The following is a 114,488-nucleotide window of genomic DNA, read 5'->3' on the forward strand; positions in this document are numbered from 1 at the left end:
TTCCAGGCGCATCGACAGAAAATTGGCCAGCTCCAGACGCTTCATGCTCAGCGACACCGGACTCGGCTCCAATCCACGCATTTCACGTCGACGGCTCAGGGTAAGCAACAGGCTGCAGATACGGCCCATGCTGTTCTTGCGCCCGAGCGTCAGCAGCAGCTTTTCTTCATCGGAAAGCGCCTGGCTCATCAACCGCATGAGCTGATGACGCAGACTCGGCAACTTGTCGACCAGCCGATCCAGACGCGCCACCGGTATACGACAGACGTGCGTGGGTTCGAGCGCCACCGCCGTGCAGTGGTGTTTCTGGTCGGCAAACCCGTCGAGGCCCAGCAGATCGCCGGGATAATAGAAACCCAGGATCTGTTCCAGCCCGTCCTCGTCGACGACGACGGTCTTCATCGAGCCGTCGCGAATGGCATAGATATCTTCGAGTGGGTCCCCCTGGACGAACAGTTCGTCACTGGCGCCGATCGGCACGCCGGTGCTCACCAGCCGCTCGAGTTCGAGGATGTCTTCGTGGCTCAGGCCGTAGGGCAAGCACAGATAGCGCAACGAGCAGTGACTGCAGGTTTCAGCCAACTGTTCGAGTTGTAGGGACGTTGCCACCATGCGCTCGCCTTGCATCCGGTTCGAAGTAACGCGCTCCACCGCGCTCAGCTTAGCCAATACGCAGAAACCTGCAGTTTTCGATGGCGCCCTGACTTCATTGCGGGGCAACTACTTGCCGACCAACAATCGGGACCGCGCCCGCTGTCGTTGACCTGGATCAAATAACGACTTTTACCGGCAAAGCAGCATCCCGGTGGCCGTCCAATGACTAGGAGAACCTCCCATGAACCGACTGTACCCGCCCGCGCTTGTCGCGGCCACCCTCGCAAGCCTGCCATTACCGCTATTCGCCCAGCCCGGCGCCGCAGAGGCCGGCGACTGGATCCTGCGCGGCGGGCTCACCTATGTCGCGCCCAACGACCACACATCGAGCCGCAACGGCGAGCTCGCGCCGGCGCTCGCCGGCACCGATGTCGCGGTGAGTTCCGAGCCGCAGTTCGGTGTCACCGCGGCGTATCTGCTGACCGACAACCTCGCGGTCGAGCTGCTGGCCGCCACCCCGTTCGAACACGACCTGACGCTGGCCGGCGGCGCGCTCGACGGCGTGCCGCTCGGCGATATCAAGCACCTGCCACCCACCTTGAGTTTGCAGTACCGCTTCGATACCGAGTCGGCGATCACGCCCTATGTCGGGCTCGGCCTGAACTACACGTTCTTCTTTTCGGAGGATGTATCCGATCAGGCACGGGCTCTTAGTGTCCAGCATATCAAGCTCGACGACTCCTTCGGCCCCGCGGCCCAGGTCGGGCTCGACTACGCGCTCACCGATCACTGGCTGATCAGTGCCGACGTGCGTTATCTGCACATCCAAACCACGGCCGAACTGCGCACGGCCACCGGTACGACCCATGTGGATGTCGATATCGATCCCTGGGTTTACACGCTCGCGGCGGGCTATCACTTCTAGCTGGCGCAAGCGCGGCAAACCGGATTTGATCTGGATCAACCGCCGAGGCCGGCGCCCAGCCTAGTCTGGCGCCGGCGCTCTCCAAAGCATCGTTTCTTCGAGCCCATCGACGCTGCAACCATGTCCACAAGTAACCCATCCGCTGCCTGGCTCAAGGCCGAAAGCGAGGTCGTACGTCGCCCGGTCGGCCGCGCCATCGCGATCGAAAGCCTGGGCGGCGGCCTGCTCATCGCCCAGGCCGCGGTGCTCGCGCACGTCGCGAACGCGGTTATCTTCGCGGGCGCAGCGCTGGCCGACGTCACTGCCTGGCTGTTTGCTTTTCTGGCGCTCATCGCGCTGCGCGCCCTGCTCGCCTACGCCGGCGAACGCGCGCGTTTCGAGGCCGCCGCGACCATCAAGACCGCAATCCGCGATCGGCTTTTTCGCCAGATCGAAGCGCTCGGCATCGTCTGGCAACGGCGCATGGCCAGCGGCGATGTGGTGGAAACGCTCACCGACGGCGTGGAAAAACTCGAGGCGTACTACGGGCGCTATCTGTCGCAGACCGCGATCGCAGTGCTGTTGCCGATCGCGATCCTCGCGGTGATCACGCCCATCGATTGGCTGTCCGGGCTGGTCCTGCTGGCCACCGCGCCCCTGATCCCGGTGTTCATGATCTTCATCGGCAAGGGCGCCGAAAAGCTCAACCAACGCCAGTGGCGCCGGCTCGGGCTGCTGTCGGGGCATTTTCTCGACGCGCTGCAGGGCCTGACCACGCTGCGCATCTTCAACCTCGGCGCGCGCGAGTCGCGGCTGATCGAGCGCCTGTCCGACGACTACCGCCGCAGCACGATGGCCGTGTTGCGTATCGCGTTCCTGTCGTCGCTGGTGCTGGAATTTCTGGCCACGGTGAGCATCGCCCTGGTCGCCGTGCTGATCGGGTTCCGCCTGATGTGGGGCCAGCTCGGCTTTGAGGCGGGTTTTCTGGTGCTGCTGCTCGCCCCCGAGTTCTATCTACCGCTGCGCAATATGGGCAGTGTCTACCACGCCCGCATGGAAGCGATCGCCGCCGCCGAGCGCATGGTCGAGATCTTCGATGCGCCCACCCTCGAATGGCAGGGCACGCGCCGCGATGTGTTCGCCGCGGCGCCGCCGCGCCTGACGTTGGCCGGTCTGACCTATACCTATCCCGACAACGACGCCCCGGCGCTGGCCGGTATCGATCTCGCTATCGCGCCCGGTGAAACCATCGCGGTCGTGGGCGCCTCCGGCGCGGGCAAGAGCACGCTCGCGCTGGCCCTGCTCGGGCTGATCAAGGCCGACCACGGCGATCTTCGTATCGACGAAGTGCCGCTGGCCGATATCGCGATCGAGGCCTGGCACGAACAGCTGGCCTGGGTGCCACAACAGCCTCGGCTGTTCCACGCCAGCGTGCGTGACAATCTTCGTGTCGGCGGTGTGTCGGCCGACGATACGGCGCTCTGGGCCGCGCTCGAGCGCGCCCAGGCGCGTGACTTCGTCGCTGCCCTGCCGCAGGGCCTGGATACGCCGATCGGTGAACGTGGCCTGCGGCTATCCGGCGGCCAGGCCCAGCGCCTGGCCATCGCCCGGGCCTTCGTGCGCGACGCGCGTTTCGTGGTAGTCGACGAGATCAGCGCGCATCTGGACGCCGACAACGAGCGCCGTCTGATCACGGCACTGGCCGCCCTGGCCCGGGGCCGCACGATGGTGCTCATCGCCCACCGGCTGGCCAGCGTCATTCATACCGATCGTATCGTGGTGATGGATCGCGGGCGCATCGTCGAACAGGGCAGCCATGCCCAATTGCTTGCGCGCGGCGGCATCTATGCGCGTCTGGCCGCGGGTGCCGCGATGCTGGCCGCATGATGCACCGTCCCCGGAGTCTCGGCAGCGATCTACGCTGGTGGTGGCGTCATGCGCGCCCCTACGCCGGCTGGTTTGCGCTCGGTATCGGTGTATCGATCGTCACCGTGTCGGCCAATATGGCGCTGCTCGCCGTCGCGGGCTGGTTCATCGCCAGCATGGCCGCGGCCGGGCTGGCCGGCGTGGATATGAATTATTTCACCCCGGCGGCGATGATTCGCGGGCTGGCCATCACCCGCACCGGCGGGCGCTACCTCGAGCGGTTGATCACCCACGACGCCACGCTGCGCCTGCTCACCGGCCTGCGGGTGTGGTTCTATCGCCAGATCGAGCCGCTGTCGACGGTCGACCTGCACAACGGTGATCTGCTGGCGCGGGTGCGCTCGGATATCGACACGCTCGATCATGTCTATCTGCGCCTGGTTGCCCCGGTCATTGTCGGCCTGGTGTGTCTGGCCGGCGCAGGCGCGGTGATGTGGCTGTACAGCCCCGTGGTCGCATTGGTGAATCTCATTTTGCTCGGCATCGCGGGCGTCGCGCTGCCGGGACTGGTCTGTCATCTGGGCCGTCGCCCGGGTGCGGCCGCGGTCGATGATGCTGCACGACTCAAGGCGGCCTCGGTCGACTGGGTGGAAGGCCTCGGCGAGCTGACGGTGTTCGGCGCGGCGGCGGCCCGACGCACGGCCATCGGGGCGCTCTCGCGCGACTGGATCGCGCGCCAGCGAACGCTGTCGCGGCTCAACGGCCTGTCGAGCGCCGGCGTGCTGCTACTCACGAATCTGGCGATCGCCGGCACGGCGGCCGTCGTCGTCCCGCTGATCCGCAGCGGCGCGCTGCAGGCGGTGGACTTCGCCCCGCTGGTGATGCTCGTGATGGGTTGCTTCGAGGCCGTCGCACTCATGCCCGGGGCCTGGCAGTCGCTCGGCCAGGTGCGCGCCGCGACCGCGCGGCTGCGCGCGTTCGAGCATCGCGAACCGGCCGTTGCCGAGCCGGCCGACCCCGCACCCGCGCCGGCCAGCGACGCAATTCGGTTCGAGCACGTGGGTGCACGCTACGAGGCCACCGGCGCCTGGGCCCTGCAGGGCGTCAGCCTCGATATCACGCCCGGAGAGCACATCGCCATCGTCGGGCCCAGCGGCGCGGGCAAGTCGACGTTCGTGAATCTGCTGCTGCGTCTCGCCGACATCCAGCAAGGCGACATTGTCTGGGACGACCGCTCGCTCTCGGCGTACCGCGCCGCCGATCTGCGCGCACGTATCGCCGTCGTGCCGCAGCGCGTGTATCTGTTCCATACCAGCGTGCGCGAAAACCTGCTGGTGGGCGGGCCGCAAGCCACGGCACAACGGATGATCGCCGCGGCACGGATCGCCGGTATCCACGACGACATCGCGGCCCTGCCGGAGGGCTATGACACGATCGTGGGTGAAGAAGGCCTGCGCCTGTCGGGCGGTCAGATCCGGCGCATCGGTATCGCCCGGGCGCTGCTGCGCGACGCGCCCATGGTGATTCTCGACGAGCCGTTCGAAGGCCTTGACGCGGCCACCGCGGCGCGCCTCTGGGCGCGCCTGGAACGCCACCTGGCCGACAAGACGCTCATCGTGATCTCGCACGACATGGCTCGCGTACGTGCTTTCGCCCGGGTGCTCGTGTTCGAAAACGGCCGGCTGGTCGCCGACGGGGACCCCGCCACGCTCGCCGAGCGCTGCGATACCTACCGGCGCTTGACCCGGGCGCACTTCGCCCGCGACCTGCCGCCGGTGTCTGCACCCGCAAGCGCACCCCTGTCGATACGACGTCTCGCATGAGCCATCGACGCGCCCTCGATCGGCATTTGATCCAAATCAACGAGCGCTACGAACCGCCCGACTAATCTTCCCAAAGCCAAACCCGTCTGGTCGCCCCGACCGCCCGACAACGAGCTTCGACCCATGCAGGAACTGGAAACCGTCATCGCGCTCTCCCGCACGCAGTTCGCGGCGACCGCGCTCTATCACTATCTGTTCGTACCGCTCACGCTTGGCCTGTCCGTGCTGCTGGCAACGATGGAAACCATCTATGTCATCAGCGGCCGCGAGGTCTACCGCCAGATGACCCAGTTCTGGTCGAAGCTGTTCGCGATCAACTTCGCGCTTGGCGTGGCCACCGGTCTGACCATGGAGTTCGAGTTCGGCACCAACTGGTCGACGTACTCCCACTTCGTCGGCGACATCTTCGGCGCGCCGCTGGCGATCGAAGGGCTGATGGCGTTCTTCCTGGAATCGACGTTCGTCGGCCTGATGCTGTTCGGCTGGGACAAGCTCTCGCGCGGCAAGCACCTGCTCGTGACTTACATGGTCGCGCTCGGTTCGAATCTGTCGGCGCTCTGGATTCTCGTGGCCAATGCTTACATGCAGCATCCGGTCGGCTCGGAATTCAATCCGGCCACCATGCGCATGGAGCTGGAAAGCTTCACGGCGCTGTTCTTCAGCCACGAGGCCCAGGCCAAGTTCGTGCACACGAGCGTGGCCGGTTTTCTCACCGCGGCCATCTTCGTAATCGGCATCAGCGCGTTCTACATGCTGCGCAAGCGCCATATGGCGGTCGCGGTGCGCTCGTTCCGGGTCGCGGCCCTGTTCGGCGTATTCGCGAGTATCGGCGTGATCTGTCTGGGCGACGCGCTCGGCTTCATCAGCGGCGAAGGCCAGCCGAACAAGCTGGTTGCCATGGAAGGCCTGTGGGAAACCGCCGAGGCGCCGGCCGGCTTCAACGTGATCGCCTGGCCGGATCAGGAGGCGATGGAAAATCGCTTCGCACTACAGATTCCCTACGTGCTCACACCGCTGGTCACACACAGCTTCGACGGGACCATTACCGGCGCGCGCGATCTCGTACACCGTGCCGAGGTTCGAATCCGCGACGGGATTCCGGCGCTGGTCGCCCTCGAGACGCTTAGCGACAACCCGAACGATCGCGACGCCCTGCGTACGTTTCGCATTCACGGCGACAACCTCGGCTATGCCTTGTTGGTCAAACGCTATGCGCCCGATGTCACTCAGGCCACGCCGGAACAGATCACGCAGGCCGCACGCGACACGATCCCGCCCGTGGGGCCAGTGTTCTGGTCGTTCCGGATCATGATCGCCGCGGCCTTTTTGATGCTGGGTTTTCTAATTCTGGCCACGATCTATTCGCTGCGCGGCCAGATCACCGAAAAACGAACCTTCCTGAAAATCGCGCCCTGGATGATTCCGGTGCCCTTCATCGCCAACGAGGCCGGCTGGGTGGTCGCCGAGCTCGGTCGACAGCCGTGGACGGTCTACGGCCAGCTGCCGACCTGGATCTCGGCGTCGACTCATTCCGTCGGCTACATGATCTTCTCGCTGGTGGGCTTCGTGGCGATCTACACCATCTTCATCATCGTGGAAATGTTCCTGATGGTGAAATTCATCCGCAAAGGCCCGGACGACGGACCGCTACCGCCCGCCGAGCCCGCCGTCGCCGCCCCCGGTCACACGTCCCAGTGGAGCCAAGCCTAAGCCATGGAAATCTACATCGTTCTCAAGCTCGTCTGGTGGGCACTGCTCGGCGTACTGCTCATCGGCCTGGCGGTCATGGTTGGCATGGACATGGGCGTGGGCGCCGGCCTGCGCTACCTCGGCCGCACCGACCGCGAACGCCGCACCGTGATCAACATGATCGCGCCGCACTGGGACGGCAACCAGGTCTGGTTCATCCTCGGCGGCGGCGCCGTGTTCGCGGCCTGGCCGACGATCTACGCGACCGCCTTCTCCGGCTTGTATGTCGTCATGCTGGTGCTGCTGTGGAGCATGATCGTGCGCCCGCTGGGCTTCGAATACCGCAGCAAACTGCCCTCGCAGCGCTGGCGCAATCTCTGGGACGTGACGCTTTTCATTTCCGGCGCGGTGCCGATGATCGTGTTCGGCGCGGCCATGGGCAACATGCTGCGCGGCGTGCCGTTTCACTTCGAGTGGAACATGGTCTCCTACTACACCGGCAGCTTCATCGCACTCTTCAACCCGTTCGCGGTGCTTTGCGGGCTGATGTCGATCGCGCTCGCTCTCTATCAGGGCGGCGCGATGGTGATGAACCGCGGTACCGGCGTCATCCGCGAGCGCGCCTGCAATCTACTCACGATGGCCGGGCTTGGAGCACTCGTACTGTTCACGGTTTGCGGGCTGTGGGTATGGCTCATGCCCGGCTACGTGCTCACCGGCGGCGCCGAGCCGGCCGGCCCGGCCATGCCGCTGCGCAAGACCGTCCAAAAGGTGTCCGGCGCCTGGCTGAACAATTTCGCCGCCTACCCGCTGCTATGGCTGGTCCCGGGGCTGGTCTATGCGGGCGTGCTTGCGGGCATCGCATGCGCCCGTCGCGGCCTGTCTCATGTCGCCTGGTGGCTGGGGGCGCTGGCCTGGGCGGGCACGATCGGCACCGTGGGTACCGCGATGTTTCCGTTTCTCATGCCCTCGTCGACGAACCCCGGCCATAGCCTGACCGTATGGGACGCCTCCTCGAGCGCGACGACGCTGGGCTGGATGCTGGCGTTCACCGCCATCTTCATTCCGATCGTGGCGGTCTATACCAGCTGGGCGTTCTGGGTCATGCGCGGCAAGGTCACGCCCGAGACCATCGAACACGACGAACACGCCTACTAGCGCCTGTCAGGAGCATCTCATGAAAAACATTCTGCTGTTCGCGTTCTGGTTCCTTGTCGGCCTGATCACTCTGTTTCTGGCCATCGTCCTCGGCGAAGCCGGCGCATGGTATCTCGCCTGGGTGCTGGGCACGGTGATGATGATTCTCATCGCGGCCACCGGCACCGTGATTCTCGAGGTCGACGACGAACAAGATCGACCGTACTGACCGCGTCTTCGGCAGGGGGAGGCCGGGGTCGGCGGCGCAACGCGCCGTCGGCCCTTTTTTCGTGCGAATCGCAATATCTTCAATACCTTGAAAACCGGCTGTCTTAGCCGCGATGCGGGATTGATCCATATCAAGTCGCCGGCGGTGCAATCGCGCCAGACTCTTCTCGGACACACACACCGAAGAGAACGACATGCCGCGGACCATTCTCATACCGCTGGATCTCAATCAGGACGCTGCATTCGACAGCGTGTTCGCTGCCGCTAAAAACGTCGCCGGCGACGAATTCCCGAACCTGATCCTGCTGACCGTCATTCCCGAAATCGACGTCGGCGATTTTCCCTATGTCGACAAAGAATACGTACGCGATCTCGGCGAAAGCGCGCGCAGCCAGCTCGAACGCATCGGCCGGGAACGCCTGGGCGACAGCGCCGACTGGCAGATCGATATCCGGGTCGGCCCAATTGCGCGAACCATCGTGCTACGCGCCGATCACTTCGACGCCGACCTCATCGTGATGGCGTCGCACAACCCGGTGTTCTGGGATGTATTGCTCGGCAGCACCGCCAGCCAGGTCGTCAAGCACGCGCGCCACTCGGTGCTGATCGTGCGCCAGACGCAATCCGCGAAGACGCCGAACACCGAAGATACGAGTCGAGACGCCCTCGCCGGATGATGCCGATCCACCATCATCTGGCAGGCCGAGGGACCCGGATGAGAAGCACATATTCGTTCCGGCCAACGACCGCGTAATGCGAAGTTCAATCGCATCCGCTTCGTCAGTACGCGGTACTCGCGCGCCGGTATTCCCCCGCGCTGTCTTGGCTGGAAGTTGCGAAGGGCGCACAAGCCATGTCTTTTGCCGCGTCATCGACCCCCAGCCGCAAGCACGCCGAAGCGCAAAGCGTGGTCATCGCCAGGAAATGGAGCACGTCGACGACGTGGACCGGGAAAACACGGCAGAGATCGACCTGACAGCGCGGACTACCCCGCCCATTTCCACGAATTCCATATCCAGAAGAATCATCCAGCCATTAATTCATACCTTTCATCTTTAGAACAAATCGAATAACCGAAAAACAGGGCAACCCAATGAAAAAAAGGATATTGATTCCGATAGACCTCGAGCACGAGCCCGTCTTCGACGGACTGTTTGCTACAGCCTTGGAGTTTCTCGATCCCGACACTAGCGAGATAATGCTCCTCACCATCGTGCCGCAGCTTCATCTTGGCTATTTCCCTTCCATAGAACACCGCTACATGCAAAAACTCATTGCAGAAACCCAGCGGCGGCTTGACGCCCTGGGCCATGAACGCCTTGGCGATGGTTACAATTGGCAGACACAAGTAGAAGCGGGCGATCCGAAAAAGCGGATCCTCAATAGCGCAGATGCACAAAATGTGCAACTAATCGTTTTGGCCTCGCATAATCCGCGCAATTCGGACATTATCTTTGGCAGCGTGGCCGCTTACGTCGTGCGCCATGCACACCGATCAGTTCTAGTGGTTCGATAACCCCTGGCTTAGCCGATAGCTGGGCACCATGAATATTCAGTGACTTCGTTGAGGTGGGCGCGTGCATCCCGGAATAGCTTCAACGCACACTCTCTCCCCGGCTCTTCGATAGATGAGCCACTGGTGCATTCGTGCCTTAAGAATCAAATCATAAGATGACTGCAACACCTGTCCTACGAGAGGTTGGCTGCGGCGCTTACCTAGGCCCGGGGCCCGAGGCCGGCTTTAACGGTGGCGGCGCACCGCATGAACGGCGCCGCGCTGTACCACGCTGATGGTGCTTGTCGGGGCGACTGGCACGCAGATCCTGAAGGTGGGCGATGATCGGCAAGACCGATATCGCGACCGGGGCCGAAAGCCGACCGCGCGGGGCGCTGTCGGCTTTTCGTTCAGACTCGACTGGTCCGGGCCAAAGATTGCCTTCCTCGTCGGTACTACGCGACGCGTCGGCCTCCTTATCGGATCGATACGATTGATCTATATCAAATGGTCGCCACCCCAAGCGAGTCATGCTTCTCCTCGACACATACGCATCAGGAGATCGACATGTCGCAGACCATTCTCATCCCCCTGGACCTCGACCAGCCTGCCGTGCTGGACAGTGTATTCGCGGCCATCAACAACATTGTAGGCACGGAATCCGCCCGGTTGATTCTGCTTACCGTGATTCCTCAAGCCGAAGTCGGCGACTTTCCTTACGTGGGTACCGAATACGTCAAGAAACTTGGCGAGAGCGCACAGAATCAACTCCTGCGCATCGGCGCGGATCGCCTCGGCGACACCCTCGAATGGCAGGTCGATGTCCGCGTGGGTCCGGTTGCACGAACCATCGTACGGCGTGCCGATCACTTCGATGCCGACCTGATCGTGATGGCGTCGCACAACCCGGTGTTCTTGGACGTACTGCTGGGCAGCACCGCGCGCGACGTCGTCAAGCACGCGAGGCGTTCCGTGCTCATCGTACGTCAGGCCGAGGCCGAGGCAGCGCCTGCGTTCGACGAGGTCAGCCACGATGCCCTGGCCGATTGAATTCGATCCGACCAAGCCGCACGCGGAGAGTTCATGATGAAAAATCGAATACTCGTACCGATCGACCTGTCGCATGATGCGGCGTTCGACCTGATCTTTTCCGCTACCAGTACACTCGCGCGACAGCATTCAGCCATATTGCACCTCGTCACGGTGGTCCCCGCCGAACTGGCGGCCTGGCCATATGTGCCGCGCGGTTTGGTGGATGACGCCCGAAAGCAGGCCGAAACCCAGATCTCCGACATCGCCGCGCTTGAATACCCCGAGGACGTGACCTGGGAAAGCGAAGCGATCGTGGGACCGATCGCATCGACGATCATCCAGCGCGCAACCGATCTCGGCGCCGGGCTCATCGCCATAGCCTCGCACGACCCGAAATTGACCAGCCTGCTGCTCGGTGGCACCGCCGATCGCGTGGTACGACGTGCACATTGCACCGTGCTGGTACTGCGCTCCAGCCAAGGCTGGAACTGGTCGAACTAGACGGATCCGCTGCGCCGCGCCCGGCTGACTCAGACGGGCGCATTTCTTCAGGGCTCCTGAATAGCTTGCTGCCAGCCACCATCCGGCGCGCGTTCGAACAAATAGCGTGGCCGTGCCCGATGCCATCCGGTCGACCAGAACTCCAGGCGCGTTGGCAACAGGCGATAGCCGATCCAGTTGTCGGGCTGCGGTATGCGTTCAAAGCTGTAGCGGTCACGCGCCTGCTTCAGCCGAGCATCGAACGCGTCGAGATCGCCGAATACCGCATGCTGATCGGAACTACATGCCACCAGCGTGCTTTCGCGCGATCGCTGTGACCAGAGCCGCTGCGCGGCCGCATCCTCGAGAACCTCGACAACGCCCTCGACATTCACCTGCTGCTGAAGGCCGCGCCAGAAGAAACAAAGCGCGGCATGAGGATGCCAGCGCAGCTGTACGCCCTTGCCGGCACGGGCGTTTACAAAGAACACGAGGGCATCGTCATCGAGCTGTACATAGACGGTCCGGACACTCGGCCGCGACAGGCACGGATCGACGGTGGCGAGCGTCGCAGCGTGGGCATCGCGCTCCCCTCCCGCCCTGGCCGACTCGATCCAGTCCGCCAGATGACGAATCGGGTCGGAGATTTTGCAAGCGTTCATGGCAGAACATTTCGCTGGGGAAGAACCGAAACGCGATTCTCGATCATCCCGGGCCTGGACCGTTTGATATGCATCAATCGCGGCCCAACGAAAAAAGCCCTCGCGGGCGAGGGCTTTCTATACGTGGGCCGCAGCGTCGGCCTAGAATGGGATATCGTCGTCCAAGTCCTCGTCGAACCCGGGATCGCCCGCCGGCTGACGTTGCGGCTGCTGATGCTGGGGCTGGCTCTGGCCACCGCCGTCGCCGCCGGAAGGCTGGCGCTGCTGGCCGCCTCCGCCACCACCGCCGAAGGGCGCGCTGCCGCCACCCTTGGAGTCGAGCATCTGCATCTCGTTGGCGACGATCTCGGTGGTGTAGCGATCCTGGCCGTCCTGACCCTGCCACTTGCGGGTCTGGATGCGCCCTTCCACGTACACCTTGGAACCCTTGCGCAGGTATTCGCCGGCCACTTCGGCCAGCCGCGCGAAGAACACCACGCGGTGCCATTCCGTACGCTCCTGCATCTCGCCGGAGCTCTTGTCGCGCCAGCTGTCCGAGGTCGCGACATTGATGTTCGTGACCGCGGTACCGCCCGCGGTGTAACGCGTCTCCGGGTCGGCCCCCAGATTGCCGACGATGATCGCCTTGTTCACGCCCCTGCTTGCCATAACACGCTCCGTCGATGATTGCCTGTCGCGCCGGTATCAGGCCTGCGCCGGTCGCTGGGCGAACCGTGCGAGATCGTCTTCGCCGACGACCGCGCTGTCCACCTTGAGATAGATTACGCCATCCTCGGGCACGGCGACGGCCTCGATCACGCCGGGTTCCGCCCGCAGACGGTCGGCCCTGTCCCGCGCCGCGTCCGGCTCCATGTCGGCCACGTTGACCATGTGACTCTTGGCGAAACGCGGTGGCGTCATGGTGACCGCCACGAAGAACCAGATCAACGCCGCGAGGGCGGAGAAGATGAACACGCCCTCGGGGCCGTCCAGACCGTAGGCCCAGCCGCCGACCGTGCCGCCGATGAAGATGCCGAAGAACTGGGAGCTGGAATAGACCCCCATCGCGGTCCCCTTGGCCTCGGCCGGCGCGACCTTGGAGATGAGCGACGGCAGGCTCGCCTCCATGATGTTGAAGGCGGCGAAGAACAGGGTGAGGACCACCACCAGCTCGACCAGGCTGGCGTGCCAGATCAGCAGCGCGACCTGGGTGAGGCCGAGCGTGACGATGGCGCCGACGAAGACCGCCTTCATCTGCCGCTTGGCCTCGGCGAGGATGATCATCGGCACCATGATCACGACCGAGGCCGCCAGCACCGGCAGCCACACCATCCACTGCCGCGACTGGGGGATGCCGATGATGTCGTGAAGGACATTGGGCAACGCGATGAAGCTGGCGGTGAGAATCGCGTGGAGGGCGAAGATGCCAAAATCCAGCCGCAGCAGCTGGGCGTCGCCCAGCACGCGCGAGAACAGCGCCGGCACGGTGCCCGTGTCTCGGTGGCTCTTGAGCTGCGCGGGCTGCGGCGTCACGCCGAACAGCACGCCGATGCCGGCCACCGCCATCAGGGCGGTCAGCCAGAAGATCCCCGGCACCCCGATCACCGCGTCCAGCAGCGGCCCCAGCACCAACGACAGCGCGAACGACAGACCGATGGTCATGCCGATGATCGCCATGGCCTTGGTGCGCTCGGTTTCCCGGGTCAGGTCCGCGCCGAGGGCCAGGATGACCGAGCCCACCGCGCCCGCGCCCTGCAGAACGCGCCCGAGGATCACGCCGTGGATGGTGCCCGACATCGCGGCGACCACGCTGCCGGCGGCGAAGATCAGCAGGCCGATCGTGATCATGCGCTTGCGGCCGATGCGATCGGAGAGCATCCCGAAGGGAATCTGCAGCAGCGCCTGGGTGAGCCCGTAGGCGCCCAGCGCGAGGCCCACGGTCAGCGGCGTCGAGCCGGCCAGGTGCTCGGCGTAGAAGGTGAACACCGGATAGATCATGAACAGCCCGAGCATCCGCAGGGAGAAGATGCCTGCGAGAGAGAACGCTGCCCGGGTCTCGGTGCTGGTCATAGGGCGCCCTGGTGGAGCGTGATGGGTTCAGGGCCGGACTACGCATCGGCGAACGATCGCGACGCGCACCGCCGGCTCCACCGCCCGCCTCGGCTCGAAGTGCGGGCGGGCATCGACACCGCCTGAAGCGACGCCGCCGAACGGTCGCGGAGTCTAGCACAGCGCCGTCTCGGCCGGCCTTGTGTAATGGATTTTCGGCGCCACGTATACTCGCCCTCTTGATCTTTGCCCGGTGGTCTTTTCCGCATGGAAAGCCATATCCGCATACGCGGCGCGCGCACGCACAATCTCGTCAATGTCGACGTCGACCTGCCCCGCGATCAGTTGATCGTGATCACGGGCCTGTCCGGCTCCGGCAAGTCGTCGCTCGCCTTCGACACCATCTACGCCGAGGGCCAGCGGCGCTACGTCGAATCGCTGTCGGCGTACGCGCGCCAGTTCCTGTCGATGATGGAGAAGCCGGACCTGGACTCGATCGAGGGCCTGTCGCCGGCGATCTCCATCGAGCAGAAATCGACCTCGCACAACCCGCGCTCCACGGTCGGCACGGTCACCGAGATCCACGACTATCTGCGCCTGCTGTTCGCCCGCGCCGGCACGCCCTTCTGCCCGAAGCACGGCGAACCGCTGGCCGCGCAGAGCGTGTCGGAGATGGTCGATCAGACGCTGACCAAGGAGGCCGAATCGGCCTGGATGCTGCTCGCCCCGGTGATCCGCTCGCGCAAGGGCGAGCATCGCGAGATCTTCGAGCAGATGCGCGGCCAGGGCTTCGTGCGCATGCGCGTCGACGGCGAAATCATCGAGCTCGACGAAGGCGTGCCGGAGCTTGACCCCAAGAAGAAGCACGATCTGGAAGTGGTGGTCGATCGCTTCAAGGTGCGCGACGGCATCCAGCAGCGTCTGGCCGAATCGTTCGAGACCGCGCTGCGGCTGTCCGAGGGCATCGCCTGGATCATGCCCTGGCGCGGCGAAGGCGAGCCGGAGGTGTTTTCCTCGCAGTTCGCCTGCCCGGCCTGCGGCTACTCGATCAACGACATGGAGCCGCGGCTGTTTTCCTTCAACTCGCCGCACGGCGCCTGCTCCGGCTGCGACGGGCTGGGCTCGCAGAGCGTGTTCGACGTCGACCGCGTAATCACCGACGACAGCCTGAGTCTGGCCGGCGGCGCGGTGCGCGGCTGGGATCGCCGCAATCCCTATTTCTTCGGCCTGATCGAATCGCTGGCCGAGACCTACGACTTCGACGTCGACCAGCCCTGGCACGATCTGCCGGAGCAGGCCCGGCAGGTGATCCTGCACGGCTCGGGCGGCAAGAAGATCGAGTTCCGCTACGTCAACGCCCGCGGCAACACGCGCCGGCGCCGGCATGCCTTCGAGGGCGTGCTAGACAACATGCAGCGCCGCTACGCCGAGACCGATTCCATGGCCGTGCGCGAGGAGCTGGCCAAGTATCTGTCCGACAAGCCCTGCCCCACCTGCAACGGGGCGCGGCTCAACGAGGCGGCCCGGCACGTCCGGGTGGCCGACCGCACGCTGCCCGATATCAACGCCGCGAGCATCGCCGAGGCCCACGAGATCACCGAGCATCTGGACATCCCGGGCCACCGCGCCGAGATCGCCCGGCCGATCCTCAAGGAGATCAACCAGCGCCTGCGTTTCCTGCTGGACGTCGGCCTCGACTATCTGACCCTGTCGCGCAGCGCGGAGACGCTGTCCGGCGGCGAGGCCCAGCGCATCCGGCTGGCCAGCCAGATCGGCGCCGGCCTGGTCGGCGTGATGTACGTGCTGGACGAGCCCTCGATCGGCCTGCACCAGCGCGACAACCGGCGCCTGCTGAACACGCTCGAGCGGCTGCGCGACCTCGGCAACACCGTGATCGTGGTCGAGCACGACGAGGACGCGATCCGCGAGGCCGACTACGTCGTCGACATGGGCCCGGGCGCCGGCGACCACGGCGGCCACGTCATCGCCCGCGGCACGGCCGCGGAGATCGAGGCCAGCGAGGACTCGCTGACCGGGCAGTACCTGTCGTCGCGGCTGACACTGCCCATACCGGCCGAGCGCGTGCGCTACGACAGCGCTCGCGAGATCCGCATCCAGGGCGCGCGCAGCAACAACCTCAAGAACGTCTCCACCAGCCTGTCCATGGGGCAGCTGACCTGCATCACCGGCGTCTCCGGCTCGGGCAAGTCCACGCTGATCAACGAGACGCTGTTCCCCGCCGCCGCGCGTCAGGTCAACCGCGCCGTGGCCCGGGCCGCGCCGGTGACCGCGATCGAGGGTCTGGAGCATCTGGACAAGGTCATCGACATCAACCAGGCACCGATCGGGCGTACGCCGCGCTCCAACCCGGCCACCTACACCGGCCTGTTCGGCACCATCCGCGAACTGTTCGCCAACACCCCCGAGGCGCGGGCCCGCGGCTACAAGCCGGGCCGGTTCTCGTTCAACGTCAAGGGCGGACGCTGCGAGACCTGCCAGGGCGACGGCGTGATCAAGGTGGAGATGCATTTCCTGCCGGACATCTACGTCACCTGCGAAACCTGCCACGGCGCCCGCTACAACCGCGAGACGCTCGAGGTCCACTACAAGGGCAAGACCATCGCGGACGTGCTCGACATGCGGGTAGAGGCCGCGCTGGATTTCTTCTCGCCGGTGCCGAGCCTCAGGCGCAAGCTCGAAACGCTGATGGACGTGGGCCTGTCCTACGTCAAGCTGGGCCAGAACGCGACCACCCTGTCCGGCGGCGAGGCCCAGCGAATCAAGCTCGCGCGCGAGCTGTCCAAGCGCGACACCGGCCGCACGCTCTACCTGCTCGACGAGCCCACCACCGGCCTGCACTTCCACGACATCAAGCAGCTGCTGGCGGTGCTGCTGCGCCTGCGCGAGGCGGGCAACGCGGTGGTCGTGATCGAACACAACCTGGACGTGATCAAGACCGCCGACTGGCTGATCGATCTGGGGCCCGAGGGCGGCGACGGGGGCGGCGAGATCATCGCCACCGGTACGCCCGAGGACGTGGCCGCGGTCGAGGCCTCCCATACCGGACGCTTCCTCAAGCCGATGCTGGGCGCGACCCGGCCGGGCACCGGCCACAACACCAGCGGTGACGACAAGCCCACCGGCCTGCCGCCCCGGAAGGACCGCAACCAGAGCAAGACGTCCCAGACACGCAAGCGCAGCGCCACGGGCGCGAGCAGCACCCGCGGCAAGCGACACACCTCGACCTGAGCGGCGGCCGGCGCGCGGACGCGTCTCGCGCGCACGCCGGCCTGACACGACCGAGACGCTACGCCGGCAGGGGCGGCGTGTCGGCAGAGCCGCCACGGTGCCCGCATCGCGAGGCGGCGAACCGAACAGCGGCGCCGGAGAGCCACAGCCTGTCGAGGCACCGGGGCGTTCAGCTCCGGGCGCCTCGGACGCGCATCGCACGAGTCGCCAAGGCCATGGCCGCGGGCCCGCGCCACAGTCGGTACGAGCGGCGAACCGTCCGCCGGCGACGACGGCTCGCCCCGCCCGATTCAGTCGGCGTCGGTCAGGTCGACCCGGAACGTCAGCCGATAATCCTCGCCGGTCTCGCGGACCGTGAACATGAAGTCGAAACGGTACTCGCCCGGCACCGCGATGTTCTCGGCAATGGTCGCGAACGCGAGCGAGTCGCCGGCCACGACCGTGTCGCCGCTGGCCAGGCCGTCGACGGACAGGTCAGGCTCGTTGCCGTCACTCGTGCTGCGCACGACCTCGTAGCGAAGATCGTCGATCGTGTAAGCCTGACCGACCGCCTCCAGGCGGAAGCGACCGACACGGAGGCTCCCGAGCGTATTCGCGCCATCCGGAATCTCGGTGATGGTCAGCTGCGACGCGAAGATGTTGGCGTCGATAGCCGTATAGTCGGGCGATCCGTCGACCGGATTACCGCGGTCTACGGACAACACCAGAACCGGCCCGGCGCTGACCGTCGCACGATCGGTATCGCTCGCCTGGCCGTCCGAGACCGTCAGTTCGACGATGTAGTCCCCGACCGCGTCGGTGGTCAGCGACGGCTGTGCGTCGTTGGGGTCAGCCAGGCTTGCGGCACTGTCATCAGGACGGGAGACGATCCGCCAGTCGTAACTCAGGTCGTCCTCGTCGGCGTCGCTGCTGCCGCGGCCGTCCAGCGTCGCGGTGTCGTTGACCGACACGTTCCGGTCGGGACCGGCGTCGGCGACCGGCGCACTGTTGGCCGTGGACGCCGTGACGGTCACCCGATCCTCGCGGCTGTCGCGTTCCCCGTCGTTGACGACCAGCGACAGCGTGTAGTCGCCGGCCGCTTCGGCCACGAAGGCCGGGGTGGCAGCGTTGGCGTCGTCGAGCGAAGCGGAGCTTCCGGACGGCTGCGAGACGAAGGCCCAGCGATAGCTCAGATCATCGCCGTCGGCGTCCCGGCTGCCGGTGCCGTCGAGCGTGACCTCGGCGCCGGTCTTCACGGCCTGGTCGGCCCCGGCGTCGGCCGAGGGGCGCGTGTTCCCGGAGGTCGCGGTGACGGTGACGCGATCGGTCGCTTCGTTACCCCGGCCGTCAGCGACCGTCAATTCGGCCACATAGGTGCCGTCGGCGTCGGCCGAGAACCGAGGCGTCGCGGTGTCGCCGTCGGCGATTTCGGCGTCGCTGTCATCCGGAGTCGACACCAGCCGCCAGGCGAACTCGAGGCTGGCGTCGTCGCTGACGGTACTGTCCGAGCCGTCCAGCGTGACCGTGGTGCCGGTCACGACATCGCGGTCGTCGCCCGCATCGGCGTTCAGGGTGGCATTCGGCTCGCCGGGATCGGCGCCGTCGTTGCCGTCGTCGTCATCGTCACTGCCGCCGCCACCACCGCCACCGCATCCCGCGAGCGCGAGAACCAACAGCGCAAGGACGCACCAGCGCGATATCCGATCGAACACCATGGACAACCCCCCGTTGATCGCAGCCGAATGCTGCACTACGCGTATTTATTCACGTTAAACACAGGATTACAACAGGATCGCGTGCAAGCATTATCTGTCGTACGGCCGGTGGCGCGGCCATGCGGCCACGGTGCCGTTTTCGCGCAGCCTCAACCCACGGACCACACCAGGCTCGCCATGCGGCCGGTCTGCGGACTGCGCCTATAGGAGTAGAAGCGCTCCGGATCGTCGATGGTGCACAGCCCACCCCCGTGGATCGACGCCACCCCGGCGCGGCGCAGACGCGCACGCGCCAGCGCGTAGATGTCAGCAAGATATTTGCCGGGGGCGGCCGCGGGCGTGAAGGCGGCGGCATCGTCGGCCCAGTGGTCGCAGAAGACAGCGCGAACCTCGGCGCCCACCTCGAAATTGTGCGCACCGATCGCCGGGCCGAGCCAGGCCAGCAACCGTTCCGGCGCAGCCGGCGACGCGGCGACGGTCGCCTCCAGCACCCCGGCCGCCAGTCCGCGCCAGCCGGCGTGAGCCGCGCCCCAGCAGGTGCCCTCCCGATCGCAGAACAGCACCGGCAGGCAGTCCGCCGTGAGCACGGCACAGACCGTCGATGTCGCCGCGCCCACACTTGCATCGGCCTCACCGGCCACCGCCGCATCGGCGTCGACGACCCGGGTGCCGTGCACCTGGTACAGCCACGCCGGCGCGCCGGGCAGCGCCAGTTCCGTCTGCAGGCGATCCCGGTTCGCGGCGACCGCCGCGGCGTCGTCGCCGGTCCGATCGCCAAGATTGAGGCTGTCGAAGGGCGGCGCGCTGACGCCGCCGGCCCGCAGTGTCGTGCCCGCGCGTATCGAAGCCGGCGCCGGCCAGTCCGCTGCCAGGAAACCGACGCTCATCGCACCGACGCCTCGGCATCGGCGGCCAGCGCGTCCAGCAGGCCTTGGAAATCGGCCGGGCGTTCGGCCTGCCACTGCATGGCCTCGCCGCTGATCGGATGCGTCAGGCCCAGGGTTCGCGCGTGCAGCGCCTGGCGCTTGAATCCGCGCAGCACCTCGCTGAAGGCCGCGCTCGCGCCCGGCGGCAACGCCAGTCGTCGGCCGTAGACCGGATCGCCCAGCAGCGGATAGCGCACGTGGGCGAGGTGCACGCGAATCTGGTGCGTGCGCCCGGTCTCGAGCCGGCAGCGGATATGGGTGTGCGCGCGGTAGCGCTGGATGACGCGATACTCGGTGATCGCTTCGCGGCCCTCCTCGCGCACGGCCATGCGCTTGCGATCGACCGGATGGCGGTCGATGGGCGCATCCACGCGCGCGCCCGCGGTCATCACGCCGACGGCCACCGCCTCGTATTCGCGCTTGACCGTGCGCTCGGCGAGATCGGCCACCAGCTGCCGGTGCGCGGCGAAGCGTTTTGCCACCACCAGAACGCCGGAGGTGTCCTTGTCCAGCCGGTGGACGATGCCCGCCCGCGGCAGCGCCGCCAGTTCCGGGTCATGATTGAGCAGCGCGTTCTGCAGCGTGCCGTCGGCGTTGCCCGCGCCCGGATGCATCACCAGCCCGGCCGGCTTGTCGATGACCAGCAGGTCGTCGTCCTCGTAGAGAATCTCGAGCGCGATGGGCTCCGGGCGGACGTCGCCATCGTCGGCCTCGGCGGGCACGAACAGCCGCACGTGCTCGCCGCCGGCGACCGGCGTCTTGGCCGGCGGCGTGGCGCCGTCGACGGTCAGCGCGCCGTCGGCCAGCCAGCGCTGCAGGCGCGAACGCGAATAGTCCGGCAGCAGGTCGGCGAGCGCGCGATCCAGCCGCCGTCCGGCGTACTCGGGCGGAATGGGCGCATCGAAATCCGGCATGCGCGTAGTCATCGTCATGGTTGATTCACCGTGGGCCGCTTCGCAAGCGGACATGGAACGAGCGAGCCGCCCCGGCACCCCACCGCAGGAAGGCTGCTGGCGCCCGGGTGCGGCACGTCATCGCCGCGGCCCGCCGACCGCCGATCCGGCGCCGCGGCGGGCGCGTATGACTGCGGCGGAGCTTGACCGTTATACTCCGCGCTTGTTTTCAGACTATCCGCGCCCTTGGGCGCGCTCGGGGCTGGCATGCGGAATATCGCTCTCGCGTTTTGTATTCTACTCGTGCTGCTCGCCGCAGGCTGCGGCGGCGACAAGGGTATCAACGAGACCGGCTACAGCGACGAGCCGCTGATCGACCGGGAAGGCAACAAGCTCGATTCCGCCGACGCCGAGCGGCTGTACGAATCCGCCCGCGAGTTCATGATCGACGAGCAGCCGGATCGCGCCCTGCGTCTGTACGCCGAGGTCCAGGCCCGGTTTCCGTTCTCGCCCTACGCCGCCCAGGCGGAACTCGAGTCGATCACGGCCCACTACCGGGCGCAGCAGTACGAGGCCGCGGTGTCGGCGGCGGACCGGTTCATCAAGCAGCGTCCGCGCAATCCGAACATCGACTATGTGTACTACCTGCGCGGGCTGTCCAACTACAGCCGCAACGACAGCGGCCTTCTCGGCGGCGATCCGGACAAGCGCGACACGCGCTTTCTGGAACAGTCGTTCACCGACTTCAAGCTGCTGATCGAGAACTATCCGGACAGCGTCTACGCCAAGGACGCCCAGCTGCACATGGTCGACATCCGCAACCGGCTGGCGGAATACGAGATTAACGTGGCGGAGTACTACCTGCGCCGGCGCGCCTACGTGGCCGCGAGCCGGCGCGCCGAGGGCGTGATCGAGCGCTTCCAGGGCTCGGATTCGGTGCCGCGCGCACTGGAGATCATGGAGGAGAGCTACGCCCAGCTCGGACTTGCGGATCTGGCCGAGGACACCCGCGCCATCCTGCAGACCTCCTATCCCAACTACATCCTGCACCGCGACGAGTTCTATCGGCAGCGCGCCGGCGAAGAACCGGCCTATGAACTGCCGGACATGGGCAGCGCCTCGGCCGCCGGCGGCAGCCCGTCACAGGACGACGACAGCGACTAGCGCGCCACCGCCCGGCGCCGCCGACGCGTCGGGCGTGATCGGTCCTACAGGTCGCCGTAGACGGCGGTGATGGGATAGCGTCGATCGCGGCCGAAGGCACGGTGGGTGACCTTCGGCCCCGGCGCGGCCTGGCGACGCTTGTATTCGTTGCGGCGGATCAGGCCGGCCGCCTGGCGCACGTCGGCCTCGGCGTAGCCCAGCGCGCAGATGCCCTCGATCGACTCGCCCCGTTCGACGTAGGCCTCGATGATCGGATCGAGCACGTCGTAGTCGGGCAGAGTATCGGTGTCGGCCTGATCGGCGCGCAGCTCGGCGGAGGGCGGACGCTCGATGACGCGCGCCGGAATCACTTCGCCACGCGTGTTGCGAAACCGTGCCAGCCGGTAGACCCAAGTCTTGTAGATGTCCTTGAGCGGCGCGAAACCGCCGCACATGTCGCCATACAGCGTGGCATAGCCGACCGCCATCTCCGACTTGTTGCCGGTCGCCAGCACCACGTGGCCGAACTTGTTGGACAGTGACATCAGCAGCGCGCCGCGAATGCGCGACTGCAGATTCTCCTCGGCGGTGTCGGGCGCGCGATCGCCGAACAGCGGGCCGAGCGTAGCCAGCAGCGCGGAAAAGCCCTGTTCGATCGACATCTCGTCATAGCGCACACCCATGCGCCTGGCCTGTTCGGCGGCGTCGACATTGCTGATGTCGGCGGTGTAGCGCGAGGGCATGGACACCGCCCAGACCCGATCGCCGCCCAGCGCATCGGCGGCCACCGCCATGGCCAGCGCCGAGTCGATGCCACCGGAGGCGCCGATCAGCGCCCCGGGGAAGCCGTTGCGATCGACATAATCACGGATCGCACGGACCAGGGCGTCGTAGACCAGCGCCTCGGGCGACTGGTCTTCGGCGATGGTACCGACAACGTGCGACCCGTCCTGCGGCGCCGGCCAATCGAGGCAATAGACGCCGGACTCGAACGCCGGCGCGCGCAGCGTCAGCTGGCCCCGCCGATCGACCGCACAGGAGCGGCCATCGAAGACCAGTTCGTCCTGGCCGCCAACACAGTTCACGTAGCAGATGGCAAAGTCGTTGGCCGTGGCGCGCTTCGCAAGCAGGCCTTCGCGCTCGGGCTGCTTGTCGGCGTGAAACGGCGAGGCGTTGAGATTGACCAGCAGTTCCGCGCCTGCGGCCTTCGCCTGCGCGGCCGGGCCGGTTTCCCAGATGTCTTCGCAGATGGTGACGCCGACCTGCCGGCCGGCGAGTTCGAACACGCAGGGCGAATCGCCCGGCCGGTAATGGCGCCGTTCGTCGAAGACGCCGTAGTTGGGCAGACATTGCTTGCGATAGTGCGCAAGGCGCTCACCGTCGCGCACCACGACCGCCGCGTTGTAGATGATATCGCCGTCGTACTCCGGATAGCCGATCACGGCGGTGATGCCGGTCAGCTCATGCGTGAGCCGCTCCAGCGCGGTTTCGATCGCACGCGGCAGGCCGCGCCGCAGCAGCAGATCGTCGGGCGGATAGCCGATCAGCGCCATCTCGGGAAAGGCCACCAGGTCGGCGCCCTGATCGTCGCGCGCTGTCATGGCGGCATTGATCATCTGGCGAGCGTTGCCCTCGATATCGCCAACCCAGACGTTGAGCTGCGCCAGCGCGATACGAAGTGACGAATCACCCATACGGGGGACTCCCGAGGCTGAAGAAAAGCCGACCTCTCGTCGGCGGGCGTTGCGACGCCAAGGATACGCCAGGACGCAGGCGGCCGAAACGACAACGGGCCGACGACAAGCCGGCCCGTACCGATTCGATTTTGGATTAGAGTCGAGCGCGTCAGCTACAGACCGACCGCCGAACCGTCCTCGCATTTGTCGAGATCGTCGTCGATATCGAGCACGCGCTCGCCGTAGAACAGGTGCAGCGCGGGTGCCAATTCAGACGGCAGCTTGCCGCCATTGTTCTTGCGGAACACGTTATGACGGATGACCGGAATACCCGGCTTGTGGCGCCCGTACATGGTCATGCCGCACTTCGGGCAGCCATAGCGGTGCATTTCCTTGCCGTCGGTCTTATGGTGAAACAGCTTGGAGTCGTCCGGCAGATCGACGTTTTCCTCGTCCCAACCGGTCAGGCCCAGCACGTCGGCGGCGTACAGCTCGCGACAGCTGCCGCAGTGACAGTAGAGCGATAGCTTGGGCTCGCCTCGGACCGTCATCTTCACGTGGCCGCAGTCGCAGCTGATGTCGTAGGTCTGGCTCACATCGATTGTGCTCAATTGAACTGTGACGTCATTCGAGCACGTATCATAGGCGTAATTCTATAACGTCGAACGCGTGATCAGCGGGCTGGAATTTACGCGCAAAGCTCATTCAAGAATTCAAGCATTCACACCATGAGGCTTTCAGCGCTCACGAGTGTGTCGTGCCTTTTGTTTCGCACTGCCGTGCGACTCACTTTCATTTGCTTGTCCAAACGAAAGTGAGCAGAGGAAAGAACACCCGGCATAGCGCCGGCTACGCCGTGTCGTACGAAGCGAGGAGCGGGGCCTTCCCAGCGTAGCTGGGATGCGACCGCCGGCGTTCGGCCCGAGCCCCGAGGCGACGACTCGTACGGTTTCGTCCCGCCGAAGATCACATCCCACAGCGTCGCTGCGGGAGCGCCCTGCTCCGCCTCTCGGGGCGATACGCCGAGGCGCAGCGGCGACGGGATGCGGTCCTAAATAATTGATTGAGGCTCGCATCATCGCTTTGGCGATGCTCAAACAGCTTGCCGCACCGGCGCTGTGCGCCGGACACCAGTGGCCGCTACGCCTCTCCGTCGCTGCACTAACGGGACCCGAATACGGGCGCCGAGCGCCGGGCATCCAGTGGTAATCGGCTACCGCGTTCTCTCTACGGTTCGCGTCTTCATTATTCCTGTCGGCTTACGCCTTCGGCTAATCCGACTTACAACAATTGTGACCTTGAGCGAGCGATAGCGAGCTTGCCTGTATTCCAGTCCCTTGGGCGTAGCGCCGAGCAGCGGAGCACGGCCGGGGATGAAGCAGCCGGGTGTCTGAGTCGCGCGTAGCGCGGCGAGTTCCGGCTGCGCCCCGGACGGGCGAGCAGCACAGGGCATCGATGCGAAGCATCGACGCAAGACAGGGTGTCCTTTGCTTTGCTCACTTTCATTTGGACAAGCAAATGAAAGTGAGTCGCACAACAGTGCGAAACACCAGGCCCAAATCAACCTAAGCAGTTGATTCGACACTGGTCACCGAAACCGAACCAAGCTTCGCTTTGAAAAAACGCGAAACGCGACAAGGGTCTCGAACCTTCACCCACAAAAAAGCCGGCGCCCGCCAAAACGGACGCCGGCTTCAATCATCCAGCGGATGACGATGCGATCAACGCATCGATCAGCCCAGGATTTCCTCCATCTTGCTGCCGATCTCGGCGGTCGAACGCACGGTCGCCACACCGGCGGCCTCGAGGGCTTCGAACTTGTCGTCCGCCGTGCCCTTGCCACCGGAGATGATGGCGCCCGCGTGGCCCATGCGCTTGCCGGGCGGCGCGGTCACGCCGGCGATGTAGGCCACGACCGGCTTCTTCATGTGGGCCTTGATGTATTCGGCGGCCTCTTCCTCGGCGGTGCCGCCGATCTCGCCCACCATGACCACGCCTGCGGTCTGCGGGTCATTCTCGAACATCTCGAGCACGTCGGTGAAGTCGAGACCGTGGATCGGGTCGCCGCCGATGCCCACGCAGGTGCTCTGCCCGAGGCCGTTGTGGGTGGTCTGGAACACCGCCTCGTAGGTCAGCGTGCCGGAACGCGAGACGATGCCGATCTTGCCTTCCTGATGGATGTGCGCCGGCATGATGCCGATCTTGCACTCGCCCGGCGTGATCACGCCGGGGCAGTTCGGCCCGATCAGCACGGAGTCGGAATCGTCGAGCGCGGCACGCACGCGCAGCATGTCCATCACAGGGATGTGCTCGGTGATGCAGATGATGGTCTTGATACCGGCGTCGGCGGCCTCGAGGATGGCGTCGGCGGCGAACGGCGCCGGCACATAGATCATGGTGGCGTTGGCGCCGGTTTCACGCACCGCGTCGCCGCAGGTGTTGAACACGGGGCGATCGAGATGGGTCTCGCCGCCACGTCCGGGGGTCACGCCGCCAACGATGTTGGTGCCGTAGGCGATGCACTGCTCGGAGTGGAACGTGCCCTGCGAGCCGGTGAAGCCCTGGACGATCAGCTTGGTGTCTTTGTTGACGAGAATGCTCATGGATTGATCCTGGTCTGAAGCGTATTCGGTGGACGGCGTGGCGGTCGCGCGATCAGCCGCGGGCCTCGGCCACGACCTTCTTGGCCGCGTCGGTCAGATCCTGCGCGGCGATGAGATCGAAATCCGACTCGTCCAGCAGCTTGCGCCCGGCCTCGGCGTTGGTGCCTTCCAGGCGCACGACCACCGGCACCTCGATGCCGACGTCCTTGGCAGCGGTGATGATGCCTTCCGCGATCAGGTCGCAGCGCACGATGCCGCCGAAGATGTTGACCAGAATCGCCTTGACGCCTTCACCGGCGGTGATCAGCTTGAACGCCTCGGTCACGCGCTCGGTGGTCGCGCCGCCGCCGACGTCCAGGAAGTTGGCCGGCTCGCCGCCGTGCAGCTTGACCAGGTCCATGGTGCCCATGGCCAGACCCGCGCCGTTGACCATGCAGCCGATGTTGCCATCTAGCTGGATGTAGTTGAGATCGTGCTCGGCGGCCTTGGCCTCGCGCTCGTTCTCCTGCGTCATGTCGCGCATGTCCGCGAACTCTTTATGGCGGAAAAGCGCGTTGTCGTCGAAGTTGAGCTTGCCGTCCAGCGCGATCAGCCCGCCCTGCTTCGTGGTGACCAGCGGGTTGATCTCGACCAGCGACGCGTCGCACTCCACGAACATCTCGTAGAGGCCCTTCATGACCTTCACGAACTCGCCGACCTGCTTCTTGTCCAGGCCGAGGAAGAAACCGATCTCGCGCGCCTGGTAGGCCTGGAAACCCGCCGCGGGATGGATCGCGACCTGGGTGATGCGTTCCGGCGTCTTGTCGGCGACTTCCTCGATGTCCACGCCGCCCTCGGGCGAGGCGATGAACGTCACGCGGCGCGTGGCGCGATCCACGAGCACGGACAGATACAGCTCGGACTCGATGTCGGCCGGCTTCTCGACGTAGACGGCGTGGATCGGCAGGCCGGTATCGCCCGTCTGCTGTGTCTTGAGCTCGCCGCCGATCAGATCCGAGGCGGCCTGCCTGACGTCGTCCACGCTGTCACAGAGCTTCACGCCGCCGGCCTTGCCGCGGCCGCCCGCGTGCACCTGGGCCTTGACCACCCAGCGTTCGCCGCCGAGCGATTTCGCGACCTCGACCGCCTCGTCCGCGCTGCGGGCGACCTTGCCCTCGCCGGCGGGCACGCCATAGCGCGCAAAGATTTCCTTGGCCTGATATTCGTGAACGTTCATGGCATCGCCTTGATTGAGACATCAAACTCGTAATGCCGCGCATTGTGGCGCCTGTAGCCCGGCACGACAACTTGCGACGGCCCCCGCCCGGACCCCGCGGCGACGCGATTTGGATACACTCGGGGCTGTCCCGTCGCGCTCTTCGAACCCGGATATCCCATGGCCCGACTGCTCGGACTGCTACTGATCATCGGTATCGCCTGGCTTGCATTCCGCCAGCTTGCGGGCGGGGCGCGTACGCGCATGCACCGGCGCGAGGCGCCGCCGGAATTCGAACGCACGGTGCGCTGCGAACGCTGCGGCGTGCATCTGCCGCTGTCGCTGGCCGAGCGCGACGGTGACGATTACGTGTGCAGCGAGCACGCCTGCCGCTCGCGGTCATGAGCCGGCGCGTCGGCGCGCCATTGATCCGGCACACCGAAGACTGGCGCGCGATCGCCACCCTCAACGCCTACCGCGGCCTGATCGGCTTCGGTCTGGTCACCCTGCTGCTGTTCGCCCAGGCCGGCCATCTGTTCGACGTAGTGATGCCGGATGTCTTCCGCAGCGCCTGTCTGGCCTATCTCGCGCTCTGGGTGCTGTCGCTGGTCGCCGCGCTGACGCGCACGCCGCCGCTGCGAGCGCAGGTGCTGTTCGCGGTCGCGGTGGACGTGGTCTTCTTCACGACCCTGGTTCTGGCCGGCACCGGCGTCGCAGGCGGCCTGGGCATGCTGCTGATCGCCCCGTTGTCGGCCGCGGGCATGCTGCTGCCGGCCCGCCTGGCGTTCCTGCTGGCGGCCTGCGCGGCGATCGGCGTGCTCGGCCAGGAGGCGCTGCGCCCCCTGCAGATCGAGGGCGCGCGCAGCGCGTTCGTCCAGGCCGGCATCCTCGGTGTGCTGTTCTTTCTCAGCGTCGGGCTGTCGCACTGGCTGGCACGCCGGGCGCGCGAGGGCGAGGCGCTGGCCGCCGAACGGGCCGGCGAGGTGCAGGATCTGGCCGCGCTCAACCGCCATATCATCCAGCAGATGGAGATCGGCGCGATCGTGGTCGACGCCGACCGCCGCATCCGCCTGATCAACGACGCGGCCGTACGCCTGCTCGATCTGACCGAGACGGCGCCGCAGAACGCCGCCCTTACGCGCGTCGCACCCGCCGTCGACGAGGCGCTGTCGCACTGGCTCCAAACGTCGGCCGGCGGCATCGACACGCTTCAGGCTTCCGGCCGCGCGCTGCTGCCGCTGTTCTCCCGCCTGGGCACGGCGCGGGACGCGCTGGTGCTGATCAGCCTGGAGGACGCCCTGCGCCAGAGTGAGCAGGCCCAGCAGCTCAAGCTCGTCTCGCTGGGGCGGCTGACCAGCAGCATCGCGCACGAGATCCGCAATCCGCTCGGGGCGATCAGTCACGCCGGCCAGCTGCTGGCCGAGACCGCGACGCTGGACGCCGACGGCCGGCGCCTGCTGGATATCGTGCACCGCCACACGCGCCGGATCGACGACATCATCGACAGCATTCTGGGGCTGTCGCGACGCTCCGAGACCACGCGCCGGACGATCGCGCTCGCGGACTGGCTGGCCAGCTGCGTGAACGACTATCGCGAGTACAATACCCGCGCGCCCGACTTCGAGATCATCGGCATCGACGCCGCCCTGTGCATCGAATTCGACCCCGGCCATCTGCGCCAGGTGCTGTTCAATCTCTGGGACAACGCACAGCGTCATGCCCGCCGCGACGAGACGCCGCTGCGTGTACGCCTGCGCGGGCATCACAGCCGTTCGGGATTGTTCGGGCTGGATGTCGCCGACAACGGGCCGGGGCTGGGCGCCGACATCAGCGACCGGGTCATGGAACCGTTCTTCACGACCGCCCGCGAGGGCACCGGGCTCGGCCTGCACATCGCACGCGAGCTCTGCGAGGCCAACCGTGCCCGCCTCGCTCCGGTTGCAGAAAGCGACGGCGCCTGCTTTCGTATAGTTTTCGCCCAGGCTTGGGCCGGCGCCGGCGAACCGGCGACTTCATCCATACACGACGCACGCGCATGACGCCCAGCAACAGCAAAGCCTACGCCCTCATTGTCGACGACGAAGCGGATATCCGCGAACTGATCGAGATCACGCTCGCCCGCATGTCGATCGACACCAAGGCCGTGGCTACGCTGGCACAGGCGAAGACGGCGTTCGAGAACGAGCCCTTCGATCTCTGCCTGACCGACATGCGTCTGCCCGACGGCGAAGGTATCGACCTGGTCGCCTTCATCGCCGAGCGCCGCCCCCACTGCCCGGTCGCGGTCATCACCGCCTACGGCAACGCCGAGAGCGCGGTGGCCAGCCTCAAGGCCGGCGCCTTCGACTTCGTCTCCAAGCCGCTGGACGTGGCCGGGCTGCGGGCGCTGGTCGGTCAGGCGCTCAAGCTCGCGGGTCTGGATCACGACGCCCCGCCGCACCCGTCGCTGGATGCCTCACCGCGGCTGATCGGCCGGACCGCGGAAATGCTGCGCCTGCGCGAGACGATCTCCAAGCTCTCGCGCAGCCAGGCGCCGGTCTATGTCAGCGGCGAATCGGGCACCGGCAAGGAGCTCGTCGCACGCATGATTCACGCTGAGGGCCCGCGCATGGGCGCGGCCTTCGTGCCGGTGAACTGCGGCGCGATCCCCTCGGAGCTGATGGAGTCCGAATTCTTCGGCTACGTGCGCGGCGCCTTCACCGGCGCCATGCGCGACACCCCGGGGCTGTTCGCGCGCGCGGACGGCGGCACGCTGTTCCTGGACGAAGTGGCCGACCTGCCGCTGACCATGCAGGTCAAGCTGCTGCGCGCGATCCAGGAGCGGGCCATCCGGCCGGTGGGCGCAAACGTGGAGACGGCCGTGGACGTGCGCGTGATCTGCGCTACCCACTGTGATCTCACCGCCGAAGTCGCCCGCGGGCGTTTCCGCGAGGATCTCTACTATCGCCTGAACGTGATCGAGGTCCACGTGCCGCCGCTGCGCGAGCGCACGGCCGACATCCCGGCGCTGACCGACCGCATTCTCGAAGGTCTGACGCGCAAGCTGCGCCTGCGCCAGGTACCGCGGCTGGCTCCACGCGCCCTGGAGGCGCTCCAGCACTACAGCTTTCCGGGCAACATCCGGGAATTGGAAAACATCCTCGAACGCGCGGTCACGCTCAGCGACAATGCCGTCATCGAACGCCGGTATCTGCGACTGAGCTCGCCGCTGTCGGAGGCCACGGCCGAGTCGTCCCCGGCTCCAGCCCCTGCCGAGGCCCCGGACGAGAACGGCACCGGCCGGCCAGGCCCCGCATCGTCGACGCCGACGCCGGATACCAGCGCCGATCTGGAAAGCCAGCTGGAAGCGCTCGAGCGCGAGCGCATCCAGGCCGCGCTCGAGGCCTGCCACTACAACAAGACGCAGGCCGCCAAGCATCTCGGCATCACCTTCCGGGCGCTGCGCTACCGTCTGGCCAAGCTGGGCATGAATTAAACGCGATCACGGCCGATAACCCCTGTGCACGGCAGGAACGGACGGCAGTCGCCCGGTCCGCCGCGGCGTGGTTTCCGGAGGGGCAATGGCCGATACGCTGACCGACAAGCACACCTTCTTCTGGACCGGCATCGACCGCAGCGGCAGCCGCGTGAAGGGCCGCACCGACGGCCCGAACGAGGCCATGGTCAAGGCCAGCCTGCGCAAGCAGGGCATCAACCCCATCCGCGTGCGCAAGCAGACCACGATTTTCGGCCTCGGCGGCAAGCGCAAGAAGAAGATCAAGTCCGCCGACATCGCGGTGTTCGCACGCCAACTGGCCACGATGATGAGCGCCGGCGTGCCGCTGGTGCAGTCGCTGGACATCATCGCCAAGGGCGCCGACAACCCCTCTCTGGCCGAACTGGTATCGGCGATCCGCAACGACATCGAATCCGGGGTGACCCTGGCCCAGGCGCTGGCCCAGCATCCGCAGCATTTCGACGACCTGTTCGTGAACCTGGTCGATGCCGGCGAGAAGTCCGGCGCACTCGAGGCCCTGCTCGACAAGATCGCGACGTACAAGGAAAAGACCGAGGCGATCAAGGCCAAGGTACGCAAGGCGCTGTTCTATCCGAGCGCGGTGATCGTGGTCGCGATCGTGGTCATGGGCATCCTGCTGTATTTCGTGGTGCCGCAGTTCCAGTCGCTGTTCGAGGGCTTCGGCGCCGACCTGCCGGCCTTCACCCTACTGGTGATCAGCCTCTCGGAGTTCGTCCAGAGCTCGTGGTGGGCGATCATCGGCGCCATCGGTGCGGCGTTCTACGGCTTCTTTCAGGCCCGGCGACGATCGCGCGCGTTCCGCCGGATGAACGACCGCATCGCGCTCAAGATCCCGGTCATCGGCGACATTCTCTACAAGGCGGCGGTCGCGCGCTTCGCGCGGACCCTGTCGACCATGTTCGCGGCCGGGGTACCGCTGGTCGAGGCCATGGATTCGGTGGCCCGCGCGGCCGGCAACATCGTGTTCGAGGAAGCCATTCTGCAGATGCGCGACCAGGTGTCCTCGGGCGTACAGCTGCAGCTGGCGATGAGCAACACGGGGCTGTTTCCGAGCATGGCCCAGCAGATGGTCGCCATCGGCGAGGAATCCGGCGCCCTGGACGCGATGTGCTCCCGGGTGGCGGATTTCTACGAGGACGAGGTCGACAATCAGGTCGATTCGCTGTCGAGCCTGCTCGAGCCCATGATCATGGCCATCATCGGCGTGCTGGTCGGCGGTCTCGTCATCGCCATGTATCTGCCCATTTTCAAGCTCGGCTCGGTCGTCTAGGCCGGGGCCACCGCCCAGATCGTGCGTCATTGCGCGCTGGCACTATCATCGGGACGCAGCCGGCGCATATCGCTCCGGGCGGCAGACCAGACCTTCGAGCCGGCGCGAACCGAAGCCGGCCGGCGCGAGCGCGCACGACATAGACTTCAGAAGTGGAGACATCGAAATGCCCCTGACTGACTACCGGACGGCGCCCGCGATCCTCGCCGCGCATCCGCACTGAATGGCCGACCTCCTCGCCCAGCAGCCGCTGCTCGCCTATGTCGCCGTCGTCCTTCTGGGGCTGATCGTGGGCAGCTTCCTGAATGTCGTGATCCTGCGTCTGCCGCGCATGATGGAGGCGCAATGGCGCGCCGGCGCCGCCGAGATCCTGGGCCAGCCGGCCGACGCTGAGGCCCCGGTGGAGCTGTCGCTGGCCCGGCCGCGCTCGCGCTGCAACAGCTGTCAGACGCCGATCCGCGCGTGGCACAACATTCCCGTGGTGAGCTATCTGCTGCTGCGCGGACGCTGCGCGGCCTGCGGTGCGCGCATCTCCTGGCAATATCCGGCGGTGGAGATCACCGCCGCCGTCATGGCCGTGATCGTCCTCGCCGGTTTCGGCGCGACCCCGTTCACGCCGCTGGCGATGATCGTGTCCTGGACGCTGCTGGCGCTGGCGGTGATCGACGCCCGGACGCAGTTCCTTCCGGACGTGCTCACACTGGCACTGATGTGGCTCGGCCTCCTCGCAAGCCTCGGCCACGGCGCGGGCACGGCGCTGGTCGATCCGGCCACGGCGATCGCGGGCGCGGCCGGCGGCTACCTCACGCTCTGGCTCGTGTTTCACGCCTTTCTGCTGGCCACGGGCAAGGAGGGCATGGGCTTCGGCGATTTCAAGCTGCTGGCCGCGATGGGCGCCTGGCTGGGCTGGCAGGCGCTGCCGATGGCGCTGCTGCTGGCTTCGCTGGGCGGGGCCGTCGTCGGCGGGCTGCTCATGGCCAGCGGCCATCTCGCGCGCGGCCGGCCCATGCCGTTCGGGCCCTGGCTGGCGCTGGCCGGCTGGCTGGCGCTGGTTGCAGGCGATACAATCAGCGGCGCTTATTCATCGCTGGCGGGACTGAACTAGTGCGAACGACGGTCGACGGTCTGATCTGGGGGCGGATCCACGCGATCCGAACGACATACGAGGCAGCGACGTTCACGGACGGCCCCGCGCCGGCAGCCCCGACCGACCCGCACTCATGAGCACGCTCACCATAGGCCTGACCGGCGGCATCGCCAGCGGCAAATCCGCGGTCGCGAGCGCGTTCGAGCGCATGGGCGTCAAGATCATCGACGCCGACACGGTCGCGCGCACCGTCGTCGAACCCGGCGAGCCGGCGCTGGCCGAGATCGTGGACCGCTTCGGCGACGATATCGTCGACGCTGACGGCCATCTCCGGCGTCGCGCGCTGCGCCAGATCGTGTTCGAGGACGACGCCGCACGAACCGATCTGGAAGGCATCACCCATCCGCGCATCCGGGCCGAACTGGAACGCCAGCGCGATGCCGCACAGTCGGACTACTGCATCCTCGTCGTGCCGCTGCTGGTCAAGTCGAGCATGCTCGACTTGGTCGATCGCGTGCTGGTGATCGACGCCCCCGAGAGCATCCAGCTGGAACGGCTGATGGCGCGCGACGACATCGACGAGGCCTTCGCCCGCAAGATGATCGCCGCCCAGGATGCGCGTGCCGAACGCCTGGCTATGGCCGACGACGTGCTCATCAACACGGGGCCGCGCAAGGACATCGCCGATCTGGCGGCGGCCCTGCATGCGGGATATCTGCGTCTGGCCCAGGGCGAGGTCGCGGATCTGCCGCCGCTGCATCTGCCGGGCTGAACCGCGACGACGGCGTTTCGGGCGCGCGACGTGGATCACGAAGGCGACGGGATTTTGCCGACCGGCGACCCGGGCATAGACTGTGGGCCTGATCCCTGCTGCGAGACTCTGCCTGTGGCGGACGACGGCGCTTTCTGCTTCGAGCAGCCACTCAACGAACGCATCCGCACCTTCCTGCGCCTCGAGCATCTGCTGGCGCGCCTGCGCTATCACGAGGCCGACGAGAGCGTCTGGGGCCGGCGGGCGGCCATGGGCGCGCTGCTGGACATCCTCAACGTGATGTCGCGTCACGACATCCGCACCGAAGTCAGCAAGGAGCTGGGCCAGCGCTACGCCGGTCTCGAACGTCTGGCCGAGCGCGACGACGTCGACGAAGAGGCGCTGCGCCACGTGCTCGACGAACTGGACACACTCGGACGCGAGCTGCAGCGGGTGCCGCCCCAGTTCGCGTCCTACCTGCTGCGCGACAACGAGCTGCTCAACAGCCTCAACAACCGGCTGCCGATACCCGGCGGCAGCTGCGGCTTCGACCTGCCCGCCTATCAGCACTGGCTCGCGCAGGACGCCGCCGGAATCCGGGGCGACATCGAACGCTGGTGCGAGCGTATCCTGCCGTTCGAGAACGCCGTGCGAACGCTGTTGCGGCTGCTCAGAGACAGCGCCCGGCCACGCCCGGTCACCGCCGAGAACGGCGTGTTCGTGCACAACACCGAGACCGGCACCCAGCTCATCCGGGTGCTGCTCGACGACGCCGACGTCTATCCCGAGATCAGCGCCGGTCGCCATCGCGCGACCCTTCGTTTCATGCAGTACGAGAACACCGATCTGCGCGTCTGCCAGGCCCAGACGTCAGTCGAATTCCGCATGGCCTGCTGCCGCTACTAGAACGCCATGACCAAGCCGCGGACCATCGACTGCCCCCAGTGCGGCAAGCCCGCCCGGGTGGATCCGGACAACCCCTATCGGCCGTTCTGTTCGCGCCGATGCAAGCTGATCGACCTCGGCGACTGGCTCGACGAGGAGAACCGCATTCCGGACGCCTCAGGCGCGCCCTGGGCCGGCGGCGAGGACGAATCCGACCCGACGCACTAGAGCGAGCCTCGGCACCGCACCGCTAACGGCATCACCGAATGCCGGCGCTGCGGCGGCGTCCAGCCGAGGCGCTGCGAAACAAGTCGGGCCAACTGGCCGAAGGCGCCGGTCGAAGCGGCTGCATACCGAACCGAGGCACAACCTTTTTAAAACGGGATCGTGGTCGATGCGCCCATCGGGTCGCCACGCGACCGCCAACGAGGCGCACTATTACACCGGGCTCGCTGAATCGCACAGCCGGCGTGACGTCCGCTCGTCGTCGCCGCGGCCCGCGCGAAGCGGATCAACAGCATCTAGTGTATCCGAGCACTGATCGTCGGCCGCGGCAAGCCGCGGCCGACGTGTGAAACGCTCTAACCGCCGCCGGTTCCCCAGAAGGCGCGAATCGCGGCCACGCCCTGGGCGTTGCAGGCGCGGGCCTCGGCCAGATCGAGCTCACCGACACCGCCCAGGGCGTAGACCGGCAGCGCCTGGTCACGGCGACGCTCCGCCCAGCCGGCCCAGCCCAGCCCCAGCGTCTCCGGATGGCTCGGCGTGGCCCGAACCGGCGACAGGGTCGCGAAATCCGCCCCCAGCGCCGCCGCGGCGGCCAGCTCGTTGGCATCGTGGGCGGAAGCCGCGAACAGCCGCGGCCGCGCGATCGGCCGGGCCGCCGCTGCGGCAACGCGAGCGGCGGGCCAGTGCAGACCGGCCGCGCCCACGCGTTCGACCATGGCGGCGTCACGGTCGAGCAGCAGGCGTGCGTCCGCGGCCGCCGCTCGCGGGGCCACCCGTTCGGTCAGCCGCTCGTAGGCCGTGTCGTCCAGTTCGCCGGCGCGCAGGCGCAGCAGCCGCACGCCCTGCGCCAGAGCCGCGTCGAGCCCGGCGAACCAGGCCCGTTCACGCGCCGGTTCGAAGTCCGGCGTGATCAGATAGCGCTGCGGCAGAAACAGGGCGTTGAGAATGATGTCTGTGGCCGGCAGCAGATCGAGCCCGGCGAGCGCCTCGGGTGCGACCCAGCGCAGCTGCTGGCCCTCGCGTCCCGCGGGCTCGCCGCGCCAGCGGTGGATCCGCCAGACATGCAGACGCACGGGGCGCACGCCCTGCTCGTGGGCGAACCGGATGATCGGCTCGCCGCGGCAGTCGACCACGCCGATCTCCTCGCCGAGCTCGCGTTCCAGGCAGGCGGCCATCGTTTCGCCGGATTCGCGCTTGCCGCCGGGAAACTCCCAACGGCCGGCCCCCGGCGTACCCGGTCGGCGCCGGGCGACCAGCAGACGGCCGTCGCGATCGACGACCACGCCCACGGCGATATCCAGATAGCGACTGTCCGGCGCGGTATCGTCCACGATCGGGCGCTCAGCTGCGGTATTCGGCGTTGATCCGCACGTACTCGTAGGACAGATCGGAGGTCCACACCGTACTCGCGGCATCGCCGCGCCCGAGATCGATGGCGATGGTGTACTCCGCCTGCGCCATCACCGCGGCGGCGTCGGCCTCGGCGTAGTCCGCCCGCGGCTCGCCATCGGCGACGATGGCGACATCGTCGAGCGCGATCGCCACGCCGTCGATGCTGAAATCCGGCACCGGCGCGCGCCCGACCGCGGCCAGAATCCGGCCCCAGTTCGGGTCGCCGGCGAAACAGGCCGTCTTGACCAGCGGCGAATGCGCCACGGTGAAGGCCACGGCGCGGGCTTCGGCTTCATCGCGCGCGCCGCCCACCGCGAGGGTGATGAAGCGGGTCGCACCTTCGGCGTCGCGGACCACGGCCCGCGCGAGCTCGGCGGCGAGATCGGTCAGCGCGGCGACGAAATCGCGCCAGGCGGGAGCGGTCGGCGACAGCGCTGCCGCGCGGCCGGTCGCGCAGGCCATGCACGCGTCGTTGGTCGAGGTGTCGCCGTCCACCGAGATGCTGTTGAACGAGCGCGCCATCGCCTCGCGCAGGGCCGCGTCCAGATCCGCCTGGGCGATCGTCGCGTCAGTGGCGATGAAGGCCAGCATGGTGGCCATGTCCGGGCGGATCATGCCCGAGCCCTTGGCAATCCCCGTGAGCACGACGCGCTTCCCGTCGATGTCGACGGTACGCGACGCGCCCTTGGGCACGGTGTCGGTCGTCATGATCGCGCGCGCGGCCGCCAGCCAGCCGGTCTCGCTGAGTTCGTCCCCGAGCCGGTCGATGGCCGGGATCATGCGATCGAGCGGCAGCCGCTGGCCGATCACGCCGGTGGAGAACGGCAGCACCTGGTCGGCTTCGAGACCGAGTGCGGCGGCCGCATGCTCGCAGCAGGCCAGCGCATCCGCATGCCCGGGCCGCCCGGTGCCGGCGTTGGCATTGCCGCTGTTGACCAGCAGCGCACGCGCCCCGGCCAGCCGCGCCCGGGCGATGTGCACCGGCGCGGCGGCGAAGGCGTTGCGGGTGAACACGCCGGCCACGGTCGCGCCCGCGTCGAGCAGAAGCAGCGCGAGATCGTCGTGCCCCGGCTTCTTGATTGCGGCCGGCGCGGTCGCCCAGCGCGCGCCGGCCACCGGCGCGAGCTGCCCCGGTGCGCTCAGATTGACCGCCATCAGTCGCGTCCGTGGCAGTGCTTGTACTTCTTGCCCGAGCCGCAGGGACAGGGCTCGTTGCGGCCGATCTTGCGCTCGTTGCGCACGAACGTCTCCGGCCGCGTGTCACCGTCGCCCGGCACCCGCTCGGCCGGGGCATCGGTGCCCGGCAGGTTGGCGCGGGCCACCTCGTCCGCGGCCGCATCCTCCGAGGCGCCTTCGGACTGCGCCTGGGCCGCCGCGGCCGCCTGCTCGGCCGCGCTGGCGGCCTCGGCGTGCTGGAAGTCGAGATTCTCCATCTGCCGGCGACGGTCTTCGCGCGCCTCGTCGGTGATATCGGCGCGCACCCGACCGCGGGCGAGCACGGTGACGGTCTCGTGCTTCAGCCGCGAGAGCATGTCGTTGAACATCTCGAAGGCTTCGCGCTTGTACTCGTTCTTGGGGTCCTTCTGGGCGTAACCGCGCAGATGAATGCCCTTGCGCAGGTAGTCCATCGAGGCGAGGTGCTCGCGCCACAACGAATCGACCACCTGGAGCAGCACGGCCTTCTCGATCTGGGCCATGGTCTCGGGTCCGGCCTCCTCGCGCTTGGCATCGTAGGCCTCCTTCAGCCGCGCACCGATGCGCTCGCGCAACCCCTCTTCGTCCAGCGTCTTCTCCTCGTCGAGCCACTGCTGAATCGGCATCTCCTGGCCGAAATCGCGCTGGATGGCCTCGGTCAGCCCCTCGACGTCCCACTGCTCCTCGAGGCTCTGCGGCGGGATGTGCTCGCTGATGAGTTTGTCGACCACATCGCCCCAGATGTTCTCGACGATGTCGCTGACCTCGTCGGCGTCCATGATCTCGTTGCGCTGCTCGTAGATCACCTGACGCTGATCGTTGGCGACGTTGTCGTACTCGAGCAGCTGCTTGCGAATGTCGAAATGGTGCGACTCGACCTTGCGCTGGGCGTTCTCGATCGCGCGCGTGACCCATTTGTGCTCGATCGCCTCGCCCTTCTCGAGGCCGAGATTCTGCAGCATCGAGCGCAGCCGCGGCGGCGTGAACACGCGCATCAGGCTGTCCTCGAGCGACAGATAGAACCGCGAGGCGCCGGGGTCGCCCTGGCGGCCGGAACGGCCGCGCAGCTGGTTGTCCACGCGCCGGGACTCGTGCCGCTCGGAGCCGATCACGAGCAGGCCGCCGGCCTCGACCACGGCGTCATGGGTCTGCTGCCAGGCCTCGCGCAGCCGCTGGCGGCCGACCTCGTCACCCTCCTCGAGCGCCTCGATATCCTCCTCGATGTTGCCGCCGAGCACGATGTCCGTGCCGCGGCCGGCCATATTGGTGGCGATGGTCACCGCGCCGGGCCGGCCGGCCTGGGCGATGATCTCGGCCTCGCGCTTGTGCTGCTTGGCGTTGAGGACCTCGTGGCGGATGCCGCGCTGGCGCAGCAGCCGCGCCAGCACCTCCGAGGCCTCGATGGAGGCGGTGCCGATGAGCACCGGCTGGCCGCGCTCGCTGGCCTGACGGGCCTCCTCGGCGATGGCCTCGAACTTCTCGGCGCCGGTCATGTAGATCTGGTCGGGCAGGTCCTTGCGGACCAGCGGCCGGTTGGTCGGTATCACCACGACTTCCAGACCGTAGATGGACTGGAACTCGAAGGCTTCCGTGTCGGCCGTGCCGGTCATGCCGGCGAGCTTGTCGTAGAGGCGGAAGAAGTTCTGGAAGGTGATCGACGCCAGGGTCTGATTCTCCTTCTGGATCTTGACCCCTTCCTTGGCCTCGATCGCCTGATGCAGACCGTCGGACCAGCGCCGGCCCGGCATCGTGCGGCCGGTGAATTCGTCGACGATCACGATCTGGCCGTCGTTGATGATGTAGTCGACGTCGCGCTGGTAGAGCACATGCGCGCGCAGGGCCGCGTTCATGTGGTGCATGAGCGCGACGTTGTTGGCGTCGTAGAGGGATTCCTCGGCCTCGAGCAGGCCGGCGTCGCGCATCAGCCCCTCGACCTTCTGGTGGCCGTCCTCGGTGAGAAAGACCTGCTTGTTCTTTTCCTCCGGCCAGTAGTCGCCGGGGCCCTCCTCCTCCTCCTGCGGCTGCAGGTGCTTGACCAGCCGATCGACGTGCTGCGAGGTCGCCGGGTCGTCGTCCGTGGGCCCGGAGATGATCAGCGGCGTGCGCGCTTCGTCGATGAGGATCGAGTCGACCTCGTCGATGATCGCGTAGTTGAGCGGGCGCTGAACGCGATCACCCGGCGAGAACGCCATGTTGTCGCGCAGGTAGTCGAAGCCGAATTCGTTGTTGGTGCCGTAGGTGATGTCGCAGGCGTAGGCCGCGCGCTTGCCCTGCGGATCCTGACCGGAGTAGATCACGCCCACGCTGAGGCCGAGGAACCGGTAGAGACGGCCCATCCACTCGGCGTCACGGCTGGCGAGGTAGTCGTTGACCGTGATGATGTGCACGCCGTCGCCGGGCAGGGCGTTGAGATAGGTCGTGAGCGTGGCGACGAGCGTCTTGCCCTCGCCGGTCTTCATCTCGGCGATCTTGCCCTGGTGCAATACCAGGCCGCCGATCAGCTGCACATCGAAGTGGCGCATCCCCAGAATGCGCTTGCTGGCCTCGCGCACGGTGGCGAAGGCCTCCGCCGAGATGTCGTCGAGGCTGGCACCCGCCTCGAGGCGCTCGCGAAATTCCTGGGTCTTGGCGACGAGCGCGTCGTCGTCGAGCGCCTCGAAATCGCTCTCGAGCGCGTTCACGGCGTCGACGATACGATGCAGACGCTTGACGACGCGCTGATTGCGGCTGCCGATCAGTTTGGTCAGGAAGTTGCTCATGGACCCTCGTCGTCTCGCACGGTCGAACCGAGGCCCGGCCGGATAAAACGTGCATGATACCGTAGCCAACCGCGTGCTTTCAGTGACGCCGGCTGCGGCCCGCTGCTAGGCTAGCGGTCGTCTCACCGCCCCCGCAGAGTTACGACCATGGGGACGTCCCCGCGTTCGATCCAGTCCCTGCTGCATACCGCCACCCCGGATATCGAGGATCTGCTCGGACGCGCCCGCTTTCTCGCGCGCATCCGCGCGGCGATGCTCGAGATTCTGCCGCCGGCGGCAGCCGAGCACGTGCGCATCGCGGGCTACGAGCACTACCGGCTGAAACTGCATGTGGGCCACGGCAGCTGGGCCACGCGCCTGCGCTACATGGAACCGGCGATCACCCAGGCGATCGCCCAGCGCCTGCGTCTGCACGTCGAGGGTGTGGATGTGCGCGTGCGACCGGACGCCCCGCGGCCAAGACCCGCGCCCCGGCCGCGGCCGCTGTCGGACACCACCCGCGACCACATCCGGCGAGTGGCCACCCATGTCGACGATTCGGGCCTGGCCGCGGCGCTGACTCGTCTGGCTCAGGCCGGCCGCCGCCCCGACTAGGGCGGCGGGATCCGCGCGGCCGCATTCGAGCGGCGCACGGAAAACGCTGCCTCAGGCCGCGACTACGGGGCGCGCGTTGATGTAGGAGATCGGCGAGTCCTCGACATCCTCGTAGGTCACCTCTTCCCAGGCCCTGGCGTCCTCGAGCAGCGCGCGCAGCAGCTTGTTGTTCAGCGCATGCCCGGACTTGTGGCCGGAGTAGCTGCCGATCAGCCCGTGGCCGAGGAGATAGAGATCGCCGATGGCGTCGAGAATCTTGTGACGCACGAACTCGTTGTCGTAGCGCAGGCCGTCGGCATTGAGCACGCGATAGTCGTCCAGCACGACCGCGTTATCCATGCTGCCGCCGCGGGCGAGATTGTTCGAGCGCAGGAACTCGATGTCACGCATGAACCCGAAGGTGCGCGCACGGCTGACTTCCTTGACGAAGGAGGTCGTGGAGAAATCGACGGTTGCCGACTGGGTGTCGGCATCGAACGCCGGATGGTCGAAATCGATGCTGAAGCTGACCTTGAAGCCCTCGAACGGATCGAAACGGGCCCATTTGTCGTCTTCGGTGACTTCGACCGAGCGCTTGATGCGGATGAATTTCTTGGGCGCATCCAGCTCCTGGATGCCCGCAGACTGGATCAGGAACACGAAGGGCCCCGCGCTGCCGTCCATAATCGGCAGTTCGTCGGAGGACAGCTCGACGATGGCATTGTCGATGCCCAGACCCGCCATCGCGGACAGCAGATGCTCCACCGTCTGCACCCGGGTGCCACCGTTGACCAGGGTGGTGGCCAGCGTGGTGTCACCGACCTTGAATGCGTCCCCACGAAACTCGACCATCGGGCAGCAGTCGGTGCGACGGAACACGATACCCTGGTCCGCCGTGGCCGGCCGCAGCGTCATGTAGACTTTCTGGCCGGTATGCAGACCAACGCCAGTGGCCCGGATGGGGTTCTTCAGCGTGCGTTGTTTGAGCATCGGGTTGTTGTCCTTATGCAGTCTTGAAACGGCTGGCGCGCCGTGTCATAAAGCCGTCATCATCGATGGTCACACTCTATGGACAGGGCCTTAACTTCGCCTTAATCCGCCGCGCTGTCGTTTCCGACTTCCCGACCCGCGTCCGCGGTACGGAAAGCTCTCTAGAATAGCATAGCGACCGGCCGGCGACGCACGGCTGCCCCCGGCCGGCCACGGCCCCGCCGGCCGGCCCGAGGGGCCGGCACTTGCGGTTCACACGGCACACGGTGCCTAGTCGGCCTGATTGCGCAGAAAGGCCGGCACGTCGAAGTAGTCCATGTCGACGGCAGCGTTGTCGCGCGACGACTGCTGCGGCCGATTGCGGATCACCGTCGGCCGATCCAGGTCCTCGTAGCGCATCTGGCCGTCGGCCTGACGCTTGACGCTGCGCACGGCCTCGCGTTCCTCGGCCTGATGCCCGAGCCCCGTGGCGACCACGGTCACGCAGATCTCGTCGCCCATTTCCGGATCCTCGGCCATGCCGACGATGACTTCCGCGTTGTCCGCGCCCATGTCGGCGATGACTTCGTTGACGATCTGGAACTCGTGGATGCCGAGATTCTCGTCGCCCGAGACGTTGACCAGCAGGCCCTGGGCGCCGTGCAGGGACAGATCGTCCAGCAGCGGGCTCGCCAGCGCGGCTTCGGCCGCCTCGCGGGCGCGATCGTCGCCGACCGCGGTGGCGCGACCCATCATGGCCATGCCCTGCACCGACATCACACGACGTACGTCGGCAAAGTCGACGTTGATGACGCCCGGCCGGGTGATCAGGTCGGAGATGCCCTGCACCGCGTTATGCAGCACGTTGTTGGCCGCCTGGAAGGCGTTCTTGAGCGTGGTGGCCTTGCCGAGCGCGGTCAGCAGCTTCTCGTTCGGGATCACGATCAGCGAGTCGACGAAGCGACCCAGCTCCTCGATGCCCTGCTTGGCGATGTCCATGCGCTTGCCGCGCTCGAACGGGAACGGCTTGGTGACCACTGCCAGCGTCAGGATGCCCATCTCGCGGGCGATCTCGGCGACCACCGGGGCCGCGCCGGTGCCGGTGCCGCCACCCATGCCGCAGGTGATGAACAGCATGTCCGCGCCCTCGATGGACTCGCGGATACGGTCACGATCCTCTTCGGCAGCCTGCCGGCCGATGGCCGGGTCCGCCCCCGCGCCCAGACCGCGGGTAACGTTCATACCGAGCTGGACGAGCACATCGGCGTCGCAGCGCTCGAGATGCTGGGAGTCCGTATTGGCGCAGATGAAATCCACACCCTGGATACCGCCATTGACCATCTGGTTGATGGTGTTGCCACCACCGCCGCCGACGCCGATGACCTTGATGACCGCCTTGTCGGTCTTCTGATCGGCGAATTCGAATACTTCAGACATGATGCACCTCTCTTGGTTGCCGTGCTTTTCCTTGCGGAAAACCTTTATTTCGTGGCCGCTCGGCGGCCGGATGACCCCTAGAAATTCCCCTGAAACCAGGCCTTCATGCGCTCCCAGACCTGGGTGAACGAGTTGTCGTTGCCGGACAGATCCATGCCCTTGCTGGGCGTGCTCCGGTTGCCGAACTCCAACAGACCGACGCCGGTGGCGTGGATCGGGTTCTTGACCACGTCTGACAGCCCCTTGACGCGCTGCGGCGTACCGAGCCGCACGGACATGTGGAAGACTTCCTCGGCGAGATCGGTCAGCCCCTCCATCTTCGAGGAGCCGCCGGTGATCACCACGCCGCCGGCCAGCAGATCCTCGAAGCCGGAGCGCACCAGCTCCTTCTGGATCAGCATGAACAGCTCCTCGTAGCGCGGCTTGATGACCTCGGCCAGCGTGTAGCGCGACAGCCGCCGCGGCGGGCGCTCGCCCACGCTCGGCACCTCGATGGCGTCGTCGTCCTCGATCAGCTCGGGCAGCGCGCAGCCGTAGCGGATCTTGATGCCCTCGGCGTGCTGGGTCGGCGTGCGCAGGGCGACCGCGATGTCGTTGGTCACCTGGTCGCCGGCGATCGGAATCACCGCGGTATGGCGGATCGCGCCGTTGACGAACACCGCGATGTCCGAGGTGCCGCCGCCGATGTCGACCAGCGCGACGCCGAGATCCTTCTCGTCGTCGGTGAGCACCGCGTAGCTGGAGGCCAGCTGCTCGAGCGAGAGCTTGGAGACCTCGAGTCCGCAGCGGCCCACGCATTTCTGGATGTTCTGCGCCGAAGTCACCGCGCCGGTGACGATGTGCACTTTGGCCTCGAGCCGCACACCGGACATGCCGACCGGCTCCTGGATGCCCTCGTTGTCGTCCACCGCGAATTCCTGCGGCAGCACGTGGAGGATCTTCTGGTCCGCCGGGATCGCGACCGCGCAGGCGGCATCGATCACGCGCTCGATATCGGACTCGGTGACCTCCTTGTTGCGCACCGCGACGATGCCGTGGGAGTTCAGCGAGCGCACATGCGCCCCCGATATCCCGCAGTGCACCGACTGGATCCGGCAGCCGGCCATCAGCTCGGCCTCCTCCACCGCACGGCGGATGGAGTCGGTGGTGGATTCGATGTTGACCACCATCCCCTTTTTCATGCCGCGCGAGGGCGCGCTGCCGAGCCCGATGATCTCGAGCTCGCCCCCGGAGGACTCGGCCACGATGCAGGCCACCTTGGAGGTGCCGATATCAAGGCCGACGACGAGGTTCTTGTCAGGCCGCTTGCTCATCAACCTTCTCCTGATCGTTGCCGGTTTCCGGCGCGGGACGGGACCCGCCGACCGCGAAACCGTCGCTGTAACGCAAATCCACATAGCCGGCGTTCGCCAGCGCCCGACGGGCCTCGGCGCGACCGAGCGCATACTCGACGAAGCGCCGCAGCCGGGCCTCGGTACCGTCGCGGCCCAACCGCAGCTCCAGCCCGTCGGCCAGCGTCGCGGTCCAGGAACCGCGCGCATCCAGAGTCAGTCGCGCGATCTCGACGTCGCTCGCCGACAGAATGTCGGCGAGCGCCCGGTACTGCGCCTGAACCCGCTCGGCGCTGGCCTCGGGGCCGTCGAGACGCACCAGACCCTGCGGCCGCGCCTCGGCGCCGGGCCGGAACACGCGGCCGTCCTCGGCGAGCACGCCGTCCTCGCCCCAGAGGGCGACCGGGCGATGCTCGGTGATCCGCACGACCACGCCGTCCGGCCAGTGACGCGACACGCTCACGTCGGCCAGCCACGGCAGCGCCGCGAGCCGGTCCTGCAGTGCCTCGATGTCGACATCGAAGAAACGCGCGTCCAGATAGGGGGCGGCGAGTGCGGCGATGCGATCGTCGCTGACATGACCGGCCTCGCCGCTGATGTATAGATGCCGGGTGGTCTCGCCGTCGGGCTTGATGCCCTGCCAGGTGCAGGCGGCCACACCGAGCAGCAGGCCGGCGCCCAGCACGACGTCGCGCCAGCGTCGTGGGTCAGGCCAGTTCATCGTTGCTCTCCTCGGGGGACACGGTGGCGGCGAGAATCCGCCACACCAGTTCGTCGAAATCGATATCGGCCGCCCGTGCCGCCATCGGCACCAGCGAGTGCGAGGTCATGCCCGGGGTGGCGTTGAGCTCGAGAAACCAGGGCTGGCCGGCGTCGTCGAGCATGAAATCCACCCGGCCCCAGCCGCGGGCGCCGATCAGCTCGAAGGCGCGCAGGGCCAGCCGCGAGAACTCGCGCTCGCGCTCGGCGGGCAGTTCGCAGGGACAGTGGTACTGGGTGTCGTTGGCGACGTACTTGGCCTCGTAGTCGTAGAAGCCGCTGGACGGCTCGATGCGAATCAGCGGCAGCGCGCGATCGGCGAGGATCGAGGCCGTGTACTCCGGACCGGCGACGTACTGCTCGGCCATGACGTCGCGATCGAAGCGCGCGGCCTCGCGTCGGGCGGCCTCCAGATCCTCGAGGCGCTCGACACGGGTGATGCCGATGGTCGAGCCCTCGTGCACCGGCTTGACGATCAGCGGCAGCCCGAGCGCCTCGACCACGGTCGCCGAATCGGTCTCCGGCGCCAGCACGCGGTGCGCCGGCGTGGGAATGCCCTGGGCCGCCCAGATCGCCTTGGTACGCACCTTGTCCATCGACAGCGCGCAGGCGAGCACGCCGCTACCGGTATAGGGCAGGCGCTGGAGTTCCAGCGCACCCTGGACCACGCCGTCCTCGCCGCCGCGGCCGTGCAGCGCCAGCCAGACGCGATCGAAGCCCGCCGCGGCCAGCCCCAGCACGCGCTCGCGGTCGGCGTCGACACGCGTCACGTCCACTCCGCGTCGCTCCAGGCCCGCGGCCACGGCCGCGCCGGAGTCGAGCGACACCGCGCGCTCGGACGACCAGCCGCCCATCAGCACGGCCACGCGGCCGAAACGGGCCGGATCGGTGATACGCCGCGCACTCATGCGACACCTCCCGTATCGATCACGCCGCGCGCCAACGCCTGGGCCACGGATCCGATGTCGCCGGCACCGAGCGTCAGCAGCACGTCGCCGTCGCGGACCACGCCCGGCAGCACCTCGCCCAGCCGGTGGACATCGTCCACGAACACCGGATCGACCTTGCCGCGGGCGCGCACGCCGCGAGCCAGCGCGCGACCGTCGGCGTTGGCCAGCGCGGTCTCGCCGGCCGCATAGACTTCGCAGAGCACGAGCACGTCCAGCCCGGCCAGCACCTGGCAGAAATCGTCGAACAGGTCGCGCGTCCGCGTGAAGCGGTGCGGCTGGAACACCACCACCAGCCGCCGCTCCGGCCAGGCGCCACGCGCCGCATCGATAATGCTGGTGAGCTCGCGCGGGTGATGGCCGTAGTCGTCGACGAGCAGCACCTGCGCCGGGCCGAGCCTGATCTCGCCGTGGACTTCGCAGCGCCGGCCGATGCCCGCGAACTGGGTCAACGCCGTGCCGATGGCGGGCATGCCCACGCCCAGTTCGTGGGCCACGGCCGCCGCCGCCAGCGCATTGAGCACGTTGTGGCGCCCGGGCAGGTTCAGACGCACGTCGAAACCCTCGCTGTCGCCGTAGCGCAGCGTGAAGCGCGTGCCGGCGCCGTCGAAGACCAGATTCTCCGCTCGGAAGTCGGCATCGTTGTCGATGCCGTAGGTCACGATCGGCCGGCCGACGTCCGGCAGGATGCGCCGCACCACCGGATCGTCCACGCACAGCACCGCCAGCCCGTAGAACGGCAGGTGGTGCAGAAACTCGACGAAGGTGTCGGTCAGGCGCGAGAACTCGCCGCCGTAGGCTTCCAGGTGATCGGCATCGATATTGGTCACGATCGAGATCAGCGGCGTCAGGAAGAGGAACGACGCGTCCGACTCATCGGCCTCGGCGACCAGATACGGGCCCTCGCCGAGCCGGGCGTTGGAGCCCGCGCCCAGCACCTTGCCGCCGACGATGAAGGTCGGGTCCAGACCGCCGTCGGCCAGCAGCGACGCGACCAGGCTGGTCGTCGTGGTCTTGCCGTGGGTACCGGCCACGGCGATGCCATAGCGAAAGCGCATCAGCTCGGCCAGCATCTCGGCACGACGAACGATCGGCACCAGCCGTTCCCGCGCCGCCGCCACTTCGGGATTGTCGCCCGAGACCGCGCTCGAGACGACGACCACATCGGCATCGATGACGTTCTCGGCGGCGTGGCCGACGACGATACGGGCGCCCTGGGCGGCCAGCGCGCGCGTGGCCGTGCCTTCCTTGACGTCGCTGCCGGTCACGGTATAGCCGAGGTTGAGCAGCACGCGGGCGATGCCGGCCATGCCGACGCCGCCGATGCCGACCATGTGCACGACGCTCACGCGCCGCATCGGCCGGTGCATGAGCGGCTGGAAACGATCACCGGCGGGCTGACGGTCGATCATGCGGCCTCCAGCGTCCTGAAGCAGGCATCGGCGATGTCGTCGGTCGCGCGCGGCCAGGCGGCGGCGCGCGCGGATTCGGCGCGGGCCAGCAACCGTTCGCGGTCGGCACACAGCGCGCGCATCGCCTCGGCCAGGCGCGCGACGGTGAGCGTGTCCTGATCGATCAGCTCGGCCGCGCCGGCCTCGACCAGGTAGCGGCCGTTGGCGCGCTGGTGATCGTCCACCGCAAAGGGATACGGCACCAGGATCGCGGGCAGACCGGCCGCCGCCAGTTCGGCCACGGTCAGCGCGCCGCTGCGACAGATCACCGCGTCCGCCCAGCCGTAGGCGGCGGCCATGTCGTCGATGAACGCACTCACCTCGCCCTCGACCCCGTGTTCGGCGTAGGCCGCGCGGGCGGCGTCGAGGGTCCGCCCGGCCTGATGACGCACCACCGGCCGGATCGCCGGCGCGAGCTGCGCCAGCGCCGCGGGCACCCGCTCGTTGATCGCCAGGGCACCGCCACTGCCGCCGAGCACGAGCAGCCGCACCGGCCCGTCCCGACCGGCCCAGCGCGCCGCCGGTGCCGGCAGGGCCAGGATCTCGCGGCGCACCGGGTTGCCGACGGTGCGGGCCTCGGCGCCGGTAAAGGTGTCGGGGAACGCCTGCAGCACGGTCGTGGCGATCCGCGCCAGGCCGCGGTTGGTCAGCCCGGCGGCGGCATTCTGCTCGTGGATCAGCAGCGGCCGGCGAAGCAGGCGCGCGGCGAGCCCGCCCGGGCCCGAGGCGAACCCCCCCATGCCCACGACCAGCTGCGGCGCCAGTCGGCGCACGACGGCCAGCGCCTGCCCTCCGGCGCGCAGCAGACGCAGCGGCGCGGTCAGCCAGGACAGCGCGCCCTTGCCGCGCAGCCCGGCCACGTCGATGGTGTGCAGTTCGAGACCGCGCTCCGGCACCAGCCGGGCCTCGATGCCCGCGCTCGTGCCCAGCCAGGAGACCCGGGCGCCGCGGGCGATCAGCGCCTCGGCGACGGCCAGCGCCGGGAACACGTGGCCGCCGGTGCCGCCGGCCATGATCAGCACGTGGGGGACACGACTCATCCGGCCCTCCGCGATTTCGATTGCCGGGACTCGGGCTCTCGCGTCTCGATGTCGACGCGGATCAGCAGCGCACACAGCACGCACATGATCACCAGGCTCGAGCCGCCGTAGCTCATCAGCGGCAGGGTCAGCCCCTTGGTCGGCAGGATGCCCATGTTCACGGCGATGTTCACGAACGCCTGCAGCGCCAGCCAGCTCGACAGCCCGTAGGCGACGAAACCGGCGAACAGACGATCCATGTCCAGCGCCCGCCGGCCGATCGCGAAGCCACGCCAGACGACCAGCCCGAACAGGCCGATCAGCAGCAGCGAACCGATCAGACCGAACTCCTCGGCATAGACGGCGAACAGGAAGTCGGTATGCGTCTCCGGCAGATACATCAGTTTCTGCACCGAGTTGCCGAGCCCCACGCCGGCGACCTCGCCGCGGCCGATCGCGATCAGGGACTGGGTCAGCTGAAAGCCGCTGGCGTAGGGATGCGCCCACGGATCGGCGAAGCTCACCAGCCGGGCAACGCGATACGGCGAAGACAGCGCGAGTGCGATCAGCAGGCCGCCCGCCGCCCCGGCGAGCACGACCAGATGCAGCAGCCTGGCCCCGGCCAGGAACAGGATCAGTCCGGCCACCACGATCAGGATCGCAGCGGCACCGTAGTCGGGCTCGAGCAGCAGCAGGAAACTGGCGATGACCATGAACAGCATGGGCTTGAACAGACCGCTCCAGGAGGTCGTCAGCTCCAGCCGCCGGCGCGCCGCATAGCCCGCCACATAAAGAATCAGCGCCAGACGCGCCGGCTCGGAGGCCTGCATGGACACCGGGCCGAAATCGATCCAGCGCTGGGCACCGTTGACCGCGTGGCCGATGCCCGGCACCAGCACCACCACCAATAGCAGCAGGCCGCCACCGAGCAGCGTGAACGTATTGGCCTCCCAGGCCTTCAACGGCACGTGCAGCACCAGAAAGCCCACCACGAGCCCGATCAGCGCGTAGATCGCCTGGCGATAGAAGAAATACATCGGTTCGCCGGTCATCCGGTCGGCCACCGCCACCGAGGCCGAGCCGACCATGACGAGGCCGATGCAGCCGATCAGACCCAGACCGATGAGCAGCGCCGCATCCGGGCGCACTCGCGGCAGGACGAGCCAGTTCAAGAGCCGGTTCATGCCGCGACCTCCCCGACGGCGGCGACGAACGCCGCACCGCGGTCGGCGTAGCCGGCGAACTGATCGAAGCTGGCGCAGCCCGGAGAGAGCAGTACCGTGTCGCCCGACCGGGCCAGCGCCGCGGCCTGCCGAACGGCTTCGCGCAGCGTCTCGACCCGATACACCGCGACATGGCCGTCGACGGCGGCGGCGATCCGCTCGCCGTCCTGACCGAAGACGATGACCGCGCGGGCGCGCGCCCCGGCCAGCGGTCCGAGTGGGGCGAAATCGGCGTCCTTGGCCTGGCCGCCGGCGAGCAGGATCACCGGGGCGGACATGCCCTCGAGCGAGGCCATGAGCGCGCCGAGATTCGTCCCCTTGGAGTCGTTGACCCAGGTTACGCCCCGGTGCTCGGCGACCGTCTCGCAGCGGTGCGGCAGGCCGGAGAATGCCGTCAGGCCGGAACGGATGACATCCGGCTGGAGCCCGGCCGCCTCGGCCAGCGCCCAGACCGCGAGCGCGTTGATGCGGTTGTGACGCCCGGCCAGGCGCAGGGCGTCGCAGGCCAGCCAGGGCCGCTCGTCCCGGGCCAGCGACTCGCCGTCGACATCCCGGTACAGCCGGTAGTCACAGCCGGCGCCGCTGCCGAAACGCACCACCCGGGCATCGCCGGTGTCCATGGTCGCCACCCGGGCGTCGTCCGCGTTGACCAGCGCCACGCCGGCATGGCGGTAGATGCGGGCCTTGAGCGCGGCGTAGTGTTCGACATCGCCGTGGCGGTCGATATGATCCGCACTCACGTTGAGCACGACCGCCGCCGCCGCCGCCAGCGATTCCGTCAGTTCGAGCTGGAAGCTCGACAGCTCCAGCACATAGAGCTCGACGTCGTCGGCGAGCAGATCCAGCGCCGGCGTGCCGAAGTTGCCGCCCACAGCGACCTCGAGGCCGGCCGCGCGCGCGATCTCGCCGACCCAGGCCGTGACCGTGGACTTGCCGTTGGACCCGGTGATCGCGATCACGGGCGCGGCGGCGATCCGGGCGAACCATTCGACGTCGCCGACCACGGCCAGGCCGCGCGCCCGGGCCGTGGCGACGATCGGCTCGCGCAGATCCACCCCGGGCGAGACGACCAGCCGATCGACGCCCTCGAGTGCCGCCGTGTCCAGCGCGCCCGTCTGCAGCTCGGCCTGCGGGCAGTCCCGCCGCAGGGCCTCGGCGCCGGGCGGCTCGACGCGGCTGTCGACCACACGCACGGCGGCGCCGTGGGCCGCAGCGAAGCGCGCGGCGGAGACTCCGGATACGCCGCAGCCGACCACGAGCACGCGGCTGTCGACCAGTTCTTGGCTCAGGCCACTCATCGGATCTTCAACGTCGACAGGCCGATGAGCACGAGCACCAGCGTGACGATCCAGAATCGCACGATGATCTTGGGCTCGGCCCAGCCCTTGAGTTCGAAATGGTGATGCAGGGGTGCCATGCGGAACATCCGCTTGCCGGTGAGCTTGTAGGTAGCCACCTGCAGGATCACGGACACCGTCTCGGCCACGAACACGCCGCCCATGACGAGCAGCACCAGTTCCTGACGCACGATCACGGCCACGACGCCGAGCGCCGCACCCAGCGCCAGCGCGCCGACATCCCCCATGAAGACCTGCGCCGGATAGGCGTTGAACCAGAGAAAGCCGAGGCCCGCCCCGCCGATGGCGGTGCAGAAGACCGACAGCTCGCCCACCCCCTGGATGTAGGAAAAGCCCAGATAATCCGCGAACACGGCGTTGCCGCTGGCGTAGGCGAACACCGCCAGCGCCGAGGCCACCAGCACGCAGGGCATGATCGCGAGTCCGTCGAGGCCGTCGGTCAGATTGACGGCGTTGCTCGAACCCACGATCACGAAATAGCTCCAGACGATATAGCCCGCCCCCAGCGGAACGGCCACGTCCTTGAGCATCGGGATCAGCACGCTGGTCTCGGCGGCGCTGCTCGCGCCCAGATACAGCCACAGCCCGGCGGCCAGACCGACGAGCGTCTGCGCCCCGTACTTGGCCCGGGCCGACAGCCCCTTGCTGTTGCCGAAGGCCAGTTTGCGATAGTCGTCGATGAAGCCGATGGCACCGAAGGCGCCGGTCACCAGGACCGTGAGCCACACCCAGCCGTTGGCGACGTCGGCCCAGAGCAGCGTCGACACGATCACGGAGGCGATGATCAGCGAACCACCCATGGTCGGCGTGCCGGCCTTGACCAGGTGGCTCTGCGGGCCGTCGTCACGCACATGCTGGCCGATCTGGTGAAAGGTCAGCTTGCGGATCATCCACGGGCCGAACAGGAACGAAAACAGCATCGCCGTGAGCACGCCCAGAATCGCGCGCAGGGTGATGAACTGAAACACGCGAAAGCCGCTGTGCAGCGGTTCGAGCCAGTCGGCGAGATACATCAGCATGGCGCACCCGCCTTCGCCTCGGGCGCGATGCGTAGAGCGTCGGCGACCCGATCCATCCGGGCGCTGCGCGAGCCCTTGACCAGAATCGTCACCGGGACTTCTTCGCCATCGAGGGCTTCCAGCAGCGCGGCGTTGAGCGCGTCGTGATCGGCGAACCAGGCGCCACCGTCACCGAAGGCCTCGACCGAGAGCCGACTCTGCGGTCCGGTCGCCCAGAGCCGGTCGATACCGGCCTCGCGCGCGGCCAGACCGGCATCGCGGTGCGCGGCCTGCGCGTGCTCTCCGAGCTCGCCCATGTCGCCGAGCACGGCCCAGCGCGGCGCCGGCTGCTGCGCCAGCCAGCCGAGCGCGGCCGCCAGCGAACCGGGATTGGCGTTGTAGCTGTCGTCCACCAGATGCACGCCGTGCCGACCGGCGGTGATCGCGAGCCGACCGCCCACCGCCTCCAGCCCGGCCAGCGCACGCGCGATGGTCGCGCCGTCCACGCCCACGGCATGCGCGCCCGCGGCCGCCGCCAGCGCGTTCGACACGTTATGGGCACCGGCGAGCGGCAGCGTGACCGCGATGGTCTCGCCGGGCAGCACCAGCGTGAAACGGCTGCCCCGGCCGTCCATGGTCACATCGACGGCGCGCACATCGGCGGCCTCGGCTTCGCGGCCGAACGTGAGCACGCGACGCGAGCCCGCCACCTCGCGCCAGTAGTCCGTATAGGCATCGTCGGCGTTGATCACCGCCACACCGTCGTCCGCCAGCGCCGCATAGAGCTCGCTCTTGCCGCGGGCCACGCCGTCGCGACTGCCGAACCCCTCGAGATGCGCATCGCCGGCGTTGGTGATCACGCCCACGCTCGGCCGGGCGATCGCGGCCAGCTCGGCGATCTCGCCGGGCGCGGAGGCACCCATCTCGATCACCGCCCGCTCGACCCGGCCGTCCAGACGCATCAGCGTCAGCGGCACGCCCAGGTGATTGTTCAGATTGCCTTCGGTAGCCAGCACCGGGCCGGCGGCCCCGAGGATCGCGGCCAGCATCTGCTTGACCGTCGTCTTGCCGTTGCTGCCGGTCACGCCGACCACCGGCCCGTCGAATCGCGCCCGCGCCTCGGCACCGGCGCGGGTAAGCGCGGCCGCGACGTCGGCGACCTCGAGCTGCGGCAGACGCGCATCCACACGATGCGCGACCACGGCCGCGGCTGCGCCCAGGCTGGCGGCCTTGGCGACGAAGTCGTGGCCGTCGACGCGCTCGCCGGCCAGGGCGAAGAACAGCGCGCCGCGCGGCAGGCGGCGGGTGTCGATGCTCGCACCGGCGAAATCGCCGTCGGCGCCGTGCAGGTCCGCGTCCAGCACTTCGGCCAGCCGTGACAATCGACCGTTCATACCGCCCCCAGCGCGCGGCGGGCCACGACCCGATCGTCGAAGGCCCGGCGGGTGTCGCCGATCTGCTGGCTCGTCTCGTGCCCTTTGCCGGCGATCAGCACGACGTCGCCGTCGCGCGCCGCGGCGAGTGCGCCGCCGATGGCCTCGGCCCGGTCGTGACGGACGGTCACGTCGACGTCGTCGGCGATGCCGGCGCGGATGTCGGCGACGATCGCAGCCGGCACCTCGTGGCGCGGATTGTCGTCGGTGAGCCAGAGCACGTCCGCGCCCCGGGCCGCAGCCTCGCCCATCAGGGCGCGCTTGCCGCTATCGCGATCACCGCCGCAGCCGAACACGCAGAACACGCGCCCGGCGGCGTGCTCGGCCACCGCGGCGAGCGCCTGCGCCAGGGCGTTGGGCGTATGCGCGTAGTCGACCACCACCAGCGGTTGGTCGGCACGCCCCGGGATTCGTTCCATCCGGCCCGGCACGGTACGCGCCTCGGCGAGCACGGCCGCGGCCGCGGCCACCGGAATACCGCGCACCAGCAGCACGGCCAGCACCGCGGCCAGGTTGGCGGCGTTGAAGCGTCCGATCAGGCCGGTCTCGATGCGCGCGGCGCCGGCATGGCTGTCGATCTCGATCTCCAGGCCATCGGCGCGCGCCCGCACCGCCCGCAGGCCCACGTAGTGCGCGGCGAGATGCGAGACATCGCCGCTGCCGTAGGCCACCGGCGTGACCGCATCCGCCAGCTCCTCGAGCCAGGCGCGGCCGAGGGCGTCGTCGGCGTTGAGTATCGCGTACCGCAGCCCGTCGAGCGTGAACAGGCGCCGTTTCGCGGCGGCGTAGGCGGCCGCGTCGCCGTGATAGTCCAGATGATCGCGCCCGACCTGGGTGAGCACGGCCACGTCGAAGGCCACGCCGTCCACGCGGTGCTGATCCAGTGCATGCGACGACACCTCGAAGGCGACCGCCGCCGCGTCGGCGGTGACGAAGCGGGCGAGCCAGTCCTGGACCGCGACGGCATCCGGCGTGGTATGGCTGGCCTCGGCAAGATCGTCGGTGAAACCGAAACCCAGCGTGCCGAGATAGCCGCAGCGCGTGCCGAGCGCATCCAGAGCCCGGGCGAGCAGCCAGGCGCAGGAGGTCTTGCCGTCGGTCCCGGTGACACCGGTCACGAACAGCCGCTGCGCCGGCTCGCCGTAGGCGCGCGCGGCGATGCGACTGGCCCGGGCGGCCAGATCCGGCACACGGACATGGGGCACGTCCAGCACGGGCGCGCGTTCGCGGTCCCAGACCACCGCCCTAACGCCGCGCGCGACGGCGTCGTCGGCGTGGTCCAGGCCGTGGGTGCGCGTGCCCTGGTAGGCCATGAACAGACTGCCGGGACGCGCCGCGCGGCTGTCGATCGTGACCTGCGCGATCTCGGCATCCGGAACGCCATCCACGCCAAACCCCACCAGCAGACGAGCCAGCGGCTGGCGCAGGGGGGTGGCCGGTGCGAGCCCCATCATGTCCCCGCCTCGCCGTCGTCGGCCTTGGCCGCCAGCATCGCCGGATTGTCCGGGGGCACGCGCAGGATGCGCAGCGCGTCGCGCATGACCGCCGCGAAGACCGGCGCGGCCACCGCGCCGCCGTAGTATTCGTCTTTCTTCGGCTCGTCGAGCATCACCAGTGTGACCAGCGCCGGGTCCTCGGCCGGCGCCATGCCGACGAACAGCGCCTGGTGGCGATCGCTGTTGTAGCCGCCGCCGCCCGCCTTGCGCGCGGTACCGGTCTTGCCCGCCACGCGATAGCCCGGGATCGCGGCCCGCGAGGCCGTACCGGCCGGCGAGACCACGCCTTCGAGCATCCGGCGCATGGCACGAGCGGTCTCCGCGGAGATCACACGCTCGGGCGGCGCGTGCATCTGCGCGCCCTCGCCCTGGATGAGGCGAAGGCTGCGAAGCATGCCGTCGTCGGCGATCGCGCCATAGGCGCGCACCAGCTGGAGTGCGGTGATCGACAGCCCGTAACCGTAGGAGGCGACCGCGGTCTCGACGTCGTTCCAGCCGTAGAAATCCTCGAGCACGCCGTAGCGCTCGCCCGGGAAACGGGTGCCGCTGGTCTGCCCGAAGCCGAACTTGTGGTAGGTGCGCCAGACCTGTTCCGCGCCCATCTTCAGGCCGACATGGGCGGCGCCGACATTGCTCGACTTCTGCAGGATCTTGGCGAAATCGACGTCCCCGTAGTCGCGGTAGTCCTGCACCGTGAGGCGGCCCACCTGGAACCAGCCCTTGGTCTCGATCTCGTCGTCGGTGTCGTAGAGACCGGAATCCAGCGCGCCGGACAGCAGGATCGGCTTGACGGTGGACCCCGGCTCCATGACGTCGGTGGCCGCCCGCGCGCGAACGCCGGCCGGATCGATCGAATCACGGTCGTTCGGATTGAAGCTCGGATAGGAGGCCACCGCGCGCAGCTCGCCGCTGGACGGGTCGAGCATGACCACCAGACCGCCGGCGGCATCGTTGCTGACCACTGCCGACTTGATGTGGCGATAGGCCAGATACTGCAGCCGCGAGTCGAGAGTCAGGCGCAGATCATGACCGGGCTGCGGCGGCTCGAACTCGGCGACATCCTCGACCGTGCGGCCGAGCCGGTCCTTGATCACGCGACGGCTGCCCGGTTCGCCGTCGAGGAACTCGTTGCGATCGAGCTCCAGGCCCTCCTGCCCGCGGCCGTCGATATTGCTCATCCCCACGATCTGCGCCGCGGCCTCGCCGGCCGGATAGTAGCGCTTGTATTCGCGCTGCAGAAAGATGCCGGGCGCGTCGACGTTCATCACCGAGCGCGCGTCCGAGGGCGACAGCTGACGCCGCAGATACAGGAACTGCCGGCCGCGGTAGTCCTCGAGCCGTTTGCGGAGATCCGCGGTGGACATGTTCAGGCGCTTGGCCAGGGCCGGCAGTTTCTCCGGCGCCTCGAGCACGGCGCCCGGCACTGCCCAGACGGACTCGGTCGGCGCCGACAGCGCCAGCGGCTCGCCGTTGCGATCCTCGATCGCGCCGCGCCCGGCCGGAACCGAGACCGTACGCAGATGGCGCTTGTCGCCCTCCTTGGCCAGAAATGCCTGATCGAGCACCTGGAGATCGAAGGCGCGGCCGGCGAGCACGAGCGCGAACAGCGCAAAGGCGCCGAGGACGACGCCCCCACGCCAGCGCGCCGGCGGCGGCAGCTGGGTATTGCGATTGCGGCGCGGCGCACTCACGGCTCGCGCTCCTCGAGCACGACGTAGTTCTGCGGCTGGACCATGCCCAGTTCGCGCCGGGCCACCTGTGCGACCCGGTCCGGATTGGCCCAGGCGCTCTCCTCGAGCTGGAGCTGCGCCCACTCGGTGGAGAGCTTGTCGCGCTCGACGCGCTCCACCTGGAGTTCATGCGCGAGCTCGCGCGCCTTGTGCTTGGCCTGGACGACGGCAACGGCGCTGACCAGATTGGCCGCGATCAGCGCCGCGATGACGAGGCTCCGGCGATTCATGCCGACACCCGCGGCGCGCTGGTACGCTCGGCTACGCGCATGATCGCGCTGCGGGCACGCGGGTTGGCCGCCGCCTCGTCGGCTCCGGCGCGCACCGCCCGGCCCTGCAGACGCAGCGCCGGATCGGGCGCCGCCGCCATCGGCACCGGCGGCGGCGCCGGGCGCGCCTGGGTGCGCATGAAGCGCTTGACCCGCCGATCCTCGAGCGAATGAAAGCTGATCACGGCCAGTCGTCCGCCCGGCGCGAGCACGTCCAGCGTCGCCTCCAGCGCCGCCTCCAGCGCCGCGAGCTCGTCGTTGACGTGCATGCGCAGCGCCTGAAACGTGCGCGTGGCCGGATGAATGCGCTTGCCGGCACTCACCCGGGCCGGGACCGCAGCGACCACCAGCTCCGCCAGCCGCCGCGTGGTGGCCACCGGCGCCTCGGCGCGGGCCGCCACGATCGCGCCGGCGATGCGGCCGGCGAACGGCTCGTCGCCCAGGCGCTTGATGACCGAGGCGATCTCACCGTGACTCGCCCGGTTGAGCCAGTCGGACACCGGCGCCCCGGCATCCGGGTCCATGCGCATGTCCAGCGGACCGTCGTGACGAAAGGAAAATCCGCGCGCGCCCACGTCGAACTGCGGCGACGACACGCCGAGATCGAACAACAGCGCATCGACCCGACCGAGCAGGCCGAGCGCCTCGATGTGGGCCCGCAGTTCGCGGAACGAACCGCGCACGAAGGTCAGACGCGGATCCCGGGCCGCCAGCGCCTCGGCATCGGCCGCGGCGTCCGGGTCCTGGTCGATCGCGACCAGCCGGCCGCCGGCACCGAGCACACCGAGAATCGCCCGGCTGTGCCCGCCGCGACCGTAGGTCGCATCGACGCAGATGCCACTCTCGCGCGGTTCGAGCGCGGCCAACGCGGCGTCTAGCAGTACCGGCTGATGTTCGGCCTGCGGCATGTCGGCGGCGGTCCTCATGGCGTCGTTACGAGTGGCGTGGCTGGCAGCGGGCAGGCATCACAGACTGATGTCCATGAGCACGTCGGGCAGATCACCGTTGGCGGCATCCCGGGCGAGCGCGGCGGCGGTATCGGCGTTGCGGGCCTCGAAGGTGGCCTCGTCCCATATCTCGAACAGATTGCCCATACCCGAGAGCACGGCACGATCACCCAGCCCCGCGAAGGTGCGTAGATTGGCCGGCAGCAGAAGGCGGCCCTGTCGGTCCATGTCGGCGTCCCGCGCTTTGCCGAGAAAGAAACGCTGAATGTCACGCACCTGATTGTTGAGGCTGCCCTTGGCGAGCAGCTGCGCCTCGAACTTCTGGTATTCCGGCTGCGGATAGAGCAGCAGACAGCCGTCCCAGTGCTGGGTGACGACCATCCGACCGCCGCAGTCGTCGATCAACGACTGGCGATATGATGCCGGGATCGCAATACGCCCCTTGGCATCGACGGTGATCGGATGTGACCCCTTGAACACGTAGCGGCCTCTCGTCGCTCTAAACCACTTTACCCCACTTCTCGCCCCGTAGCGCCACTATAGGCAGCCGCGGTTTGGGGTGTCAAGCGCGAGTCAAACGACCGAAAAATCCGGCTAAACAGGCATTTCCGAGGCCTTTTCACAAGCGTCTCATCAAGAGATTGGCTCGCGATTTTGTCTTTTCATTCCATGTGTTTGGGCGCGTTATATGAATTAAACGATCACGTTCCGCGCCTGCGCTGACGAACGTCGCCCAAAGCAGCGTGACGAGAGAAAATGGGGTGTGGGGCAATGTGGTGCGCGACCGCCGGCGCAGGGCAGTCGCTCCACATGGGCGGCCGACCGGACGGTACGGGGCATTCAAAGAAGAGTTCGGAGTCGGCCGATAAGCCGGGTTCTGTCGTGCGCAGTCATTCATCTGGGGCACACGTCGCCGTGTACCTCATGCGACCTACCCGAGGACTGCGCGGGCCGCGCGTCGTCCTCCTATTTGGTCTTGCTCCGGATGGGGTTTACCGTGCCGCGAACCGTTACCGGTCGCGCGGTGCGCTCTTACCGCACCGTTTCACCCTTACCAGGCCTGCGGACAGGCCTTCGGCGGTCTGCTTTCTGTTGCACTTTCCGTAGGCTCACGCCTCCCAGGGGTTACCTGGCATCCTGCCCTGTGGAGCCCGGACTTTCCTCCGTGCCCGCAAGCGGGCACCGCGACTGCGTGGCCGACTCCGAGGCCCAATGCTATCACTGCAGCTCGAGTGCCCGGGCATAGGCGGCGTTGCGCGACACACCGAGCAGACGCGCCGCGGCGCCGGCAGCGTCCTTCGTGCCGGTCACGGCAAGCAGTTCGGCCAGGAGACCGTCCAGCGTGACCTCGACGGCATGGCGCTCGACGACCGGCGCCCCGCCGACGACCAAGACGAACTCGCCGCGGCGCCGGTTGGCGTCGAAGGCCAGCCACCGGCTCAGCGCCTCGGCCGGCAGCTGCACGCTCTGCTCGTGCAGCTTGGTGAGCTCGCGGCACAGGGTGACGGGGCGCTGTTCGCCGAGGGTGGCGGCGATATCGGAGACCGCAGCGGCGATGCGATGACTCGATTCGTAGAACAGCAGCGTGCGCGTCTCGTCGGCCAGTTCGGCCAGGCGGGCCCGACGCCCGGCCGCCCTGGCCGGCAGAAAACCCTCGAAGACGAAGCGATCGCTGGGCAGCCCGGCCACCGACAACGCGGCCACCGCCGCGCAGGCGCCCGGCACGCAGCGCACCTCGATACCCTCGGCCCGTGCCGCCCGCACGAGTGCGAAACCCGGGTCGCTGATCAGGGGCGTGCCGGCATCACTGATCAGAGCGACCGCCTCGCCGGCCTGCAGACGACCGATCAGTTGCGGCACGCGCTCGGCCTCGTTGTATTCGTGCAGCGAGAGCATCGGAGTGCCGATCGCCAGATGCTCGGTCAGCCGGGCGCTGTGGCGAGTGTCCTCAGCGGCGATCACGGCCACCTCCGAGAGCACCCGGGCCGCCCGCGCGGCGATATCCTCGAGATTCCCGATGGGGGTGGCGACGATCCAGAGCATGGCGGGCGTGGCGGTCATGACGGCGCACGATGGCGAACGGCGCTGATATTATGCCGGTGACACCGGCGCGCATGGGGGCACGGGCGCGCGAATCCCTGGGAGTTTCTACGAATGACAAGCATCCGGTCGTACATCCACGCGTTCTGTCTGCTGTTCGCAGCCGCCGTACTGGCCGGCTGCGCCGCGACGCAGCGGCCCGAATCGACATCGCAGCCGAGCCGTTCACCGACGGAACAGGCCCGCCAGGCGGAACTCGAGGGCGACCACGCGCGCGCCGCCGAACTCTATATGGAAGCCGCAGCGGACGCCGACGACCCGGCCGAGCGCCGGCGACTGCGCCTGTCCGCCGGCCTGGACGCCGCGCAGGCGGGCCAGGCCACCCGGGCCCGGCAGATTCTCGACGGTATCCAGGCGTCGAGCCTCAACGACGACGCGCGTATCCGTTACGAACTGGCGAGCACGTTGGCGCGTATCGCCGCCATGCCACCGACACGCGCCCTGGCGGAACTGCCGCCGCCGAGCAGCGGCACCGACCCGGAGATCGCCCAGCGCGTGTGGCTCAAGCGCGGCGAGCTGCACTTCGCCCAGAACGACCTCATTGCGGGCATGCACGCACTCGTCCAGCGCGGCATCTGGCTGGTGGACGACACCGCGCTCGCCGCCAACGACGCGCGCGTCTATGACAAGGCGCTGCAGGCGATCGCCTATGGCCAGGGCCCGGACAGCCGCGCCGCACGCAACGCCGACAACACCACCCGCGGCTGGCTCGCACTCGCCGCCATCGGCCAGCGCCGCTGGGCCGACCGCGCCGAACGCGATCGGGCGCTGGCGGAATGGGAGGACGAATACCAGGGCCACCCCGCGGCCCGAAGCGTACTGCCCGAACGCTTCGACTACGACAGCACGATGGTGGTGAGTCAGCCGGCGGAGCCGGGAGAACAGGCCGGGCCGGCCGAGCTCGGCCCCGCGCCGGAGCCGCCTAGCGACACCGTCGCACTGGCGCTGCCGCTGAGCGGCGACTTCGCCCGAGCGGCGGAGGCCATTCGCGCCGGCTTTTTGTTCGCCTACGAGACCGACAGCAGCGCACCCGGGCAGCCGCTGATCTACGACACGAACACGATGAGCGCCGAGGCGATCCTGCGCCGTGCACGCCAGGATAATGTGGGTGTACTGGTCGGGCCGCTGAACAAGTCGAAGGTCGCGGCGCTGTCCAGCCAGGCCGGGGAGCGGCCGATCGTCGCCCTGAACCGCATCGATCGGACGATCACGGAACCGGGCTTCTATCAGTTCGCGCTCGCACCCGAGGACGATGCGCGTACGGTCGCGCGGCATGCCGCGGACGAGGGCCACGAGCGGGCACTGGCGCTGGTGCCGGAAGGCGACTGGGGCAGTCGCGTGTTCGACGCCTTCCGCGAGCGCTTCAGCGCCGGGGGTGGACGCGTGATCGACTACGCAACCTACAACAGCGACCAGCACGATCACCGTGGCCCCATCCAGTCGGTACTGTCGGGCTATCCCGGCAACGAAGCCGACTTCATCTTCGTGGCCGCCGCACAGCCCGTACAGGCACGCCTGATTCGCAGCCAGCTGCGCTTCTATCGCGCCACCGGGCTGCCGATGCTCTCGACGTCGCACATTTACAGCGGCTCCCCCGATCCCAACGAGGACATCGACCTCAACGGCGTCGGCTTCGCCGACCTGCCTTGGGTCATTGGCGAAGGCGCCTTCCTCGACGACCGTCGCGCAGCGGCCACGGAGCGCTACGGAGACACGGCCGAGCGCTACACGCGGCTGTTCGCGATGGGGATGGACGCCTGGCTACTGACCGACCAGATCGGCAGCGGCGGCCTGCGCACGGGCGATACGTTCGAAGGCATGACCGGCGTTCTGGCGGTCAGGCCGGACAATCGGGTCGAACGCTATCTCGCCTGGGCCGTCTTTCGTGGCGGCCGGCCCCAGCTCGTCGAGATGCCCTCGCAGGCCGACGTCCGCAACGAAACATCCGAGCCCGCGCCGTGGGAACCCTAGCCAAGGGTCGAGCCGCCGAGGATCGGGTCGACACGGCAGCACGCCGGCGCGGTTGGCGTGCGGTCGTGCGCAACCACAACGCCCGAGGCGGCGAACTGGACCTGGTCTATCGCACGGGCGATGAGCTCATCGTGGTGGAAGTCCGCTACCGTTCGCGTGGCGACTACGGCAGCGCCGCGGCCAGCGTCACCGCGCGCAAGCAGCGGCGCATCGTCACCGCCACACGCGACCTGCTCGCCCGCCAGCCCGATCTCGCACGTTGCGCGATCCGCTTCGACGTCGTCGGCGTCGACGACAGCGATCAACTCGACTGGATAGAGAACGCGTTCTATGCCGAATGAGACCGGCCCGGACGACCGCACCGCCCTGATCGCCACACTGTTCGAGGACGGCGTGCGCGCCAACCGCAACACCTTGACCACGATGGACGCCGCCATCGTCACCGCCGCCGACCGGCTGATCGACTGCCTGGCGCACGGCGGCAAGGTGCTGTCATGCGGCAACGGCGGCTCGGCGGGCGACGCCCAGCACTTCTCGTCCGAACTGGTGAATCGCTTCGAGCGCGAGCGCCGCGCGCTACCTGCCGTGTCGCTGACCACCGAAAGCTCAACGCTGACGGCCATCGCCAACGACTACGACTACGACCGCCTGTTCTCGCGCCAGATCGAGGCACTCGGGCGGCCGGGGGACACGCTGCTGGCGATCAGCACCAGCGGCAACTCGGGCAATGTCGTCCAGGCGATCGCGGCCGCACACGATGCCGGCATGGGCGTAATCGCCCTGACCGGCAAGGACGGCGGCCGAATGGCGTCGCTAATGGCAGCGGACGATATCGAACTGCGCGCCGCCTCCGCGACGACGGCGCGGATTCAGGAGATCCATCTCCTGTTCATCCACTGCCTCTGCCGGCTGATCGAGGATCACCTGCTGGGCTGAGCGGCCGTCCGTACCGCTGTCGTTCGAGCCGCGGCTGCCCGCGGTCGACCCGGCGACTACTTGACGACCTTCAGGTGCGCGCGCTTGCTCTGGGCCGTCTGCTCTCCACTCTCGCCATCGGCGTCATTACCGCCATCCGGGCCGCCGTCGGGCGGGGTCGGCGGCTCGACTTCGCCGAAGAGCATGCCCTCGCCGTTCTCGCGCGCATACAGCGCGAGCACGGCACCGGGCGGCACGCTGACGTCGTAGCTCTGTCCCGAGAACCGGGCCGAGAAGCTGATCAGGGCGTTGTCGAGCGACAGGCCGCGCACGGCGCCCGGGCTGATGTTGACCGTGATCTTGCCGTCCTCGGTGACGAACTGATGCGGCACGTCGACGCCCTCGGCGTCGGCGGCCACCAGTAGATGCGGCGTCAGATCGTTGTCGAGCACCCAGTCGTAGAGCGCGCGTATGAGATAAGGGCGGCGCGAGGTCAGTTCGGCCATGAAAGCTCCCGGGTTTTCAGGGCGCGCCGGCGGTGCCCATCTGGGCTTCGATCGGCGACAGGCTGCGCTCGAAGGCGGGTCGCGCGAACAGACGCCGGGCGTAGCTGTGCAAACGTTCGTGCTGATGCTTCGGCAGTTCGACACCGTAATGGTTCAGACGCCAGAGCACCGGTGCCAGTGTACAGTCCACGAGCGAGAATTCCTCGCCGATGTAAGTCCGCGGCGAGAATTCGGCGGCCAGCGTGGTCAGCAGCTCGGTCATGCGACCGCGCGCCTTGCGCGCCACTGCGGGGGTCGATTCGAGCTCGTCGCAGAGTGGATAGAGATCCATCTCCATGCGATAGATCGCCAGTCGATACTGCGCCCGTAGCACCGGGTCGACGGGCATCAGCGGCGGATGCGGATAACGCTCGTCGACGTACTCGATGATGATCCGTGGGTCGTAGACCACGAGCTCGCGATCGACCAGCGTCGGCACCGTATTGTACGGGTTGAGTTGGAGGAGATCCTCGCTCTCCTCATCGTCGCGCAGCGCCACGACCTCGTAGCCGGCCACGCCTTTTTCGGCCATGATCAGCCGGACCCGGTGGCTGTGCACGCAGTCGGCACGCGAGTAGAGCGTGATCGTGGAGCTGCGGCTCGCCATCGGACGTCTCGCTTTCCGGCTAATGCACGTCGCGCCAGAATTCGCGCTTGAGCATGTAGGCCAGACCGGTGAACAGAATCAGGAACACGATCACCTTGAAGCCGAGCGACGCACGCGTCAGCTTGACCGGCTCCCCGGCGTAGACCAGAAAATTGGTGATATCGCCGACCGCGGACCGATACTCCGCCGGGTTGAGTTGACCTTCCTGCACGAGCTCGAGCGCCGGACCGGCTTCACCGTGGCCACCCTCGCTCTCCTCGCCGTGCCCGCCGGCCTCCTCGTGAACCTGGTAGCCCTGCAGCGGCGCCAGCACGTGCGGCATGGCGGTGTTCGCCATCACCAGATTGTTCACGCCGTTCGGGCGGGAGTCGTCCAGATAGAACGACAGCAGAAAGCTGTAGATCCAGTCCGCACCACGCTGGCGCGCGATCAGCGATAGATCCGGCGGCGCCTTGCCGAACCAATCGCCTGCCTGTTCCTTGGACATGGTGCCCTGGATGGTGCTGTGGATCTTGCCGCCAGTCATGATGAGGTTGTTCTCGACCACGTCCTCGGGAATCTCGAGGTCCTCGGCGATACGGTTGTAGCGCATGTACTGCAGCGAGTGACAGCCCGAACAATAGTTCATGAACAGCTTGGCGCCGCGCTGAAGAGAGGCCTGGTTGTCCAGATTCGGATCGAACTCAAAGGGCACGCTGCCCTCCGCCGCCCACACGGAGATCGGCAGCATCACGAGCAGTGCTAACAACAGCGAACGCTTCATCCCGTCACCCTTTCCGGAACCGGCTTGGTCCTGTCGAGCTTGCTGTAGATGGGCATCAACAGGAAGAACAAGAAGTAAATCACCGTCGCAATGCGCGCCGAGAGCTTGACCCCGTCCGACGGCGCCTGCAGGCCGAGATAGGCCAGGCTCAGGAAGGAGACGGCGAACAGCGTGAGCGCAACTTTGAAGATGATGCCCTTGTAGCGGATGGACTTCACCCGACTCCGATCCAGCCATGGCAGGAAGAACAGGATGAACACCGCGGAGAACATCACGATCACGCCGCCGCCCTTGCTGGGCACGGCACGCAGCATCGCGTAGAACGGCGTGAAGTACCACGAAGGCTTGATGTGTTCGGGCGTGACCGACGGATCCGCAGGGCTGAAGTTGTCGACCTCGAGGAACAGCCCGCCAAACGTCGGCGCGAAGAAGATCACCCCGGCGAACAGGATCAGGAATACGCCGACCCCGAACAGATCCTTCACCGTGTAGTACGGATGGAAGCGGATGCCGTCCACGGGATGCCCGTCGGCGCCTTTGTTGGCCTTGATCTCGATGCCGTCCGGATTGTTCGAGCCGACGTGATGCAATGCCATGATGTGCGCGATCACCAGGCCTACCAGCACGAACGGCAGTGCCACCACGTGCAGGGCGAAGAAACGGTTGAGCGTCGCATCGCCGACCACGAAGTCGCCTCGGATCCAGGTGGTGAGCTGCTCGCCGACGACCGGCACCGCCGAGAACAGTGAGATGATCACCTGCGCGCCCCAGTAGGACATGTTGCCCCAGGGCAACACATAGCCCATGAAGGCCTCGGCCATGAGCGCCAGGAAGATCAGACAGCCAAAGATCCACAGCAGTTCGCGCGGCTTGCGGTACGAGCCGTACAACAGCGCGCGGAACATGTGCAGATACACGACGATGAAGAAGAACGACGCCCCGGTCGAGTGCATGTAGCGGATGAGCCAGCCCCACTCCACTTCACGCATTATATAGGCCACGGACCCGAAGGCCTCAGCCGCCGAAGGCTTGTAGAACATGGCCAGCCAGATGCCGGTGAGCAACTGATTGACCAGCACCAGCATCGCCAGCGAGCCGAAGTAGTACCAGAAGTTGAAGTTCTTCGGCGCGTAGTACTGGCCGACATGGTCGTTCCAGAGCTGCGTCGCCGGAAAGCGGGCGTCCACCCAGTTCATGAACTTGCTCGCCATTACGCAGCCTCCTCGCCGCCGCCCGTGGCGGGATCCTCGCCGACCACGATCAGGTCGTCACTCGAATACCGATACGGCGGCACCTGCATGTTCAGAGGCGCCGGCTGACCGGCATAGACGCGACCGGAGATATCGTAATGCGAGCCGTGACAGGGGCAGAAGAAGCCGGGCACGTCCATCGACCACTCCGAGGCATCCGGCCGGAAACTCGGCGAGCAACCCAGATGGGTACAGATGCCGACCATGACCAGGATCGGGTCCTTGATGGCGCGGTACTTGTTCTGGCAGTACTCGGGCTGCTGCGGTGCGCTGGAGTCCGGATCCGCGAGCTTGGGCGCCACGCTGTCCAGCGAATCGAGCATCTCCTGCGTGCGCCGGACGACCCATACGGGCTTGCCGCGCCACGTCACGCTCACCAAGGCGCCCTCGTCGAGCGCGGCGATATTGACCTCCACCGGAGCCCCGGCGGCGCGAGCACGCGCGCTCGGCAGCCAGGACTTGATGAACGGCGTGGCCACGAAGGCCGCACCCACGCCACCAACGGCTGCGGTGGCGCCGGTCAGAAATCGGCGCTTGCGGACGTCGACCCCCTCATTGCTCATGCGTTAAACCTCTTCGAGCAGGGCAAGAATGCCGGTTCGACTTGTACTACAACTCGTGTGATTGCGGGCACGACGTGGCCACGCAGGGATCTGAAAAGTATAGCATAGCGCGCTGCACGATCGCCGTTTTCAGCCACGATCGCGCCCGCCGCGGGCTTCGGCGGAGGCGGCGTGCGCATGCAGCCCCTCGCCGCGCGCGAGCTCGGCAGCGATGGGCGCCAGCCGCGCGGCGCCCGGCGCGCCGGCTTCGACGATCGACAGCCGCTTCTGGAAATCGTAGACGCCAAGCGCCGAGGAGAAACGCGCCGTGCGCCCGGTCGGCAGCACGTGATTGGGCCCGGCGCAGTAGTCCCCAAAGGCCTCCGGGCTGTAATGACCCATGAAGACCGCACCGGCGTGACGAATGTCGTCAAGCAGCTCGCCCGGCGCAGCCACCGCGAGCTCCAGATGCTCGGGCGCGATACGATTGGACAACGCCACCGCCTCGGCCATGTCGGCGACCTGGATCAGCGCGCCGTGCCGGGCCAGCGACGCCTCGATGATCGTACGCCGGGGCTGATCCGGCAGCAGACGCTCGACCGCGGCCGCGACCGCGTCCAGATGGGCGGCATCCGAGCTGACGAGCAGAGCCCGTGCATCCTCGTCGTGCTCGGCCTGGGCGAACAGATCGAGCGCGGCCCAGTCGGGATCGCCCGTGCCGTCGGCCAGGATCAGCACCTCCGACGGCCCCGCCACCGACTCGATGCCGACGCGGCCGAACACCCGGCGCTTGGCTGCAGCCACATAGGCGTTGCCCGGGCCGACGATCTTGTCGACGCCCGGGATGGTTTCGGTGCCCCAGGCCAGTGCGGCCACGGCCTGGGCGCCGCCGACCGTGAAGAAGCGATCGACCCCGGCCAGCGCCGCGGCGGCCAGCACCCAGTCGTTGACCACGCCTTCCGGCGCCGGCGAGACCATCACGACCTGGCCGACACCCGCGACCCGCGCGGGCAGCGCATTCATCAGCACGCTGGAGGGATAGGCCGCCTTGCCGCCCGGCGCATAGATGCCGGCACGCTCGATCGGACGCACGACCTGGCCCAGCCGGTTGCCGTGGGCGTCGGCATAGCTGTGGTCGGTGAGTTTCTGGGATTCGGCGAACTGCGTGATCCGCTCGGCCGCGGCGTCCAGTGCGGCGCGCTGGGCGCCGGGCATGGCGTCGAGCGCGGCCTTCAAGCGAGTGTGCGGCACCTCGAGTGCGGCCATCTCGCGCGCGGGATGCCGGTCGAGCTCGCGGGTGTATTCGAGCACGGCGGCGTCGCCGCGGGCCCGCACGTCGGCGATGATGGCCGCCACCCGCGCGTCCACATCGGCCTCTGCCGGGGTCTCCCGGTCGATCAGCCGCTCGAACGCGGCCTCGAAACCGGCGTCGCTGCTGACGAGCCAGCGCATCACGAGGCCCGCCGCCCGCGCTGATCGAACAGCGACAACAGCTCGCCGATCGGGGCGTGCTTCATCTTCTGGGCGGCCTTGTTCACGACCAAGCGGGCGCTGATCTCCTCGATCACCTCGAACGGCTCGAGGCCGTTGGCGCGCAGGGTGTTGCCGGTATCCACCAGATCGACGATGACGTCGGCCAGGCCCACGAGCGGCGCCAGCTCCATGGAGCCATAGAGTTTGATGATTTCGACCTGACGGCCCAGGCGTGCGAAATAGGCGCGCGCGGTCTCGACGTATTTCGTGGCCACGCGCAGCGGCCGGTGGCTGGCCGCATCCATCGCCCCGGGCCGACCGGCGGTCATCAACCGGCAGCGGGCGATACCCAGATCCAGCGGCTCGTAGAGATCGGCGCCGCCGTGCTCGATGAGCACGTCCTTGCCGGCGACCCCCACATCGGCCGCGCCGTAGGCCACGAACGTCGGCACGTCGGAGGCGCGGATGACCAGCAGCCGCAGGCCCGGGTGATTGGTCTCGAACACGAGCTTGCGCGAGGTCTCCGGATCCACCTCGGGCTCGATGCCGGCCGCGGCCAGCAGCGGCAGGGTGGCGTCGAGAATGCGCCCCTTGGACAGGGCCAGCGTGACCGTCTGGCTCATGCCGTGATCCCCCGCGCGGTGACCGGCGCGCGATCGGGCAGGCGCTGGATGCGTCCGCCGAGCTGCGCCATCTTCTCCTCGATGCACTCGTAGCCGCGGTCGATGTGATAGATCCGGCGGACGTCGGTCTCGCCGTCGGCCACCAGCCCCGCGATCACCAGCGAGGCCGAGGCGCGCAGATCGGTGGCCATCACCGGCGCCCCGGTGAGGCGATCGACGCCGGTGACGATCACGGTATTGCCTTCCTGGCGGATGCGCGCGCCCATGCGCTGCAGCTCGGAGACGTGCATGAAACGGTTTTCGAACACGGTCTCGGTGACCGTGCCCACGCCCTCCGCGACGGCATTGAGCACGCAGAACTGGGCCTGCATGTCGGTCGGAAAACCCGGATAGGGCGCGGTGCGCAGGCCGACCGCACGCACCTGGCGGCCGCGCATGTCGACCTCGACCCAGTCGTTGCCCTGGGTGATCGTCGCACCGGCCTCCGACAGCTTGGCCGTGATCGCGTCGACGAGCTCGGGATCGGTCTGGGTCACCCGGACCCGGCCACGACTGGCCGCGCCGGCGACCAGGAAGGTGCCCGTTTCGATGCGATCCGGCAGCACCCGGTGCCGGGTACCGTGCAGGCGCTTCTTGCCGCGGATCGTGATGGTCGGCGTGCCCGCGCCCTCGATCTCCGCGCCCATCGCGGTCAGGCATTTGGCCAGATCGACTACCTCCGGCTCGCGGGCGGCGTTCTCGAGCACGGTCACGCCGTCGGCCAGCGTGGCCGCCATCATCAGATTCTCGGTACCGGTGACGGTGACGGTATCCATGGCGATGCGCGCGCCCTGGAGCCGGCTGCATTTCGCCTTGACGTAGCCGGATTCGACGCGGATCTCGGCGCCCATGGCCTCGAGCCCGCGCAGGTGGATGTCCACCGGACGCGCGCCGATCGCGCAGCCGCCGGGCAGCGACACCTCGGCCTCGCCGTGGCGCGCCAGCAGCGGCCCGAGCACGAGGATGGAGGCCCGCATGGTCTTGACCAGATCATAAGGCGCGACGCACTGGGTGATGGTCGAGGCATCGGCTTCGACCACCATGTAGTCGCCGATGGTCACCGACACGCCCATGTGCGCGAGCAGCACGTTGGTTGTGGTCACATCCTCCAGATGCGGGACGTTCTCCACGAACAGCGGCTCGTCGATGAGCAGCGCGGCCGTCATGATCGGCAGGGTCGCGTTCTTCGCCCCGGAGGCGCGAACGCTACCGCTGAGCGGCGGCCCGCCCTCGATACGCAGCAGATCCATCATGTGTTGTCCGCGACCTCGCGATTCAGGAGACGCCACCCGCCTGCGTCGGCGTCATGGTCTTGAGCGACAGGGCGTGGATCTCCCCGCCCATGCGCTCGCCCAGCGTGGCGTAGACCATGCGGTGCTGTTCGACGATGCCCTTGCCCTCGAAGCTGGGGCTGATCACCCGGGCGGCGAAATGGGCGCCGTCGTCGCCCATGACTTCCACGCTGGCGTCCGGCAGTCCGGCCTCGATGAGTTCGCGTATGGCCTCGGCGCTGTACATGGTGTCGATTCCTTCAAAGCTGGCGCGAAATGCTAGCACGAGCCGCCGCCGCCACCGCGCACATCGTCTAGCCGCGGATCTTGTAACCCCGGGCGAGCATGCTGATGGCGATGATCGACACCAGCACGAAGAACCCGGCCGCCACCGCCAGACTGCGCAGCGGATCGACGTCCCCGACGCCGAAAAACCCCTGCCGGAACCCGTCGATCATGTAGAAGAACGGGTTGAAGTGCGAGGCCGTCTGCCAGAACGCCGGCAGCGAGTGGATCGAGTAGAACACGCCCGACAGGAACGACAGCGGCATGATGAAGAAATTCTGGAAGGCCGCGAGATGCTCGAACTTGTCGGCCATGATGCCCGCGATCATGCCCATGACCGCCAGCGTGCCGCCGGCACAGACCAGCATCGCCGCGACCACCAGCGGATTCGCCATCGGCACGGTCACGAACAGCTGGGCGAGCACGTAGAGAACCGTGGCCACGAGTGTGGCCCGCAGCAGCGCGGCGCCGATGTAGGCCAGATAGAACTCGAACGCCGAGATCGGCGTGAGCAGCAGAAAGACCAGATTGCCCATGACCTTGGACTGGGTGATGCTCGACGACGTGTTCGCGAACGAGTTCTGGATCACGTTCATCATGATCAGCCCCGGAATCAAAAACGCCGTGTACGACACGCCCTCGTAGACGTTGACGCGATCCTCCAGCACCTGCCGGAAGACCAGCAGATAGAGCATGGCGGTGATCACCGGCGCGCCGACGGTCTGGCCCAGCACGTTGTAGAAGCGCCGGACCTCCTTGACGAACAGGGTGTAGCAGCCGCGCCAGTTCATGCCGCGCGGCCGTCGGGCTTGTCCATGGTCAGCTCCACGAAGATGTCCTCGAGATGCGGCTCGCGCGTGCGCACGTCTGCGATCCGGTAGCCGGCGTCACGGATCGATTCCATCACGTCGGCGATGTAGTGCCGGCCCTGCTCGAGCTTGAGCTCGAGCGTGTCCTCGTGGCGATCCTCGACCAGCGCCTCGACCTCCGCCGGGAGCGGGCCGCCGTCGCCGGTCAGCTGCAGCGACAGGAAGCGATACGGATGGCGATCGAGCAGCGCGCGCTTGTCCTCGAGCACCTTGAGTTCGCCGTGATTGAGGATGGCGATGCGATCGCACAGCTCCTCGGCCTCTTCCAGATAGTGCGTGGTCAGCACGATGGTGTGGCCGGCGTCGTTGAGATCGCGGGTGAAACGCCAGAGCGTGCGCCGCAGCTCCACGTCCACCCCCGCGGTCGGCTCGTCGAGAATGACCACGTCGGGCTTGTGCACCAGCGCCTGGGCGATCAGCACGCGGCGCTTCATGCCGCCGGAGAGCGCGCGCATGGACATGTCGCGCTTGTCGGTCAGCTCGAGCCGTTCCAGCAGCTCGTCGATCCAGGGCCAGTAATCCCGGCCGCAGCCGTAGTAGCCCGCCTGCAGCCGCAGCAGATCACGCACCGGAAAGAACGGATCGTAGACCAGCTCCTGAGGCACCACGCCGAGCGCCCGCCGTGCCGCCCGGAAATCCGAGCGCACGTCGTGACCCAGCACCGCGATCGAACCCTCCGAGGCGTGGGTCAGGCCGGCGATGATGGAGATCAGCGTCGACTTGCCGGCGCCGTTCGGGCCCAGGAGTCCGAAGTACTCGCCGCGCCGGATATCGAAGGACACGCCCCGCAGCGCGTGCGTGCGGCCGTAGCGCTTGTGGACGCGGTCTATGGCGATGGCGGTGTCGTTCGAGGCGCGGGGCATGGCGGACGGGCTGTCGCGAGCGAGGCGGCGCATTATACGTACTGCGGCAAACGCTGCATTCCACAGCGATCCCGCGCTGGCACGAATCATGCCGCGTTTGATCCGCCCTGCGCTAGAATACGGGGATGGATCGACGAGAACTCATCGGCGCCGCGCGGCGTGTGATCGACATCGAGGCGACGGCGGTCGCGGCCCTCGAGTCGCGCATCGACACGGCCTTCGCCGCCGCCGCGCAGCACATGCTCGAATGCCGCGGTCGCGTGGTGGTCACCGGCATGGGCAAGTCCGGCCACATCGCGGGCAAGATCGCGGCCACGCTGGCCTCCACCGGCACGCCGGCGTTCTTCGTCCACCCCGGCGAGGCCAGCCACGGCGATCTGGGCATGATCACCGCCCAGGACACGGTGCTCGCCCTGTCCTATTCGGGCGAGACCGCCGAGATCCTCACGATCCTGCCGCTGCTCAAGCGCCTGGCCGTACCGCTGATCGCGATGACCGGCAATGCGCGCTCGACGCTCGGCCGGCGCTCGGACGTGCATCTGGACGTCTCGGTGGCGATCGAGGCCTGCCCGCTGGAGCTCGCGCCCACCGCCTCCACCACCGCGGCGCTGGCCATGGGCGACGCGCTGGCGATCGCCCTGCTCGAGGCGCGCCACTTCACCGCCGAGGACTTCGCCCGCTCGCATCCCGGCGGCACGCTGGGCCGGCGGCTGCTGTTGACGGTGGCCGATCTCATGCACACCGGCGACGCCCTGCCGCTGGTCGACGACGACGCCCTGGTCGGCGAGGCGCTGCTCGAGATGACCGCCAAGGGCCTGGGCATGACCGGGGTGACGGACGCCGCGGGGCGTCTGACCGGTCTGTTTACCGACGGCGACCTGCGCCGCACACTGGATCGCGACATCGACATCAAACGCGCGCCGATCGCCGACTGCATGACGCGCGATCCCAAGACGGTCACCGCGGATACGCTCGCGGCCGAGGCGGTACGGCTGCTGCAGACTCACCGCATCGGCGGCGGCGCGCTGATGGTGGTCGACGACGACGAGCGCCCGATCGGCGCCCTCAACATGCAGGATCTGCTCAGGGCAGGTGTCATATGAAAGACACGACAGACGACGTCCGGCGGCGCGCGGCGGCCATCGAGGTGGCGGTCTTCGACGTCGACGGCGTGATGACCGACGGCAAGCTCTATCTCCACGGCCACGGCGAGGAGAGCAAGACCATGCACGTGCACGACGGCCTGGGCATCCAGCGGCTGCAGGCCGCCGGCGTGGCCGTGGCCGCGATCAGCGGCCGGCCGTCGCCGGCCGTCGCGGCGCGTCTGCATGCGCTCGGCGTCGACTACATCTATCTCGACAGCCACGACAAGCAGATGGACTTCGAGGCGCTGCTCGCCGAACTCGAGCTGACGCCCGAACGCGCCGCGGTCATGGGCGACGACCTGCCGGACCTGGGTCTGATGCGCCGGGCCGGGCTGGCGATGGCCGTCGCCGACGCCGTGCCCGACGTGCGCGAGGCCGCGCACTGGATCAGCGACTGCAAGGGCGGCGAAGGGGCGGTGCGTGAAGCCTGCGAACTCATCATCGCCGCCCGCAACGCGCACTAGCCGGGCCCGGTCATGCTGCGCGTCATCGCCGTTCTGCTCGTGATCGCCGCCGGCGTGATCGCCCTGCGGTGGGCCGATTCGCCCGATCCCGGCACACCGACCGCGCCGCGCCTGAGCACGCCCGAGAACAGCGACTACTACATGACCGACGCGGTCGTGCACCAGATGGATCCCCAGGGCGATCTGGCCTATCGCATGCGGCTGGGCCAGACGTTGCACTTCCCGGACGACTCGGCGCGGCTTCGGGATATTGACGTACACTATCTCGCAGGCACGAAAACCTACTGGGACGTCACCGCGGCACGCGGCCGGATACCGGCCGGTGAGCGCGACATCTACCTCTATGACGGCGTCGAGGCCGTGCATCCTCGGCCGAACGGGCCGGTGGTGCGCATCGAGACCGACAACGCCTGGGTCCGACCCGACGCCGATCGCATCGACACCCGGGCCCACGTGACCGCGACCCAGCCCGGGCAGCGGGTGGAGGGCGACGGCATGGAGGTCGATCTGGATACGGACAAGCTGAGACTGTTGAGCAATGTACAAGTCACCTACACGCCGGATTGACCGGGCCCGCCTCTGGCTGGCGGCGGCGCTCGTGGTGGCGGGCGGTGCGGCCTGGGCGCAGCAGGAGCCGTTGCCGATCCGGATCGAATCCGACAGCGCAGAGCTGTCCCAGCAGGAGGGCACGAGCACCTACACCGGCAGCGTCGTGCTCACCCGCGGCGGCCTGACGCTGACCGGCGACAAGCTGGTCGTCACGCGGCTCAACGATCGCGGCAACGTCAAAGCGGTGCTCAACGGCGCCCCCGCGCGACTGGACAAGCAGCCCGATCGCACCGGCGACGACGTCGTCACCGGCCATTCCAGCCGTATCGAGTACACCAACGCCGACTCGACCGTGGTCATGCGCGGCAACGCCGTGGTCAACCGCGGCGGCGATCGCATCGCCAGCCAGGTCATCCGCCACAACCTCGACACCCAGCGCACCCAGGCCGCGCGCGGCGAGAACGACGGCGAGCGGGTGCAGATCACGATCACGCCGCAGAACGACGGCGACGGCTCATGAGCAGCGCGGCGATGGACATCGGCCACGCGGCGGCCGCCGACCGCCTGGTGGCCACGCACCTGAGCAAGCGCTATCGCGGCCGCGAGGTGGTGCGCGACGTCAGTCTCGATCTCGGCCAGGGCGAGGTCGTCGGCCTGCTCGGGCCCAACGGCGCCGGCAAAACCACCGCCTTCTACATGATCGTCGGCCTGGTCTCGCCGGACGCCGGCCGCATCAGCCTCGGCGAACAGAGCCTGGTGGGCATGCCCATGCACAAGCGCGCCAAGCGCGGCATCGGCTATCTGCCGCAGGAAGCCTCGGTGTTCCGCAAGCTCAGCGTGGCCGACAACATCCGCGCGATCCTGCAGGTGCGTTCCGATCTCGATCGCGCGGGCATCGAACGCGAACTGGCCGCGCTGCTCGACGAGCTGTCAATCACGCACATCGCTGACTCCACGGGGCTCAACCTGTCCGGCGGCGAGCGCCGGCGGGTCGAGATCGCCCGCGCGCTGGCCGCGGAACCGCGCTTCATGCTGCTGGACGAGCCCTTCGCCGGCATCGATCCGATCTCGATCGGCGACATCCGCGGCATCATCACGCATCTGAAGAACCGCGGCATCGGCGTGCTCATCACCGATCACAACGTGCGCGAGACGCTGGGCATCTGCGAACGCGCCTACATTCTCAGCGACGGCGCCGTCATCGCCGAAGGCACCGGCGAGGCGGTACTGGCCGATCGCAAGGTACGGGAGGTCTACCTCGGCGAGGATTTCCGACTATGAAGCAGTCGCTGAACCTCAACCTATCGCAAAGCCTGACGATGACGCCTGCGCTGCAGCAGGCCATCCGCATGCTGCAGCTGTCCACGCTGGATCTGAAGACCGAGATCCAGGAGGCGCTCGAGACCAACGTCATGCTCGAGGCCGACGACGGCCACGGCGAGGTCGACGCCGGCCAGACGACGGATGACAGCGCCGGCGAACGCCAGACCAAGGACAGCGCCGGGAGCGACGCCGAGATCCCCGAGAATCTGCCGGTCGATGCCGACTGGAACGACATCTACGCCGGCAGCAGCAGCCCGGCGCCGGCCGCGCCGAGCAGCGAGGACGACGACTACTGGGACTACCGCCAGGCCAATCTGACCAGCACCCCCGACCTGCACACCCATCTGACCTGGCAGGCGGACATGCACTCGTTCAGCGCCGGCGAGCGCTCGATCGCCGCACAGCTGATCGACGCGGTGAACCACAACGGCCTGCTCGAGGACTGGCCGGAGCTGCTCGAACGCCTGACCGACGAGTACGAGACCGACGCCGCCCGCATCGAATCGGTGCTGGCGGTGGTGCAGGCCTTCGACCCACCGGGCGTGGCCGCGCGCAGCCTCGGCGAGTGTCTGGCCATCCAGCTGCGCCAGCTGCCGGCGGACACCGCCCACCGCGATCTGGCGCTGGCCATCGTCGAGAACGAATCGCTGGAATGCCTGGCGTCGCGCGACCGCGCCGGCCTGGCGCAGCGGCTGGATGTCGAGCCCGAGGCGCTCGACGGCGCCATCGCCCTGGTGCAGACGCTGCAACCGCACCCGGGCGAGGCTTTCGGCGATCAGGAGGCCGGCTATGTGGTGCCGGAGGTGTTCGTCACGCGCCAGTCGTCGCGCTGGCAGGTCTCGCTCAACGCCGAGATCGCGCCGAAGCTTCGCATCAACAGCCAATATCTGGCCCTGATCAAGCGCGCGGACAAATCCGCCGACCAGACCACGCTCAAGTCGCACCTGCAGGAAGCCCGCTTCTTCCTCAACAGCCTCAAGAGCCGCAACGACACCCTGCTCCAGGTCGCGCAATGCATTGTTGAAGCCCAGCGCGCTTTTCTGGAGTATGGCGAGGAGGCAATGAAACCGCTGGTGTTGCGCGACGTGGCCGAACAGCTCGAAATACACGAATCCACCGTATCGCGGGCGACGGCCAACAAGTACATGCAGACGCCGCGCGGCATCTTCGAACTCAAGTATTTCTTTTCCAGCCATGTCTCGACCACCGATGGCGGCTCCGCCTCGGCGACCGCCATTCAGGCGATGATCAAGCGCATGGTCGCATCCGAACCCGATGGCAAACCGCTGTCCGACAGCAAGCTCGCGGAGCTGCTGCTCGACAACGGCATTCGCGTGGCGCGGCGCACCGTCGCCAAGTACCGCGAGGCGCTATCGATACCGCCGTCGCACGAGCGGCGGCGTCAGGCCAGCTAACGCTCTTCCCAAGCAGAGAAGGAGTACGCGATGAACCTGAACATCTCCGGCCATCACATCGACATGACCGATGCCTTGCACGACTATGTCGCATCCAAGATGGGCCGTATCGAGCGTCATTTCGACCACGTCATCGACGCCGAGGTGGTGCTCGAGGTCGAGAAGGTACGTCACAAGGCCGAGGCGACCATGCAGCTGCGCGGCGCCACGGTGCACGCCGAGTCCACGCAGGACGACATGTACGCCGCGATTGACTGCATGATCGACAAGCTCGACCGGCAGACGCGGCGGCACAAGGAGAAGGCGAAGGATCATCACAACCGGCAGGCCCGCCACATCAATCTGGATGCCGGTTGACCGCTTTTCGCAATCGTTGAAAGGAACGTCATGAATATTGCCGATATCGTTGCCCCCGAGCGGGTCCGTCTTGCCGAGGATGTCCAGAGCAAGAAGCGCGCGCTCGAGCAACTGGCCGAGATTCTCACCCAGGGCACGCCCTATCTGACCGCCAGCGAAATCTTCAACGGCCTGGTCGCACGCGAGAAGCTCGGCAGCACCGGCATCGGCGACGGCGTTGCCATCCCCCACGCCCGCATGAAAGGCACCGACGACTGCGTCGGTGCCTTCATGCGTCTGCCGCAGCCGGTGGATTTCGAGTCCAACGACGAGCAGCCGGTCGATCTCGTGTTCGGCCTGCTGGTTCCGGAGCAGTCCACCGAGGCGCACCTCAACATGCTCCGACGCCTGGCGGAGATGTTCTCCGAGAATCAGGCGCTGGCCGAACTGCGCGACGCCGGCGACGACGCCACCCTGCATCGCGTCCTGCTGGCCCACGATCCGGTCACGCAGTAGCCGGCCGGACACCGTGCCGCTGACCGGCGAGGACGAGTTCGACCAGACCCTCGAGACGCGTCGCGTCTCGGTCGAGACCGTCTTCGCCGAGCTTCGGACCTCGCTCGGTCTGCACTGGCCCCGCCCGACGATCGGCGGCCACGCCACCGTGGGCGCCACCCGCATCGACGGCCGGCGCGTACCGATCGTCGGCTATCTCAATTTCATCCATCCGCCGCAGGTCCAGGTCATCGGCGAGCCGGAGATCGCCTATCTCGATACCATCGAGCCGGATCAGCACGCCCATGTGCTCGAGCGCCTGACCACGGGCGCGACCCGGCTGGTGGTGGTCGCCGACGATCAGACCCTGGCCGCGCCGCTGCGCGAGGCCCTCTACGGGGCCGGGATCGCGGTATTCGAGAGCCGCGAGAGCGGCCACAAGGCGGCCTACCGGATCCGGCACTTCCTCGGCGAGGCGCTGGCCCGCCAGGTCACGCTGCACGGCGTGTTCCTGGAGGTCCTGTCGATCGGCCTGCTGCTGACCGGCGATTCCGGTGTGGGCAAGAGCGAGCTGGCGCTGGAACTGGTCAATCGCGGCCATCGGCTGGTCGCCGACGACGCCCCGGAGTTCGCCCTGCTGGGTCCGGACGATCTCAACGGCGGCTGCCCCGCCCTGCTGCAGGACTTTCTCGAAGTCCGCGGTCTCGGCCTGCTCAACATCCGCGCGATGTTCGGCGAGGCCGCCATCAAGCGCCGCAAGCAGCTCGGGCTCATCATCCGGCTCGTGCGGCCGGAGTCGTCGCATCTGGCCGCCGCCGACCGGCTGGCGGGTACCCGCGCCACCCGGCGCATACTCGATGTCGACATCCCCGAGATCACGCTGCCCGTGGCGGTCGGCCACAATCTATCGGTGCTCGTGGAAGCCGCCTGTCGCGATCACCTGCTGCGCATGCAGGGGCATCAGAGCGACCGGCAGTTCGCCGACCGCCAGCGCGCGGCCATGAGCGTGGCACCGGACACCGCCGATCCGGCGGGATCCGGATCGCATGCGTGTCCACCGGGCGAAGGGCTAGAATGAGCGCAATCACAGCCGAACGAGGAGAGCGCGCGTGCGTCTGATCGTGGTGAGCGGCCTGGCCGGCGCGGGCAAATCCGTCGCGCTCCACATGCTCGAGGACCTGGGCTACTACTGCATCGACAACCTGCCGCTGGGCCTGCTCGGCGAGGTGTCGGTGGCCACCCTGCAGCGCCAGGGGCTGGACTTCGACCGCCTGGCCGTCGGCATCGACGCCCGGGCTCGGCGCGGCGAGATCGAGGCCTTCCCCAAGCGGATCGAGGAACTGCGCACGGGCGGCATCGACGTCGAGGTGATCTATCTCCACGCCGACAACGAGACCATCCTGCGGCGGTTTTCCGAAACCCGGCGCAAGCACCCGCTGACCGACGCCGACACCTCGCTGATCGACGCGGTCACCGCGGACCGGCGCCTGATGGAGCCCATCGCCACCAAGGCCGATGTCGCCATCGACACCAGCAACACGAACATCCATCAGCTGCGAGATATCGTCCGCAATCGAGTGGACGCCACCCGGACCGGCGAGCTGTCGATCCTGCTCCAGTCCTTCGGCTTCAAGTACGGCCTGCCCCAGGCGGTGGACTTCGTGTTCGACTCGCGCTGCCTGCCCAATCCGCACTGGGTGCCGGAACTGCGCGAGCTCACCGGGCTGGACGCGGCCGTGGCCGAGCATCTGGCGGCCGAGCCGGCGACCCACGACATGCTCGACGACATCCACGGTTTTCTGGTGCGCTGGCTGCCGGAATTCGCGCGCGAGAATCGCGCTTATGTCACGATTGCCGTGGGCTGCACGGGTGGCAAGCATCGTTCGGTCTATCTGATCGAGCAGCTGGCCCGGCGCCTGCGACAGACCTATGCCCAGACGCTGGTGCGACACAATGAACTGCATTGACCGGCGCGCGAGCGCGCGCATGATCGGGGCCGGCCGGGCCATCGCATGATCGGGGTACTGCTGATCACCCACGGCCGCCTGGGGGCCCATTTCGTGGAGACGGTGACCGGCATGATCGGCGACCTGTCGCGGCCGACGGAGGTGCTGGAAGTGCACCGCCACGACGATCCGGACGAGCGCAGCCAGGCCGCCGCGGACGCGCTCGCCCGGCTGGACGACGGCGACGGCGTGCTCATCATCACCGACGCCTTCGGGTCGACGCCGAGCAACATCGCCACCCGCGCCGCCGCCCCGGACCGCACCCGGGTCGTCGCCGGCATCAATCTGTCCATGCTCGTGCGGGTCTACAATTACCCGCAGCTGGCGCTGGACGATCTCGCGGCATCGGCCATCGAGGCCGGCCGCGCCGGCGTCATGCCCTGTCCCCAGCCCGATCCCAGCCCGTAATCGACCGACAACAACGAACCGACCCAACCGCTTATGCCCACGCGCGAATTCGCCATCGTCAACAAGCTCGGCCTGCACGCCCGCGCCGCCAGCAAGTTCGTGACCGTCGCCTCGCAGTACGAGGCCGACATCAAGGTCTCCAAGGACGGCCGCGAGGTCTCGGGCAAGTCGATCATGGGCGTGATGATGCTGGCCGCCGCCCGCGGCTCGCGGATCGAGGTGAGCGCCGAGGGCGAGGACGCCGAGGCCGCGCTCGACGCGCTCGAGGAACTCGTGCGCGACCGTTTCGGCGAGGGGCAGTGAGCATGCGCCGCCCCGGACAGGCTCGCAGCCGCCCGGACCGGCTATGAGTCTCTGGCTCGCCGGCGTCGGCGTCTCGCGCGGGGTCGCGATCGGCGCGGTGCACCGCGTGCACGGCACCGACCTCGACATCCCGGAGTATCACGTCGATCCCGAATCGCTCGACGCCGAGGTCGAGCGCTTCGAGACCGCGCTCGACGATGCCCGGGCGCAGCTGGCCCATATCCGCGAACAGATCCCCGCGAACGCACCGTCCGAGATCGGCGCCTTCATCGAGACCCACCTGCTGATGATGCAGGACAGCGCGCTCACCGACACCGTGAGCACGCTCATCCGCGACCACCGCTGCAACGCGGAATGGGCGATGAAGATGCAGGCCGAACACCTGACCGCGGTGTTCGACGAGATGGACGACAGTTACCTGCGGGCCCGGCGCGACGACGTCGTGCACGTGGCCGCACGGATCCAGCGCATCCTGCTCAAGCAGGAACGCCGCATCGAGCCGGGCCGTCCCGACGACGACACCCCGCCCCCGGTGATCGTCGCCGACGACCTCACGCCCGCGGACATCATCCTGCTGCACCAGCAGGGCGTGGCCGCCTTCGTGACCGAACGCGGCGGCCCGCTGTCGCATTCCGCGATTCTCGCCCGCAGCCTCCGCATTCCGGCCGTGGCCGGCCTGCACGCCGCGCGGCGCATGCTCATGGACGACGAGACCGTCGTGGTCGACGGCGAGGCCGGCCACGTGCTCGCCGCGCCGGATGCGGGCGCGCTCGAGTTCTATCGGCACCGCCAGAAGCGCGACGAGCGCTATCGGCGCATGCTGGGCATGCTCAAGGACGAGACCGCGGTCTCCACCGACGGCGTGCGCGTGCACATGATGGCCAATGTGGAGCTGCCCGACGACAGCGCGGATGCGGCCGAGGTCGGCGCCGAGGGCATCGGCCTCTACCGCACCGAATTCCTGTACATGAACCGCGACGAGACGCCTGGCGAGGAGGAGCAGCTGGCCGCCTATCGCCGGGTGCTGCGCTCGGTGGACGGGCCGGTCACGATCCGCACGCTCGATCTCGGCGCCGACAAGACGATCGGCCGCGAGGCCAAGACCTCGTCCAACCCCGCGCTCGGGCTGCGCGCGATCCGCCTGTGCCTGAAGGAGACCGATCTGTTCCGCACGCAGCTGCGGGCTCTGCTGCGGGCCTCGGCGGAGGGCGATCTGCGGATCATGCTGCCGATGATCTCCAACATCCAGGAGCTGCGTCAGACGCGCCACCTCATCGACGAGGTCATGGCCGAACTGCGCCGCGACGGTCTGGAGTACGACCCGAAACTGCCGGTCGGCGCCATGATCGAGGTGCCGGCCGCGGCCCTGGCGGCCCCCCAGCTCGCACGCTACTGCGATTTCTTCTCGCTGGGCACCAACGATCTGATCCAGTACACGCTGGCCATGGACCGCGTGGACGACGAGATCAATTATCTCTACGACCCGCTGCACCCCGCCGTGCTGCAGCTCATCCGAATGACCATCGAGGCCGGGCATGCCGCCGGCATCGGCGTGTCCATGTGCGGCGAGATGGCCTCCGACAAGCGCTACACCGCCCTGCTGCTCGGCCTCGGCCTGACCGAATTCTCGATGCATCCGGCCAGCGTCCTCGAGGTCAAGCGCGCGATCATGGGCGCGGATGTCGCCGACCTGAAGCGCGCCACGCGCGAGATCCTCGCGCTGACCGACGCCCAGAGCTACCGCGACGGCCTCGATGCCTTGAGCCACCGCCTCGTCGGCTGACCCGATAGCGGCGACGTATCCGGCGGGCGGGCCTCGGCGACCCTCGAACTCCGGGAAAATCCGGATTTTTCTGCTATTTTCTAGACATCCGCCCGTCTTCCGGAGCGCGCGATGAGCGAGCCCGCCACATCCGAAGAGAACGAGATGGAGGCCCGGCTGGCCTATCTCGACGAAGCGCTCGAATCCGGCCGCATGCGCCGCCTCAAGCCCATGCTGCACGCGCTGCATCCGGCCGAGATCGCGCTGCTGCTGGAATCGGTGCCGCGCGCCAAGCGCGAAGTCGTCTGGAGCCTCGTCCCCGAGGAGGATCACGGCGAGACGCTGCTGCACGTCAACGACGAGGTGCGCTCGGAGCTGATCGAGGCCATGGACCACAGCGTCCTGCTCGCGGCCACCGAAGGCATGCCGATCGACGATCTGGCGGACTTCATCGAGGACCTGCCGGATCAGGTCACCCGGGAAGTCCTGCGCTCGATGGACGTCCAGAACCGCGAGCGCCTGGAAGCGGTCATGTCCTACCCGTCGGATTCCGCCGGCGGTCTAATGAACAACGACACCATCACCGTGCGTCCGGACGTGACGCTCGATGTGGTCGGCCGCTATCTGCGCCAGCGCGGCACGCTGCCCGAGGACACCAACACGCTGTTCGTCGTCTCCCGCTACGGGCGCTATCTGGGCATGCTGACGCTGGCCAAGCTGGTCACGCTCGACCCGGAACGCGACGTCTCGGAGGTCATGGACACCGACCTCGAGGCCCTGACCGTGGACATGCCCGCCGCCCAGGTCGCCAAGCGCTTTCAGGACCTCGACCTGATCTCGGCGCCAGTGGTCGATCCCGACGGCCGTCTGGTCGGGCGCATCACCATCGACGACGTGGTCGACGTCATCCGCGATGAGGCCGAACACAGCATCATGACCATGGCCGGTCTCGACGAGGAGGAGGACGTGTTCGCGCCGATCGCACGCAGCGCCCGCCGGCGCGCGGTCTGGCTCGGCGCCAACCTGTTCACGGCATTTCTGGCCGCCCAGGTGGTCGGCCTGTTCGAGGCCACGCTCTCCCAGGTGGTCGCGCTCGCCGTGCTGATGCCGATCGTGGCCAGCATGGGCGGTATCGGCGGCTCGCAGACGCTGACCCTGATGATCCGCGGCCTGTCGCTGGGCCAGATCGGTTTTTCCAACGCCCGCACCCTGCTCGTCAAGGAACTGGCCGTGGCCGTGATCAACGGCCTGCTCTGGGGCGCGGTGGTGGGCGTGATCGCCGAAGTCTGGTTCGGCAACGCCGTGCTCGGCCTGATCATCGCCGTCGCGCTGGTCATCAATCAGATCGGCGCGGCCGTGGCCGGGGTCGGCATCCCGCTCGCGATGAAGAAGATGAACATCGACCCGGCGCTCGCCGGCTCCGTGGTCCTGACCACCATCACCGATGTCATCGGCTTCTCCGCCTTCCTCGGCCTGGGCACGCTGTTCCTGCTCGATTAGGACCTGTCAACGCTTCACTTGATCATGTACACAACTCGGCCGGAGCCGGCATGCAAGATCGTTCGGCGCGTCGGCGTGTCTGAAGCTGCAAGCCGGCCCGGGTTTCGCGCCGATGCGCGAGCCGCTCGAACACGCTACCGACCGGCGATCGTCATCCCGCCGATGAGCACCGACGGCGTACGCAGCATGGCGGCGTGCTCGACGTCGTTGCCGACCGCCTCCACGGCGCGAAGCATGTCGGCGAGGTTGCCCGCGATGGTGGCATTCTCCACCGGGTAGGCGCGTTCGCCGTTCTCGACCCAGAAGCCGGCGGCCCCGCGTGAATAATCGCCGTTGACGAGATTCACGCCCTGGCCCATGAGTTCGGTGACGACCAGTCCGCGGCCCATGCCGGCAACCAGCGCCTCGAAACTCTCGTCGCCCGGGGCGACGTCGAGATTGAACACGCCCCCGGCGTTGCCGGTGTTGGCCAACCCGAGTCGCCGCGCGGTATAGGCCGACAGTACATAGCTTCGCAGCACGCCCGCGGCGACCAGGGCGCGCTCGCGGGTGGCGACCCCGTCGCCGTCGAAGCCGGCGCTGCCCAGCCCGCGCGGTCGATGCGGATGCTGGGACAGCGACACCGAAGCGGCCGCGATCGGCTGATCGATGCAGTCCTTGAGGAAACTCGCGTTGCGATACAGCGCGCCGCCGCTGATCGCGCTGACGAGATGCCCCCACAGGCTGCGCGCCACCCGGGGCGTGAACAGCACGGGCGCCTGCGTGGTCGGCGGCGTGCGCGCGCCCAGCCGCGCCAGCGCCCGTTCGGCGGCCAGCCGGCCGGTGTCACCGACATCGTCGAGATCGTCGGCGTGGCGGGCCTGCGAGAAGGCGATCTCGCGCTGCATGCCACCGCTCTCGCGGGCTATCGCGGTACAGGACAGCGCGTGCCGGCTGGCCTGTTCGGCGGCCACGAAGCCGTGCGTGTTGCCGTAGGCGCTGACCGCGTCCTGCGTGGCCACCGTCGCGCCCTCGGTCTGGTGGATGCGCGCATCGTGATCGAGCGCGGCCGTCTCCAGGGTCAATGCCCGCTCGAGCGCGTCGGCCGGCGTCAGCGCCCAGGGATGGTACAGCGACAGTTCCGGCCAGTCCCGCGCCATCTCGGCGGCATCGGCGAGCCCGGCGTAGTCGTCGGCTTCGGTGAAGCGCGCGATCGTGAGCGCCTGCTCGAGCGCGGCGTCCAGGCCCTCGGCGCTGAGGTCGGTGGTGGAGGCACGGCCGCTGCGCTGGCCGCGATAGACGGTGATCTCGGCGCTGCGATCGCCCTCGTATTCCACCGACTCGCGGTCGCGGTCGCGCGCGGTGACGGACAGCGCGCGGGAGGCCGAGATCGCGGCCTCGGCGGTATCGGCGCCGCGCCGGCGCGCCTGTCCGAGCAGGGATTCGAGCTGGGCGCACAGCGCCTGTCCCGTTGGCAGGGGGCGGCTTTCGGCCGGTGTATCCGGATCACGGTTGTCGGTCATGGTCGCGCCCACGCGCTCGATCGATGTGGCATGGCGCGAACCCTAGCCCCGCAGCGCATGGCCGCGCAATGCAGCCACGGTATGCTGGGCGCGATGTCCCGCTCCGATGCCGCCGACCCCCAGCCCCCGGACACGACGCGGCGCCGCCGTCTGTTCTTTCGCCCGCGCTCGATCACCGGGCTGCTGCTGACCAGTTTCGGACTGGTCGCGCTGCCGCTGATCGTCGCCATCGTCTTCAGCGTGGTCTACGTCGACCGCCTGAACAACCAGAGCGAACGGCTGGTCCTGCAGGGCGTGGAGATGACCCGCTACAGCCAGCGCCTGAGCACGCTGCTGACCGCCATGGAGCGCAGTGCGCGCCAGTTCAGCGTGCTCGAAAGCCCCGATCTGGTCGGCCGCTTCTCGCGTCAGTCGGACGAGTTCGACCGAATACTGGATTCGCTGGCCGCGCTCGAGCTCGACACGCTGCCGGACTGGAATCTCGATGCGCTGCGGCGCGAGTCGCGCATGCTCTCGCGCGAGCTCGCCGAGCACCCGGAACAGTCGCGCGGCATCGCGGAGCGCCTCGCCGCCATGCAGCGCGAAATCGATCTGATCGCCGAGCAGGGCAATCTGTTCGTCGACCGCGAGCTGTCGCGCCTCCAGGCGACCGCCGCCGATGCCCGGCTGTTCCTGCTGCTCTGCGTCTTCGCACTGATCCCCGGGGCGCTGCTGCTCACCGGCTTCTTCGTGATCGTGATCGCCCGGCCGCTGCAGCAGATCGCCGCCGGCGTCTCCCGGCTCGGCGACGGCGATTTCTCCGAGCGCATCCGGGTGGTCGCCCCGGCCGCCGAACTGGACACCCTCGGCGCCCGGCTGGACTGGATGCGGCGACGCCTGGCCACCCTCGAAAACGAGAAACAGCAGTTCATCCGGCACATGTCGCACGAACTCAAGACGCCGCTGGCCAGTATTCGCGAGGGCGCGGAACTGTTGCGCGACGGCACGGTCGGCCCATTGAGCACGCCGCAGGCGGAGGTCGCCGACATCCTGCAGCGCAACAGTCTCGAACTGGCCAGCCTGATCGAGAACCTGCTCGACTTCGCCGCCTGGCAGCAACAACACGCTAAACTGGAGTACGAGCGCTTCGATCTGCGCGCGCTCACCGAGGCGATCGTGGCCCGTCAGCGGCTCACGATCGAGGGGAAACAGCTCGATGTCGCGATCTCGGCACAGGTCACCGAGATCACGGCGGACCGGGACCGTATGCACCTGATCATGGACAACCTGATCGCCAACGCGGTGAAGTTCTCGCCCGCGGGCGGCACCATCGGCGTTCACGTAGAGCGGCTCGACGCCGGCACCCGCATCTGCGTGAGCGACGCCGGGCCGGGCGTGCCGGCGAACGAACGCGACGCCATCTTCGACGCCTTCTTTCAGGGCGCGCGCGGCGCCGACGCCGACAGCGGCGTACGCGGCACCGGCATCGGCCTGTCGGTCGTGCGCGAATGCGTTCAGGCCCACGGCGGCGAAATCCATGTCGAAGACGCTCGCGAGGGGGGCGCCATGTTCTGCCTGCACATCCCCGATCGTCATGCACTCTGAACGTCGGACGCACACGCTCTGCGTGGCGGCGATGCTCGGCGCGCTGCTGGTCGCCGGCTGCGCGCACCGACCGGCCGCAGAGACCGAGGACGTCGCGCACGAGACCGAGCAGGCCGCGGATCCCGCGATCGACCTGCTGCTGTACGCGCACGAGCTGCAGTCGGGCAGCCCCGAAGCGCGCGCCAAGGCGGTCGAGCAGGCCCGGTCCGCGGTCGACGACGCACCCGACGCCCGGAACCTCGCCCGGCTGGCTCTGGCCTACGGCGCGCCGAAACAGACGCGCTACACGCCGGATCTGGCCGCACGCTACGCCGGCCGCGCGCTGGAGGCCGACGATGCGCGCTGGAACGCTGCGGCACGACAGTACCTTCGGGATTACCGACGCTTCTACACCCGGCTCACCGAGCAGAGTCCGAGCGACGACGACAGCGAGGACGCCCGGGCGCGCATCGCCGAACTCGAGGCCCAGCTCGACGAGGCCCATCGCAAGCTGCGCGAGATGGCGACCATCGAGGAACGGCTGGGCTCCAGTCCGCCCTGATGGCGCGCACGGGCAACATCCTGCTGGTCGATGACGATCCCAGCCTGCGTCGCCTGCTGGCGCTTCGGCTGGAGGGCGCAGGCCATACCGTGGAGACCGCGGAAAGCGCGAGGGCCGCCCTGAATGTGCTCGACCGCTTCGCCGCCGACTGCGTGATCACCGATCTGCGCATGGAGGGCATGGACGGCATCGACCTGCTCGATCGCCTGCATCAGGCGCATCCAACCGTCCCGGTGATCCTGCTCACCGCCCACGGCACGATCCCCGAAGCCGTGACCGCGACTCAGCGCGGCGCGCTGGACTTCCTGTCCAAGCCCATCGACAAGGACACGCTGCTGTCGCGGGTCGACCAGGCACTGGCCCAGGCCGGCATGGCCGGCGACCGCTGGCAGAGTCTCTGGCAGTCGCGCATCGTGACGCGCTCGCCGGCGATGCACCGCCTGCTCGACGAGGCCCGACTGGTCGCCGACAGCGAGACCAGCGTGCTGATCACCGGCGAGTCCGGCACCGGTAAGGAAGTGCTCGCACGCACGCTGCACGAAGCCAGCCTGCGCGGCCGGGCCCCGTTCGTGGCGATCAACTGCGGCGCCATGCCGGAACAGCTGCTGGAGTCGGAACTCTTCGGGCACGAGAAGGGCGCGTTCACCGACGCCAAACAGGCTCAGCAGGGGCTGCTCCGCAGTGCCGAAGGCGGTACCGTCTTCCTCGACGAGATCGGCGACATGCCGTTCGCCCTGCAGGTCAAGCTGCTGCGCGTGCTCCAGGAGCGCGAAGTGCGCCCGGTCGGGGCCCAGCGCGCGCTGCCCGTCGATGTACGGATCATTTCGGCGACCCATCGCAACCTCTCCGAGTCGATCACGTCCGGTCATTTCCGCGAGGATCTGTATTACCGCCTCGCCGTCGTGACGCTCACCCTGCCCGCCCTGCGCGAGCGCCCCGAGGACATCGCACCGCTGGCGCGCCATTTCCTGGACGCCATCGCCCAGCGCAGCGAACGCCGCGCCAAGGTCTATGCACCGGAGGCACTGGAAACCCTCTGCGGCCATGACTGGCCCGGCAACATTCGCCAGCTGTCGAACGTGGTCGAGCAGAACGTCGCGCTGACCCGGGGACACGTGGTCTCACGGCAGGCGGTGGACAAGGCACTGGCCGCTCAGTCCGGCGGCCGCGATCGGGCGGCGACCCTCCAGCCCCTGGCCGAGGCCCGCGACGCCTTCGTGCGCGACTACCTGATCCAGCTGCTTCGCATCTCGGAGGGCAATGTCTCGCGCAGCGCCCGCATCGCCCGTCGCAACCGGACCGAGTTCTACAAGCTGCTCAACCGGCACGACATCGACCCCGCCGAGTACAAGCGCTGACCGCGGCCTGTTGCCCTGCGACGACACGCGGGAATCGGCATCCCGCCCCAGCCGTCGCCATACGGCGACATGGTCTTTTCTTTTATTTCAATCTCTTAGGCGACGACGCGATTGACTGTCGCCATACGGCAACAGGTTTGTGCCGCTGCGGGAGGCTACGGCACGTGCTGGCGCCTTCCTGCTCTAGAGAAAAGTCACAGGATTTTGTTTTTAAAAACATTATTCGGATTGGCACGGGGGTTGCTCCATCAGCATTAACACGTGATCGGAAACACAGTCGGATCATGAAGAAACGCTACGCCGTAATCGCCGGGATCGCCGTCGCGATCCCGCTGGCAACGACCTCTCTCGTAGCCAGCGGCACCGGCACCGACGCTTCGGCCTCCTGGGCGACCATGGATGCTGACGCCGATGGCGCGTTGTCGCCGGAGGAAGTCGCGAGCACGCCCTGGGAGGCCAAGTTCGACGACATGGATGCGAACGACGACGGCAAGGTGACGCGCGAAGAGTTCAAGCAGTACATGGCGTCGATGCAAAAGCAGCAGGACAACGAGCAGGACAACAGTATGTAGGAGTTCGGCAGCGTGGCTGCCAGCCTTTTTCGCTCGGCCGGGCCGGCGTCTCCCCGGTCCCCCCCCTCGTGCCTCGGCGTGGGCCGGCCCGGTCGCAGCGAATTCAAAGGCGGTGGACACGAGGCCATCGGTTTTCGCTTTGCCGGGCCGGCATCTCCCCGGTCCCCCCTCGTGCCTCGGCGTGGGCCGGCCCGGTCAAAGCGAAATTCAAAACGGCAGCCCGGCTGCCATCGTTTTCGCCCGGTCGGGCCGGCGTCTCCCGGTCCCCCCTCGTGCCTCGGCGTGGTCCGGTCCGGCCGGGCGAAATTCAAAAGACCGCTTCGGCGGTCTTTTTTTTGGGCGCCGTTTTTGCGACGTCCGGGCGGACCGCTCAGAGCGCGTCGAGAAGACGCTCGTGAATGCCGCCGAAGCCCCCGTTGCTCATCACGACGACAGTATCGCCCGGGGCCGCGGCGGCGACGACCGCAGCGACCAGATGGTCGATGTCGTCGGCCAGCGTCACCCGGTCCCCGAGGCCGGCGAACACGGCATCGGCATCCCAGTCGATATCCGCGGCATAGACGTAGACGGCGTCCGCACGCTCGAAGCTCGCGGCGAGCGTGTCGGCGTGGACGCCGCGGCGCATGGTGTTCGATCGCGGTTCGAAGACCACGAGAATGCGGCCGTCCCGCGCACCGGCGCGCAGGCCGTCCAGCGTCGTGCGAATGGCGGTCGGGTGATGCGCGAAATCGTCGTAGACGGCGATGCCGCCGGGCGTGCCCCGAAGCTCGAGCCGACGCCGCACGCCACCGAAAGCCGACAGCGCCTCGATGCCGACCTCGGGGGCGACGCCCACATGGCGCGCCGCCGCGAGCGCCGCGAGCGCGTTATCGCGGTTGTGGGCCCCGCCGAGCGACCAGGCCAGCTCGCCGACGTCGGCCCCGTCGAGACGGATCCGGAGCCGGTCGCCGGCCGCGGTCATCGCCTCGGCCTGCCAGCCGGCGTCCCCATTGAAGGCGACGGTCGGTGTCCAGCAGCCGCGGGCGAGCACGTCGTCGAGCGCGGGCTCGGCGGCGTTGTGCACGATCTGGCCGCCCGCGGGCACGGTGCGGACCAGGTGATGGAACTGCCGCTTGATGGCCTCGAGATCGTCGAAGATGTCGGCGTGGTCGAATTCCAAATTGTTCAGAACCAGGGTCCGCGGGCGGTAATGGACGAACTTGGCCCGCTTGTCGAAGAAAGCGGTGTCGTACTCGTCCGCCTCGACCACGAAGAAATCGCTCGACCCCATGGCCGCCGAGCGGCCCAGGTCCGGGGCGATGCCGCCGATGAGGAAACCGGGCGCCAGCCCCGCGTGCTGCAGAATGTGGGCGAGCATGCTCGCGGTCGTGGTCTTGCCATGGGTGCCGGCGACGGCCAGCACCCAGCGCCCGCGAAGGACGTTCTCGGCCAGCCACTGCGGGCCCGAGGTGTACGCCAGGCCGGCGTCGAGGGTGTGTTCGACCGCCGGATTGCCGCGCGTCATGGCATTGCCGATCACGACCTGGTCGGGCGCAGGGTCGAGATGGGCCGCGGCATAGCCGTCCATGACCTCGATGCCGGCGTCGGCCAGCTGGGTGCTCATGGGCGGATACAGGCCGGCGTCGGAGCCGGTCACGCGATGCCCGGCCGCGCGCGCCAGCAGCGCCACGCCGGCCATGAAGGTGCCGCCGATACCGAGGATATGAACGTGCATGCGGCTCAGCCCAGCACGGAGAAGACGACGAGCAGCAGTACCTCGAAGGCCAGCGCGGCGCCGACGCCGAGCCAGATCGAACTGTCCAGCGCATGCCGATAGATGTGGCTGTAGATCGCCAGCCCCCAGACGCCCATGGCGACATAGGCGAGCACGACATAGCCTGGCGGCATCGGCACCTGCTGGGGATCGCTGGCCTGGGCGATCGCCTCGAGATACGGCGTCATCGCATGCGTCGGCGCCAGCATGATCAACGTCAGTGTGGCCCCTGCGGCGTACAGCGACGTCGCGGTCTGGGCGAAGCGGTTGCCCAGCCCGCGCATGCGCAGCACGGTGCGGACATAGATCGCGATCAGGGCGGTGGCGACCACGGCCTGGAACACGGCATATCCCGGCGGGGTGATCAGCCCGACCTGCAGGACCAGCAGGATACAATAGACCGCGGCGCTGGCCGCGAGCGACGTCTGATCCCCGGGCATGTCCTGGGGGCCACGTCGCAGGAGCATCAATTCGATCACCCGGCGCGCAAAGACCATCAACGACCCATCCCCATGAAAGCGATCCTGAACAAGGAACCCGGCATGATACCGAAGCCGCCCGAACGCGTGGTCACGATCACCGACACCGCGGCGCTGGCCGAATCGATCGAGCGGCTGCGCGCATGCGACTGGGTCGCCGTCGATACCGAATTCCTGCGCGAACGCACCTACTATCCCAGACTCTGCCTGGTCCAGCTCGCGGATGCCGAACACATCGTGCTGGTCGACGTGCTCGCGATCGACAATCTCGCGCCGCTGGCCGAGCTACTCCTAGACCCGGACGTGCTCAAGGTCTTCCATGCCGCCGAACAGGATCTGGAAGTGCTCTATCAGCGCTTCGGCGCCCTGCCCGCGCCCGTGTTCGACACCCAGATCGCCGCGGCTCTGGTGGGCTTCGACGATCAGATGGGCTATGCCCGCCTGATCGCGGCCCTGCTCGACATCGATCTGCCCAAGGCCCACACGCGCACCGACTGGAGCAAACGGCCGCTGGCCGAGGGCGCGCTCGGCTACGCGGCCGACGACGTGCGCTATCTCGCGGTCGCCTACGCCGTGCTCGTGGATCGCCTTGCCGCCGCGGGCCGATCGGCGTGGCTGGCCGAGGACTGCGCGCGCCTGCAGGACCCGGCCCGCTTCGAACCGGCGCCGGATACGGCGTGGAAGCGGCTGAAGAACCGCCACAGGCTGGCGGGCGGTCAGCAGCAGGTGCTGGCGGAGATCGCGGCCTGGCGCGAGCGCGAGGCAGTGGCCACGGATCGGCCCCGGAAATGGATTCTGGGCGACGACGCCCTCATGGAGATCGCCCGGCGTCAGCCGGCGGACGCCGAAAAGCTAAACGCGATCCGGGCCCTGCCGGCCAAGACGGCGAGCCGCCACGGCGACGCGCTGGTCGACTGCGTCGCCCGCGCCGCCGCGCGGCCGGCGGAGCCGCTCGACGACAGCTCTGGCCCGCCGTCACCGCGGGAGAAAGCCCTGATCCGCGCGGGCATGGAGCGGCTCGAGGCGCGTGCCGAGAGCGCCGGCATCGCCAGCGCTCGCCTCGCCAGCCGACGCGAAGTGGCACGGCTGGTCGACGGCGAGCGTGACACCCCGCTGCTTACCGGCTGGCGGGCGGCGGTCGCCGGCGATGCGGTGGTCGAGGCGATCGAGGCAGCGGCCGCCGACCTCGATGCCCCGACGTAAGGCGAAGGCCTCAGCCTCTCGCGTCGGCCGGCAGCGCGTTCTTGATGCGGGCGTAGATCTCGTCGACTTCGCCCATGCCTGAAACCGCGGACAGCAGGCCGCGCTCCTCGTAGTAGGCGACCAGCGGTGCAGTCGAGTCCTCGAATACCTTCAACCGGTTGCGGATCGTGTCCTCGTTGTCGTCAGCACGGCCGCGCTCGAGCAGACGCGCCACGATCTCTTCCTGATCCACCTTGACGTGGACGACCGCCTGCAGCGGCCGCCCGAGACGCTCGAGTAGCTCGTCCAGCGCCTCGGCTTGGGACAGGCTGCGCGGGAAACCGTCGAGGATGAAGCCGTTCTCGGTGTCGGGCTCTTCCAGACGCTCGCGGATCATGCCGACGACGATGTCGTCGGACACCAGTTCACCCGCATCCATCGCGGCCTTGGCCTTGTTACCCAGTTCCGTGCCGTTGGCCACCGCGTTGCGAAGCAGATCGCCGGTCGAGATCTGCGGCACGCCGTATTCGGCCACCAGTTTTTCACTTTGTGTTCCCTTGCCCGACCCGGGCGGGCCCAACAGCACGATCTTAAGCATTTCTTCCTCGCGAAAGGCATCCTGAACAGGACGGCAGAACGGACACTCGGTTGCACCAGCCGAGCGTGAGCGGACGCTCGACGTTAATGGTTGCCATAAGGCAAGTCAATTTTATCGCCCCCGGCCAGTCACGTATGCTTTGGCATCGCCCGATCAGCCAGGATGGATTCATGAGCCCGAAGAATGCATTTTATGCCCAGAGCGGAGGCGTGACCGCCGTCATCAATGCCTCCGCCGCCGGCGTCATCGAAGCCGCGCGCGAGCACACCGACACCATCGGCACGGTCTACGCCGGTCGCGACGGCATCGTCGGCGCCCTGACCGAGGATCTGATCGACACCAGCGCGGAAAGCCCGGGTGCGATCGCCGCCCTCAAGCACACGCCGGCCGGCGCCTTCGGCAGCGCCCGCTACAAGCTCAAGGGGCTCGAGGACAACCGTGAGCAGTACGAACGCCTGATCGAGGTGTTCAAGGCGCACAACATCGGCTACTTCTTCTACAACGGCGGCGGCGATTCGGCCGACACCTGTCTCAAGGTCAGCCAGCTGTCCGAGAAGATGGGCTACCCGATCCAGGCGATCCACGTGCCCAAGACGATGGACAACGACCTGCCCCACACCGACTGCTCCCCCGGCTTCGGCAGCGTGGCCAAGTACACCGCAGTATCGATCCGCGAGGCCGGCTTCGATCTGGCCAGCATGTGCAAGACCTCCACCAAGATCTTCATTCTGGAAGTGATGGGACGGCACGCCGGCTGGACCGCGGCCGCCGGCGGCCTGGCCAGCGAGGCCGAAGGCCAGGATCCGCACGTGCTGCTGTTTCCCGAGATCGCCTTCGACGAGGAGAAGTTTCTGGCCAAGGTCGACGACACCGTCAAGCGCCACGGCTACTGCACCATCGTCGCCTCGGAGGGCGTACGCAATGCCGACGGCGAGTTCATGGCCGACGCCGGCACCACCGACGCCTTCGGCCACAAGCAGCTGGGCGGCGTCGCGCCGACGCTGGCCGGGCTCATCCAGAGCAGGCTCAGCTACAAGTATCACTACGCCATCGCCGACTATCTCATGCGCGCCGCCCGCCACATCGCCTCGGCCACCGACGTCGAGCAGGCCTATGCGGTCGGCCGCGCGGCGGTGGAATACGCGGTCGCCGGCAAGTCCGGGATCATGGTCTCGATCGTGCGCGAGTCCGACTCGCCCTACAAATGGTCGATCGGCGAGGCGCCGCTCGACCAGGTCGCCAACGTCGAGAAGATGATGCCGCGCGAGTTCATCTCCGAGGACGGTTTCCACATCACCGACGCGGCGCGGCGCTACCTCAAGCCGCTGATTGCCGGCGAGGCCTATCCGCCCTACGCCGACGGCCTGCCCCAGTACGCCCGCCTGAAGAATCAGGGGGTCGCCCGGAAGACGGGACGCGATTTCCAGATCTAGCAGGGCGCGCACCGGCGCCCGCTGCCGGGCGCCGGACGCATCGGTTACACTGACGCCCGGTTTTCGCTCCATTCATTCGTCAAGGGGTCACCGATGGGTTACGAAGCACTCACGCCGGGCAAGAATCCGCCCGAGGAAATCAACGTCATCATCGAGATCGTCGAAGGCTCGAGCTCGGTCAAGTACGAAGTCGACAAGGACACCGACTGCCTGATGGTCGACCGCTTCATGAACGTGGCGATGCACTATCCGGCCAACTACGGCTTCGTGCCGAAGACGCTGTACGACGACGGCGATCCGGTCGACGTGCTGGTGCTCACCCCCGAGCCGATCGTGCCGGGTGCGGTGATCAAGTGCCGCCCGGTCGCCGTGCTCGGCACCGAGGACGAATCCGGCCTGGACGCCAAGATCCTGTGCGTGCCGACCGACAAGATCAGCACCGACTACTACAAGGCGATGCGCGATCTGGACGACGTCGACGAGCGTCTGCGCAACAAGATCGCCCACTTCTTCGAGCACTACAAGGACCACGAGGACGGCAAATGGTCCAAGATCTCCGGCTGGGAAGGCGCCGAGAAGGCCAAGGCCGAGATCAACAAGTCGATCAAGGCCTACAACAAGGGCTGATCGCCGCGGCCGGTCGCCGCTGACCGGGCTGCAGACAGGAAAAGCCACCGTCCGGCCGGACGGTGGCTTTTTCTTGGCCGGTATTCCGGCCGGCTAGAAGATCACCTGGGCCCGCGCACTGACGGTGTTGCCGTCGTCCGAGCCGATGAACTCACGGTCGCCCGGATCACCCACGATCGGCACCCGGTTGTGGGTATCCCAGTTGATCCAGTTGAGCATGAAGCGGGTGTAGTTGTTGAGATACCAGCTCAGCCCCAGCGTGGTGCCATGGCCGGTGCCGCCGGCGTAGTTGCCGCTGTTCTCGTAGTCGAGCGCGTCGTAGCGCGCCATGACCTGCCAGGCGCCCCAGCCGCCATCGGTCACCGGGTCGGCGATATCCGGCGCGCTCCAGACACCGTTCTTGGTCGAATAGCCGAAGGCTTCGCCGGTCAGCGAATAGCCGATCTGGGCCGAGTAGGCGTCATAGTCGGTATCCGCGGCCACCCGGCTGTCGATCTCGCGCCGGCCGTATTCGGCGCTCGCCGCCACCGGCCCGGTCAGACCGGCGAGCTCGAAACCGTAGCCGGTACTGGTCTCCGGCTGCTCGACGGTGTCGCCGTAGACCCGGACGTTGTCGTTGAAGTGCGAGGCGAAACGCAGATTGTCGGTCAGCTTCGGCTGCTTACCCCGACTGAAGTCCTCGTAGAACCCCCAGGCGCCGACATGCAGCATGCTGTTGTCGGTGACCAGCGGATTGAAGTGTCCCCGCGAGAGCACGGTCAGATTGTCCGAATCGTTGTCGCTCCCTCCCAGCGAGCCCTTGCTCACGCCCAGCGACAGATGCCAGTCGTCGTCGCCGTAGAACTCCGCGGACGTACCCATGTTGTAGTAGCCGGATTCCGGGCTGATGGCATCGGCCACCGCGTTGCGGTCGAGAAACCAGATGTACTTGGACGAGGTGCGGCCGTCGAGACTGCGGTCGGCGAACTTGTTGCCGAGATAGACCACGCCCTGCCCGAGCGCGAAGTCCTTCTGCGTGGCGATGTAGGCATCGCGCACGCCGATATCGGAGTTGGCGAAGTCGAGCTCGACCTTGTACAGGATCGGATCCGTGAGCTGGCCCTGCACGCCCAGCCGCAGCCGCCGAAACTCGGTGCCGCTGATGTTGCGGTCGCCGACACCGGCGCCGTCGTAGGACGAGCCGCTCGTCGTGCCGAAATCGTACTGGATGCGTCCCAGCGGCTGGAAGGTGAATTCATCGTCGGCGCTGGTGAACTTCGGCGAACCTGAGCTCCAGTCGACCTGCACCGTACGCTGCTTGAGTTCATCGACTTCGTCCTGCAGATCGGCGACCGAACGCGGGTCGGTATCCGCCTGCGGCGCGGCGGCCGTCTTGCCCGAGTCCGGCTGTACCCCGGCGCCGGCGTCGGCCTGGCGATCGCGGCTCTCCAGCGCCTCGACGCGCTGCTCGAGTTTTTCGATCTGGGCGGCCTGGCGTCGCACGAGATCCGCCAGATCGGCCCGGCTCGTCTGGGCGACCGCGACCGGCAGCTGCGCGGCCAGCACGACGGCCGCCGTCAGCCGGACGGCGCCCGCCCGAATGCGTTGACTTGGCATGATGCTCCCTGCTCCCCGATTGATTGGCTTATGCAGCTTTCAGGCTGCACGTCGGCGTCCACGCACGGCCAGCCGTGCCCCGCCAACCGGGATAGTAAACGACGCGGCATCGAACCGCCAGACGAACGCGACCGCAAGCCCTTGTCGAACAAGGCTTTGCTGCGCGCCTCGCCCGGCGGGACGGCGCCTCAGGCGTTGGCGTCGTCCGTCGAGAGCACGACCGCGTCCACCGCCGCCAGCCCTTGACCGGCCGGCATCACCAGCAGCGGGTTGATGTCCACCGAGGCCAGCGTGGCCGCGTTGGCGGCCGCGAATTCGGACAGCCGCACCAGGGCATCGGCCAGCGCGTCGACGTCGGCGGGGGCGGCGCCGCGGGCGCCGGTGAGCAGCGGATAGCCGCGCAGACGCTGGAGCATCGCGCGTGCTTCGGCCGGGCCGAAGGGGGCGAGCTCGAAGGTCACGTCTTCGAGAATCTCGATGAATACGCCGCCCAGCCCGGCCATGACCATCGGCCCGAAGGTGGGATCGTTCTGCACCCCCACCGCCATCTCGACACCGCCGGAGAGCATGGCGGCCACCAGCACGCCGTCCAGACGCGCCTGCGCGTCGTAGCCGCGCGCGTTGGCCATCACGCGATCGTAGGCCGCTCGCACCGCGGCCTCGTCCTGCAGGGACAAGGCCACCCCACCGGCATCGGATTTGTGCAGGATGTCCGGCGACGCGATCTTGAGGACCACCGGAAAGCCGATTTCGGCCGCGGCCGCCGCGGCATGGTCGGCGCTGGCGGCGCGGCGCGCGGGTACGACCGGCACCCCGGCGTCCGCGAGCAGCGCCAGCGCATCGAACTCGGCGTAGCGCTGCCCGGCAGCGACCCGCGCCGGACAGTCGACCGCGGTCCGCTGCCAGGGCGTCGAATGCGCCAGCCGACGCCCGAGATCGGTCAAGGCGGCGGCGGTGTCGACGGCGGCGGTCGGATCCTCGAAGACCAGATAGCCGTCGGCCTCGAAGTCGGCCTGCGCCTCCGGTGTGCACATGGCCGCGATCATCAGCACGTTGTCCGGATACTCGCGGCGCAGGGCCTGCAGCGGCGGGCGCAGCTTGGCCGCCAGCGCCGGCGCCAGCGGCAGCATGGACAGGAAATTGACGATGACGTCGTAGTTGCCTTCGCGCAGCATCACGCGCTGAAAGTTGGCGTTCATCTCCGGGTCCGAGACCGGCTGCGCCGTGGTATCCACCGGATTGCGCGTGGTCGCGTTCGGCCACATGTCGTGCAGCTCGCGCTGGGCGGCCTCCGGCATGGGCGCGACGTCGAGATCGTGATGCGAGGCGGCGTCCGCCATCATGATGCCGACGCCGCCCGAGACGGTGATCAGCCCCAGCCGGTTGCCGCGCGGCAGCGCGCTGCGGGCGGCCGCGTGGGCGACATCGATGAATTCGCGGATGCTGTGGGCGCGATACACCGGATAACGCCGGAACAGCGCATCGTAGGCCGCGTCCGCGCCGGCCAGATTCGCGGTATGCGACATCGCGGCCGCCGCGCCGATGTCCGATTCCCCGCCCTTGAGCGCGATCACCGGCTTGCCGCTGGCCTGAACCGCGTCCAGCGCGGCCTTCATCCGCTCGCCGTCGCGACAGCCCTCCAGATGCAGCGCGATCACGTCGGTATCGGCGTCGGCGGCCAGATAGGCGAGGCAGTCGGCGGCATCCAGATCGCACTCGTTGCCGGTGGTCACCAGCCGGCTGAGGCCCAGTCCGCGCGCCCGGGCGAGGGCGAAGCAGTGCGAGCCGAAGGCCCCGCTCTGGGTGACGAAACCGATCCGCCCGGCCTGGGGCAGGCCGCTCTGAACCGAGCTGGAGAACGTCGCGATCAGCCCGCGCGAGATGTTCATGCCGCCCAGGCAGTTCGGCCCCAGCAGACGCACGCCGTATTCCCGGGCCGTGGCCAGCAGCTGCTGCTGGGCCTCGACGCCGGCCGCGCCGATCTCCGCGAAACCGGCACTGAAGATGATCGCCGCGCGCACGCCGCGCCGACCGCATTCGGCCACGGCATCGACCACCGCCGCCGCCGGGATGGCCAGGATCGCCAGATCCGGCCGTTCCGGCGTATCCAGCACCGATGCATAGGCCATCAGCCCCTGGACGACATCGCGGTTGGGGTTGATCGGATAGATCGGGCCTGCGAAGCCGGCCTGCTTGAGATAGTCCACCGGCCGCCCACCGATGCGGGTCGGCTCCGCGGACGCGCCGATGATGGCAACCGCGTTCGGTTCGAGCAGGTTCTGTACGGCTTGGGGATCGGGCGCACGCGACGTCATCGGCAGCAGACCTCTGGCTTTTTCTGTCGACTGTATACGGTACTCGAAAAACAGCGAAAAATCGATGCCGCAGCAACCTGGCCGGACACGCGGCTAGCGCGGGGCGACGGCCCGCCGCCCCGCGGTCCGGCGGCACCCGGCCCTAGCGGAAGACCACCCGCATGTCCGAGGCCTCCAGCGCGCGGGCCCGGGTTTTCATCCAGCCCTCGCGGAAAGCCTCGGCATCGGCGGGCGGGTCGCCTGCGTTATAGCGCTGCCAGGTCTCGGCCAGCAGCTCCTGGCGGGCGACCAACCGATCCTGATGCGCCTGCATCGAATCGTTCCACTCGCCGATCTCCTTGTAATAGCGCACGACCGCGTCGTGGAACGGGATGATCCATTCCATGTTCTGGCGCTCCAGCGCGTAGCCGTCGTTGCCCGGCGCCGCGTCCTTGTAGCGATCGTGATCCTCGGTCATCACCTTGATCAGACCGTAGGCGGTCTTGTCGTCGAGATCCGGCGTACCCAGCAGGATCGGGTAGGGATAGGTCGCCCCCGCCCACGGCTGCTCGGGGCCGTAGTCGCCGGCGGCCGAGGTGATCTCGGCCGGCTGGAAATACGGCGCCACCGACTGCAGACGCGCCCAGGCTTCGGCGTCGTCCGGGTCGAGCCGCGGCCAGACGATGCCCCGCGGGCTGGCCGCGAGCCGCTGGACGTGCGGCGCCGTGGTCGAGGCGTAGGAGGCATCCGCCCGGTCGGCGATGATGTCGTCGAACGACGCCCCGTAGCCCGGATAGGTGACGCGCTCGACGTCGTCCCAGGTCAGGCCGCCGAAGGCCAGGTACGCCTCGGTGCCGAGATTGATCGCATCGGCGCCGCGGATGTAGGCCACCCGCCTGCCTTCCAGGTCGGCCGGGGTATCCACGTCGATGTCGCCGGCCACGGCCAGGCCGAGGCCGAAGCTGGCCGTCGAGGTGGTGATCACGCGCAGCGGCTGCGGTCCCCATTCGGGCCCGCTGAACATCATCACGCCCTCCGAGGCGAAATAGCTGGAGATGCCGCAGGCACACAGCGGCACCCGGCCGGTGCGCAGCGGCGTCATGCGCGAGACATCGTTCTCCCCGGGCAGAATACGCACCGCGGTGTCGTACTCGTTCTGCAGCAGATTGCCGACGGCCACCATCTGGGTGTAGCCGGTCGAGCCGGTTCCGTAGGCGGTCATCACCAGCGTGGAGGGCAGATCCACGCCCTCCGCCGCCATCGCGCCACCGGCCGTCAGCGCGAGCGCCGCGGCCATCCCGATTCGCTTGATTCCCTTCATGCCGTTTCTCCTGTCGTTGTTGTTCTGACGGCCTTGTGATTCCCGGACCGCGGCGATCGCGCCGCGGTCCGGCGCGCGCTCAGGCCTCGCTTCGCCGGCGCTGCGACCACATCTGGGTCGCGCGTTCGAAATGCAGGGCCGCGTCCCAGTCCATGCCGGAGGCGCCCAGCTCCGTGCGGAAAGAGCGCACGGCCTCGCGTGCCAGGGCCGGATCGGCGGCCGGACGCCGGGCCAGCTCGAGCGCGAAGTCCTCGACCTCGGCGTCCGGCAGTGCCTTCCAGGCCATGCCGGTGCGCTCGGCAGCGGCGCCGTCCAGCTCTTCGCTGAACAGGCCCATGGCCGAGGTCGCCTCGCGCCCGGCGGTCCGCCCGGCGATCGTGAAGAAGCCGCCGCCCGGATGGATTCCGATGCGCAGAAAACCCGCCAGGATGCGCGCGTCCGTCGCGACCACGCGCAGATCGGTGGCCAGCATCAGGTTGATGCCGGCGCCGACCGCCGCCCCGCGCACGGCGGCGATGGTCGGCACCGCCAGCGAGCCGACCCGCCGGAAGGCGTTGTAGATCGCGCTGAACTCACGGTAGGTCGAATCCTCGGCCTGGTCGGCGCCCGGATTCCAGCGGCGACGGTCCGCGCCCGAGCAGAACGTGCCCTCGGCGCCGCGCACCACCGCGGCACCGATCGTCTCGTCGGCGTCTATCTCGTCGCAGACCGCGGCGAGGCGGCGCCCCATCTCCGGGGTCAGACCGTTTTTGACCTCCGGCGAGTCGACCGTGATGATCGCCACGCCGGCCTCGCGCGCCCAGTGAATATCGCCCATGAACAGCTCCTGTCAGTCGTCTCGGGAATCGACCGCGGCCGGCGGCGAGACGAGCACGTCCACCGCCATCGCCCCGCGACCGGCCGCGGCCACGATCAAGGGGTTGATTTCGAATTCGCCGATGCGGCCCTCGCCGAAGGCCATCGCCTCGGACACGCGCACGATCACGTCCACGGCCGCATCGACATCGGCCGGCGGCGCGCCGCGAAAGCCGTCCAGCAGCGGCCAGGCGCGCAGCCGGCGCAGCAGGGCGCGGGCGCCATCGGCGTCGATCGGCGCGAGCGCAGAGGCGGTGTCGCGGTAGAGCTCGGTGGTCACCCCGCCCAGGCCCACGGTCACGATCGGCGGAAAACCCTCGGCCGCCGCCGTGGCGCCGATGACCAGCTCCACGCCGGACTCGATCATGGACTGCACCTGCACGCCGGCCACGGGGACGTTCTTCGCCCGGGCCGCGGCCATCAGCGACTCGTAGGTGGCCTCGGCCGCCTCGGCGCTCACGCCCAGGCGCACACCGCCGATGTCGGACTTGTGATCGAGGGCGCCGCCGGCGAGCTTGAGCGCGGCCGGCGCGCCCAGCGCCTCAACCGCCGCCCGCGCCGCCGCGGCCGAATTCACGATCGACGAATGCGGCCGCGACACGGTCAGCGCATCCAGCAGCGCCTCGCCGTCGAGCCGCCCGCCGGCCAGCACCCCATCCAGGCGCGCCCGGTCGATACGCGGCGTGGACGGCGCGGCGTCGATCACCGCGGCCTGCGCCAGTCGGGCCGCGGCCCGGACCGCCCCGTCGACGCTGGCGAACACCGGCATGCCGGCGGCGCGCAACGCCGCGCGGCCCTCGGCGGTCAGATCGTGTCCGGCCAGCCAGACCACCAGGATCGGCTTGTCGAGCGCCTGCGCCGTGCGCACCAGATCGCGCGCCAGCTTGCGGCCGTTGTCGCCGACGACCATCGTCAGCAGCACCAGCACCGCGTCCACCGAATCGTCGGCGCCGACCGTGTCGCAGACCGCGCCGAAGGCGTCGTCGCTGCCCAGAATCTGGGCGGTGACGTCCACCGGATTGGCGAGCGCGCCGAAATCGGGGATCAGCGGGGCCAGCGCGTCGCGCGTGGCCGGAGCGAGCTCGGGCAGCGCCAGACCGTGCTCCGCGCAGCGGTCCGCGGCCAGGCTGCCGGCGCCGCCGGAGGTGGTGACCACGGCGATCCGTCGACCGCGCATCGGCGCCAGCGCGGCCCGTGCGGCGGCCACCGCCAGCAGCTCGTCGAGATCCTCGACCTGGATCACCCCGAAGCGCTGCGAGACCAGCCGAAAACCGGCGTCGTTGCCGAGCATCGCGCCGGTGTGGGACGCCGCCGCGCGCTGGCCCGCGGCCGAACGGCCCGACCGCAGCACCACCAGCGTCTTGCCACGTTCGAAGGCGGCGCGGGCGAGATCGGTGTAAGCCGCGCCGTCGCCCACGGCCTCGACGTAGAGCATGATCACGCGCACGGCGTCGTCGTCGACCAGCGCGCGGGCCACCTCGACCAGATCCAGATCGGCCTGATTGCCGGTGCTCGCCCAGGCCGTCAGGCCGAGCCCCATCTCGTTGGCCAGATCCAGGATCGAGCCGCCGATGGCCCCGCTCTGGCCGACATAGGCGACCCCGGCCTCGCGCGGCGCGCGGGCGCGCACGGCCGCGGAGGTGAAGGTCGCGCACAGCGAGGCCGGCGCATAGAGCAGCCCCTGGCAGTTGGGCCCGAGCACGCGCACGCCGGCCTCGCGGGCGGCATCGCGCAGCCGGGTCTGCAGATCGGCACCGGCGTCGCCCGTCTCGCCGAAGCCGGAGGCGAACACGATCACCCCCGCCGCCCCGACGGCCCCGGCCTGGTGCACGACCTCGATGACCCGCGCGGCCGGCACCATGACCAGCACCAGATCGACCGGCGCCGGCACCGCGTCCAGCGACGGATGGCAGGGGTGGCCGTCGATCTCGTCGTAGTTGGGGTTGACCGGATGGATCTCGCCGACGAACCCGTGCTCGACCAGAAAGGTCAGCGGCCGCGCCATGGTCGAGCCGGGACGCCCGGACACGCCCACCAGCGCCACGCTGCGCGGGGCGAACATGCGCGCCAGCGCCGGCCGATCGTCGCTGCGGCCGGCGTCGCCGGCGTGTGCGGTGTTAATGGATCCGCCCATGTCAGAGCCCGCTCACCAGCGGCCAGAGGCCGTCGCCGCCGGCCGCGATCGCATGCTCGCCGATGATCGCCTGCCAGTGGGGCTCGGCGCCGAACTCGTCGCGCCAGGACCACAGGCGACGGGTGAAGTACTGCAGTTCGTGCTCCTGCGTGAAGCCCATCGCCGCCAGGACCTGATGCGCGATCGCGGCGCTGCGGCCGGCCGCCTCGCCCACGCGGGCCTTGCCGATGGCGATCATCAGCGCGGCGTCGCGATCGGCGGCGATCGCCCGGGCGGCGGCCTCGGCGGCGGTGCCGGCCGTCGCCACCTCGCCGGCCATGGCCGCGAGCTGCTGCTGGACCGCCTGAAAACGCGCGATCGGGCGGCCGAACTGGCGGCGTTCGTTGGCGTAGTCGGTGGCCAGCGCGAGCGCGCGACGCATGGCCCCGGCCGCCTGCAGCGCCCGCAGCAGCGCGCCCCAGTGCTGCACGGTGGGCGTATGTACGGGGCAGTCGGCCGCGGCCAGCACCGGCGCGTCGGCGAGCCGGGCGCTGTCGCGCGGCTCACCGGCCAGACTGGCATCGTGGCGCCAGTCGAGGTCGTCGGCAGCCAGCAGCACACGCTGCGGGGCGCCGTCGGCGTCTGCATCGGCAATGACGTAAGCGGCGTGGCGGCCCCAGGCGATGCGATCGAGCGTGCCGTCCACGCGCCAGCCGCTGCCGACCCGACGCAGCTGCAGCCGCGAGTCCGCCGCCGCCAGCGTGACCACACCGTCGTCGACGCCGCCGTCGAGGCCCGCGCGCAGATGATTGCCGACCAGGGTTTCGGCCAGCGGCAGCGGCAGTGCGTGGTGGCCGGCGAGTTCGGCCAGCGCCAGACCGTCGGCCAGCGCGAGACCGGCGCCGCCGTCGGCCTCGGCCCGCAGCGCCCGCGGCAGCCCCATCTCGACCAGGGCATCCCAGTCGGCGCGCGGGAACTCGCCGGCCTCGGTCGCCTGCCAGAGTTCGCGGCCGACGCGATCGGCGAACAGCCGACCGGCGGCGTCCAGCACCATGTCGCGCAGGTCGTCGCCGCCCGCGTCGTTGTTCGGATCGACCGTGCTCATCGCAGACCCAGCCCCCGCGCGATGATCCCGCGCAGTATCTCCCGGGTGCCGCCCCGGATGGTGAAACACGGCGCCGACAGCACGCTCTGCGCCAGCGCCTCGCCGTAGAGATCGCCGCGGGTGAGCGAGGCCTGCTCCGGCACCAGCAGGCGCGCGATCTCGGGGATCTCCTGCTCGAAGGCCGTGCCCACATCCTTGACCATGGCCGCCTCGAGTTCGGGCGAGGCGCCGCGTTCGAGCATGCCGGCCACCGACCACGACATCTGCCGCAGGGTGACCAGGTGGGCGACCAGCCGGCCCACGGCCACGTTCGACCGGGCGTCGGCGGTCTCGGCCAGCCGGGCGACCAGCTGGCGCAGCAGCTGGAAGGTGCTGAGGATGCGGTCCGGGCCGCTGCGCTCGAAGGCCAGTTCGCCGGTGACCATCTGCCAGCCGGCGCCGATCTCGCCGACGATCATGTCGTCGGGCACGAAGGTGTCCTCGAACAGCACCTCGTTGAATTCGTGGGCGCCGTAGAGATTGTGGATGGGGCGCGTGGTCACGCCGTTGGCCGCGTCGATGGCGACGATGAACTGGGTCAGGCCGGCGCGCCGATCGTCGCCGGGCGGCGCCGTGCGGGCCAGCGCGATCAGGTAGTGCGCCCGATGCGCCACGCTGGTCCAGATCTTGGTGCCGTTGAGCCGCCAGCCCCCGTCGGTGCGGGTGGCGCGCATGCCGACCGAGGCCAGGTCGGAGCCGGAATCCGGCTCGCTCATGCCGATCGCGAAATAGCACTCGCCCGCGGCGATGCGCGGCAGGATCGACGCCCGCGCCGCCTCCGAGCCGTTGGCCAGTATGTTGTTGCCGCTCTGGCGATCGGCGATCCAGTGCGCGCCCACCGGCGCGCCGGCGGCCAGCATCTCCTCGATCACCACGTGACGATCCAGGGCGCTGGCCTCGCAGCCGCCGTAGCGCTGCGGCCAGCGCATACCGATGAAGCCGCGCTCGCCGCAGCGGCGGCTGAATTCGGCGTCGAACGTGCCCCAGGAATTGCGGTGGGGCGTGAACCGCCCCGCCGCGAGCTCCTCGGCCAGAAACGCTCGCACCTCGTCGCGAAGTGCGAGCGTCGACGCCGGCAGCGTGACCGGATCGAAACGAAACGAAACCATCGGCTGTGCTCTCCTCCTTCTGCACCCTGCCCCGACCTTCCCGACACGGGCGGCCGGCAAACGTGCGGTCGGCTCGAAACGGCCGACGCCCCGACTATAGGCACGGGCCCGCGGGCCCGACAGCGGCAATCGATCAGGCCCGGGCAAACTTATTGTTAAGCTGGCGTCATGAGCAAACGCCGTCTGCCCCCGCTGAATCCGCTGCGCAACTTCGAGGCCGCCGCGCGCCGCGGCAGCTTCGTGCGCGCGGCGGAGGAACTCAACGTCACGCCGGTGGCGGTCAGCCGTCAGGTCGGCGTGCTGGAGGACTATTTCGGCAAGCCGCTGTTCGTGCGCCACGCCAACACGATCGCGCTCACCGATCACGGCCGCGCCCTGCTGCCGTCGGTGACCACCGCGCTGGACACGCTGGCCGACGGCGCCCGCCGGCTGCGCGCGGCCACCGACACGCCGGTGGTGGTCTGCACCTATCAGGCGTTTGCCATGCACTGGCTGATCCCCCGGATGCGCGGCTTCACCGCGGCGAACCCCGAGATCAACCTCAACCTGACCACCGCCAACACGCCGGAAGAGTTTGAGCAGGCCCGGGCCGACATCGTGATCAAGTACGGCCACGCCCCCCAGGCCGGTCACGACGCCCGCCCGATCCTCCCGGACATCGTCATGCCCGTGTGCAGCCCGGCGCTGCGCGACGGCACACACCCGCTGCCGCCGGCAAGCAATCTCGCGGCCCACACCCTCTTGCGGGCCCGCTATCGCCGCCTCGACTGGCCGAGCTGGCTGGCGATCATGGACGCCCAGCACCTGGCCCCGGCCCATGAACTGACCTTCCGGGAATCGGGCCTGGCCAATCAGGCCGCGGCCGAGGGTCTCGGCGTGGCCATCGCCCAGCGCCTGCTGGTCCATGAAGCGCTGGCCGACGGCCGCCTGGTCATGCCGTTCGAGACCGCGCTGCGCCGGGTCGACGACATCTGGATGAGCTGGCGCGCGGATCGCGCCGACGACGCCCACGTGGCCCGGGTCCGGGACTGGATCGCGGCCGAGGCCGGCGACACCGTCGCCGGTTTCGGCATCGACTACCGACCCGCGGATTTCGATGCGCCCCGCGCGGTGACGCTGCCGGTCGCGCCCGCCTGAGACGAAGCGCGGGCCGGGCGCGGCTGCGCCGATCGCCGCTCCGGCCGTCCCAATCCGCCGTCCCAATCTGCCGGTTAGCTCACGGCCGGGCCGCATCAACGGATCAGCCGACGGCTTGCAGGGTCGGGCCGGACGTGGATCCGATTCCGGGTCAGCCGGCCCGAGCCGTCCGCGCAGGTATCCGACGAGCTTCGCAGGCAGAAGATGGAAGAGAACCGGGGCCACCCGGCGAGCGCCCGCGACTGCCGTATGGACGTGTCGATGGACTGGCGGAACAGCAGCCGGACCGCCGCGCGGCAGGCCTCGATCCAACGGCGGATACGTCGCGCGTTGACGCGCGCTGCCTCCGGCATGCGCACCCCGACCGTCGCACAGCGCCGCTCGGATCACGCATTCGGATGAGCCGTCAGTTCCGGCGACAGCGGCCCGACTCCACGACCGATGGCGCGCAGGGTCTGTTGAGGGTTCGTACCAGTCCGCGCCAAGCGCTTCTTGAAAATCGACCATGGGCGCCAAGACGGGGCGTAGGGCGCTGGTGCAGTCATTCTGCACCAGCGTGCTACAACGCTGGATTGCTGTCGTGTCGTTGATTTTCTGGGCGCTTGTCCCGAAGGCGAAGGGTTGGACCGCCCATGAAAGATCGACTAGGGGCGCCCGACGGCGTTGCAAGCCCGGGTCGTGTCAGGCCCAGAGTCGGCGGCTCGCGCCTTGCCGGACACGATTTGTGGACGCCAATGCGGCGCTCGGACGAAACCTCAACAGGCCCTAGCGCTCGGTCAGTCGCGGCAGCAGCTCGTGCAGATTGCAGGGCCGGGTCCGAGCGTCGATCTGGTCCCGGATCAGCCGGTCCCAGCCGTCGGCGCAGGCGCCCGACGAGCCCGGCAGGCAGAAGATGAAGGTGGCCTTGGCCACCCCGGCGAGCGCCCGCGACTGCAGCGTGGACGTGCCGATGGATTCGTAGGACAGCACCCGGAACATCTCGCCGAATCCGTCGATGCGCCGGTCGAACAAGACCTCGACGGCCTGCGGCGTGACGTCGCGCCCGGTCAGCCCGGTCCCGCCGGTGGTGATGACCACATCCGGCGCGGCGTCGGCGATCCAGCGCGCCACCCGTGCGCGGATCTCGTGGACATCGTCGGGGCAGATAGCCTTTTCATGCAGCCGATGCCCGGCGGCCTCGATTCGCTCAGCCAGCAGCCGTCCGGATTTGTCGGTGGCCTCCGTGCGACTGTCGGAGACCGTGAGCACGGCGATCTGCAGGGGCAGGAATGCGTCGGTCATGGCGGGCCTCGCGGTAGTATCGACGGCCGGGCGACCGCATCAATCTATCAGGTCCGCGATCGCGGACGACATGCGGGGACACCCGTATGCGGCCGGCCGCACGCGCGACGGATCGATCACCGGCGCGGACGCGTCGCGACAGCACGTAGCGGACCGCCCCGTGAATTCCATTCCCCGCGCTGGACCGGGCGGAATCGCTCGACCGCGGCCGCCGACGGCTCAGGCCGGCGGCTGCGCCGCGGCCTGCTCGACGCGCTCGTCGTCCTCGCTGACGATGCCCAGCCGGCGGGCGCGCCGCAGCCAGCGCTGGCGCGCCATGACCCGCATGTCCTCGACCGCGTCGCCCTCGTCCATGATCTCCATGCCGAGCATGGTCTCGACGATGTCCTCCATGGTCGCCACACCGACGATGCCGCCGTATTCGTCCACGACCACGGACAGCTGCTGCTGACGGGTGAGCAGATTGCGGAACAGCCCGAACAGCGACAGCGACTCGGGCACGACCAGCACATCGCGCTGCAGCGTCGACAGCGGCGTGTCGTGGCGATCGCGGGCGATCTCGATGAGCACGTCCGACAGCAGCACGAAGCCGGTGATGTCCTCGGTCTCGTCGGAGAATACCGGCAGCCGCGAGATGCGCCGCTCGCCGAGCGTGTCCAGCACCTCGGTGACGGTGGCGTTGTCCTTGAACGCGATCACCACGACCCGTGGCGTGAGCACATCCTTGACCCGCAGCGAGTCGGCCTGCAGCAGGTTGCGCAGGATCTCGGACTCCTGATCGGCGAAAACGCCGTCGGCCTCGCCCTGCTCGGCCATCGCCTGGAACTCGTCTCGGCTGATGCTCGGCTCCTTCTCGTTGGGCGTGAGCAGGCGGGTGATGCCCATCGACATCACCACCAGCGGATAGAGCATGATGACCATGCCGCGCAGAATCACCGCCGCCCACGGGGCCAGCCCGCGCCAGTAGGTCGCCCCCAGGGTCTTGGGGATGATCTCGGAGAGCACCAGGATCAGCAGCGTCACGACCGCCGAGGCCACGGCCACGTACTGGTTGCCGAACACCACCTGGGTCTGGGCGCCGACGCCGGCGGCGCCGACCGTGTGCGCGATGGTGTTGAGGCTGAGCAGCGCCGACAGCGGCCGGTCGACGTCGTCCTTCAGGCGCTTGAGGCGCGCGCCGGCCTGGCCGCCCTTGTTCTCCATCAGACTGATATAGGACGGCGAGATCGACAGCAGGACCGCCTCCAGGATGGAGCACAGGAACGACACGCCCAGTGCCAGAAAGAGATAGAAGAAAAGCAGTGCCATAGTCGTGTATCGCCTGGAGGCATCGAGTGGCGCGGGGGCCGCGGTGGCGGTCCCTTGGCCGAGCGTCTGTGACAGATCTCGCCTGGGTTGGTTCGCGCACCCTATCGGTTCGCCGCCGTGACCGGTATACTTTGCGGCCGGCCTTGCCCGCCCGTCCGCCCGGACGGCGTGTCCACCCCGACCGGGGTATGGCCGCCGCAGCACTGTCGACTTGCGCGAACGGCTGCGAATCTCACGTCATCATGCCATGCGGCAGCCGGTGTCGTGACCTTGAATCTCGCCGCAGCCAAACAGGAACCCCCATGTCCTTCGCTCAACTCGGCCTGGCGCCGTCGCTTCTCGAGGCGGTCGCCGCCGCCGGCTATGACACGCCCACCCCCATTCAGGAGCGCGCCATTCCGGCCGTGCTCGCCGGCGGCGACCTGCTCGCCGCCGCCCAGACCGGCACCGGCAAGACCGCTGCCTTCACGCTGCCGCTGCTTCACCGGCTCGGCGACACGCATCAGAAAAAGCCGCGGGTGCTCGTGCTCACGCCCACGCGCGAGCTGGCCGCTCAGGTCAACGAGTCGGTCAAGACCTACGGTCGCTCGAGCCCGATCCGCAGCACCGTCATCTTCGGCGGCGTCGGCTACCAGCCGCAGATCTCCACGCTGAACAAGGGCGTGGACATCGTTGTGGCCACGCCCGGCCGTCTGCTCGACCACCTCAACAACGGCAACGCCGACCTGTCCGACATCCAGACGCTGGTGCTCGACGAGGCCGACCGCATGCTGGACATGGGCTTCATCCACGACATCAAGCGCGTGCTGAAGTATCTGCCGGCCAAGCGCCAGAACCTGCTGTTCTCGGCGACCTTCTCCAAGGAGATCCGCAAGCTCGCCGCCGGCCTGCTCGACAAGCCGGACGAGATCGACGTCGCCCCGCGCAGCAACGCCGCCGCCGAGCGCATCGTCCAGAAGGCGGTGATGGTCGAGAAGCCGCGCAAGCGCGCGGTGCTGTCGCATCTGATCCGCGACGGCGACTGGTCGCAGGTGCTGGTGTTCACGCGCACCAAGCACGGCGCCAACCGTCTGAGCAAGCAGCTCGAGACCGACGGCCTGACCGCCGCCGCGCTGCACGGCAACAAGAGCCAGAACGCGCGCACCAAGGCGCTGGACGGCTTCAAGAAGGGCACCGTCCGGGTGCTCGTGGCCACCGACATCGCCGCCCGCGGCATCGACATCGAGATGCTGCCGCATGTGGTCAACTACGAGCTGCCCAACGTGCCCGAGGACTATGTCCACCGCATCGGCCGCACCGGCCGCGCCGGCTCCGACGGCGCCGCGGTGTCGCTGGTCGGCCCCGACGAGCGCAAGCTGCTCAAGGGCATCGAGAAGCTCATCGGCAATCCCATCGATCGCATGACCGTCGAAGGCGTGGACCTGCGCGCGCCGGAGACCGAGGACGAGGCCGACGAGCGCCCGCCGCGCCGTCAGAACAACGACGGAGGCAATCGCACGCCCAAACGCGGCGGCGGCGCGCCCGGCAACGCCAACCCCGGCAACCGCGGTGGCCAGCGGCGACGCAAGCGCGGCGGCCGCAACAACCGCAGCGGCAACCGTTCGGGCGGCGGCGCTAGCTCCTAGCGAGCGCCGAGGCCGGTGGGTGCATCGCGCCCGCCGGCCTGCGCCGGTGCGATATCCGGCGACCCGGCACGCGGCCGGGCAGGCGACGAGCGGACCGCACGCGCCGCGATCCTGCGTCTCGGGGCCGCAACGGCCGACAGACGGGCCACGGCCCGGCGCGCCGGTCGACAACGCGACGTTCGGCGTCGATGCCGAAAGGCCTCGCCGCCCCATTCAACCGGGGCCGGCCGCGATCGGGCCCGGTAGCTGATTTACAATAGACACCATGATTAGTCTCAGACAGGTCACGCTGCGGCGTGGCACGGAAAAGCTGATCGAAGGGCTCGACCTGCGCATCCCCGCCGGCCAGCGCATGGGCATCGTCGGCCGCAACGGCACCGGCAAGTCCAGCCTGTTCGCACTCCTGCTCGGCGAGCTGTCACCCGATACCGGCGATGTCGACGTGCCGGCCAACCTGGATATCGCCACCGTTCGCCAGGAAGCCCCGGCCGGCCGCCAGGCCGCGCTCGATTTCGTGCTCGACGGCGACACCGAGCTGCGTGCCATCCAGAACCGGCTCGAAGCCGCCGAGGCCGAGGGCGACGGCCTCGCCCTGGCCGAACTGCACGGCCGCATGGCCGAGATCGACGGCTACGCGGCCCACGCCCGCGCCGCCCGGCTGCTGCACGGCCTGGGCTTTTCGCCGGAGACCCACGGCGCGCCCATCGACGCCTTCTCCGGCGGCTGGCGCATGCGCCTGAATCTCGCCGCCGCGCTCATGCGCCGCTGCGACGTGCTGCTGCTGGACGAGCCGACGAACCATCTCGATCTGGACGCCGTGCTCTGGCTGCAGGGCTATCTCGCCTCGCACCCGGCGACGCTGCTGATCATCTCGCACGATCGCGACTTCCTCGACGGCGTCACCAGCCACACGCTGCATCTGGAGCACGGCCGCGCGACCCTCTACAACGGCAACTACTCCGCCTTCGAGAAGATGCGCGCCGAGGCCAAGCTGCAGCAGCAGGCCGCCTTCGAGGCCCAGCAGAAGCGCGTGGCCGAACTGCAGGCGTTTGTCGATCGCTTCCGCGCCAAGGCCACCAAGGCCCGCCAGGCGCAGAGCAAGCTCAAGCAGATCGAACGCATGGAGACCGTCGAGGCCGCTCACTGGGACACGCCGTTCTCGTTTCGTTTCCTGACACCCGACCGGCTGCCGGAAACGCTCGTACGCGTCGACAACGCCGCCATCGGCTACGACGACACGCCGCTGGTGGCCGGCATCAAGCTGCGCATCGTGCCGGGCGACCGTATCGCCGTGCTCGGACGCAACGGCGCCGGCAAGTCGACCGTGATGAAGATGCTGGCCGGCGAACTGGCGCCCATGGCCGGCGAGGTCCAGCTCGACCGCTATCTCAACATCGGCTACTTCGCCCAGCATCAGCTCGAACAGCTCGACGACGCGGCGAGCGCGGCCACCCACCTGCAGCGCGCCGACCCGAAGGCCAGCGAGCAGCACATCCGCGACTTCCTCGGCGGCTTCGACTTCCGCGGCGACAAGGCGCTGGATCCCATCGGCCCGTTCTCCGGCGGCGAGAAGGCGCGCCTGGCCCTGGCGCTGGTGGTGCACGAAAAGCCCAACCTGCTGCTGCTCGACGAGCCGACCAACCATCTCGACCTGGACATGCGCCACGCGCTGGAAATCGCGCTCCAGAACTATGACGGCGCGGTGGTGCTGGTCGCCCACGACCGCCATCTCATCGACGCCACCTGCGAGCAGCTCTGGCGCGTGGACGACGGCCACATGGCGCCCTTCGACGGCGACCTGAACGACTACGCCAAGTGGCTGGTCAACCAGCGCAGCAACACCGAAGGCGAGACCGCCCCAGCCGCCGCGGCCAAGCCCGGCGGTGGCGGCGACAGCGGCCGCAGCCGGCGCGACGCCGCCGCCCAGCGCAGCCGCGAGAAGCCGATGCGCAACGCCATGAAACAGGCCGAGCGCGAGATGAGCACGCTCGAGGAGAAACTCGCCGCCCTGGACAAGGAACTGGCCAAGCCCAGCGTCTACTCCAGCCGCACCGAGGCCGCGCGGCTGTCGCAGGAACAGGGCCGGCTGCGCAAGCAGCTGGAGGCCGCTGAGGCGCAGTGGATGGAAAACGCCGAGGCGCTGGAGGCCGAGCGGCGCGACGACGACGCGAGCCTGGCCTCGTGAGCCACACACCCACCTTCTTCTGGCACGACTACGAAACCTTCGGCGCGGATCCGCGGCGCGACCGGCCCGCCCAGTTCGCCGGCATCCGCACCGACGCCGACTTCAACGTCATCGGCGAGCCGCTAGTGCTCTACTGCCAGCCCACGGCCGACACGCTCGGCCATCCCGAAGCGACGCTGATCACCGGCATCACGCCCCAGATCGCGCTCGAGCGGGGCGTGCCCGAGCCCGAGTTCATCGAGACCATCGTCGCCGAGATGGCCGTGCCCGGCACCTGCAGCGTCGGCTACAACAACTTGGCCTTCGACGACGAAGTCACCCGGCACACGCTCTGGCGCAACTTCTTCGATCCGTACGCCCGCGAGTGGCAGAACGGCTGCTCGCGCTGGGACATCATCAACATGGTGCGCCTGACCTACGCGCTGCGCCCCGACGGCATCGAATGGCCGCAGCGCGAGGACGGCGCCCCGAGTTTCCGGCTGGAGGACCTGGCCGCGGCCAACCAGCTCGCCCAGGAACGCGCCCACGACGCCCTGTCCGACGTCCACGCCACCATCGACCTGGCGCGGCTGATCCGCGACAGACAGCCGAAGCTGTTCGACTACGTCCTCGCCAATCGCGACAAGCACAGCGCCCGCCGGCTGCTGGATATGGAAACCCGCAAGCCGGCGCTGCACGTCTCGTCCAAATTCCCGGCGAGCAACGGCTGCCTGTCGCCGGTGATGCCGATCG

The 114,488-nt window shown here is 68.2% G+C and carries 104 protein-coding genes and 1 other RNA gene (2 of these 105 cut by a window edge); 49 read left to right on the forward strand and 56 right to left on the reverse strand.

Annotation, left to right across the window (positions count from 1 at the left end; translation table 11 throughout):
* A protein-coding gene (locus tag SAHL_RS00235) for a cyclic nucleotide-binding domain-containing protein (protein WP_184947069.1) crosses the window boundary here: on the reverse strand, positions 1-612 show its 5' portion. Its footprint begins 132 nt before the window's first position; 612 of the gene's 744 nt are visible here — the first part of the coding sequence; the start codon lies at positions 610-612; the stop codon falls past the left edge of the window.
* Positions 613-835: 223 nt separating this feature from the next.
* Between SAHL_RS00235 and SAHL_RS00240 the strand changes: the two genes are divergently transcribed.
* From SAHL_RS00240 to SAHL_RS00285, 10 genes are all read left to right on the forward strand, one after another.
* Entirely contained in the window at positions 836-1,519 is a 684-nt protein-coding gene (locus SAHL_RS00240; RefSeq protein ID WP_123589403.1) for an OmpW/AlkL family protein, read from the forward strand.
* 120 nt (positions 1,520-1,639) lie between these two features.
* On the forward strand, positions 1,640-3,385 hold the full coding sequence (gene cydD, locus SAHL_RS00245; protein WP_123589404.1) for a thiol reductant ABC exporter subunit CydD: 1,746 nt from the start codon (positions 1,640-1,642) through the stop codon (positions 3,383-3,385).
* Positions 3,385-5,187: a thiol reductant ABC exporter subunit CydC gene (gene cydC, locus SAHL_RS00250; RefSeq protein WP_184947072.1), complete on the forward strand. Its 1,803-nt coding sequence runs from the start codon at positions 3,385-3,387 to the stop codon at positions 5,185-5,187. Before cydD ends, cydC begins: the two co-directional genes overlap by 1 nt.
* A gap of 123 nt (positions 5,188-5,310) precedes the next feature.
* Entirely contained in the window at positions 5,311-6,897 is a 1,587-nt protein-coding gene (locus tag SAHL_RS00255; RefSeq protein WP_123589406.1) for a cytochrome ubiquinol oxidase subunit I, read from the forward strand.
* Between the two features lie 3 nt (positions 6,898-6,900).
* The gene (cydB, locus tag SAHL_RS00260; RefSeq protein ID WP_123589407.1) at positions 6,901-8,034 is read left to right on the forward strand and encodes a cytochrome d ubiquinol oxidase subunit II; all 1,134 of its coding nucleotides are present in this window, start codon (positions 6,901-6,903) and stop codon (positions 8,032-8,034) included.
* Between the two features lie 19 nt (positions 8,035-8,053).
* Positions 8,054-8,242, forward strand: coding sequence for a hypothetical protein (locus SAHL_RS00265; protein WP_123589408.1), 189 nt, complete (start codon positions 8,054-8,056; stop codon positions 8,240-8,242).
* 193 nt (positions 8,243-8,435) lie between these two features.
* Positions 8,436-8,918: a universal stress protein gene (locus tag SAHL_RS00270; RefSeq protein ID WP_123589409.1), complete on the forward strand. Its 483-nt coding sequence runs from the start codon at positions 8,436-8,438 to the stop codon at positions 8,916-8,918.
* 416 nt (positions 8,919-9,334) lie between these two features.
* On the forward strand, positions 9,335-9,757 hold the full coding sequence (locus SAHL_RS00275) for a universal stress protein (RefSeq protein ID WP_123589410.1): 423 nt from the start codon (positions 9,335-9,337) through the stop codon (positions 9,755-9,757).
* Positions 9,758-10,303: 546 nt separating this feature from the next.
* Complete coding sequence (locus tag SAHL_RS00280) at positions 10,304-10,786, forward strand: universal stress protein (protein ID WP_184947075.1); 483 nt, start codon at positions 10,304-10,306, stop codon at positions 10,784-10,786.
* A 36-nt stretch (positions 10,787-10,822) separates the two neighbouring features.
* Positions 10,823-11,269, forward strand: coding sequence for a universal stress protein (locus SAHL_RS00285; RefSeq protein WP_184947078.1), 447 nt, complete (start codon positions 10,823-10,825; stop codon positions 11,267-11,269).
* A 47-nt stretch (positions 11,270-11,316) separates the two neighbouring features.
* Here the strand turns inward: SAHL_RS00285 and SAHL_RS00290 are convergent, their stop codons facing one another.
* The 3 genes from SAHL_RS00290 to SAHL_RS00300 form a co-directional block, all read right to left on the reverse strand.
* Complete coding sequence (locus tag SAHL_RS00290) at positions 11,317-11,910, reverse strand: pyridoxine/pyridoxamine 5'-phosphate oxidase (RefSeq protein ID WP_123589413.1); 594 nt, start codon at positions 11,908-11,910, stop codon at positions 11,317-11,319.
* 141 nt (positions 11,911-12,051) lie between these two features.
* The gene (gene ssb, locus SAHL_RS00295) at positions 12,052-12,558 is read right to left on the reverse strand and encodes a single-stranded DNA-binding protein (RefSeq protein WP_123589414.1); all 507 of its coding nucleotides are present in this window, start codon (positions 12,556-12,558) and stop codon (positions 12,052-12,054) included.
* 36 nt (positions 12,559-12,594) lie between these two features.
* Positions 12,595-13,959, reverse strand: coding sequence for an MFS transporter (locus SAHL_RS00300; RefSeq protein ID WP_123589415.1), 1,365 nt, complete (start codon positions 13,957-13,959; stop codon positions 12,595-12,597).
* A 246-nt stretch (positions 13,960-14,205) separates the two neighbouring features.
* Between SAHL_RS00300 and uvrA the strand changes: the two genes are divergently transcribed.
* A complete protein-coding gene (gene uvrA, locus SAHL_RS00305) occupies positions 14,206-17,187 on the forward strand; it encodes an excinuclease ABC subunit UvrA (RefSeq protein WP_123589416.1) in 2,982 nt (993 codons plus the stop codon).
* A 290-nt stretch (positions 17,188-17,477) separates the two neighbouring features.
* Here uvrA and SAHL_RS00310 read toward each other — a convergent pair whose 3' ends face one another.
* The 3 genes from SAHL_RS00310 to rluD form a co-directional block, all read right to left on the reverse strand.
* Positions 17,478-18,881 (reverse strand): PKD domain-containing protein, encoded by a 1,404-nt coding sequence (locus tag SAHL_RS00310; RefSeq protein WP_123589417.1) that lies wholly within the window; start codon positions 18,879-18,881, stop codon positions 17,478-17,480.
* A gap of 149 nt (positions 18,882-19,030) precedes the next feature.
* Positions 19,031-19,768 (reverse strand): peptidoglycan editing factor PgeF, encoded by a 738-nt coding sequence (gene pgeF / locus SAHL_RS00315; protein ID WP_123589418.1) that lies wholly within the window; start codon positions 19,766-19,768, stop codon positions 19,031-19,033.
* Entirely contained in the window at positions 19,765-20,733 is a 969-nt protein-coding gene (gene rluD / locus SAHL_RS00320) for a 23S rRNA pseudouridine(1911/1915/1917) synthase RluD (RefSeq protein WP_416235840.1), read from the reverse strand. The genes pgeF and rluD overlap by 4 nt, the downstream gene beginning before the upstream one ends.
* 234 nt (positions 20,734-20,967) lie before the next feature.
* Between rluD and SAHL_RS00325 the strand changes: the two genes are divergently transcribed.
* Complete coding sequence (locus SAHL_RS00325) at positions 20,968-21,864, forward strand: outer membrane protein assembly factor BamD (RefSeq protein WP_123589420.1); 897 nt, start codon at positions 20,968-20,970, stop codon at positions 21,862-21,864.
* Between the two features lie 44 nt (positions 21,865-21,908).
* Here SAHL_RS00325 and SAHL_RS00330 read toward each other — a convergent pair whose 3' ends face one another.
* From SAHL_RS00330 to sucC, 4 genes are all read right to left on the reverse strand, one after another.
* Positions 21,909-23,537, reverse strand: a complete 1,629-nt coding sequence (locus SAHL_RS00330) for an NAD+ synthase (RefSeq protein ID WP_123589421.1) — start codon at positions 23,535-23,537, stop codon at positions 21,909-21,911.
* Positions 23,538-23,692: 155 nt separating this feature from the next.
* The gene (locus SAHL_RS00335; RefSeq protein WP_184947084.1) at positions 23,693-24,130 is read right to left on the reverse strand and encodes a GFA family protein; all 438 of its coding nucleotides are present in this window, start codon (positions 24,128-24,130) and stop codon (positions 23,693-23,695) included.
* 1,122 nt (positions 24,131-25,252) lie between these two features.
* Positions 25,253-26,122, reverse strand: a complete 870-nt coding sequence (gene sucD, locus SAHL_RS00340) for a succinate--CoA ligase subunit alpha (RefSeq protein ID WP_123589423.1) — start codon at positions 26,120-26,122, stop codon at positions 25,253-25,255.
* A 52-nt stretch (positions 26,123-26,174) separates the two neighbouring features.
* Entirely contained in the window at positions 26,175-27,338 is a 1,164-nt protein-coding gene (sucC, locus tag SAHL_RS00345; RefSeq protein ID WP_123589424.1) for an ADP-forming succinate--CoA ligase subunit beta, read from the reverse strand.
* A gap of 159 nt (positions 27,339-27,497) precedes the next feature.
* On the opposite strand from sucC, the gene SAHL_RS00350 reads away from it, so the two are divergent.
* The 8 genes from SAHL_RS00350 (at position 27,498) to yacG (ending at position 35,055) form a co-directional block, all read left to right on the forward strand.
* Entirely contained in the window at positions 27,498-27,722 is a 225-nt protein-coding gene (locus SAHL_RS00350) for a PP0621 family protein (RefSeq protein ID WP_123589425.1), read from the forward strand.
* The gene (locus SAHL_RS00355) at positions 27,719-29,356 is read left to right on the forward strand and encodes a sensor histidine kinase (protein ID WP_123589426.1); all 1,638 of its coding nucleotides are present in this window, start codon (positions 27,719-27,721) and stop codon (positions 29,354-29,356) included. Before SAHL_RS00350 ends, SAHL_RS00355 begins: the two co-directional genes overlap by 4 nt.
* Positions 29,353-30,792 carry a sigma-54-dependent transcriptional regulator gene (locus SAHL_RS00360; RefSeq protein ID WP_123589581.1) on the forward strand — a complete coding sequence of 480 codons (1,440 nt, stop codon included), beginning with the start codon at positions 29,353-29,355 and terminating at the stop codon, positions 30,790-30,792. Before SAHL_RS00355 ends, SAHL_RS00360 begins: the two co-directional genes overlap by 4 nt.
* 85 nt (positions 30,793-30,877) lie before the next feature.
* A complete protein-coding gene (locus tag SAHL_RS00365; RefSeq protein ID WP_123589427.1) occupies positions 30,878-32,104 on the forward strand; it encodes a type II secretion system F family protein in 1,227 nt (408 codons plus the stop codon).
* 223 nt (positions 32,105-32,327) lie between these two features.
* Positions 32,328-33,209: a prepilin peptidase gene (locus SAHL_RS00370; RefSeq protein ID WP_123589428.1), complete on the forward strand. Its 882-nt coding sequence runs from the start codon at positions 32,328-32,330 to the stop codon at positions 33,207-33,209.
* Between the two features lie 115 nt (positions 33,210-33,324).
* On the forward strand, positions 33,325-33,963 hold the full coding sequence (gene coaE, locus SAHL_RS00375) for a dephospho-CoA kinase (RefSeq protein WP_123589429.1): 639 nt from the start codon (positions 33,325-33,327) through the stop codon (positions 33,961-33,963).
* Positions 33,964-34,077: 114 nt separating this feature from the next.
* On the forward strand, positions 34,078-34,848 hold the full coding sequence (zapD, locus tag SAHL_RS00380) for a cell division protein ZapD (protein ID WP_184947087.1): 771 nt from the start codon (positions 34,078-34,080) through the stop codon (positions 34,846-34,848).
* A gap of 6 nt (positions 34,849-34,854) precedes the next feature.
* On the forward strand, positions 34,855-35,055 hold the full coding sequence (gene yacG, locus SAHL_RS00385; protein WP_123589431.1) for a DNA gyrase inhibitor YacG: 201 nt from the start codon (positions 34,855-34,857) through the stop codon (positions 35,053-35,055).
* 353 nt (positions 35,056-35,408) lie between these two features.
* On the opposite strand, the gene SAHL_RS00390 is transcribed toward yacG, so the two are convergent.
* Genes SAHL_RS00390 through secA form a run of 3 tightly spaced genes read right to left on the reverse strand, consistent with a single transcriptional unit; the run spans position 35,409 to position 40,397 of the window.
* Positions 35,409-36,383: a Nudix family hydrolase gene (locus SAHL_RS00390; RefSeq protein WP_184947090.1), complete on the reverse strand. Its 975-nt coding sequence runs from the start codon at positions 36,381-36,383 to the stop codon at positions 35,409-35,411.
* Positions 36,384-36,393: 10 nt separating this feature from the next.
* Positions 36,394-37,599, reverse strand: coding sequence for a bifunctional glutamate N-acetyltransferase/amino-acid acetyltransferase ArgJ (gene argJ / locus SAHL_RS00395; protein WP_123589433.1), 1,206 nt, complete (start codon positions 37,597-37,599; stop codon positions 36,394-36,396).
* Complete coding sequence (gene secA / locus SAHL_RS00400; protein WP_123589434.1) at positions 37,599-40,397, reverse strand: preprotein translocase subunit SecA; 2,799 nt, start codon at positions 40,395-40,397, stop codon at positions 37,599-37,601. The genes argJ and secA overlap by 1 nt, the downstream gene beginning before the upstream one ends.
* Positions 40,398-40,544: 147 nt before the next feature.
* On the opposite strand from secA, the gene SAHL_RS00405 reads away from it, so the two are divergent.
* Positions 40,545-40,991 carry a DciA family protein gene (locus tag SAHL_RS00405; RefSeq protein WP_123589435.1) on the forward strand — a complete coding sequence of 149 codons (447 nt, stop codon included), beginning with the start codon at positions 40,545-40,547 and terminating at the stop codon, positions 40,989-40,991.
* A gap of 51 nt (positions 40,992-41,042) precedes the next feature.
* On the opposite strand, the gene lpxC is transcribed toward SAHL_RS00405, so the two are convergent.
* From lpxC to rsmI, 18 genes are all read right to left on the reverse strand, one after another.
* Positions 41,043-41,960: a UDP-3-O-acyl-N-acetylglucosamine deacetylase gene (gene lpxC, locus SAHL_RS00410; RefSeq protein WP_123589436.1), complete on the reverse strand. Its 918-nt coding sequence runs from the start codon at positions 41,958-41,960 to the stop codon at positions 41,043-41,045.
* 270 nt (positions 41,961-42,230) lie between these two features.
* On the reverse strand, positions 42,231-43,376 hold the full coding sequence (gene ftsZ, locus SAHL_RS00415; protein WP_123589437.1) for a cell division protein FtsZ: 1,146 nt from the start codon (positions 43,374-43,376) through the stop codon (positions 42,231-42,233).
* 77 nt (positions 43,377-43,453) lie between these two features.
* Positions 43,454-44,689, reverse strand: coding sequence for a cell division protein FtsA (gene ftsA / locus SAHL_RS00420; protein WP_123589438.1), 1,236 nt, complete (start codon positions 44,687-44,689; stop codon positions 43,454-43,456).
* Positions 44,673-45,428 (reverse strand): cell division protein FtsQ/DivIB, encoded by a 756-nt coding sequence (locus SAHL_RS00425; protein WP_123589439.1) that lies wholly within the window; start codon positions 45,426-45,428, stop codon positions 44,673-44,675. Before SAHL_RS00425 ends, ftsA begins: the two co-directional genes overlap by 17 nt.
* The gene (locus SAHL_RS00430; RefSeq protein WP_123589440.1) at positions 45,415-46,374 is read right to left on the reverse strand and encodes a D-alanine--D-alanine ligase; all 960 of its coding nucleotides are present in this window, start codon (positions 46,372-46,374) and stop codon (positions 45,415-45,417) included. The genes SAHL_RS00425 and SAHL_RS00430 overlap by 14 nt, the downstream gene beginning before the upstream one ends.
* Entirely contained in the window at positions 46,371-47,825 is a 1,455-nt protein-coding gene (murC, locus tag SAHL_RS00435) for a UDP-N-acetylmuramate--L-alanine ligase (protein WP_184947093.1), read from the reverse strand. Before murC ends, SAHL_RS00430 begins: the two co-directional genes overlap by 4 nt.
* Positions 47,822-48,904, reverse strand: coding sequence for an undecaprenyldiphospho-muramoylpentapeptide beta-N-acetylglucosaminyltransferase (gene murG, locus SAHL_RS00440; protein ID WP_123589441.1), 1,083 nt, complete (start codon positions 48,902-48,904; stop codon positions 47,822-47,824). Before murG ends, murC begins: the two co-directional genes overlap by 4 nt.
* Positions 48,901-50,067, reverse strand: a complete 1,167-nt coding sequence (gene ftsW, locus SAHL_RS00445) for a putative lipid II flippase FtsW (RefSeq protein ID WP_123589442.1) — start codon at positions 50,065-50,067, stop codon at positions 48,901-48,903. The genes murG and ftsW overlap by 4 nt, the downstream gene beginning before the upstream one ends.
* Positions 50,064-51,404, reverse strand: coding sequence for a UDP-N-acetylmuramoyl-L-alanine--D-glutamate ligase (gene murD, locus SAHL_RS00450; protein ID WP_123589443.1), 1,341 nt, complete (start codon positions 51,402-51,404; stop codon positions 50,064-50,066). Before murD ends, ftsW begins: the two co-directional genes overlap by 4 nt.
* Positions 51,401-52,483, reverse strand: coding sequence for a phospho-N-acetylmuramoyl-pentapeptide-transferase (mraY, locus tag SAHL_RS00455; protein ID WP_123589444.1), 1,083 nt, complete (start codon positions 52,481-52,483; stop codon positions 51,401-51,403). Before mraY ends, murD begins: the two co-directional genes overlap by 4 nt.
* Positions 52,477-53,856, reverse strand: coding sequence for a UDP-N-acetylmuramoyl-tripeptide--D-alanyl-D-alanine ligase (locus SAHL_RS00460; protein ID WP_123589445.1), 1,380 nt, complete (start codon positions 53,854-53,856; stop codon positions 52,477-52,479). Before SAHL_RS00460 ends, mraY begins: the two co-directional genes overlap by 7 nt.
* A complete protein-coding gene (locus SAHL_RS00465; protein ID WP_123589446.1) occupies positions 53,853-55,346 on the reverse strand; it encodes a UDP-N-acetylmuramoyl-L-alanyl-D-glutamate--2,6-diaminopimelate ligase in 1,494 nt (497 codons plus the stop codon). The genes SAHL_RS00460 and SAHL_RS00465 overlap by 4 nt, the downstream gene beginning before the upstream one ends.
* Positions 55,346-57,082, reverse strand: a complete 1,737-nt coding sequence (locus SAHL_RS00470; RefSeq protein WP_184947097.1) for a peptidoglycan D,D-transpeptidase FtsI family protein — start codon at positions 57,080-57,082, stop codon at positions 55,346-55,348. The genes SAHL_RS00465 and SAHL_RS00470 overlap by 1 nt, the downstream gene beginning before the upstream one ends.
* A complete protein-coding gene (gene ftsL / locus SAHL_RS00475; protein WP_123589447.1) occupies positions 57,079-57,351 on the reverse strand; it encodes a cell division protein FtsL in 273 nt (90 codons plus the stop codon). The genes SAHL_RS00470 and ftsL overlap by 4 nt, the downstream gene beginning before the upstream one ends.
* Complete coding sequence (gene rsmH, locus SAHL_RS00480; RefSeq protein WP_342782218.1) at positions 57,348-58,316, reverse strand: 16S rRNA (cytosine(1402)-N(4))-methyltransferase RsmH; 969 nt, start codon at positions 58,314-58,316, stop codon at positions 57,348-57,350. Before rsmH ends, ftsL begins: the two co-directional genes overlap by 4 nt.
* A 39-nt stretch (positions 58,317-58,355) precedes the next feature.
* Complete coding sequence (mraZ, locus tag SAHL_RS00485; protein WP_123589448.1) at positions 58,356-58,817, reverse strand: division/cell wall cluster transcriptional repressor MraZ; 462 nt, start codon at positions 58,815-58,817, stop codon at positions 58,356-58,358.
* Between the two features lie 370 nt (positions 58,818-59,187).
* Positions 59,188-59,541: RNase P RNA component class A (gene rnpB / locus SAHL_RS00490), an RNA gene on the reverse strand.
* A gap of 14 nt (positions 59,542-59,555) precedes the next feature.
* The gene (gene rsmI, locus SAHL_RS00495) at positions 59,556-60,398 is read right to left on the reverse strand and encodes a 16S rRNA (cytidine(1402)-2'-O)-methyltransferase (RefSeq protein WP_123589449.1); all 843 of its coding nucleotides are present in this window, start codon (positions 60,396-60,398) and stop codon (positions 59,556-59,558) included.
* Positions 60,399-60,491: 93 nt separating this feature from the next.
* Between rsmI and SAHL_RS00500 the strand changes: the two genes are divergently transcribed.
* From SAHL_RS00500 to SAHL_RS00510, 3 genes are read left to right on the forward strand one after another with little or no spacing between them, the layout of a single operon-like run.
* The gene (locus tag SAHL_RS00500; protein WP_123589450.1) at positions 60,492-62,408 is read left to right on the forward strand and encodes a penicillin-binding protein activator; all 1,917 of its coding nucleotides are present in this window, start codon (positions 60,492-60,494) and stop codon (positions 62,406-62,408) included.
* Positions 62,396-62,749 (forward strand): YraN family protein, encoded by a 354-nt coding sequence (locus SAHL_RS00505; RefSeq protein WP_221177765.1) that lies wholly within the window; start codon positions 62,396-62,398, stop codon positions 62,747-62,749. Before SAHL_RS00500 ends, SAHL_RS00505 begins: the two co-directional genes overlap by 13 nt.
* The gene (locus tag SAHL_RS00510; RefSeq protein ID WP_123589451.1) at positions 62,739-63,344 is read left to right on the forward strand and encodes a phosphoheptose isomerase; all 606 of its coding nucleotides are present in this window, start codon (positions 62,739-62,741) and stop codon (positions 63,342-63,344) included. The genes SAHL_RS00505 and SAHL_RS00510 overlap by 11 nt, the downstream gene beginning before the upstream one ends.
* 56 nt (positions 63,345-63,400) lie before the next feature.
* Here the strand turns inward: SAHL_RS00510 and SAHL_RS00515 are convergent, their stop codons facing one another.
* The 11 genes from SAHL_RS00515 to SAHL_RS00565 form a co-directional block, all read right to left on the reverse strand.
* Positions 63,401-63,820 (reverse strand): ClpXP protease specificity-enhancing factor, encoded by a 420-nt coding sequence (locus SAHL_RS00515; RefSeq protein ID WP_123589586.1) that lies wholly within the window; start codon positions 63,818-63,820, stop codon positions 63,401-63,403.
* A gap of 25 nt (positions 63,821-63,845) precedes the next feature.
* Positions 63,846-64,475: a glutathione S-transferase N-terminal domain-containing protein gene (locus SAHL_RS00520; RefSeq protein WP_123589452.1), complete on the reverse strand. Its 630-nt coding sequence runs from the start codon at positions 64,473-64,475 to the stop codon at positions 63,846-63,848.
* 19 nt (positions 64,476-64,494) lie between these two features.
* On the reverse strand, positions 64,495-65,238 hold the full coding sequence (locus SAHL_RS00525; RefSeq protein ID WP_123589453.1) for a cytochrome c1: 744 nt from the start codon (positions 65,236-65,238) through the stop codon (positions 64,495-64,497).
* Positions 65,235-66,449: a cytochrome b gene (locus tag SAHL_RS00530; RefSeq protein WP_123589454.1), complete on the reverse strand. Its 1,215-nt coding sequence runs from the start codon at positions 66,447-66,449 to the stop codon at positions 65,235-65,237. Before SAHL_RS00530 ends, SAHL_RS00525 begins: the two co-directional genes overlap by 4 nt.
* Positions 66,449-67,051 (reverse strand): ubiquinol-cytochrome c reductase iron-sulfur subunit, encoded by a 603-nt coding sequence (petA, locus tag SAHL_RS00535; protein ID WP_123589455.1) that lies wholly within the window; start codon positions 67,049-67,051, stop codon positions 66,449-66,451. Before petA ends, SAHL_RS00530 begins: the two co-directional genes overlap by 1 nt.
* A gap of 129 nt (positions 67,052-67,180) precedes the next feature.
* Positions 67,181-68,482, reverse strand: coding sequence for a histidinol dehydrogenase (gene hisD, locus SAHL_RS00540; RefSeq protein ID WP_123589456.1), 1,302 nt, complete (start codon positions 68,480-68,482; stop codon positions 67,181-67,183).
* On the reverse strand, positions 68,482-69,126 hold the full coding sequence (gene hisG / locus SAHL_RS00545; protein WP_123589457.1) for an ATP phosphoribosyltransferase: 645 nt from the start codon (positions 69,124-69,126) through the stop codon (positions 68,482-68,484). The genes hisD and hisG overlap by 1 nt, the downstream gene beginning before the upstream one ends.
* Complete coding sequence (gene murA, locus SAHL_RS00550) at positions 69,123-70,415, reverse strand: UDP-N-acetylglucosamine 1-carboxyvinyltransferase (protein WP_123589587.1); 1,293 nt, start codon at positions 70,413-70,415, stop codon at positions 69,123-69,125. Before murA ends, hisG begins: the two co-directional genes overlap by 4 nt.
* A gap of 25 nt (positions 70,416-70,440) precedes the next feature.
* Positions 70,441-70,683, reverse strand: coding sequence for a BolA family protein (locus SAHL_RS00555; protein WP_123589458.1), 243 nt, complete (start codon positions 70,681-70,683; stop codon positions 70,441-70,443).
* Positions 70,684-70,750: 67 nt separating this feature from the next.
* Positions 70,751-71,512 (reverse strand): ABC transporter permease, encoded by a 762-nt coding sequence (locus tag SAHL_RS00560; protein WP_123589459.1) that lies wholly within the window; start codon positions 71,510-71,512, stop codon positions 70,751-70,753.
* A complete protein-coding gene (locus SAHL_RS00565; RefSeq protein ID WP_123589588.1) occupies positions 71,509-72,453 on the reverse strand; it encodes an ABC transporter ATP-binding protein in 945 nt (314 codons plus the stop codon). The genes SAHL_RS00560 and SAHL_RS00565 overlap by 4 nt, the downstream gene beginning before the upstream one ends.
* 125 nt (positions 72,454-72,578) lie before the next feature.
* On the opposite strand from SAHL_RS00565, the gene SAHL_RS00570 reads away from it, so the two are divergent.
* The 14 genes from SAHL_RS00570 (at position 72,579) to mgtE (ending at position 84,159) form a co-directional block, all read left to right on the forward strand.
* Positions 72,579-73,556, forward strand: a complete 978-nt coding sequence (locus SAHL_RS00570) for a KpsF/GutQ family sugar-phosphate isomerase (RefSeq protein WP_123589460.1) — start codon at positions 72,579-72,581, stop codon at positions 73,554-73,556.
* Positions 73,553-74,062 carry a KdsC family phosphatase gene (locus tag SAHL_RS00575; protein ID WP_123589461.1) on the forward strand — a complete coding sequence of 170 codons (510 nt, stop codon included), beginning with the start codon at positions 73,553-73,555 and terminating at the stop codon, positions 74,060-74,062. Before SAHL_RS00570 ends, SAHL_RS00575 begins: the two co-directional genes overlap by 4 nt.
* A 12-nt stretch (positions 74,063-74,074) precedes the next feature.
* Positions 74,075-74,629 (forward strand): LPS export ABC transporter periplasmic protein LptC, encoded by a 555-nt coding sequence (gene lptC, locus SAHL_RS00580; protein WP_123589462.1) that lies wholly within the window; start codon positions 74,075-74,077, stop codon positions 74,627-74,629.
* The gene (gene lptA / locus SAHL_RS00585) at positions 74,601-75,131 is read left to right on the forward strand and encodes a lipopolysaccharide transport periplasmic protein LptA (RefSeq protein ID WP_123589463.1); all 531 of its coding nucleotides are present in this window, start codon (positions 74,601-74,603) and stop codon (positions 75,129-75,131) included. The genes lptC and lptA overlap by 29 nt, the downstream gene beginning before the upstream one ends.
* 11 nt (positions 75,132-75,142) lie before the next feature.
* Positions 75,143-75,892, forward strand: coding sequence for an LPS export ABC transporter ATP-binding protein (gene lptB, locus SAHL_RS00590; RefSeq protein ID WP_123589589.1), 750 nt, complete (start codon positions 75,143-75,145; stop codon positions 75,890-75,892).
* Positions 75,889-77,349: an RNA polymerase factor sigma-54 gene (locus SAHL_RS00595; protein ID WP_123589464.1), complete on the forward strand. Its 1,461-nt coding sequence runs from the start codon at positions 75,889-75,891 to the stop codon at positions 77,347-77,349. The genes lptB and SAHL_RS00595 overlap by 4 nt, the downstream gene beginning before the upstream one ends.
* A gap of 30 nt (positions 77,350-77,379) precedes the next feature.
* Positions 77,380-77,706: a ribosome hibernation-promoting factor, HPF/YfiA family gene (gene hpf, locus SAHL_RS00600; protein ID WP_123589465.1), complete on the forward strand. Its 327-nt coding sequence runs from the start codon at positions 77,380-77,382 to the stop codon at positions 77,704-77,706.
* Between the two features lie 30 nt (positions 77,707-77,736).
* Positions 77,737-78,201: a PTS sugar transporter subunit IIA gene (locus SAHL_RS00605; RefSeq protein WP_123589466.1), complete on the forward strand. Its 465-nt coding sequence runs from the start codon at positions 77,737-77,739 to the stop codon at positions 78,199-78,201.
* A gap of 13 nt (positions 78,202-78,214) precedes the next feature.
* The gene (gene hprK, locus SAHL_RS00610) at positions 78,215-79,258 is read left to right on the forward strand and encodes an HPr(Ser) kinase/phosphatase (protein WP_184947100.1); all 1,044 of its coding nucleotides are present in this window, start codon (positions 78,215-78,217) and stop codon (positions 79,256-79,258) included.
* Positions 79,259-79,289: 31 nt separating this feature from the next.
* The gene (gene rapZ, locus SAHL_RS00615; RefSeq protein ID WP_123589468.1) at positions 79,290-80,147 is read left to right on the forward strand and encodes an RNase adapter RapZ; all 858 of its coding nucleotides are present in this window, start codon (positions 79,290-79,292) and stop codon (positions 80,145-80,147) included.
* A 45-nt stretch (positions 80,148-80,192) separates the two neighbouring features.
* Positions 80,193-80,594, forward strand: coding sequence for a PTS sugar transporter subunit IIA (locus SAHL_RS00620; protein WP_123589469.1), 402 nt, complete (start codon positions 80,193-80,195; stop codon positions 80,592-80,594).
* Positions 80,595-80,627: 33 nt separating this feature from the next.
* Positions 80,628-80,897, forward strand: coding sequence for an HPr family phosphocarrier protein (locus SAHL_RS00625; protein WP_123589470.1), 270 nt, complete (start codon positions 80,628-80,630; stop codon positions 80,895-80,897).
* A 43-nt stretch (positions 80,898-80,940) separates the two neighbouring features.
* The gene (gene ptsP, locus SAHL_RS00630; protein ID WP_123589471.1) at positions 80,941-82,680 is read left to right on the forward strand and encodes a phosphoenolpyruvate--protein phosphotransferase; all 1,740 of its coding nucleotides are present in this window, start codon (positions 80,941-80,943) and stop codon (positions 82,678-82,680) included.
* A gap of 111 nt (positions 82,681-82,791) precedes the next feature.
* A complete protein-coding gene (gene mgtE, locus SAHL_RS00635) occupies positions 82,792-84,159 on the forward strand; it encodes a magnesium transporter (protein WP_123589472.1) in 1,368 nt (455 codons plus the stop codon).
* 134 nt (positions 84,160-84,293) lie between these two features.
* Here the strand turns inward: mgtE and pmbA are convergent, their stop codons facing one another.
* Complete coding sequence (gene pmbA / locus SAHL_RS00640) at positions 84,294-85,661, reverse strand: metalloprotease PmbA (RefSeq protein ID WP_123589473.1); 1,368 nt, start codon at positions 85,659-85,661, stop codon at positions 84,294-84,296.
* 30 nt (positions 85,662-85,691) lie between these two features.
* Between pmbA and SAHL_RS00645 the strand changes: the two genes are divergently transcribed.
* The 4 genes from SAHL_RS00645 (at position 85,692) to SAHL_RS00660 (ending at position 89,716) form a co-directional block, all read left to right on the forward strand.
* Positions 85,692-87,245, forward strand: a complete 1,554-nt coding sequence (locus SAHL_RS00645; RefSeq protein WP_184947102.1) for a HAMP domain-containing sensor histidine kinase — start codon at positions 85,692-85,694, stop codon at positions 87,243-87,245.
* Positions 87,235-87,786 (forward strand): hypothetical protein, encoded by a 552-nt coding sequence (locus SAHL_RS00650; RefSeq protein WP_148045434.1) that lies wholly within the window; start codon positions 87,235-87,237, stop codon positions 87,784-87,786. The genes SAHL_RS00645 and SAHL_RS00650 overlap by 11 nt, the downstream gene beginning before the upstream one ends.
* Positions 87,786-89,144 carry a sigma 54-interacting transcriptional regulator gene (locus SAHL_RS00655; protein WP_123589476.1) on the forward strand — a complete coding sequence of 453 codons (1,359 nt, stop codon included), beginning with the start codon at positions 87,786-87,788 and terminating at the stop codon, positions 89,142-89,144. Before SAHL_RS00650 ends, SAHL_RS00655 begins: the two co-directional genes overlap by 1 nt.
* 284 nt (positions 89,145-89,428) lie before the next feature.
* Entirely contained in the window at positions 89,429-89,716 is a 288-nt protein-coding gene (locus tag SAHL_RS00660; RefSeq protein WP_123589477.1) for an EF-hand domain-containing protein, read from the forward strand.
* Positions 89,717-90,086: 370 nt separating this feature from the next.
* Here the strand turns inward: SAHL_RS00660 and mpl are convergent, their stop codons facing one another.
* Together mpl and SAHL_RS17670 are read right to left on the reverse strand one after the other, a co-directional pair.
* Positions 90,087-91,430, reverse strand: a complete 1,344-nt coding sequence (mpl, locus tag SAHL_RS00665) for a UDP-N-acetylmuramate:L-alanyl-gamma-D-glutamyl-meso-diaminopimelate ligase (protein ID WP_123589478.1) — start codon at positions 91,428-91,430, stop codon at positions 90,087-90,089.
* A gap of 5 nt (positions 91,431-91,435) precedes the next feature.
* A complete protein-coding gene (locus SAHL_RS17670) occupies positions 91,436-91,936 on the reverse strand; it encodes a hypothetical protein (protein ID WP_184947105.1) in 501 nt (166 codons plus the stop codon).
* Between the two features lie 45 nt (positions 91,937-91,981).
* Here SAHL_RS17670 and rnd point away from each other — a divergent pair, with 45 nt between their 5' ends.
* Complete coding sequence (gene rnd, locus SAHL_RS00670; RefSeq protein WP_184947108.1) at positions 91,982-93,151, forward strand: ribonuclease D; 1,170 nt, start codon at positions 91,982-91,984, stop codon at positions 93,149-93,151.
* Positions 93,152-93,161: 10 nt separating this feature from the next.
* Here the strand turns inward: rnd and SAHL_RS00675 are convergent, their stop codons facing one another.
* Complete coding sequence (locus SAHL_RS00675; RefSeq protein ID WP_123589480.1) at positions 93,162-93,728, reverse strand: adenylate kinase; 567 nt, start codon at positions 93,726-93,728, stop codon at positions 93,162-93,164.
* 170 nt (positions 93,729-93,898) lie between these two features.
* On the opposite strand from SAHL_RS00675, the gene SAHL_RS00680 reads away from it, so the two are divergent.
* A complete protein-coding gene (locus SAHL_RS00680) occupies positions 93,899-95,161 on the forward strand; it encodes a 6-phosphofructokinase (protein WP_123589590.1) in 1,263 nt (420 codons plus the stop codon).
* Positions 95,162-95,254: 93 nt separating this feature from the next.
* Positions 95,255-95,788 carry an inorganic diphosphatase gene (gene ppa / locus SAHL_RS00685; RefSeq protein ID WP_123589481.1) on the forward strand — a complete coding sequence of 178 codons (534 nt, stop codon included), beginning with the start codon at positions 95,255-95,257 and terminating at the stop codon, positions 95,786-95,788.
* 93 nt (positions 95,789-95,881) lie between these two features.
* Here ppa and SAHL_RS00690 read toward each other — a convergent pair whose 3' ends face one another.
* From SAHL_RS00690 to SAHL_RS00720, 7 genes are all read right to left on the reverse strand, one after another.
* Positions 95,882-97,384 carry an OprO/OprP family phosphate-selective porin gene (locus SAHL_RS00690; RefSeq protein ID WP_123589482.1) on the reverse strand — a complete coding sequence of 501 codons (1,503 nt, stop codon included), beginning with the start codon at positions 97,382-97,384 and terminating at the stop codon, positions 95,882-95,884.
* 188 nt (positions 97,385-97,572) lie between these two features.
* Positions 97,573-99,699: an acetate--CoA ligase family protein gene (locus SAHL_RS00695; RefSeq protein ID WP_123589483.1), complete on the reverse strand. Its 2,127-nt coding sequence runs from the start codon at positions 99,697-99,699 to the stop codon at positions 97,573-97,575.
* Positions 99,700-99,841: 142 nt separating this feature from the next.
* On the reverse strand, positions 99,842-100,999 hold the full coding sequence (locus SAHL_RS00700; RefSeq protein ID WP_123589484.1) for a TAXI family TRAP transporter solute-binding subunit: 1,158 nt from the start codon (positions 100,997-100,999) through the stop codon (positions 99,842-99,844).
* A 79-nt stretch (positions 101,000-101,078) separates the two neighbouring features.
* Positions 101,079-101,816, reverse strand: a complete 738-nt coding sequence (locus tag SAHL_RS00705) for an enoyl-CoA hydratase/isomerase family protein (RefSeq protein ID WP_123589485.1) — start codon at positions 101,814-101,816, stop codon at positions 101,079-101,081.
* A gap of 12 nt (positions 101,817-101,828) precedes the next feature.
* Positions 101,829-103,988 carry an acetate--CoA ligase family protein gene (locus SAHL_RS00710; protein WP_221177768.1) on the reverse strand — a complete coding sequence of 720 codons (2,160 nt, stop codon included), beginning with the start codon at positions 103,986-103,988 and terminating at the stop codon, positions 101,829-101,831.
* A gap of 1 nt (position 103,989) precedes the next feature.
* Positions 103,990-105,072, reverse strand: a complete 1,083-nt coding sequence (locus SAHL_RS18295) for an acyl-CoA dehydrogenase family protein (RefSeq protein ID WP_123589486.1) — start codon at positions 105,070-105,072, stop codon at positions 103,990-103,992.
* Positions 105,069-106,220, reverse strand: a complete 1,152-nt coding sequence (locus SAHL_RS00720; RefSeq protein WP_123589487.1) for an acyl-CoA dehydrogenase family protein — start codon at positions 106,218-106,220, stop codon at positions 105,069-105,071. Before SAHL_RS00720 ends, SAHL_RS18295 begins: the two co-directional genes overlap by 4 nt.
* Positions 106,221-106,388: 168 nt before the next feature.
* Here SAHL_RS00720 and SAHL_RS00725 point away from each other — a divergent pair, with 168 nt between their 5' ends.
* Positions 106,389-107,357, forward strand: coding sequence for a LysR substrate-binding domain-containing protein (locus tag SAHL_RS00725; RefSeq protein WP_123589488.1), 969 nt, complete (start codon positions 106,389-106,391; stop codon positions 107,355-107,357).
* 765 nt (positions 107,358-108,122) lie between these two features.
* On the opposite strand, the gene moaB is transcribed toward SAHL_RS00725, so the two are convergent.
* Both moaB and SAHL_RS00740 read right to left on the reverse strand, forming a co-directional pair.
* On the reverse strand, positions 108,123-108,638 hold the full coding sequence (moaB, locus tag SAHL_RS00735; RefSeq protein WP_123589490.1) for a molybdenum cofactor biosynthesis protein B: 516 nt from the start codon (positions 108,636-108,638) through the stop codon (positions 108,123-108,125).
* A gap of 219 nt (positions 108,639-108,857) precedes the next feature.
* Complete coding sequence (locus SAHL_RS00740; RefSeq protein ID WP_123589491.1) at positions 108,858-109,946, reverse strand: CNNM domain-containing protein; 1,089 nt, start codon at positions 109,944-109,946, stop codon at positions 108,858-108,860.
* Positions 109,947-110,248: 302 nt separating this feature from the next.
* On the opposite strand from SAHL_RS00740, the gene SAHL_RS00745 reads away from it, so the two are divergent.
* From SAHL_RS00745 to sbcB, 3 genes are all read left to right on the forward strand, one after another.
* The gene (locus SAHL_RS00745; RefSeq protein ID WP_123589492.1) at positions 110,249-111,571 is read left to right on the forward strand and encodes a DEAD/DEAH box helicase; all 1,323 of its coding nucleotides are present in this window, start codon (positions 110,249-110,251) and stop codon (positions 111,569-111,571) included.
* 265 nt (positions 111,572-111,836) lie between these two features.
* Positions 111,837-113,756 (forward strand): ABC-F family ATP-binding cassette domain-containing protein, encoded by a 1,920-nt coding sequence (locus SAHL_RS00750; RefSeq protein ID WP_123589493.1) that lies wholly within the window; start codon positions 111,837-111,839, stop codon positions 113,754-113,756.
* Positions 113,753-114,488, forward strand: partial view of an exodeoxyribonuclease I gene (gene sbcB / locus SAHL_RS00755; RefSeq protein WP_123589494.1) — the 5' portion only. 707 nt of this gene lie beyond the right edge of the window; only the first 736 of its 1,443 coding nucleotides appear in the window; the start codon lies at positions 113,753-113,755; its stop codon lies off the right edge, out of view. The genes SAHL_RS00750 and sbcB overlap by 4 nt, the downstream gene beginning before the upstream one ends.

The organism is Salinisphaera orenii subsp. halophila YIM 95161 (assembly GCF_003732545.1).
Classification (GTDB): domain Bacteria; phylum Pseudomonadota; class Gammaproteobacteria; order Nevskiales; family Salinisphaeraceae; genus Salinisphaera; species Salinisphaera orenii_A.

Excerpts from the sequence above, each read along its gene's own strand:
- SAHL_RS00240 (WP_123589403.1), top strand. The coding sequence starts at position 836 with ATGAACCGACTGTACCCGCCCGCGCTTGTCGCGGCCACCCTCGCAAGC.
- cydD (WP_123589404.1), top strand. The coding sequence starts at position 1,640 with ATGTCCACAAGTAACCCATCCGCTGCCTGGCTCAAGGCCGAAAGCGAG.
- cydC (WP_184947072.1), top strand. The coding sequence starts at position 3,385 with ATGCACCGTCCCCGGAGTCTCGGCAGCGATCTACGCTGGTGGTGGCGT.
- SAHL_RS00255 (WP_123589406.1), top strand. The coding sequence starts at position 5,311 with ATGCAGGAACTGGAAACCGTCATCGCGCTCTCCCGCACGCAGTTCGCG.
- cydB (WP_123589407.1), top strand. The coding sequence starts at position 6,901 with ATGGAAATCTACATCGTTCTCAAGCTCGTCTGGTGGGCACTGCTCGGC.
- SAHL_RS00265 (WP_123589408.1), top strand. The coding sequence starts at position 8,054 with ATGAAAAACATTCTGCTGTTCGCGTTCTGGTTCCTTGTCGGCCTGATC.
- SAHL_RS00270 (WP_123589409.1), top strand. The coding sequence starts at position 8,436 with ATGCCGCGGACCATTCTCATACCGCTGGATCTCAATCAGGACGCTGCA.
- SAHL_RS00275 (WP_123589410.1), top strand. The coding sequence starts at position 9,335 with ATGAAAAAAAGGATATTGATTCCGATAGACCTCGAGCACGAGCCCGTC.
- SAHL_RS00280 (WP_184947075.1), top strand. The coding sequence starts at position 10,304 with ATGTCGCAGACCATTCTCATCCCCCTGGACCTCGACCAGCCTGCCGTG.
- SAHL_RS00285 (WP_184947078.1), top strand. The coding sequence starts at position 10,823 with ATGAAAAATCGAATACTCGTACCGATCGACCTGTCGCATGATGCGGCG.
- SAHL_RS00290 (WP_123589413.1), bottom strand. The coding sequence starts at position 11,910 with ATGAACGCTTGCAAAATCTCCGACCCGATTCGTCATCTGGCGGACTGG.
- ssb (WP_123589414.1), bottom strand. The coding sequence starts at position 12,558 with ATGGCAAGCAGGGGCGTGAACAAGGCGATCATCGTCGGCAATCTGGGG.
- SAHL_RS00300 (WP_123589415.1), bottom strand. The coding sequence starts at position 13,959 with ATGACCAGCACCGAGACCCGGGCAGCGTTCTCTCTCGCAGGCATCTTC.
- uvrA (WP_123589416.1), top strand. The coding sequence starts at position 14,206 with ATGGAAAGCCATATCCGCATACGCGGCGCGCGCACGCACAATCTCGTC.
- SAHL_RS00310 (WP_123589417.1), bottom strand. The coding sequence starts at position 18,881 with ATGGTGTTCGATCGGATATCGCGCTGGTGCGTCCTTGCGCTGTTGGTT.
- pgeF (WP_123589418.1), bottom strand. The coding sequence starts at position 19,768 with ATGAGCGTCGGTTTCCTGGCAGCGGACTGGCCGGCGCCGGCTTCGATA.
- rluD (WP_416235840.1), bottom strand. The coding sequence starts at position 20,733 with ATGACTACGCGCATGCCGGATTTCGATGCGCCCATTCCGCCCGAGTAC.
- SAHL_RS00325 (WP_123589420.1), top strand. The coding sequence starts at position 20,968 with ATGCGGAATATCGCTCTCGCGTTTTGTATTCTACTCGTGCTGCTCGCC.
- SAHL_RS00330 (WP_123589421.1), bottom strand. The coding sequence starts at position 23,537 with ATGGGTGATTCGTCACTTCGTATCGCGCTGGCGCAGCTCAACGTCTGG.
- sucD (WP_123589423.1), bottom strand. The coding sequence starts at position 26,122 with ATGAGCATTCTCGTCAACAAAGACACCAAGCTGATCGTCCAGGGCTTC.
- sucC (WP_123589424.1), bottom strand. The coding sequence starts at position 27,338 with ATGAACGTTCACGAATATCAGGCCAAGGAAATCTTTGCGCGCTATGGC.
- SAHL_RS00350 (WP_123589425.1), top strand. The coding sequence starts at position 27,498 with ATGGCCCGACTGCTCGGACTGCTACTGATCATCGGTATCGCCTGGCTT.
- SAHL_RS00355 (WP_123589426.1), top strand. The coding sequence starts at position 27,719 with ATGAGCCGGCGCGTCGGCGCGCCATTGATCCGGCACACCGAAGACTGG.
- SAHL_RS00360 (WP_123589581.1), top strand. The coding sequence starts at position 29,353 with ATGACGCCCAGCAACAGCAAAGCCTACGCCCTCATTGTCGACGACGAA.
- SAHL_RS00365 (WP_123589427.1), top strand. The coding sequence starts at position 30,878 with ATGGCCGATACGCTGACCGACAAGCACACCTTCTTCTGGACCGGCATC.
- SAHL_RS00370 (WP_123589428.1), top strand. The coding sequence starts at position 32,328 with ATGGCCGACCTCCTCGCCCAGCAGCCGCTGCTCGCCTATGTCGCCGTC.
- coaE (WP_123589429.1), top strand. The coding sequence starts at position 33,325 with ATGAGCACGCTCACCATAGGCCTGACCGGCGGCATCGCCAGCGGCAAA.
- yacG (WP_123589431.1), top strand. The coding sequence starts at position 34,855 with ATGACCAAGCCGCGGACCATCGACTGCCCCCAGTGCGGCAAGCCCGCC.
- argJ (WP_123589433.1), bottom strand. The coding sequence starts at position 37,599 with ATGGCGGTCAATCTGAGCGCACCGGGGCAGCTCGCGCCGGTGGCCGGC.
- secA (WP_123589434.1), bottom strand. The coding sequence starts at position 40,397 with ATGAGCAACTTCCTGACCAAACTGATCGGCAGCCGCAATCAGCGCGTC.
- SAHL_RS00405 (WP_123589435.1), top strand. The coding sequence starts at position 40,545 with ATGGGGACGTCCCCGCGTTCGATCCAGTCCCTGCTGCATACCGCCACC.
- lpxC (WP_123589436.1), bottom strand. The coding sequence starts at position 41,960 with ATGCTCAAACAACGCACGCTGAAGAACCCCATCCGGGCCACTGGCGTT.
- ftsZ (WP_123589437.1), bottom strand. The coding sequence starts at position 43,376 with ATGTCTGAAGTATTCGAATTCGCCGATCAGAAGACCGACAAGGCGGTC.
- ftsA (WP_123589438.1), bottom strand. The coding sequence starts at position 44,689 with ATGAGCAAGCGGCCTGACAAGAACCTCGTCGTCGGCCTTGATATCGGC.
- SAHL_RS00425 (WP_123589439.1), bottom strand. The coding sequence starts at position 45,428 with ATGAACTGGCCTGACCCACGACGCTGGCGCGACGTCGTGCTGGGCGCC.
- SAHL_RS00430 (WP_123589440.1), bottom strand. The coding sequence starts at position 46,374 with ATGAGTGCGCGGCGTATCACCGATCCGGCCCGTTTCGGCCGCGTGGCC.
- murC (WP_184947093.1), bottom strand. The coding sequence starts at position 47,825 with ATGATCGACCGTCAGCCCGCCGGTGATCGTTTCCAGCCGCTCATGCAC.
- murG (WP_123589441.1), bottom strand. The coding sequence starts at position 48,904 with ATGAGTCGTGTCCCCCACGTGCTGATCATGGCCGGCGGCACCGGCGGC.
- ftsW (WP_123589442.1), bottom strand. The coding sequence starts at position 50,067 with ATGAACCGGCTCTTGAACTGGCTCGTCCTGCCGCGAGTGCGCCCGGAT.
- murD (WP_123589443.1), bottom strand. The coding sequence starts at position 51,404 with ATGAGTGGCCTGAGCCAAGAACTGGTCGACAGCCGCGTGCTCGTGGTC.
- mraY (WP_123589444.1), bottom strand. The coding sequence starts at position 52,483 with ATGCTGATGTATCTCGCCGACTGGCTCGAACCGCTGCACAGCGGCTTT.
- SAHL_RS00460 (WP_123589445.1), bottom strand. The coding sequence starts at position 53,856 with ATGAACGGTCGATTGTCACGGCTGGCCGAAGTGCTGGACGCGGACCTG.
- SAHL_RS00465 (WP_123589446.1), bottom strand. The coding sequence starts at position 55,346 with ATGGGGCTCGCACCGGCCACCCCCCTGCGCCAGCCGCTGGCTCGTCTG.
- ftsL (WP_123589447.1), bottom strand. The coding sequence starts at position 57,351 with ATGAATCGCCGGAGCCTCGTCATCGCGGCGCTGATCGCGGCCAATCTG.
- rsmH (WP_342782218.1), bottom strand. The coding sequence starts at position 58,316 with ATGAGGACCGCCGCCGACATGCCGCAGGCCGAACATCAGCCGGTACTG.
- rsmI (WP_123589449.1), bottom strand. The coding sequence starts at position 60,398 with ATGACCGCCACGCCCGCCATGCTCTGGATCGTCGCCACCCCCATCGGG.
- SAHL_RS00500 (WP_123589450.1), top strand. The coding sequence starts at position 60,492 with ATGACAAGCATCCGGTCGTACATCCACGCGTTCTGTCTGCTGTTCGCA.
- SAHL_RS00510 (WP_123589451.1), top strand. The coding sequence starts at position 62,739 with ATGCCGAATGAGACCGGCCCGGACGACCGCACCGCCCTGATCGCCACA.
- SAHL_RS00520 (WP_123589452.1), bottom strand. The coding sequence starts at position 64,475 with ATGGCGAGCCGCAGCTCCACGATCACGCTCTACTCGCGTGCCGACTGC.
- SAHL_RS00525 (WP_123589453.1), bottom strand. The coding sequence starts at position 65,238 with ATGAAGCGTTCGCTGTTGTTAGCACTGCTCGTGATGCTGCCGATCTCC.
- SAHL_RS00530 (WP_123589454.1), bottom strand. The coding sequence starts at position 66,449 with ATGGCGAGCAAGTTCATGAACTGGGTGGACGCCCGCTTTCCGGCGACG.
- petA (WP_123589455.1), bottom strand. The coding sequence starts at position 67,051 with ATGAGCAATGAGGGGGTCGACGTCCGCAAGCGCCGATTTCTGACCGGC.
- hisD (WP_123589456.1), bottom strand. The coding sequence starts at position 68,482 with ATGCGCTGGCTCGTCAGCAGCGACGCCGGTTTCGAGGCCGCGTTCGAG.
- hisG (WP_123589457.1), bottom strand. The coding sequence starts at position 69,126 with ATGAGCCAGACGGTCACGCTGGCCCTGTCCAAGGGGCGCATTCTCGAC.
- murA (WP_123589587.1), bottom strand. The coding sequence starts at position 70,415 with ATGGATCTGCTGCGTATCGAGGGCGGGCCGCCGCTCAGCGGTAGCGTT.
- SAHL_RS00555 (WP_123589458.1), bottom strand. The coding sequence starts at position 70,683 with ATGTACAGCGCCGAGGCCATACGCGAACTCATCGAGGCCGGACTGCCG.
- SAHL_RS00560 (WP_123589459.1), bottom strand. The coding sequence starts at position 71,512 with ATGAACTGGCGCGGCTGCTACACCCTGTTCGTCAAGGAGGTCCGGCGC.
- SAHL_RS00565 (WP_123589588.1), bottom strand. The coding sequence starts at position 72,453 with ATGCCCCGCGCCTCGAACGACACCGCCATCGCCATAGACCGCGTCCAC.
- SAHL_RS00570 (WP_123589460.1), top strand. The coding sequence starts at position 72,579 with ATGGATCGACGAGAACTCATCGGCGCCGCGCGGCGTGTGATCGACATC.
- SAHL_RS00575 (WP_123589461.1), top strand. The coding sequence starts at position 73,553 with ATGAAAGACACGACAGACGACGTCCGGCGGCGCGCGGCGGCCATCGAG.
- lptC (WP_123589462.1), top strand. The coding sequence starts at position 74,075 with ATGCTGCGCGTCATCGCCGTTCTGCTCGTGATCGCCGCCGGCGTGATC.
- lptA (WP_123589463.1), top strand. The coding sequence starts at position 74,601 with ATGTACAAGTCACCTACACGCCGGATTGACCGGGCCCGCCTCTGGCTG.
- lptB (WP_123589589.1), top strand. The coding sequence starts at position 75,143 with ATGGACATCGGCCACGCGGCGGCCGCCGACCGCCTGGTGGCCACGCAC.
- SAHL_RS00595 (WP_123589464.1), top strand. The coding sequence starts at position 75,889 with ATGAAGCAGTCGCTGAACCTCAACCTATCGCAAAGCCTGACGATGACG.
- hpf (WP_123589465.1), top strand. The coding sequence starts at position 77,380 with ATGAACCTGAACATCTCCGGCCATCACATCGACATGACCGATGCCTTG.
- SAHL_RS00605 (WP_123589466.1), top strand. The coding sequence starts at position 77,737 with ATGAATATTGCCGATATCGTTGCCCCCGAGCGGGTCCGTCTTGCCGAG.
- SAHL_RS00620 (WP_123589469.1), top strand. The coding sequence starts at position 80,193 with ATGATCGGGGTACTGCTGATCACCCACGGCCGCCTGGGGGCCCATTTC.
- SAHL_RS00625 (WP_123589470.1), top strand. The coding sequence starts at position 80,628 with ATGCCCACGCGCGAATTCGCCATCGTCAACAAGCTCGGCCTGCACGCC.
- ptsP (WP_123589471.1), top strand. The coding sequence starts at position 80,941 with ATGAGTCTCTGGCTCGCCGGCGTCGGCGTCTCGCGCGGGGTCGCGATC.
- mgtE (WP_123589472.1), top strand. The coding sequence starts at position 82,792 with ATGAGCGAGCCCGCCACATCCGAAGAGAACGAGATGGAGGCCCGGCTG.
- pmbA (WP_123589473.1), bottom strand. The coding sequence starts at position 85,661 with ATGACCGACAACCGTGATCCGGATACACCGGCCGAAAGCCGCCCCCTG.
- SAHL_RS00645 (WP_184947102.1), top strand. The coding sequence starts at position 85,692 with ATGGCGCGAACCCTAGCCCCGCAGCGCATGGCCGCGCAATGCAGCCAC.
- SAHL_RS00650 (WP_148045434.1), top strand. The coding sequence starts at position 87,235 with ATGCACTCTGAACGTCGGACGCACACGCTCTGCGTGGCGGCGATGCTC.
- SAHL_RS00655 (WP_123589476.1), top strand. The coding sequence starts at position 87,786 with ATGGCGCGCACGGGCAACATCCTGCTGGTCGATGACGATCCCAGCCTG.
- SAHL_RS00660 (WP_123589477.1), top strand. The coding sequence starts at position 89,429 with ATGAAGAAACGCTACGCCGTAATCGCCGGGATCGCCGTCGCGATCCCG.
- mpl (WP_123589478.1), bottom strand. The coding sequence starts at position 91,430 with ATGCACGTTCATATCCTCGGTATCGGCGGCACCTTCATGGCCGGCGTG.
- SAHL_RS17670 (WP_184947105.1), bottom strand. The coding sequence starts at position 91,936 with ATGCTCCTGCGACGTGGCCCCCAGGACATGCCCGGGGATCAGACGTCG.
- rnd (WP_184947108.1), top strand. The coding sequence starts at position 91,982 with ATGAAAGCGATCCTGAACAAGGAACCCGGCATGATACCGAAGCCGCCC.
- SAHL_RS00675 (WP_123589480.1), bottom strand. The coding sequence starts at position 93,728 with ATGCTTAAGATCGTGCTGTTGGGCCCGCCCGGGTCGGGCAAGGGAACA.
- SAHL_RS00680 (WP_123589590.1), top strand. The coding sequence starts at position 93,899 with ATGAGCCCGAAGAATGCATTTTATGCCCAGAGCGGAGGCGTGACCGCC.
- ppa (WP_123589481.1), top strand. The coding sequence starts at position 95,255 with ATGGGTTACGAAGCACTCACGCCGGGCAAGAATCCGCCCGAGGAAATC.
- SAHL_RS00690 (WP_123589482.1), bottom strand. The coding sequence starts at position 97,384 with ATGCCAAGTCAACGCATTCGGGCGGGCGCCGTCCGGCTGACGGCGGCC.
- SAHL_RS00695 (WP_123589483.1), bottom strand. The coding sequence starts at position 99,699 with ATGACGTCGCGTGCGCCCGATCCCCAAGCCGTACAGAACCTGCTCGAA.
- SAHL_RS00700 (WP_123589484.1), bottom strand. The coding sequence starts at position 100,999 with ATGAAGGGAATCAAGCGAATCGGGATGGCCGCGGCGCTCGCGCTGACG.
- SAHL_RS00705 (WP_123589485.1), bottom strand. The coding sequence starts at position 101,816 with ATGGGCGATATTCACTGGGCGCGCGAGGCCGGCGTGGCGATCATCACG.
- SAHL_RS00710 (WP_221177768.1), bottom strand. The coding sequence starts at position 103,988 with ATGGGCGGATCCATTAACACCGCACACGCCGGCGACGCCGGCCGCAGC.
- SAHL_RS18295 (WP_123589486.1), bottom strand. The coding sequence starts at position 105,072 with ATGAGCACGGTCGATCCGAACAACGACGCGGGCGGCGACGACCTGCGC.
- SAHL_RS00720 (WP_123589487.1), bottom strand. The coding sequence starts at position 106,220 with ATGGTTTCGTTTCGTTTCGATCCGGTCACGCTGCCGGCGTCGACGCTC.
- SAHL_RS00725 (WP_123589488.1), top strand. The coding sequence starts at position 106,389 with ATGAGCAAACGCCGTCTGCCCCCGCTGAATCCGCTGCGCAACTTCGAG.
- moaB (WP_123589490.1), bottom strand. The coding sequence starts at position 108,638 with ATGACCGACGCATTCCTGCCCCTGCAGATCGCCGTGCTCACGGTCTCC.
- SAHL_RS00740 (WP_123589491.1), bottom strand. The coding sequence starts at position 109,946 with ATGGCACTGCTTTTCTTCTATCTCTTTCTGGCACTGGGCGTGTCGTTC.
- SAHL_RS00745 (WP_123589492.1), top strand. The coding sequence starts at position 110,249 with ATGTCCTTCGCTCAACTCGGCCTGGCGCCGTCGCTTCTCGAGGCGGTC.
- SAHL_RS00750 (WP_123589493.1), top strand. The coding sequence starts at position 111,837 with ATGATTAGTCTCAGACAGGTCACGCTGCGGCGTGGCACGGAAAAGCTG.